94 protein-coding genes and 1 pseudogene (1 of these 95 cut by a window edge) are annotated in these 93,995 nt (G+C 62.4%); 51 read left to right on the forward strand and 44 right to left on the reverse strand.

Annotated elements, in window-relative coordinates:
* The 4 genes in view from AC1Q5W_RS02120 to AC1Q5W_RS02135 are tightly spaced (at most 31 nt apart) and all read left to right on the forward strand, a layout consistent with a single transcriptional unit that may run on beyond the window.
* On the forward strand, positions 1-55 hold the final stretch of the coding sequence (locus AC1Q5W_RS02120; protein ID WP_492646075.1) for a heavy-metal-associated domain-containing protein. 239 nt of this gene lie to the left of the window's left edge; 55 of the gene's 294 nt are visible here — the last part of the coding sequence; the start codon falls outside the window, past its left edge; its stop codon occupies positions 53-55.
* A 31-nt stretch (positions 56-86) separates the two neighbouring features.
* The gene (locus AC1Q5W_RS02125; protein WP_492646076.1) at positions 87-2,477 is read left to right on the forward strand and encodes a heavy metal translocating P-type ATPase; all 2,391 of its coding nucleotides are present in this window, start codon (positions 87-89) and stop codon (positions 2,475-2,477) included.
* Between the two features lie 2 nt (positions 2,478-2,479).
* Positions 2,480-2,998, forward strand: coding sequence for an SRPBCC family protein (locus tag AC1Q5W_RS02130; protein WP_492646077.1), 519 nt, complete (start codon positions 2,480-2,482; stop codon positions 2,996-2,998).
* A complete protein-coding gene (locus AC1Q5W_RS02135) occupies positions 2,985-3,224 on the forward strand; it encodes a DUF2789 domain-containing protein (RefSeq protein ID WP_492646078.1) in 240 nt (79 codons plus the stop codon). Before AC1Q5W_RS02130 ends, AC1Q5W_RS02135 begins: the two co-directional genes overlap by 14 nt.
* Before the next feature lie 287 nt (positions 3,225-3,511).
* On the opposite strand, the gene merR is transcribed toward AC1Q5W_RS02135, so the two are convergent.
* Positions 3,512-3,967, reverse strand: coding sequence for a mercury resistance transcriptional regulator MerR (gene merR / locus AC1Q5W_RS02140; protein WP_001166628.1), 456 nt, complete (start codon positions 3,965-3,967; stop codon positions 3,512-3,514).
* A 71-nt stretch (positions 3,968-4,038) separates the two neighbouring features.
* Between merR and AC1Q5W_RS02145 the strand changes: the two genes are divergently transcribed.
* The 9 genes from AC1Q5W_RS02145 to AC1Q5W_RS02185 all read left to right on the forward strand — a co-directional run bounded on the left by AC1Q5W_RS02145 (position 4,039) and on the right by AC1Q5W_RS02185 (position 9,256).
* Positions 4,039-4,389 (forward strand): mercuric transport protein MerT, encoded by a 351-nt coding sequence (locus tag AC1Q5W_RS02145; protein WP_001294660.1) that lies wholly within the window; start codon positions 4,039-4,041, stop codon positions 4,387-4,389.
* A gap of 15 nt (positions 4,390-4,404) precedes the next feature.
* Positions 4,405-4,680, forward strand: coding sequence for a mercury resistance system periplasmic binding protein MerP (gene merP / locus AC1Q5W_RS02150; protein WP_000732276.1), 276 nt, complete (start codon positions 4,405-4,407; stop codon positions 4,678-4,680).
* A 27-nt stretch (positions 4,681-4,707) separates the two neighbouring features.
* Positions 4,708-5,115 carry an organomercurial transporter MerC gene (merC, locus tag AC1Q5W_RS02155; RefSeq protein WP_000522993.1) on the forward strand — a complete coding sequence of 136 codons (408 nt, stop codon included), beginning with the start codon at positions 4,708-4,710 and terminating at the stop codon, positions 5,113-5,115.
* 38 nt (positions 5,116-5,153) lie between these two features.
* Positions 5,154-6,836: a mercury(II) reductase gene (gene merA, locus AC1Q5W_RS02160; protein ID WP_003055149.1), complete on the forward strand. Its 1,683-nt coding sequence runs from the start codon at positions 5,154-5,156 to the stop codon at positions 6,834-6,836.
* Positions 6,837-6,853: 17 nt separating this feature from the next.
* Positions 6,854-7,219 carry a mercury resistance co-regulator MerD gene (gene merD, locus AC1Q5W_RS02165; protein WP_001277463.1) on the forward strand — a complete coding sequence of 122 codons (366 nt, stop codon included), beginning with the start codon at positions 6,854-6,856 and terminating at the stop codon, positions 7,217-7,219.
* Entirely contained in the window at positions 7,216-7,452 is a 237-nt protein-coding gene (gene merE, locus AC1Q5W_RS02170) for a broad-spectrum mercury transporter MerE (RefSeq protein ID WP_001087807.1), read from the forward strand. Before merD ends, merE begins: the two co-directional genes overlap by 4 nt.
* A gap of 65 nt (positions 7,453-7,517) precedes the next feature.
* Positions 7,518-7,730 (forward strand): DUF3330 domain-containing protein, encoded by a 213-nt coding sequence (locus AC1Q5W_RS02175; RefSeq protein ID WP_000993245.1) that lies wholly within the window; start codon positions 7,518-7,520, stop codon positions 7,728-7,730.
* Between the two features lie 85 nt (positions 7,731-7,815).
* Positions 7,816-7,941 (forward strand): hypothetical protein, encoded by a 126-nt coding sequence (locus tag AC1Q5W_RS02180; RefSeq protein ID WP_492646079.1) that lies wholly within the window; start codon positions 7,816-7,818, stop codon positions 7,939-7,941.
* 268 nt (positions 7,942-8,209) lie between these two features.
* On the forward strand, positions 8,210-9,256 hold the full coding sequence (locus tag AC1Q5W_RS02185) for a DNA-binding protein (protein ID WP_492646080.1): 1,047 nt from the start codon (positions 8,210-8,212) through the stop codon (positions 9,254-9,256).
* Positions 9,257-9,380: 124 nt separating this feature from the next.
* On the opposite strand, the gene AC1Q5W_RS02190 is transcribed toward AC1Q5W_RS02185, so the two are convergent.
* The gene (locus AC1Q5W_RS02190; protein ID WP_492646081.1) at positions 9,381-9,581 is read right to left on the reverse strand and encodes a hypothetical protein; all 201 of its coding nucleotides are present in this window, start codon (positions 9,579-9,581) and stop codon (positions 9,381-9,383) included.
* Positions 9,582-9,690: 109 nt separating this feature from the next.
* Positions 9,691-10,053: a DUF2513 domain-containing protein gene (locus tag AC1Q5W_RS02195; RefSeq protein ID WP_492646082.1), complete on the reverse strand. Its 363-nt coding sequence runs from the start codon at positions 10,051-10,053 to the stop codon at positions 9,691-9,693.
* Between AC1Q5W_RS02195 and AC1Q5W_RS02200 the strand changes: the two genes are divergently transcribed.
* Entirely contained in the window at positions 9,937-10,533 is a 597-nt protein-coding gene (locus AC1Q5W_RS02200; protein ID WP_492704019.1) for a nuclease domain-containing protein, read from the forward strand. The genes AC1Q5W_RS02195 and AC1Q5W_RS02200 overlap by 117 nt on opposite strands.
* A gap of 284 nt (positions 10,534-10,817) precedes the next feature.
* Here AC1Q5W_RS02200 and AC1Q5W_RS02205 read toward each other — a convergent pair whose 3' ends face one another.
* Positions 10,818-11,735, reverse strand: coding sequence for an adenylate/guanylate cyclase domain-containing protein (locus tag AC1Q5W_RS02205; RefSeq protein ID WP_492646084.1), 918 nt, complete (start codon positions 11,733-11,735; stop codon positions 10,818-10,820).
* A gap of 366 nt (positions 11,736-12,101) precedes the next feature.
* Here AC1Q5W_RS02205 and AC1Q5W_RS02210 point away from each other — a divergent pair, with 366 nt between their 5' ends.
* Entirely contained in the window at positions 12,102-12,422 is a 321-nt protein-coding gene (locus AC1Q5W_RS02210) for a hypothetical protein (protein WP_492646085.1), read from the forward strand.
* An 18-nt stretch (positions 12,423-12,440) separates the two neighbouring features.
* Here the strand turns inward: AC1Q5W_RS02210 and AC1Q5W_RS02215 are convergent, their stop codons facing one another.
* The 16 genes from AC1Q5W_RS02215 to AC1Q5W_RS02290 form a co-directional block, all read right to left on the reverse strand.
* On the reverse strand, positions 12,441-13,397 hold the full coding sequence (locus AC1Q5W_RS02215; protein WP_492646086.1) for an LD-carboxypeptidase: 957 nt from the start codon (positions 13,395-13,397) through the stop codon (positions 12,441-12,443).
* 58 nt (positions 13,398-13,455) lie between these two features.
* Positions 13,456-15,237 (reverse strand): putative bifunctional diguanylate cyclase/phosphodiesterase, encoded by a 1,782-nt coding sequence (locus AC1Q5W_RS02220; protein ID WP_492646087.1) that lies wholly within the window; start codon positions 15,235-15,237, stop codon positions 13,456-13,458.
* Positions 15,230-16,651 (reverse strand): tRNA adenosine(34) deaminase TadA, encoded by a 1,422-nt coding sequence (gene tadA / locus AC1Q5W_RS02225; RefSeq protein ID WP_492646088.1) that lies wholly within the window; start codon positions 16,649-16,651, stop codon positions 15,230-15,232. The genes AC1Q5W_RS02220 and tadA overlap by 8 nt, the downstream gene beginning before the upstream one ends.
* Positions 16,652-16,715: 64 nt before the next feature.
* Entirely contained in the window at positions 16,716-16,925 is a 210-nt protein-coding gene (locus AC1Q5W_RS02230) for a hypothetical protein (protein WP_492646089.1), read from the reverse strand.
* A gap of 1 nt (position 16,926) precedes the next feature.
* The gene (locus AC1Q5W_RS02235; protein ID WP_492646090.1) at positions 16,927-17,586 is read right to left on the reverse strand and encodes an FMN-binding negative transcriptional regulator; all 660 of its coding nucleotides are present in this window, start codon (positions 17,584-17,586) and stop codon (positions 16,927-16,929) included.
* A 10-nt stretch (positions 17,587-17,596) separates the two neighbouring features.
* Positions 17,597-18,307, reverse strand: coding sequence for a Crp/Fnr family transcriptional regulator (locus AC1Q5W_RS02240; RefSeq protein WP_492646091.1), 711 nt, complete (start codon positions 18,305-18,307; stop codon positions 17,597-17,599).
* Positions 18,304-19,152 (reverse strand): hypothetical protein, encoded by an 849-nt coding sequence (locus AC1Q5W_RS02245; RefSeq protein ID WP_492704021.1) that lies wholly within the window; start codon positions 19,150-19,152, stop codon positions 18,304-18,306. The genes AC1Q5W_RS02240 and AC1Q5W_RS02245 overlap by 4 nt, the downstream gene beginning before the upstream one ends.
* A gap of 3 nt (positions 19,153-19,155) precedes the next feature.
* Complete coding sequence (locus AC1Q5W_RS02250; protein ID WP_492646093.1) at positions 19,156-20,574, reverse strand: cbb3-type cytochrome c oxidase subunit I; 1,419 nt, start codon at positions 20,572-20,574, stop codon at positions 19,156-19,158.
* The gene (locus AC1Q5W_RS02255; RefSeq protein ID WP_492646094.1) at positions 20,567-22,138 is read right to left on the reverse strand and encodes a cytochrome b N-terminal domain-containing protein; all 1,572 of its coding nucleotides are present in this window, start codon (positions 22,136-22,138) and stop codon (positions 20,567-20,569) included. The genes AC1Q5W_RS02250 and AC1Q5W_RS02255 overlap by 8 nt, the downstream gene beginning before the upstream one ends.
* 9 nt (positions 22,139-22,147) lie before the next feature.
* On the reverse strand, positions 22,148-22,681 hold the full coding sequence (locus tag AC1Q5W_RS02260; protein ID WP_492646095.1) for a hypothetical protein: 534 nt from the start codon (positions 22,679-22,681) through the stop codon (positions 22,148-22,150).
* Entirely contained in the window at positions 22,674-24,575 is a 1,902-nt protein-coding gene (locus AC1Q5W_RS02265) for a cytochrome b N-terminal domain-containing protein (protein WP_492646096.1), read from the reverse strand. Before AC1Q5W_RS02265 ends, AC1Q5W_RS02260 begins: the two co-directional genes overlap by 8 nt.
* A 91-nt stretch (positions 24,576-24,666) precedes the next feature.
* Entirely contained in the window at positions 24,667-25,650 is a 984-nt protein-coding gene (locus AC1Q5W_RS02270; RefSeq protein ID WP_492646097.1) for an SCO family protein, read from the reverse strand.
* Positions 25,647-26,543, reverse strand: a complete 897-nt coding sequence (cyoE, locus tag AC1Q5W_RS02275; RefSeq protein WP_492704023.1) for a heme o synthase — start codon at positions 26,541-26,543, stop codon at positions 25,647-25,649. Before cyoE ends, AC1Q5W_RS02270 begins: the two co-directional genes overlap by 4 nt.
* Positions 26,544-26,627: 84 nt before the next feature.
* The gene (locus AC1Q5W_RS02280; RefSeq protein ID WP_492646099.1) at positions 26,628-28,325 is read right to left on the reverse strand and encodes a cbb3-type cytochrome c oxidase subunit I; all 1,698 of its coding nucleotides are present in this window, start codon (positions 28,323-28,325) and stop codon (positions 26,628-26,630) included.
* Positions 28,326-28,335: 10 nt separating this feature from the next.
* Positions 28,336-28,875: a cytochrome C oxidase subunit II gene (locus AC1Q5W_RS02285; protein ID WP_492646100.1), complete on the reverse strand. Its 540-nt coding sequence runs from the start codon at positions 28,873-28,875 to the stop codon at positions 28,336-28,338.
* A gap of 50 nt (positions 28,876-28,925) precedes the next feature.
* Positions 28,926-29,111 (reverse strand): hypothetical protein, encoded by a 186-nt coding sequence (locus AC1Q5W_RS02290; RefSeq protein WP_492646101.1) that lies wholly within the window; start codon positions 29,109-29,111, stop codon positions 28,926-28,928.
* 793 nt (positions 29,112-29,904) lie between these two features.
* Between AC1Q5W_RS02290 and AC1Q5W_RS02295 the strand changes: the two genes are divergently transcribed.
* From AC1Q5W_RS02295 to AC1Q5W_RS02315, 5 genes are all read left to right on the forward strand, one after another.
* Positions 29,905-30,831 (forward strand): hypothetical protein, encoded by a 927-nt coding sequence (locus AC1Q5W_RS02295; protein ID WP_315229779.1) that lies wholly within the window; start codon positions 29,905-29,907, stop codon positions 30,829-30,831.
* 48 nt (positions 30,832-30,879) lie between these two features.
* Positions 30,880-32,280 carry a hypothetical protein gene (locus AC1Q5W_RS02300; protein WP_315229777.1) on the forward strand — a complete coding sequence of 467 codons (1,401 nt, stop codon included), beginning with the start codon at positions 30,880-30,882 and terminating at the stop codon, positions 32,278-32,280.
* A gap of 71 nt (positions 32,281-32,351) precedes the next feature.
* Positions 32,352-33,275, forward strand: coding sequence for a phage exclusion protein Lit family protein (locus AC1Q5W_RS02305; protein WP_315229776.1), 924 nt, complete (start codon positions 32,352-32,354; stop codon positions 33,273-33,275).
* A gap of 18 nt (positions 33,276-33,293) precedes the next feature.
* Positions 33,294-33,797 (forward strand): GIY-YIG nuclease family protein, encoded by a 504-nt coding sequence (locus tag AC1Q5W_RS02310; protein ID WP_315229774.1) that lies wholly within the window; start codon positions 33,294-33,296, stop codon positions 33,795-33,797.
* A 3-nt stretch (positions 33,798-33,800) separates the two neighbouring features.
* Positions 33,801-34,319 (forward strand): hypothetical protein, encoded by a 519-nt coding sequence (locus AC1Q5W_RS02315; RefSeq protein ID WP_492646102.1) that lies wholly within the window; start codon positions 33,801-33,803, stop codon positions 34,317-34,319.
* 103 nt (positions 34,320-34,422) lie between these two features.
* Here the strand turns inward: AC1Q5W_RS02315 and AC1Q5W_RS02320 are convergent, their stop codons facing one another.
* The 7 genes from AC1Q5W_RS02320 to AC1Q5W_RS02350 form a co-directional block, all read right to left on the reverse strand.
* A complete protein-coding gene (locus tag AC1Q5W_RS02320; protein ID WP_315225401.1) occupies positions 34,423-36,402 on the reverse strand; it encodes a UvrD-helicase domain-containing protein in 1,980 nt (659 codons plus the stop codon).
* A gap of 4 nt (positions 36,403-36,406) precedes the next feature.
* Positions 36,407-38,359 carry an ATP-dependent nuclease gene (locus tag AC1Q5W_RS02325; protein WP_315225402.1) on the reverse strand — a complete coding sequence of 651 codons (1,953 nt, stop codon included), beginning with the start codon at positions 38,357-38,359 and terminating at the stop codon, positions 36,407-36,409.
* Between the two features lie 13 nt (positions 38,360-38,372).
* Positions 38,373-39,710, reverse strand: a complete 1,338-nt coding sequence (locus AC1Q5W_RS02330) for a hypothetical protein (protein ID WP_492646103.1) — start codon at positions 39,708-39,710, stop codon at positions 38,373-38,375.
* Positions 39,710-40,822 carry a TIR domain-containing protein gene (locus AC1Q5W_RS02335; RefSeq protein WP_315225405.1) on the reverse strand — a complete coding sequence of 371 codons (1,113 nt, stop codon included), beginning with the start codon at positions 40,820-40,822 and terminating at the stop codon, positions 39,710-39,712. Before AC1Q5W_RS02335 ends, AC1Q5W_RS02330 begins: the two co-directional genes overlap by 1 nt.
* 195 nt (positions 40,823-41,017) lie before the next feature.
* Positions 41,018-42,979, reverse strand: coding sequence for a DUF3732 domain-containing protein (locus AC1Q5W_RS02340; RefSeq protein ID WP_315225407.1), 1,962 nt, complete (start codon positions 42,977-42,979; stop codon positions 41,018-41,020).
* Positions 42,976-43,464, reverse strand: a complete 489-nt coding sequence (locus AC1Q5W_RS02345) for a three component ABC system middle component (RefSeq protein WP_315225408.1) — start codon at positions 43,462-43,464, stop codon at positions 42,976-42,978. Before AC1Q5W_RS02345 ends, AC1Q5W_RS02340 begins: the two co-directional genes overlap by 4 nt.
* The gene (locus tag AC1Q5W_RS02350; protein ID WP_315225409.1) at positions 43,461-44,684 is read right to left on the reverse strand and encodes an ABC-three component system protein; all 1,224 of its coding nucleotides are present in this window, start codon (positions 44,682-44,684) and stop codon (positions 43,461-43,463) included. The genes AC1Q5W_RS02345 and AC1Q5W_RS02350 overlap by 4 nt, the downstream gene beginning before the upstream one ends.
* A 544-nt stretch (positions 44,685-45,228) precedes the next feature.
* On the opposite strand from AC1Q5W_RS02350, the gene radC reads away from it, so the two are divergent.
* Complete coding sequence (gene radC / locus AC1Q5W_RS02355; protein ID WP_315225411.1) at positions 45,229-45,735, forward strand: RadC family protein; 507 nt, start codon at positions 45,229-45,231, stop codon at positions 45,733-45,735.
* A 186-nt stretch (positions 45,736-45,921) separates the two neighbouring features.
* Here radC and AC1Q5W_RS02360 read toward each other — a convergent pair whose 3' ends face one another.
* Entirely contained in the window at positions 45,922-46,731 is an 810-nt protein-coding gene (locus tag AC1Q5W_RS02360; RefSeq protein ID WP_315225412.1) for a hypothetical protein, read from the reverse strand.
* A gap of 626 nt (positions 46,732-47,357) precedes the next feature.
* Between AC1Q5W_RS02360 and AC1Q5W_RS02365 the strand changes: the two genes are divergently transcribed.
* Complete coding sequence (locus tag AC1Q5W_RS02365) at positions 47,358-48,182, forward strand: DUF932 domain-containing protein (protein WP_315225413.1); 825 nt, start codon at positions 47,358-47,360, stop codon at positions 48,180-48,182.
* Positions 48,183-48,261: 79 nt separating this feature from the next.
* A complete protein-coding gene (locus tag AC1Q5W_RS02370) occupies positions 48,262-50,322 on the forward strand; it encodes a ParB/RepB/Spo0J family partition protein (protein ID WP_315225414.1) in 2,061 nt (686 codons plus the stop codon).
* A gap of 194 nt (positions 50,323-50,516) precedes the next feature.
* On the opposite strand, the gene AC1Q5W_RS02375 is transcribed toward AC1Q5W_RS02370, so the two are convergent.
* Positions 50,517-51,035 carry a GNAT family N-acetyltransferase gene (locus AC1Q5W_RS02375; RefSeq protein WP_031346923.1) on the reverse strand — a complete coding sequence of 173 codons (519 nt, stop codon included), beginning with the start codon at positions 51,033-51,035 and terminating at the stop codon, positions 50,517-50,519.
* Between the two features lie 816 nt (positions 51,036-51,851).
* Here AC1Q5W_RS02375 and AC1Q5W_RS02380 point away from each other — a divergent pair.
* Positions 51,852-52,166: a DUF736 domain-containing protein gene (locus AC1Q5W_RS02380; RefSeq protein ID WP_021249531.1), complete on the forward strand. Its 315-nt coding sequence runs from the start codon at positions 51,852-51,854 to the stop codon at positions 52,164-52,166.
* A gap of 63 nt (positions 52,167-52,229) precedes the next feature.
* Here the strand turns inward: AC1Q5W_RS02380 and AC1Q5W_RS02385 are convergent, their stop codons facing one another.
* Positions 52,230-52,535 carry a helix-turn-helix domain-containing protein gene (locus AC1Q5W_RS02385; RefSeq protein ID WP_023127565.1) on the reverse strand — a complete coding sequence of 102 codons (306 nt, stop codon included), beginning with the start codon at positions 52,533-52,535 and terminating at the stop codon, positions 52,230-52,232.
* Positions 52,536-52,775: 240 nt separating this feature from the next.
* On the opposite strand from AC1Q5W_RS02385, the gene AC1Q5W_RS02390 reads away from it, so the two are divergent.
* The 9 genes from AC1Q5W_RS02390 to AC1Q5W_RS02430 all read left to right on the forward strand — a co-directional run bounded on the left by AC1Q5W_RS02390 (position 52,776) and on the right by AC1Q5W_RS02430 (position 60,254).
* Positions 52,776-53,126 (forward strand): DUF2958 domain-containing protein, encoded by a 351-nt coding sequence (locus AC1Q5W_RS02390; RefSeq protein ID WP_031346926.1) that lies wholly within the window; start codon positions 52,776-52,778, stop codon positions 53,124-53,126.
* Between the two features lie 308 nt (positions 53,127-53,434).
* Positions 53,435-54,205, forward strand: coding sequence for a DUF2285 domain-containing protein (locus tag AC1Q5W_RS02395; protein ID WP_021249534.1), 771 nt, complete (start codon positions 53,435-53,437; stop codon positions 54,203-54,205).
* Between the two features lie 84 nt (positions 54,206-54,289).
* The gene (locus tag AC1Q5W_RS02400) at positions 54,290-54,571 is read left to right on the forward strand and encodes a helix-turn-helix transcriptional regulator (protein WP_003107109.1); all 282 of its coding nucleotides are present in this window, start codon (positions 54,290-54,292) and stop codon (positions 54,569-54,571) included.
* A 26-nt stretch (positions 54,572-54,597) separates the two neighbouring features.
* Positions 54,598-55,455 (forward strand): replication initiator protein A, encoded by an 858-nt coding sequence (locus AC1Q5W_RS02405; RefSeq protein WP_043566978.1) that lies wholly within the window; start codon positions 54,598-54,600, stop codon positions 55,453-55,455.
* A 289-nt stretch (positions 55,456-55,744) separates the two neighbouring features.
* The gene (gene parA / locus AC1Q5W_RS02410) at positions 55,745-56,383 is read left to right on the forward strand and encodes a ParA family partition ATPase (protein WP_073665910.1); all 639 of its coding nucleotides are present in this window, start codon (positions 55,745-55,747) and stop codon (positions 56,381-56,383) included.
* Positions 56,380-56,664 (forward strand): hypothetical protein, encoded by a 285-nt coding sequence (locus AC1Q5W_RS02415; RefSeq protein WP_031346928.1) that lies wholly within the window; start codon positions 56,380-56,382, stop codon positions 56,662-56,664. Before parA ends, AC1Q5W_RS02415 begins: the two co-directional genes overlap by 4 nt.
* On the forward strand, positions 56,661-57,194 hold the full coding sequence (locus AC1Q5W_RS02420; protein ID WP_113931813.1) for a DUF2840 domain-containing protein: 534 nt from the start codon (positions 56,661-56,663) through the stop codon (positions 57,192-57,194). The genes AC1Q5W_RS02415 and AC1Q5W_RS02420 overlap by 4 nt, the downstream gene beginning before the upstream one ends.
* A complete protein-coding gene (locus AC1Q5W_RS02425; RefSeq protein WP_113931812.1) occupies positions 57,191-57,787 on the forward strand; it encodes a S26 family signal peptidase in 597 nt (198 codons plus the stop codon). Before AC1Q5W_RS02420 ends, AC1Q5W_RS02425 begins: the two co-directional genes overlap by 4 nt.
* A gap of 460 nt (positions 57,788-58,247) precedes the next feature.
* Positions 58,248-60,254 carry a relaxase/mobilization nuclease domain-containing protein gene (locus AC1Q5W_RS02430; protein WP_492643044.1) on the forward strand — a complete coding sequence of 669 codons (2,007 nt, stop codon included), beginning with the start codon at positions 58,248-58,250 and terminating at the stop codon, positions 60,252-60,254.
* Positions 60,255-60,354: 100 nt separating this feature from the next.
* Here AC1Q5W_RS02430 and AC1Q5W_RS02435 read toward each other — a convergent pair whose 3' ends face one another.
* The 14 genes from AC1Q5W_RS02435 to AC1Q5W_RS02500 form a co-directional block, all read right to left on the reverse strand.
* Entirely contained in the window at positions 60,355-62,727 is a 2,373-nt protein-coding gene (locus tag AC1Q5W_RS02435) for a phosphoketolase family protein (protein WP_492643045.1), read from the reverse strand.
* Between the two features lie 42 nt (positions 62,728-62,769).
* Complete coding sequence (locus AC1Q5W_RS02440; protein ID WP_492643046.1) at positions 62,770-63,978, reverse strand: acetate/propionate family kinase; 1,209 nt, start codon at positions 63,976-63,978, stop codon at positions 62,770-62,772.
* 54 nt (positions 63,979-64,032) lie between these two features.
* Complete coding sequence (locus tag AC1Q5W_RS02445) at positions 64,033-64,506, reverse strand: cytochrome c (RefSeq protein WP_319005940.1); 474 nt, start codon at positions 64,504-64,506, stop codon at positions 64,033-64,035.
* Between the two features lie 50 nt (positions 64,507-64,556).
* Positions 64,557-65,750, reverse strand: coding sequence for a lipid A deacylase LpxR family protein (locus tag AC1Q5W_RS02450; RefSeq protein ID WP_226466839.1), 1,194 nt, complete (start codon positions 65,748-65,750; stop codon positions 64,557-64,559).
* A 5-nt stretch (positions 65,751-65,755) separates the two neighbouring features.
* Entirely contained in the window at positions 65,756-66,622 is an 867-nt protein-coding gene (locus AC1Q5W_RS02455; RefSeq protein WP_226466837.1) for an LOG family protein, read from the reverse strand.
* Positions 66,619-68,031 carry an MBL fold metallo-hydrolase RNA specificity domain-containing protein gene (locus tag AC1Q5W_RS02460; protein WP_028840143.1) on the reverse strand — a complete coding sequence of 471 codons (1,413 nt, stop codon included), beginning with the start codon at positions 68,029-68,031 and terminating at the stop codon, positions 66,619-66,621. The genes AC1Q5W_RS02455 and AC1Q5W_RS02460 overlap by 4 nt, the downstream gene beginning before the upstream one ends.
* 7 nt (positions 68,032-68,038) lie before the next feature.
* Positions 68,039-68,248, reverse strand: a complete 210-nt coding sequence (locus tag AC1Q5W_RS02465; protein ID WP_017244801.1) for a YgaP family membrane protein — start codon at positions 68,246-68,248, stop codon at positions 68,039-68,041.
* Between the two features lie 20 nt (positions 68,249-68,268).
* Positions 68,269-69,807 carry an efflux transporter outer membrane subunit gene (locus AC1Q5W_RS02470; RefSeq protein WP_028840144.1) on the reverse strand — a complete coding sequence of 513 codons (1,539 nt, stop codon included), beginning with the start codon at positions 69,805-69,807 and terminating at the stop codon, positions 68,269-68,271.
* Entirely contained in the window at positions 69,804-70,922 is a 1,119-nt protein-coding gene (locus AC1Q5W_RS02475; RefSeq protein ID WP_028840145.1) for an ABC transporter permease, read from the reverse strand. Before AC1Q5W_RS02475 ends, AC1Q5W_RS02470 begins: the two co-directional genes overlap by 4 nt.
* Before the next feature lie 4 nt (positions 70,923-70,926).
* On the reverse strand, positions 70,927-72,096 hold the full coding sequence (locus tag AC1Q5W_RS02480) for an ABC transporter permease (protein WP_492643047.1): 1,170 nt from the start codon (positions 72,094-72,096) through the stop codon (positions 70,927-70,929).
* Complete coding sequence (locus tag AC1Q5W_RS02485) at positions 72,093-73,868, reverse strand: ATP-binding cassette domain-containing protein (protein ID WP_021249550.1); 1,776 nt, start codon at positions 73,866-73,868, stop codon at positions 72,093-72,095. The genes AC1Q5W_RS02480 and AC1Q5W_RS02485 overlap by 4 nt, the downstream gene beginning before the upstream one ends.
* A 1-nt stretch (position 73,869) precedes the next feature.
* Positions 73,870-74,910, reverse strand: a complete 1,041-nt coding sequence (gene hlyD / locus AC1Q5W_RS02490; RefSeq protein ID WP_021249551.1) for a secretion protein HlyD — start codon at positions 74,908-74,910, stop codon at positions 73,870-73,872.
* Positions 74,911-74,937: 27 nt separating this feature from the next.
* A complete protein-coding gene (locus AC1Q5W_RS02495; RefSeq protein WP_021249552.1) occupies positions 74,938-75,357 on the reverse strand; it encodes a hypothetical protein in 420 nt (139 codons plus the stop codon).
* Positions 75,358-75,424: 67 nt separating this feature from the next.
* Positions 75,425-76,033, reverse strand: coding sequence for a TetR/AcrR family transcriptional regulator (locus AC1Q5W_RS02500; protein ID WP_021249553.1), 609 nt, complete (start codon positions 76,031-76,033; stop codon positions 75,425-75,427).
* 337 nt (positions 76,034-76,370) lie between these two features.
* On the opposite strand from AC1Q5W_RS02500, the gene AC1Q5W_RS02505 reads away from it, so the two are divergent.
* The 18 genes and pseudogenes from AC1Q5W_RS02505 to trbL form a co-directional block, all read left to right on the forward strand.
* The gene (locus tag AC1Q5W_RS02505) at positions 76,371-78,128 is read left to right on the forward strand and encodes a PHA/PHB synthase family protein (protein WP_021249554.1); all 1,758 of its coding nucleotides are present in this window, start codon (positions 76,371-76,373) and stop codon (positions 78,126-78,128) included.
* Between the two features lie 108 nt (positions 78,129-78,236).
* On the forward strand, positions 78,237-78,680 hold the full coding sequence (locus tag AC1Q5W_RS02510; RefSeq protein ID WP_021249555.1) for a phasin family protein: 444 nt from the start codon (positions 78,237-78,239) through the stop codon (positions 78,678-78,680).
* Positions 78,681-78,690: 10 nt separating this feature from the next.
* Positions 78,691-79,437 carry an acetoacetyl-CoA reductase gene (gene phbB / locus AC1Q5W_RS02515; RefSeq protein ID WP_031346930.1) on the forward strand — a complete coding sequence of 249 codons (747 nt, stop codon included), beginning with the start codon at positions 78,691-78,693 and terminating at the stop codon, positions 79,435-79,437.
* Between the two features lie 80 nt (positions 79,438-79,517).
* Complete coding sequence (locus AC1Q5W_RS02520) at positions 79,518-79,982, forward strand: universal stress protein (protein WP_492643048.1); 465 nt, start codon at positions 79,518-79,520, stop codon at positions 79,980-79,982.
* Positions 79,934-80,935, forward strand: a pseudogene (locus AC1Q5W_RS02525) (bifunctional enoyl-CoA hydratase/phosphate acetyltransferase); the annotation flags it as partial. The gene AC1Q5W_RS02520 and the pseudogene AC1Q5W_RS02525, both read left to right, overlap by 49 nt.
* Positions 80,936-80,984: 49 nt before the next feature.
* Positions 80,985-81,737: an SDR family NAD(P)-dependent oxidoreductase gene (locus AC1Q5W_RS02530; RefSeq protein ID WP_021249559.1), complete on the forward strand. Its 753-nt coding sequence runs from the start codon at positions 80,985-80,987 to the stop codon at positions 81,735-81,737.
* Between the two features lie 56 nt (positions 81,738-81,793).
* Positions 81,794-83,803, forward strand: coding sequence for an esterase/lipase family protein (locus AC1Q5W_RS02535; protein WP_492643049.1), 2,010 nt, complete (start codon positions 81,794-81,796; stop codon positions 83,801-83,803).
* Between the two features lie 194 nt (positions 83,804-83,997).
* Positions 83,998-84,924 carry a LysR family transcriptional regulator gene (locus AC1Q5W_RS02540; protein WP_492643050.1) on the forward strand — a complete coding sequence of 309 codons (927 nt, stop codon included), beginning with the start codon at positions 83,998-84,000 and terminating at the stop codon, positions 84,922-84,924.
* Positions 84,925-84,937: 13 nt separating this feature from the next.
* Entirely contained in the window at positions 84,938-85,165 is a 228-nt protein-coding gene (locus AC1Q5W_RS02545) for an EexN family lipoprotein (protein ID WP_274114273.1), read from the forward strand.
* Positions 85,166-85,408: 243 nt separating this feature from the next.
* Positions 85,409-87,412: a conjugal transfer protein TraG gene (locus AC1Q5W_RS02550; protein WP_492643051.1), complete on the forward strand. Its 2,004-nt coding sequence runs from the start codon at positions 85,409-85,411 to the stop codon at positions 87,410-87,412.
* Positions 87,409-87,873, forward strand: a complete 465-nt coding sequence (locus tag AC1Q5W_RS02555; protein WP_492643052.1) for a CopG family transcriptional regulator — start codon at positions 87,409-87,411, stop codon at positions 87,871-87,873. Before AC1Q5W_RS02550 ends, AC1Q5W_RS02555 begins: the two co-directional genes overlap by 4 nt.
* A complete protein-coding gene (gene trbB, locus AC1Q5W_RS02560; protein WP_023127544.1) occupies positions 87,870-88,922 on the forward strand; it encodes a P-type conjugative transfer ATPase TrbB in 1,053 nt (350 codons plus the stop codon). The genes AC1Q5W_RS02555 and trbB overlap by 4 nt, the downstream gene beginning before the upstream one ends.
* Positions 88,919-89,302, forward strand: coding sequence for a TrbC/VirB2 family type IV secretion system protein (locus AC1Q5W_RS02565; RefSeq protein ID WP_003103996.1), 384 nt, complete (start codon positions 88,919-88,921; stop codon positions 89,300-89,302). The genes trbB and AC1Q5W_RS02565 overlap by 4 nt, the downstream gene beginning before the upstream one ends.
* Complete coding sequence (locus AC1Q5W_RS02570) at positions 89,299-89,571, forward strand: VirB3 family type IV secretion system protein (RefSeq protein ID WP_021250035.1); 273 nt, start codon at positions 89,299-89,301, stop codon at positions 89,569-89,571. The genes AC1Q5W_RS02565 and AC1Q5W_RS02570 overlap by 4 nt, the downstream gene beginning before the upstream one ends.
* Positions 89,572-89,581: 10 nt before the next feature.
* Complete coding sequence (trbE, locus tag AC1Q5W_RS02575) at positions 89,582-92,035, forward strand: conjugal transfer protein TrbE (RefSeq protein ID WP_492643053.1); 2,454 nt, start codon at positions 89,582-89,584, stop codon at positions 92,033-92,035.
* Positions 92,032-92,760 (forward strand): P-type conjugative transfer protein TrbJ, encoded by a 729-nt coding sequence (gene trbJ, locus AC1Q5W_RS02580; protein WP_492643054.1) that lies wholly within the window; start codon positions 92,032-92,034, stop codon positions 92,758-92,760. Before trbE ends, trbJ begins: the two co-directional genes overlap by 4 nt.
* 12 nt (positions 92,761-92,772) lie before the next feature.
* On the forward strand, positions 92,773-93,105 hold the full coding sequence (locus AC1Q5W_RS02585) for a hypothetical protein (RefSeq protein ID WP_315225440.1): 333 nt from the start codon (positions 92,773-92,775) through the stop codon (positions 93,103-93,105).
* Positions 93,102-93,995: P-type conjugative transfer protein TrbL (gene trbL, locus AC1Q5W_RS02590; protein ID WP_063886256.1), on the forward strand; the 894-nt coding region annotated here is incomplete at its 3' end. The genes AC1Q5W_RS02585 and trbL, both read left to right, overlap by 4 nt.

Here is a 93,995-nt window from a genome sequence, read left to right on the forward strand (position 1 = left end):
AGGGGCGAATTGCCACGGTGGTAGCGCCGGCAAGGGTGGATGCTGCTGCCATTGAGCCCTGACGCAACTTGAACGAAAAGGCGACCATGAACAGCACGAACCCACACGCAGGCCATACGCACGATCACGCCCATGCAGCAGGTGCGCACCACGCAGGGCATTCTGAGGCCGGCCCCGCATCTGGCTCGGGTGCAGAACTGAAAGATCCTGTCTGCGGAATGACAGTTACTGCGCAGTCTGCGCACCAATCGGAACACATGGGTCGGAGTTTTTTCTTCTGCAGCGCCAAATGCAAGACCAAGTTTGATGCCAGTCCCATGCAGTACATGGGTGCCCCCGCTCAAGCCCCATCTCCCGCGCCAGTGCACCAACCGGAGAAGCTGGGCACTGAGTACACCTGCCCCATGCACCCCGAGGTGCGGCAAGACCACCCCGGCAACTGCCCCAAATGTGGCATGACGCTGGAGCCGGTCATGCCGACCCTGGAAGACGATGACAACCCCGAGTTGCGTGACTTCCAGCACCGATTCTGGTGGACCTTGCCATTGACCGCCATCGTCTTTGTGCTGGCTATGTTCGGTGAGCGCTGGCACCTGATGGACATGCGGGTGCAAACCTGGGTGGAGTTCGTACTGGGCACGCCCATCGTGTTGTGGGCTGGCTGGCCTTTCTTTACCCGTGGCTGGCAGTCGCTGGTCCAGCGCAGTCCCAACATGTGGACGTTGATTGGCCTGGGTACCGGTGCCGCCTACGTCTACAGCGTGGCGGCCACCCTGGTGCCCCAAGCCTTTCCGGTGTCCTTCATTTCGATGGGGCGTGTGGCCGTGTACTTTGAGGCCGCGGCCGTCATCATTTCGCTGACGCTGCTGGGGCAGATCATGGAACTCAAGGCGCGCTCACAGACTTCGGCCGCCATCAAGTCCCTGCTGGGCCTGGCACCCAAGACCGCTCGCCGCATCCGCGAGGATGGCACCGAAGAAGATGTGGCCTTGACGCATGTCCACATCGGTGACGTCTTGCGCATTCGCCCCGGAGAAAAAGTGCCGGTGGACGGTGTAGTGATCGAAGGCAGCAGCGCCGTGGACGAGTCCATGCTGACCGGCGAGCCGGTGCCGGTGAGCAAGCAGGCCGGTGACAAAGTGATTGGCGCCACGCTCAACACCAGCGGCGCCCTGGTGATGCGTTCGGAACGCGTGGGCTCGGCCACCATGCTGGCCCAGATCGTGCAAATGGTGGCACAAGCCCAGCGCTCCAAAGCACCCATGCAGCGCATGGCGGACGTTGTGGCGGGGTATTTCGTGGTCTCGGTCGTAGCCATTGCCTTGCTGACATTTTTTGGCTGGGGCTTCTTCGGTCCTTCGCCCAGTTGGGTATACGGGCTGATCAACGCCGTGGCGGTGCTCATCATTGCCTGCCCCTGTGCCCTCGGACTGGCCACGCCCATGTCCATCATGGTGGCCACGGGGCGCGGAGCGACCCAGGGCGTCTTGTTCCGTGATGCTGCCGCCATTGAAAACCTGCGCAAGGTGGACACCCTCATCATCGACAAAACCGGCACCTTGACGGAAGGCCGCCCGTCGTTTGACCGCGTTGTACCGGTGACCGGATTCGAAGCCGACGAAGTCCTGCGCCTGGCGGCCAGTCTGGATCAGGGCAGCGAACACCCGCTGGCGGAAAGCATTGTGCGTGCCGCCCGCGAACGTGGCATGGTTCTGGACAAGCCCGAAAGCTTCGAATCCAGCTCCGGCATAGGCGTGCGCGGCACCGTGCAAGGACACCAACTGGCCTTGGGCAATACGACCCTGATGGAACAGCTGGGCGTCTCCGTGGCCGCCTTGGCACCCCAGGCTGAAGCCCTACGCGCTGAAGGTGCCAGCGTGATGCACCTGGCGGTGGATGGTGTTTTGAAAGGTCTGTTGGCCGTCTCCGACCCCATCAAGGCCAGTACCCCTGAGGCCTTGGCGACATTGCGCGCAGCGGGCCTGCGTATCGTCATGGCCACCGGCGACGGACATACGACCGCCAAAGCAGTGGGTGCCAAACTGGGCATCGATGAGGTCCATGGCGAAGTCAAGCCACAGGACAAGCTGGCTCTGGTGGAGCGCCTGCAGAAAGAAGGCTGTACCGTGGCCATGGCCGGTGACGGCATCAACGACGCCCCGGCACTTGCCCGCGCCGATGTCGGAGTTGCCATGGGTACCGGTACTGATGTGGCCATGAACAGCGCCCAAGTCACTCTGGTCAAGGGAGATTTGCGCGGCATAGCCGTGGCACGTTCGATTTCCGAAGATACTGTGGCCAATATGAAGCAGAACCTAGTGTTTGCCTTCTTGTACAACGCGCTCGGCATTCCGGTGGCCGCAGGTGTCCTGTTCGCCTGGACTGGCTGGTTGTTGTCCCCACTGATCGCGGCCTTGGCCATGAGCTTCAGCTCGGCGTCTGTGATTGGTAACGCGCTGCGTTTGCGGGGACGTTAATAGTGACCAAGTCGGCATTGCCGTTTCGCAAAGAGGCCACGGTCTTGGTGGCCGCCAGCCCGGAGGTCGTGTTCCAGTGGCTGGACGACCACCAACGCCTGGCAACACACATGGAGAAACCATCACTGATGATGGCCGGGGCGTCCATGCATATCGAAACCGATGACCGCAATGGCCAGGCTGTGGGTTCGGTCATTGCCCTGAAAGGGCGCGTGTTAGGCATGGACTTGTCCGTAACTGAACAAGTGACCGACTATGCTCCGCCCCTGCGCAAGGCCTGGGAAACCATCGGAACTCCCCGATTATTGGTGATCGGTCCCTATTGCATGGGCTTTACATTGGTAGCTGGCACGCCAAACAGCATATTGAGCGTGTGGATTGACTACGATTTACCTGCAGGGTGGTGGGGCCGCTGGTTAGGCAAACTGCTCGGGGGCTTTTATGCCAATTGGTGTGTGTCACGCATGAGTTCCGACGCAGTGCAGGCTTTTTGCAAGGGGAATGGCAATGGAAACCCATAAACACGATCTAAGTCATCTGTTTCGCCAGCTCGGATATTCTGGTGCAGCCAAAGATATTGACGACTTCATTGCCGCACACCGCCTAGCAGAAGGTGTTTCTTTGCCGGATGCCGCATTTTGGACGCCTGCCCAGGCCCATTTTCTGCGGCGTGCGCTTGCTGATGACTCAGATTGGTCGGAGGTGGTTGATGTGCTTGCCGTTCGATTGACTGGCTTCACAAGTTGAGGTAACCCCACCCTTGCTCATTTTGGGATTTTGAAAAAGAAAAGCCCGCAGACTGCGGGCTTTGTCAATTGTCCCAAGGGGGAGGCTTTCGCCCGCAACCCTCGTGGCTCACAATGAAATTATAAATTGAGATGCAATGGTCAGCGTTAAACGCACTGCGTACCGATGCAGCATTCACTGGCGATGAAGTTCTATCGCATCCTTGCCATGATCAGAGACTTGGGCGTTGAACCATTTGTGGATTGCGGCAACCAGGGGTCGTCTCAGAATTCGGAAAATAAAGCACGCTAAGGCGTAGTCACCCCGTGACTCCCCCGCGCCGATGCAGCGAGCTTCGTTCCGTCTTGCAGTGACGCAATCAGCGGGCAGGAAACGTTCCCTTTCCGCGCATGGCAGGCGCACACCAGTTCAGACAGCACGGCCTCCATGCGTGCCAAGTCGGCCATCTTCTCGCGCACATCCTTGAGCTTGTGCTCGGCCAGGCCGCTGGCTTCCTCGCAATGGGTGCCATCCTCCAGCCGCAGTAGCTCGGCGATTTCGTCCAGGCTAAAGCCCAGCCGCTGGGCCGATTTCACGAACCGCACTCGTGTTACATCCGCCTCGCCATAGCGGCGAATGCTGCCATAGGGCTTGTCTGGCTCCGGCAGCAGGCCCTTGCGCTGGTAGAACCGGATGGTCTCCACATTGACCCCGGCCGCCTTGGCAAAAACGCCAATGGTCAGATTCTCAAAATTAATTTGCATATCGCTTGACTCCGTACATAACTACGGAAGTAAGCTTAAGCTATCCAAACCAAATTTGAAAGGACAAGCGTATGTCTGAACCACAAAACGGGCGCGGCGCGCTCTTCGCCGGTGGGCTGGCCGCCATTCTTGCGTCGGCCTGCTGCCTGGGGCCGCTGGTTTTGATCGCCTTGGGGTTCAGCGGGGCATGGATCGGCAACCTGACGGTGCTGGAACCCTATCGCCCGATCTTCATCGGCGCAGCGCTGGTCGCGCTGTTTTTCGCCTGGCGGCGCATCTACCGCCCGGCGCAAGCCTGCAAACCGGGTGAGGTCTGCGCGATTCCCCAAGTGCGAGCTACTTACAAGCTCATTTTCTGGATCGTGGCCGCGCTGGTCCTGGTCGCGCTCGGATTTCCCTACGTCATGCCATTTTTCTATTAATCACAGGAGTTCATCATGAAAAAACTGTTTGCCGCCCTCGCCCTCGCTGCCGTTGTTGCCCCCGTGTGGGCCGCCACCCAGACCGTCACGCTGTCCGTACCGGGCATGACCTGCTCCACCTGCCCGATCACCGTCAAGAAGGCGATTTCCAAGGTCGAAGGCGTCAGCAAAATTGACGTGACCTTCGAGACACGCGAAGCGGTTGTCACGTTCGATGATGCCAAGACCAGCGTGCAGAAGCTGACCAAGGCAACCGGAGACGCGGGCTATCCGTCCAGCGTCAAGCAGTGAGCCACTGAACCCGAACCTGGGGCGATCATGGGACTGATTACACGCATTGCCGACAAGGCTGGCGCGCTTGGCAGCGTTGTTTCCGCGATGGGATGCGCTGCCTGTTTCCCGGCTATCGCCAGCCTGGGCGCGGCCATCGGCCTTGGCTTTCTACAGGAATACGAAGGGTTGTTTATCTCCAAGCTGCTGCCGCTGTTCGCAGTCGTGGCTTTGCTGGCGAATGCACTGGGCTGGCTGAGTCATCGGCAATGGTACCGCAGCCTGCTCGGGATGGTCGGCCCAGCCATCGTGCTGGCGGCCATGCTCTTGTTTTTTGGCAATTGGTGGACGGCGAACCTCCTCTATGTCGGTCTGGCCTTGATGATCGGGGTGTCGATCTGGGATCTGCTCTCACCGGCCAACCGCCGCTGCGAACTACCACCCAAACACGGCTAACTGCATTGGCAGTTGCCGAAACGAAAAGGAACGATGCAATGTATTTGAATATCACCGGAATGACCTGCGACTCGTGCGCGACACATGTCAAGGACGCCCTGGAGAAAGTGCCGGGCGTGCTGTCGGCGCTCGTGTCCTACCCGAAAGGCTCCGCGCAACTCGCCACCGATCCCGGCACCTCGCCAGAGGCGCTGACCGCCGCTGTGGCCGGCCTCGGCTACAAGGCCACACCCGCCGATGCCCCATCCACTTCAGCGCGGGGCAGACTGCTTGGCAAGGCGCTGGGATGGCTGGGCGGTGGCGACAAGGCTGGTGGTGATGGGGACGGACTGCACGTCGCCGTTATTGGCAGCGGCGGAGCCGCGATGGCGGCGGCGCTGAAGGCCGTCGAGCAAGGTGCGAACGTCACGCTGATCGAGCGCGGCACCATCGGCGGTACTTGCGTCAATGTCGGCTGCGTGCCGTCCAAGATCATGATCCGCGCTGCCCATATCGCCCATTTGCGCCGTGAAAGCCCATTCGACAGTGGCATCGCGGCGACTGTGCCTGCGATTGATCGCAGCAAACTACTGGCCCAGCAGCAGGCGCGCGTCGATGAGCTGCGCCACGCCAAGTACGAAGGCATCCTGGACAGCAACCCGGCCATCACCGTGCTGCATGGTGAAGCGCGTTTCAAGGACGACCAGAGCCTTGCCGTCCGTTTAAACGATGGCGGCGAGCGTGTGGTGGCGTTCGACCGCTGCCTGGTCGCCACGGGTGCCAGCCCGGCCGTGCCGCCGATTCCGGGCCTGAAAGAGTCACCCTACTGGACTTCCACCGAGGCCCTGGTCAGCGACACCATTCCCGAGCGCCTGGCCGTGATCGGCTCGTCTGTGGTGGCGCTGGAACTGGCGCAAGCCTTTGCCCGGCTGGGCAGCAAAGTGACGATCCTGGCACGCAGCACGCTGTTCTTCCGCGAAGACCCGGCCATCGGCGAGGCCGTTACAGCCGCGTTCCGTGCCGAAGGGATCAAGGTATTGGAACACACGCAAGCCAGCCAGGTCGCGCATGTGGACGGCGAATTCGTGCTGACCACCGGGTACGGTGAAATACGCGCCGACCAGCTGCTGGTCGCCACTGGCAGGGCACCGAACACGCGCAGCCTGGCATTGGAAGCGGCGGGAGTCGCTGCCAATGCGCAGGGGGCCATCGTCATCGACAAGGGCATGCGCACCAGTACGCCACACATTTATGCGGCTGGCGACTGCACCGACCAGCCTCAGTTCGTCTATGTGGCGGCAGCGGCCGGCACCCGTGCTGCGATCAACATGACTGGCGGCGATGCGGCCCTGGACCTGACCGCAATGCCGGCCGTGGTGTTCACCGACCCGCAGGTCGCCACCGTGGGCTACAGCGAGGCGGAAGCACATCACGACGGGATCGAGACCGACAGTCGCACCTTGACCTTGGACAACGTGCCGCGTGCGCTTGCCAACTTCGACACACGCGGCTTCATCAAGCTGGTCATCGAGGAAGGTAGCGGACGGCTCATCGGCGTGCAAGCGGTGGCCCCGGAAGCGGGTGAACTGATCCAGACGGCGGTGCTCGCCATTCGCAACCGTATGACCGTGCAGGAACTGGCCGACCAATTGTTCCCCTACCTGACCATGGTCGAAGGGCTGAAGCTCGCGGCGCAGACCTTCAGCAAGGACGTGAAGCAGCTTTCGTGCTGCGCCGGATGAGGAAAAGGAGGTGTTCAATGAGCGCCTACACAGTGTCCCGGCTGGCCCTTGATGCCGGGGTGAGCGTGCATATCGTGCGCGACTACCTGCTGCGCGGATTGCTACGGCCGGTCGCGTGCACCACGGGCGGCTACGGCTTGTTCGATGACACCGCGTTGCAACGGCTGCGCTTTGTACGGGCTGCCTTCGAAGCGGGTATCGGCCTGGACGCACTGGCGCGGCTGTGCCGGGCGCTGGATGCTGCGGACGGTGACGGTGCGTCTGCGCAGCTTGCCGTGTTGCGGCAACTCGTCGAGCGTCGGCGCGAGGCCCTGGCCAGCCTCGAAATGCAACTGGCCGCCATGCCAACCGAACCGGCACAGCACGCGGAGAGTCTGCCATGAACAGCCCAGAGCACTTGCCGTCTGAGACGCACAAACCGATCACCGGCTACTTGTGGGGCGCGCTGGCCGTGCTCACCTGTCCCTGCCATTTGCCGATTCTCGCCATTGTGCTAGCCGGCACGACGGCCGGCGCGTTCATCGGGGAGCACTGGGGTATTGCAGCCCTCACGCTGACCGGCTTGTTTGTCCTGTCTGTGACGCGGCTGCTGCGGGCCTTCAAGGGAAGATCATGACCGCTTCCCAGCCAGCCGAGAGTGGGCAGCTTTGAGCTTCGCTACCAATCTGGAGGAGTACCACCATGAACGCAAACGCCCCGAACACTGCCAGTTGCACCACCTGCTGCGTATGCTGCAAAGAAATTCCGCTCGATGCCGCCTTCACCCCGGAAGGCGCGGAATACGTCGAACATTTCTGCGGGCTGGATTGCTATGAACGCTTCCAGGCACGCGCCAAGGCCGCGACAGAATCTGACATTGCGCCTGTCCCTGGCGGTTCGCAGCCGTCAGATTGAGGCACACCTAGGCCTTCGAACCGCGGAAGAGCGCATCCGGCACTACATAGAGACGGAAGGAGTGCATGGCGTGGCGGAGTTGTCCATGACCAAGAAGGCGTGGGCAACAGACTTGAGCCTGACCCACGAGGCGCTGTACCGTGCGCTCAAGAAGATGAGCAACGAGGGTAGCTTGCGTGTTGTTGGATGCAGGATGGAGCTTTCGAAATAAGCGTCCGAGGTTGCGCTTGTGCCAAGCATCCCTGTTGCTTTCCTGGCGGAGGCTGCCTGCCACAGAGCCCTTCTGGATACAGTCCGCCCTCTGAATGTGACTGCGGGGTAATACTTGGAGCGGCCCTGTTTCACCCCCATACACACATCACATTCAATAATCTTGGATTATTCAATGTCATATTTTGGCGTTAGCACTCCTTGAATTTCAATGAAATGGTATGTAATATCATGGTATGTAATCCAGTATGAAATCGTAGGAGCATGTCATGGCCAGAAGCGGTATCTACAAATCTGAGGTGGTGCGCGCACGAAACAACCTGATGGCCCAGGGGCGTCATCCATCCATTGATGCTGTGCGGGTCGAGCTCGGGAATACCGGCTCCAAAGTAACCATCCATCGATACCTCAAAGAAATCGAAGAAGAGGAAGGCGCCAAGACAAAGGGCAGAGGCGTGGCCATTTCTGAGGCATTGCAGAATCTGACACAAAAGTTGGCCGAACAACTTCAGGATGAAGCGGATCAACAGGTTTTGCTGCTTAAGTCCACTCATGAAAAAGAGCTTCAGACCAGCCAGGAAGCCTTGAAAGTCGCCCAAACCGAAATCCTGGCACTGAAACAGCGCTTGTCCGAGTCTCAAAAGGAGGCTGCTGAAGAGAAGGGGCGCTACGAGGATCTTCACGCTGCATTCATTGGGGAAACCCAGGCACGAAACAGAGCCGAACAACGGGCAACAGACCTCCAATTGCAGCTTGAATCGGAGGCTGGCCATCGAGCGACAGCGGAAGCGAAGTACCTGGACTCTCGTCGAGCCCTAGAACACTTCAGGGACGCCAGCCGCGAACAACGCGAGCAAGAGGCTCGGCAACACGACAACCAGGTGCAGTTCCTACAGCATGAGATTCATAGCCTCAAGGAGAGCCTGACGCATGCCCAGCTGAAATCAGCCGAAGCGTTTCAGGAACTGGCACGACTGACAACGGAATTGGGTGGCGCGAGGCGAGAACTGGCCCAACTAGAAAAGCTGAAAGAGCAGGTTAAGAGTCTGAATGACCGGCTAGCGGCGACTCAAAGTCAGCGCGACATCGTCGGCAGCCAGTTGGAACACGAAAGGCTGCAGACCAATTCCTTGCGGCTGGAGTTGGAGAAGGAGTCCGGGTTGCGTTTGGCGGCCGCCAGTCGAGTCCAGGAGCTTGGCGGCGAAGTGCTGGCCATGAAAGTCCAACTGGAAACTTCTGAGCGAGTAACGGAGCAAATCCGGCTTCAGGTGTCAAAGATCATTGAAGATGCAGCTGGGAAGGCTGCATCTAATTGATTTTATTAATGAAATTCCTTAACGCCAAAAATGACACGGCTCGCACGGGAACCCTATATCGGATAAACCCAGCCAATATCTATTGAGGGAAGACCCAGGCAGACTGTCGGGCCTTTGTGCACAATCAACGGAGCTTCTTCGCAGCCTTCCGCACATCGCGCTCGCTTTCCTTCCCAGTTTTCTCCCGCATCTTTTGCAGTGTCGTCCTCGGGCCAAATTCCGAGATCGGCCCACCAGGCAGGTTCTGGTTCAGAGTGTCGCCACGCTTCTTGTGAATCGTGCCGTCCTCGTCCCGATGACGATCATCAAGTCCAGGTTGCTTCATGCTTCTTCCTTTCGTAAAGAAATTGTGAACATGCAATGGTTTCTGACCGTTGTTGTGGAGCAGTCCTGAAGGTGTTCTACCATTTTCAAGTTCAGATCTGGGTAGCCAGTCAAATCTGCACGCCGGTTTTGTCCGCAATTTGCTTTTTAAGAAAGCCTTTGGCTAGGTCTTTAAGAAGTTCAAAAGTGAAGCCACCGACTTCGCCAGCACCTTTTTTCGTCTTGGTCCAAATCGCATCGTCTCGAATCGCGTCTACAAAATCATGCCCCTCCCAAGTTAGGCTCCGAAACGTGAAACCGCTCATGGAGCCCGTACCGCCAGGATCAATCATTCCTGCTTCGATCAACAACTTTGCGTGATATTCGATTTGATGGTTGGTATACCCGGGAAGATCCAGGTCCTCATCGGGCTCTTCACCATCCAGACTGTTGCTCTGCAAAAGGGCAAGCAGTCGGCGATGCGCTTCGTCCATACGCCGACGGGCACCGACATGTTCCTGGTCTACAACCGACTCTTCAACAAACTTCCTACCATTGCCCAACAGCCAGACAATGTCATCCAATTTGCTAGTGCCTCTCGGTTCTACATCTTCGACGCGAAATACCGCATTCAGTTTGACAAGGACTATGTGAAGCAATACGGGGGACCGGGGCCAACCACCGATGATGTGAACACGATGCACCGCTACCGCGACGCCATAGCTATTCCGCATCCGATGAAGTCCGGCGCGTGGGAAACCGGCGCCGTGATTGGCGCCGTAGCCTTGTTTCCTTACCCGGACGAGGACGCGTATCGCACGCACAGGTTCTACAAAAGCATTGGCCAAGTCGAAATTGGCGGGCTCCCCTTCCTACCAGGCGCGACGACTCTGGTTAATGAAAAGATCTGTTCAATTTTGGCAAATCAATACCCAGGATTGATGGCCGACCCGGCGGCTCCGGCCCCAAGTTAGGGCTTATCGCGACAGTCTGCGCTCGGTGCGCTCCCTTGGCCACTCGACCGCCCAACTCCATTGTTTTTTTCTGCGAGCTTGTCCGCACGGACCTTCGCCCCAATAGTGCAAATTTGCTGATGATCAAAGCTCAGAACGTCAATGAGTTTCGCGTCACTTGATTTAGCGTAAAAAACTTGAACGAAAAGTCATTTGAACGATTTGCTTGACGCTAGGGGCCAAAGCTACAGCGCGCTCAATGGGCGCGGCGTAAAGAACTTCATCAAAGCTGCTTGTAATGCCGCCTACAGAATGGAAAATGCGACCGTTGGCACCGTGGCGTCGGCAAACGAAGCGCCCAGTGCCAGTTCACCGTGGCCGTGCAGCACGCACTCTTCGCGGCGCAACAGCACATCGGAACCACCGCCGCCGGAGAAACGGACCCAGGTTCCGTAGCTGCTGACATCTACCAGCACCACGCTGCCGTTGCGCCACTCCAACCGGGCATGGGTACGGGAAACCCGGGGATCGTTGACCACGAACTCCATGTTGCGCACACGGCCAATATGAACAGGCAAGTCAAACGAACGGAATCGCTTGGCGTACCCCATCCAGGTCAGCTCAATCTCGCGGCCCAGCGCGTCGACTTCGCCGGACGCATAGATGGGGTCGAGTTGGCCCTGCATGGTCAGGAAATCAGAGGCTTCCTCTTCGCGCCACTCGATCTGGTAAACCGTGCACGGTTCTGCACGGCCGCGTATGCTGATGGGCCCTAGGATGCGGAAGGTCATGCCACGGGCTTCGTCCACCGCGCTCAGGGCGGCGGCGTTGGCCCAGATCTGGTGCGGCCCGCACAGGTCACACAGGCGGGCTGCGACGTTGACGGCGTCGCCGTAACAGTCGCCCGCGACGATTTCCACTTCACCGCTGGCCACGCCAATACGCATCGGCATGCGCAAATCGACCGGGGTGCGCATGATGCGCTTGTAATGCAGGCGTTGCAGTTCAACTACGGCGTTGACCGCGCTCTGGCCGTCCGGAAACATCGCCAGCACGCCATCGCCCAGCGTCTTGACCACGCGTCCGCCGCTGAGTTCGCACTGCCGTGCGATCCAGGTTGTGATTTGGGTAACCGTTTCCGTTGCCCGGGCATTGCCCAACGCTTCAAACACCGCCGTGCTGCCATGTAAATCCGTGAAAACAACGGTCGTTTGAACACCCATTCCCAATAGTTCCGATTCTTGTGTATCCGCAGAGTTTAGGGCATTGCGCAGCTCTTGAAAACCAACGGGGCCGGGACAAGGACCCCATTCACTGATTTAGCCCGCAAGCACCGCATATTTTCAGGCATAAGGGCGCAAACACTGGTCGCATACTTGCCACTCCGCGACCTGCCCCGGGCACAAGCCAGGCGGTGAACGCAACGATACAAGCGCAAGCTTTACATTGATTTACAACCGCAAGTCTTTGAAAACAGGGTTGTTTCTTTACTATTTGCCCCGTTTCACCTATTGTCCAAAAAATACACTGGCAGGATGCTGCGACAAATTGCCCTGAATACCAAAATGCGTTGGACCCCATCTAATCTGATGTCCGGTTTGCAAGGTCTGTTCAAGAGCCCTGCCGAAGATGACGGCAGCCGGGAACGGGCGGCGCTGGACGACATTCGCCAGGCCATGCTGGATTGCCTGGGTGCATCGGGTGCCGCGGCGTACCCCCAGATTCAATTCCGGGTGACCTACGCCAGCGACATCCAGGAGCTCTGGTATCTGCGGGGGGATGTCATGGCCGTGCTTTCCGCCACGGACGGCGAAGCGACGGCACGGCGCAAACTGGCTCGCGTCAGCGACCTGTTCAAGGGCCATCTGCCCAAAGGACTGGCCACCCGTCCCAGCCCGCTGGGCGACTGAGAGAGGGGCCGCCGCAACCTAGGTTGCGTGGCCCCACACCATCAGGGCATCCCGCCCTTCCACCACCAAGTCGGCCTTGGCACCCACGGGCAGCAGGACCTTGGTGGCGACATGGCCGTACGGCAGATTGGTCAGAACCGGCGTCTTGGTCTGGCTGCGCAACCACTCAATCACGCTTTGCAGCTTGAAGCCTTTGTCATGGGGCGTCAGCCTGAATTCGGTGAACTGGCCCATCAGAATGGCTTTCTGTCGCGCCAACACGCCGGCGTGCAGCAGTTGGGTGAGCATGCGCTCGATACGGTAAGGGTGCTCTGCAACATCCTCCAGGAACAGGATTCCGCCCTTGATCTCGGGAAAATAAGGGGTTCCCAGCAGGGACACCAGCATTGACAAGTTGCCGCCCCAAACGGTGGCGTTCAGGACACGCAACGCTTCGGGGGCGGGGTCGCGGTGCTGCCGCCAGCCGGTCCCCTCCCCCTGCCCTGTCAGCAGGTCATTGAAGCAGTCTTCCATGATGTCGTCCGGAACGGCCTCTTCGCTATGGCCATTTCCGTCGCTTTGGCCTGGCTTGCCCCCCACGCCAAAACCTTCACACAACGCCGGCCCCGCCCAGGTAAGGCTGCCCGTCTGGGCCAACAGGGCCAGTTGCAGGGCGGTGAAGTCGCTGATGCCGACGAACTGGGTGCCACGTTCAATGGCCTTGGCCAGTGCCTTGTAACGGATGCCGCCCAGGATGCGGGTCAAGCCGTAGCCGCCCCGTGAGATCAACGCCACGTCGGCGCCGCTGGCCGCAGCGCGGTGAATGGCGGCCAATCGGGTCGCGTCATCCCCGGCAAAGCGCATGTGGCTTACCAGCGCATCTGGGTCGACCTCAACCTCGTGCCCCAGCCATTGAAGACGGCGTATGCCCCGCTTGAAAGCGGCCTTGTCCCGCACGGCCCCGGAGGGGGAATAGATATAAATATGTTTTTTCACGGCATCATTATCCGGCAGCCAAACGCGAACCCAGCGTGTCCCTGCCGGGTGCGCTTGCCTAGTGAGCGCACCGCCGGTTTTGCAGCCACTGCGTCAGGTGCGCAGCGGTCATGGGCCGAGCGTACAGATACCCCTGGCCTTCGTGGCAACCCAAGCGCAACAGGGTCTGTGCCTGCGCCTCGTCCTCAATGCCTTCAGCAATGACGGTGAGGTTGAGGTTGCGCCCCAACTCGACCACCATGGAAGCAATATGCCCCCCCATGACCTGCTCATTGAGTTCCGACACAAAGGCACGGTCGATCTTGAGCCGGTCAATGGGCAACTGCCGCAGGTGGTTCAACGACGAGTAGCCGGTTCCGAAGTCGTCAATGGCGATGGAAATGCCCAACTCCCGCACCTTGTGCAGGATTTCCAGCATGAAATCGGCGTCTTCCATGGCCACCGATTCGGTGATTTCCAGCTCCAGGCAATGTGGGCGGATGCCGGTGTCGACCAAGGTGGCATGGAGCTGGTCCAGAAATTCTGGGTGCCGGAACTGGATCTGCGACACGTTGACCGACATGCGCAAATCCGGGAAGCCCAGGGCCTGCAGCCGTACCAGTTCACGGCAAGACATGCGCAACACCCAGTCACCCAGGGACACGATAAGACCCGAAGCTTCGGCCAGCGGAATGAAGCGGTCCGGCGGCACAAAGGTGCCATCGTCCATCTGCCACCGCAGCAGGGCTTCCACCCCCACCACCTTGCCGCTGGCAAGGTTCACCTGCGGCTGGTACACGATGAAGAGTTCTTCCCGCTCCACGGCATTGCGCAAGTTCTGCATGAGCTGGACACGCTCGCGGGTGTCCGTGCCCATGGCGGCAGAAAAGATCACAAAACTCCCGCGCCACTTCTTCTTGGCCAGCTTGAGTGCGGTGTTGGCATCTTTCAAGGCATCACGGCCCGTGACCGCCGCACCCTGCAGGGGATTCAGCCCGACGGTGGCGGTCACCAGCATGGCGTCATCCTGCACCACGAAGGGCTCACTGAACAGAGTCAACACCTTTTGAGGCGTAATCAGACTGCGAGCCCCCATCAGCCCAAAGGTGTCGCTGCCGATGCGTGCCAGCACGACGTCGTCGCCCAACTCCCGCTTCAACCGCTCCGCCACCGCCTGCAACAAACGGTCTCCCTGCTGATGCCCCAAAGCATCGTTGATTTCTGAGAAGTCATCGATGTCAACGATAGCGAGCACGTCGTCCGGGAACAAGCCGCTGGCCAGCCGCTCATCGCGCAGATGAATGAACTTGTTGCGGTTGGGCAATTTGCACAAGCCGTCATAAAACGCCAGTTCATCAAGCTTGCGTATCTGCTCGTAGGCGCGCAAGGCCGCCGTCACCGTGGCGTACAGCTTGGTGCGTGTCAGTTCCGATTTGGTCTTGTAGTCGTTGATGTCGAAATCGTGGATGGTTTCGATCTCGGGCGCATAACCGGGCTGCCCGGTGCGCAGGATGATGCGCACTTCGGTCAGTTTCAGGTCCTGGCGAATGGTCTTGATCAGTGCCAGCCCGGCATCCTCGCGCTCCATCACCACGTCGAGCAGCACAACCGCCACGTCCACCTCGGTACGCAGCAGCTCGGCGGCCTCGGCAGCCGAATACGCATGCAGGAACTCCAGTGCACGCCCCAGGATCTTGACGCCGGCCAGCGCAAAGGCCGTTGCGCGGTGGACATCCGGCTCGTCATCGACCACCAACAGGCGCCACACCGGCTCTCGTGCACCACCGTCCACACTTTCGTCATCCAGAAAATGCAGCGTGTCAGGGTCCCCCAGTGTGGCGGGCAGCGGCGCGTTATTCATTGGAACATTGTGCACCAATCGTGGGCGTCAAAGAAGGCAAAAAGTAGGCAATCGCAGCGCGGGCCACCGGTTCGCCCAATTCCTGTACAAAATGCCCTGCCCCTTCCAGGCGCAGCGGTTCAGGACAGTTCCGGATGCTGCGTTGCAACACCTCCATCACCGGCGGACCCAGGACCGGATCCTGTACGCCGATCGCCATCAGAGTTTGTCCCGTCCAGTGTTCCTGCCAGAACAGGCGGGCCTCGCGGGAAATGGCAGCGCCATCGGCATCCGCTTGCTCTGGCACCATGGCCGGAAAGGCGCGGGTGGCAGCACGGTAACCCCGATCGGGGAAAGGCGCCATGTAGGCCGCGGCCTCGCGGCTGGTGAGTTGGGGGTTGCCGCGGGTCAGCAGCCTGGCAATATCAAATTCAGGGTTTTTGGCGCACATTTCCCGCCAGGCCACGAAACCCGGCGACAAGGTCGTGTCGCCCGTTCCCAGGGTGGTGTTCATCACCAGCAGGCCTGCATAGCGCCCAGGCGCAGCCTGGGGCAGCGTAAGGCCCAGCAGCCCACCCCAGTCCTGCACCACCAGGACAATGTTGCGCAAATCCAGACGCGTGACCAGTTCCAGCAAGGTCTGGCGGTGCCAGGTAAAACGGTGGGCGGACTCCTTCTTGGGCTTGTCGCTTTTGCCAAAACCGATCAGGTCGGGCGCCACCACGCGGTGCCCGGCGGCCAGGAACACCGGAATCATCTTGCGGTACAGATAGCTCCAGGCCGGGTTGCCATGCAGGCACAGATAGGTCAGCGGTGCATCCCGGGGACCTTCATCCAGGTAGTGCATCCGCAGACCGGCCAACGACGGCAGATCGGCCAGATAGTGCGGTGCCCAGGGATAGCCGTCCAGGTCCGCAAACCGCTGTTCGGGGGTTCGCAGGGCATCCTCGCGCAGCGGATACAGCGCACTCTTCTGCCGGGTCTTCTCTTCACGCTTGCGCTGGAAAAAAGCCTGCAGCACTGCCGAGCACTCATCGGCCAGCACCCCGCCTTGCACCACGGTCTGGTGGTTAAGCTGGACGCTGGAAAACAGGTTCAGCACCGAACCGGCCACGCCCGTCTTGGGGTCGGCCGCACCGTACACAACGCGGGCCAGTCGGGCGTGCAGCATGGCTCCGCTGCACATGGCACAGGGCTCCAGCGTGACATACAACTCGCAACCTTCCAGCCGGTAGTTGCCCAGCACCTGGGCCGCAGCCCGCAAGGCCACAATTTCGGCATGCGCAGTGGGGTCATTTCCGCCAACGGGCGCATTGCGGCCGGTGGCAATCACCTGGCCATCCTTCACGACCACCGCGCCCACCGGAACCTCACCCGCGTCCGCAGACGCGCGCGCCTGGGCCAGTGCGATCTGCATGAAGACGGTATCACGCATGTTTGCTATGTATTTTGTAGCTGCTTACGCAGATTTCACGGGGTTCAGAAGTGGTTTTTACACTTCATTTGTCTTCGGGCATGGGGCGGGCCTGCTGCAGGTTGCCCTCCACCGATTGCCGCACTTGCTGCTGCAATTGCTGACTCTGCTGTTGCGGTGTGGCGGCCGGAGCCAGCGTGGGCGCGACTGACAGGGCTCCCATCTGTTTCTTGACCAGCACCCCAACGGTTGCCAGCACCAGCAACAGGCTCAATACACCAAGAATGACGCGCATTTCAGCTTTCTCCGTGATTGTCTGAGCCGGCATGGAGCCCCAGGCGGCGCATCCAGCGTGCCAAGTCCTGCTCGTTTTCATTGCCCTGGGCATACCCTGCGTGCATGGCAGCGTGGGATTCCGGCCGGTGCTGGTTGATCTTGACTTTGCACTGCAGATCGGTGATGACCAGCTCAAACGCCACGATACCGGCCAGCATTTTGTGGGCGAATGTTTCGTCCAGCTCCTGCCACTGTCGGGCATACGGTGGTTCGTGGTCGCCAATGAGTTTCTTCAGCAGCCGGTCTTTGGCCAAGGGATCTTCAATCAGCGTGGCCTGGACCGTGCCGTGCACCGCGAGGTAATTCCAGGTCGGCACCCGCGCCAAATCGGGGTAGACCTTGGGGGACAGGTAGGCATGTGGCCCCACAAAGGTGACGACAGCGGTGGAACGGGCCTGCAGGTAACGCCAATGCGGGTTGGGTTTGGCGACGTGACCCAGCAGCACGTCTCGGGCCGGCTGATCGCCGCAGGCCGGACGTGTTTCCAGATGCAATGGCAGGTGCGTGACAAACGGCAGGCCTGCATCATCGGTGCTGATCAGGCTGGCAAACGGGTAGGCCCGCATCAGGTCCTGCGCGATCGCGTGGTCTTTGGCCTGAAACTGGGGTGGCAGGTACATGGCTGGCCCTCTAGGCTCGGAAATCCCGCAGGCGCTGCAGGTCCGGTACGCGAATCGTCTTGCCGCTGACTTCGATGAGCCCGGCTGCGGCAAGGTCGTGAAGAATGCGCGAAAAATACTCGGGTGTGAGGTTCAGGCGCGAGGCAATGGTCACTTTGCTCGCCGGCAGGGTAATGGTCGAGGCGTTGCTGTCGCTGTCGTTTTCGCTGCCGTCAATGCGTGTCAGGAAGCCGATCACGCGCTCGGTTCCTGAACGCATGGAGTAGGACTCCACGTCGCGAATCAAGCCATGCAGACGGCGACTCAGGCCAGACAGCATCTTGCGGGCGAAGGTCGGGTTGTGCTCCAGCTCCGAGAACACGGTACTCTTGAGCACATGCAACACCACCGAATCGGCCAGGGCCTGCGACGACACCACGTAGTTCATGTCCATGAACATGACTGCCTCGCCAAAAGTCCGGCCCGGCCCGAGTATTTCAATGACTTTTTCCATCCCCTGCTCGGAGCCCACCGACAGTTTGATCTGGCCGGAGAGAACCACCCAGAATCCGTCGCACGGGTCTCCGCGGTGAAACAGCATCTCGCCCTTTGCCACCTTCAGGCGCCGGGTGCCAACGGCCATGCGCTCCACCTCGTCGGCGGTCGCATCGCGCAGCAGCGGGATATTGAGCAGGAAATGCTGGACGGGTGCGCTGGCGGGCGGCAAGGTAGATCCATTCATTTGCAGGGCTCCTGCGAGGGGGTGGCCGGTCTTTCAATGGTGTCGCGTTGCGCCATGGAAATCAGACCGGCGAGCAATAGCGGCGACAGCATGGCATGCACCAGTCCCAGTCCGGGCGGCCGTCCGCCGACCCAGAGGAGAAGCAAGCCCAGAGCCAGTTGAGCGGCCAGCAACGCTGCCAGGGCCCCGACCAGCTTTGCCAGAGGCTGGTGTTCACGTCGATCCCACAGGATGGAGCCAACGAGCATGCTGGTCAGCATAGCCGTGCCCACGTGGAGAAAGGCCACCCAGTGGATGGCGCGCATCTCCAGGGCGCTGGCGGCAGCGCCCAAGCCCACGTGCAGGAAGAACACCAGAAGCGTCACGAACAGCATGGGATGGCCGGGCGGACGACGCGTGTGCGCAGTGGCCAGCGATTCGCGCAACCACCAGAAGGACGCCAGCAAGACGGTTCCCCCCACCACATTGGCAACCGTGACGGCCGCAAACCGGTAGCCGGGCGTCAGCGGACCGATCACCGCCAGCACCACGGTCGCCGCAACGACTCCCACCGTAGGCCGGATTGCCAGCGCCACGGCGGGCCGCCGCCAGCACAGAACGGTGGCCAACAGCGCCAGCAGTCCGACACCCGAGGCCGACAGGCGATGCACCATGCGGGCGACACCTTCCACCGTCGGGGGCAAGGTGGATGCCAGGACGCCGCCCTCCCCCACGGCCGTAGTCAGGCGCAGAAAAATACTGGAGCCCAAAATGGCCAGTGCCAATACCGAGCCCATGGCACCAATGGCCTGCAAAACCCTTGCAGGTTTCGGGGAGGAAGATGGTGAAGGAATGGTTGCGTCCATGCCCTATTGTGCGCGAGGTCGCCGCAATGCTCGCAGCACGATGACCACAAACATGACGCCCCCCACAATAGCGATCAGGCCGCCAAGTCCCATCAACCCCATGCCCATCGTCTCCTGGGTCGAACGCAGCACCTGCTCGGCCCCAGCCACCTTGCGCTGCACACCGTAGCCGCCGGACCAGACCAGCCCGATGATGTGCATCAGCTGGCCAACCCCGTACACATAGGGCTGCCATGCCGCAGCCCTGGAACGGGGAGCGAAAAAGCCCAACCGCGGCAGCAGCAGGTACACGACCCCCATCATGGCCAGCGTCACGCCCACGATGCAACCGTGGTAGTGGGCCGGTATGCGGACATTGCTCCCGCTGATCAAGAAGCCGATGATGCCCCCGGCGGAGAACAGCACCAGGGAGGCAATCAGGCTGGCACGCAGCGGGCGCTGCTCTGCCGTTATCGCGCGCGCCGGCCACAGTGCCCACAAAATCGCCATCGCGATCGGTGGAATGACCAGGCCGCCGCCAAACCGCATCAGCAGGGTTTGCATGCTGTGGTGCTCAACCGAAGTAACGTCGTAGGCCAGGTAAGTGATGGGCGTCAGAAAGACACTTACCAGGGCGATGGCGAACAACAGGGTCACTACCCTGGGAGACAGCGGAAAACGCACCCCCACCACGGAGGCCAGCCAGATCCAGTTGACGAGCATCAGCAGGGTGTAAGCAAATTGCAGCACATGCCCGCCGCCCCAGAACAGCAATTCATAGTAAATACGCGAGTCCAGTTCTCGTGGCACCGACACCCAGGACCAGGCAAACGCAAACACGGCCACGGCGTTGGCCACCAGGGCCGCACGCAGCCCGAAACGCAGTGCCCCGGCGCCGGAAATATGGGAGCCCACGGGAGCTACCGCCAACATGGACCGCAGGCACAGCGTGGCAATACCGACGCCAAACAGCACCAATCCGGTCAGAAATACCGGGCCGTCCAGCACGGGAACGTAGTTGGCCATGACCGGGGTGGCACGTTCCACAAAGGGAGATATGCACATGGCCGCTGTACCCAGGGCCGCTACAGCGAAGGCGAACCAGGCCATGGGGCGGTACCGCTGTGTCCCGCTCAGGGTCCACAAGGCGCCGCCAAAGGCCAGAAACCACACCAGCACCGAAAGATCCACGTGCACCACCAATGCCACGCGAAAGAAGTCCGCCACCGGAAACAGCGTCTGCAACTGGGGCGTGCGCGAGAGCACCAGCAAGATCGAGAACAGTCCGGAAGCCAGCAGTGCCATCATTCCCAGCGCGAACCAGGCCACCGCAAGTGGCCGGCGCGCGTCTTGTGGCACGGCAAGATCAAAGTCGAAATGGGTTATGGCGGCGCCCGGTTGGCCCAAAGGCATCGGGGGAGCCTGCAGATTGGTGTCAGTCATGGTGTTCTTCGTGCACAAGTGCGGGGGAAACAGCGGACGGCTGGTCCGTGGATTTTAGGCTGGCCCGAAGCGTCTCCACAGCGCGGCGAATGCGCTCCGGGCTGTTGCCGGCCCAGACCACGGCCATGTGATCGCGGGCAACCGAGGCCCGCAGCGATGGCGCACGGACTCCGGCAAACCGGTCCTGCACCCAGCGATCGCCCAGGCGAAACTCGCAGTCCCCTTCGCGGCAACCGGAAACTACAACCCCATCCGCCCCCAGGCGCAGCGCATATTCGATGAACGAGGGCGGCAGCATGCCGGCGCACTCCAGGGGCAAGACGGCTGTTGCGGCATCTCCCAATACCTGTCCGTCGGTAGCCTGGCTGCAGGTAAACAGCATGATTTTGGGCGACCCGGTCAAGGCGGCCAACCGATCCTGCAATTGCTTGCGCAGTGCCACCACCGGGGTATCGGGCAGCTCTATGCCCGACACGATATCTTCCATGCGGCGAAAGGGTGTGGAGGATGGACAGGAACCCACACAGATCCCGCATGCTGCACACATGTCCGCGATGACCGCCGCCTGCTGCAGGTGGTGGCGCTGGTCGTTGCGCGCAACCATGATGACGGCCCCAAACGGGCAATCGGCAGCGCAACGCGCGCAACCGTTGCAATTGGCCAGATCCACGCGGGCAACCGCCCTCGCCTTGCCAGGCCGCATCCGCAGGGGCAACAAGGGCATGGCCAGGAGTACCCCCGTCAGCAGCGCCGCGAGCAGCCATACCCCGTTGGCAGACAAGTAGTCCACCAGGGGGTGGACGAACAGGTAAAACCAGTCCAGAGACAATGCCGCGGGAAGGTTGCCGGTATCGGCAGGCCCCAGGCTCTCGGCGGGCACGACCAGCGAAAGCAGCCCGAGCGTGACCAGGCTGCCGATGGTCAGGACGCGGGGCGGCCAGACACGGGCATGTGACACCCGTTGCACATGGATCCACACCCCCGCCAGCAACAGCAGCGGCAAGCCGATGTGGATGAAAATAACCAGGGAAAAAAACCGATCATTCAGCGCATCGGCGGTCAGGAAATTGCGCACCAGCTGGTCAGAGAACAGCGGCAGGGACTGGAGCCACTCGGCGGTCGCCGTCACACTGAACAGGGCACGCTCGTCCCACAGCAGCCAAAACCCGGTAATGCCCGCAACCCAGAGTATCCAGAGCAATGGAACCCCGGTGATCCAGGAATACCAGCGAAAACCCAGAAAGTGCCCCCGCACGGCTTCACGCAGCAGGTGCAGCACGGTCAGCAGCATGAAGCCGTCAGAGGAATAGCGGTGCATGCCACGCAACAAGCGCCCCAGCAGCCACGGATCCAACTGCAGCCGTCGGCCGGATTCGTAGGCGCCACTGACGCTGGTGTCGTAAAGCGCATAGGCCACGATGCCGCTGACAACGGCTATGACCAGGCACAGAAAGGACAGCGCGCCGAGATGGCGCCAGGGATTGTGGGCTGGGGCGAACGCGTGGTCGAACGTGCCGCTCAGGTGTTCATCACCGTCACGCAGAATGCGAATCAGGGTGGACATGCCAGGCCATTATCCGCGCGTGAAAATGAAACCGCTGCCACTGGCAGAGAAATCGACAATCAGAACTTCGCCCGGCGCCAGATCCACGCCCGCTTCGTGCACAAAGGTGAATGCGCCATCCGGCCCGTCCGCAAGGCGGGCGCGGAACTGGTGTTGCCCGGCCGGAATGTCCAGGCGACGGTACACGGTGGCCGCGCCGTCCTTGCGCAAACCGGTTGGAGGAATCTGGATGCGGTACAGCGGCTTGCCGTCCATGTCGAGTTCAACGGCAACCGTTGCGCGCTCACGGGGGCAATCCATTTTGGTGCGCATATTCGGCGCAAGCTTGGCCAGCTCCGCTTCACTGCGTTCCCGACAGGTCTGCATCAACTGGGCTGAATGGCTGAACGAGAGCTTGATAACGGCTTCATTGTCCCCACGCAGGCGGTAAGCCGGCGCGGTAGAGAAGTAGCCCAGAAAGGCAGCGAAAAGGCCGTAGATAAGCGCCTGCAAGGCATAACGCATGGGTGCAGGCAACCCCGCAGACACCGGTTTATCAGACATTCGAACCTCCAAGTTTCACCATATCGGCGTGCTGGCCATCCAGCGGTTTCTGTGGCGCCAGGTGGAACGCGTCCGAGAAACAGTCATCGGTGGAAATCCCGTGCTTGACGAACGCAGGCTGTGCTGCCGCGACCATCTGCACCGAACCACAGGCGTACACCTGGTGCTGGGAAAGGTCCGGGAAATCCGCCAGGATGGCCTCATGCACCAACCCAGTTCTCCCGCTCCAGTCGTCTTCGGGACGCGCATCCGACAGCACGGGGATGAAGGTGAAATTGGCATGCTCTTGAGCCCATTGTTCTGCCAGAGACCCCAGGTAGAGATCGCGCCGGCTGCGCACCCCCCAATACAGGATCATGCGGCGGTTCAACCCGTGGTGGAACGCGTGTTCCAGCATGCTTTTGACTGGGGCAAAGCCGGTTGAACCAGCCACAAAGATAATTGGCTTCTCGCTGTCTTCCCGCAATGTGAAGGCGCCCAACGGGCCTTCAAACCTCAAGGTATCGCCAACCTTCATGTGGGTGAACACCTCGGTGGTGAACCGGCCCCCCGGAACCAACCGGACGTGCAACTCGATTTCTTCGGACGTATGCGGAGCGGCAGCAAAGGAGAAACTGCGCTTGGCACCGTCTCCCAGGACGATGTTGATGTACTGGCCCGCATAAAACTGCAGCGCAGACCCGCCCTCGGTCTGCAGGCACAGGCGCATGACGTCATAGGACAGTGGCTCGAGCCGGGTCACGCGTGCCACGTACTGTTTCAGCGGCAGCGCTTTGGGGTTGTGCTGGGGAACGTATTCGATTTCGACATCCGACAAGGGCTCCGCGCAGCACAGCAGGGTCTTGCCGGCTGCACGTTCCGCAGCGGTCAGCACCGACTCCTGATAGGGTTGCAGGTGCACTTTTCCGTGCAGCAGCGTGGCCTTGCAAACGCCGCAGCCACCGTTGCGGCATTCAAAAGGCATGGGCAGGTCTTCGCGCAAGCCCGCGTCCAGCAACGTTTCGCCGCTACGGGCCGAAATGATGCGCTCGTCCGGATGAACCGCCATGCTCCACGACTTCTGCTTGCCGCGGCGTTGCGGTGGCAGCCAGGGCATCAGCACCAGCAGCACGGTTGCACCAATGGAAAGCAGCCAGGTCTTGGTAGGCCCCCAGCCTTGAATCAGAGGGTAAGCGGGCAGATAGAACCAGTCGAAATGAACCGTCGCCGGCCAGGTGGCCATATCCACCCGCCCCTGGCTCAGCGCCGGCTTGATCAAGGACAGAACAACCAGGCTCACCATGATGCCGATCATCAGTGGTCGCGGCGGATTGGTTTTGGCACTGGGCGTGCGCTGGGTATGGATCCACAGCACGGCCAGCACACTCAGTGGCAGTCCGATGTGCATGAAAGCGAGCAGGGAAAACAGCCGGTCGCTGACGTTGGCGTTGGAAATGAAATTTCTCGTCATTGACCCGCCAATGAGCGGGAGCACGTCAAACCACTCGGTGGTTGCCGTGACTACGAATTGCGACAGCCGGTCCCAGGGAAGCATGTAGCCATTGACGCCCGAGGCGTAGGTCAACCACATCAACAGCACGCCCGAAACCCAGGAAAACCAGCGCAGCCCGCGGTGGTGGTCAAACGTGGCATGCCGTACCAGATGCAGCACCATGCTGAGCATCAGGCCATCGGACGCATAACGGTGCACGCTGCGCAAAATACCGCCGACAAACCACTGACCGTGCGTCAGGGCCTCCACCGAATCAAAGGCACCCGCGACACCGGTCTCGAAGAATGCATACAGATACAGGCCCGTGCCAATGACCACCCACAGCAGGAAATAGGTAATGGCACCGAGGTAATACAGTGGATTCAGACGGTCGCCAAAAATGGCGCTGAGAGGTTTCTCCACTGCGAGGAATGCCCGCTGCACAAGGGTTTGTAGGAAATTAAACACAGGAACTCGTTTCAATAGGGACGTTGATGGCAGCACTGCTGACGCTCTACAGCGTCTGCACGTCGACCTTGCGTTTCACATCCAGATGGACTCGTGCACTCCCCTCGCCTCCGGATGGAACTGAAAGAGACGACTGCGGGGCGCGACGTGCCCGACGACGGGCCAGCCATTCCGAAAAGAAGAACCAGGCCATGGTCAGTGCAAAAGTAATGCCACCGGCCACCTCAAGCAGCAAGCCGTATTCCACCCGGTATTGGCCGGTTTTGGGGTCATACACCGTGCAAAGAATGCGCACGCGATCGATGAGATCGTCAAGGCGCAGTTGCTGCGGGATCGGGGCGTTGCTAATGAGCTGCTTCAGGGGTTCGCCAATGGCATTGGCGGAGAGGTCCTCACCATAGATCTGCCGGTAAATGCGCCCTTCCGCATCCAGCAGCGTCACCTGCAGTATGTGATCGAAACCGGCGGGTGTCGCCATGTAACTGAAGCCAAACTCCCGCGTCAATGGCTCAACAATCGATGCGTGCGGGCTCAGGAACTCCCAGTTGGGCACATCAATGCGGTGCTGCTTGGCAAAAGCCTTCAGGGATTGCGGCGAGTCGGCCGGCTGGTTGAATCCAATGCTGATGACATTGAACTGGTTGGTACCAAACATGTCCCGCCCCGACTCAACGGCTTTTTGCAGGGAGCGGGTCGTCAGCGGGCAGACCTGAAAACACCCGGTGTAGATAAAACTGACCAACAAAGGCTTGCCGCGGAAACGGGAGAGGCGCACCGGCCGCCCTTCGCGATCGAGCAGCGTGTAGTCGCCGACGGTCTTGCCCACGACCGCCTGGCTCAGGCTGAGTGCCGCCTTTTGATCAAGACCAACGGAGGGAGTGCCCTGAAAGGGCTCGGTGCCAGCACTGGCGAAGCACGGGTAGGCCATGAGCGCCATGATGGCCATCAAGCGCACCGCCACGTACCGGGCGGTGTGCACAAACATGGCAAGCGGAGCAGACATGGCGCCGAACCCGGAATCCTGTTTCAATACGCCAGCCTGTCGAGGGTTGCCGTCACCAGGAGCAGGCTGAGCTGGACCAGCGAGGCGAAGAATGCCCCCATGGCTGTCTTGCGCGTCGGGGTGCGGGCCAGCTGCGATGCCTTGTAGACAAAGTAACCACCACCCGCCAGGGCACCCAGGAAATAGATGACACCGGCGCCAAAGAAAACGGGCAACAATGCGGTCAGGGCCAGTGCCACGGTACTCCACAGCACAACGCGTGCAGCCCGCGGAACGCCCACCACGACCGGCAACATGGGGATGCCAGCGGCTGCGTACTCGGCCTCATTGGCAATGGCCAGGCTCCAGAAATGCGGTGGTGTCCACAAAAACAGCACGGTAGCCAGCAGGAACGGCAACGGGCCTATTTGGGGGTCGACCGCTGCCGCACCCGCCAGAACCGCAAAACTTCCCGCCAGTCCCCCCACCACAATGTTGAGCCAGCTCCGGCGTTTGAGCCAGACGGTATACACAATGGCGTAGAAAAATGCACCCAAGAACACAAACACCGCCGACACCGGATTGAGCACCCAGCCGGCGCACAAGACGGATGCAGCCAGCATGGCCGCCATGAGCCACAGCCACGCTGGTGTATGGGGCAAGGCCCCGGTGGCAAACGCGCGGCCTTTGGTGCGCGCCATCAGGCGGTCGCTGTCATGCTCGTAATACTGGTTGAACGCCCCGGCACTGGCCGAAGACAGAAGCACTGCCACCGCCAGCACCAGCAATTTGGGCCAGCCCAGGGACGGTCCCGGCGTAACCGCCAAGCCGACCAGTGCGGTGATCATGATCATGAAGCCAATGCGAAGCTTGAATAAACCCAGAACATTGCGGGTCATGCGCATGGAGGCTGTTGTGCCGGATGGCTTGGTATTCAGCATCTCGTTCTTCGTCCTAGTTTTTCCTTGCGGTGCGAGAGGCAGTAAGGCAGTACGCGGGCCGAGGCCCGCGTACGTTTTACCGGATTAGCTCAATCCCCATACCTGGGACAGGTATTTCCAGTTGATGAAGTAGTACAGAACGAACGACACCAGGAACACCATGGCCAGGACAAAGGTGCCCGGTGCCGCAAAGCCGGCAGAACCGTACGACTGCGCAACGGCGGTCGGTGCAGTGGGCGGAATGGGTGTGAAATTGGCACTGGTGTTACCCGCGCTCAGCTTCTTGCCCCACAGCAGTGAACCCACCGTGATGTAGATGTAGATGGCACCACCAACGATGGCAGAGATACCGGCGATACCGACCAGACCCATCAGCAGGTAGGCAGCACCCGGCCATTCGTAAGCCATGGGGGAGCCATTGAAGGCCATGTCCCAGTGACGGCGGGAAACGCCCAGCGTACCGGCGCCCATCATGACCAGACAGAAGAAGTACATCGACAGGCCGAACAGGTACGGCTGCACCTTCGCCAGGCCGGGGTTGATCATCTCCCGGCGGAACAGCACGGGAATCAGGAAATACGTCAATGCCATGAAGGACAGGGTGGTACCCACGACCACAGTGGCGTGGAAGTGGCCCGGCACGTAAATCGTGTTGTGAATGATCATGTTGAGCTGCTCGGTACCCATCATCACGCCGGAGATGCCGCCGAGGAAACCGAAGCCGATCAGGGAAATGAACACCCCCGAGAACACCGGGTTACCCCAGGGCGCCTTGCGCAACCACTCGAAAAGACCGTTGTTGAAACCCTTGGCACGTTGAGCCACTTCAATGGCGCCCGGAATGGTCAAACCGTGGATCATGGACGCCAGCACGGCGAAATACATGAAGTAGCTGGTGTTGACCACTTTCCAGGCGGTGCTGACGCCGGGGTCGGCCAGCAAGTGGTGCGCGCTGGCCAGTTGCAGGAACAGGATGTACAGCAGGAAAGCGCCACGACTCACACGCTCCGACATGGGCTTGGCACCGAAGGCAATCGCCGCCACGGCATACCAGATGGAGATGTGCGCAGCCACGTTGATCTGCTGGGACGAGTGACCGAAGGCCCACCAGATGGTGCGGTAAATCAGGGGGTCAACTGCGCTGATCAAGCCGATGGACAACAGGAACGTTGGAATCAGAATGATGGCACCCGATGTGATGGTGAACACGGCAATGATGGCTGCAACGATGGCACCAAAGGTCACCAACGGTACGGAGCCTTGGTAAGTCTTGTCGCGCTTGGCGATCACCAATGTGCCGAAGAACACAAAGCAGCCAATCAGGGCGCCCACTGCGAACAGGATCAGGCCCAGATAAAACGACGGCGCAGCCATCATGGGCACATAGGACGTCATCATGACGCTGGAGCTACCCTGGAAGACCGCCACATTGTTCGTGATGGCACCGACCAGCATCAGCGCAAAAGCTGCCCAAGCGACCTTTGGCGTCGCAATGCGACACCGCAGCAAGGTAGATGAGCAGAAATAGAGCACGGCCATCTCGAAAAAGATGATCCAGTAAATCAGCATGTCAATGCCGTGTGCGGTCAGCACCATGTAGAAGGTGTCTGCAGCCAGCCAGTGCACGGTGGGCCAGCGTGTCAACACCACGCCAATGGCGAGAATGCCGCCAACCAGCAGCGCCACGACCGCCGTGACGGCGTTCGCAATCATCAGCTTCTCGGCCTGCGATTCAAATTGAAGCCCGGAACGCGGGCAGGTACGGTAAGTGGTCGTTGTCATCTGCGTCACCTTATTTCACGTAAATGCGACTCACCATCGTGTGATGGTTGATTCCACAAAATTCGTTACAAACGACCGAATAAGTACCAGCCTTGTTCGGCGTAACCTTCACCACGTGCTCATACCCTGGCACGATCTGAATGTTGATATTGGCGGGTTGCAGCGAAAAGCCGTGGTTGTAATCCATCGACGTGAGATGCAAGCGGTAGGTCTTGTCTTTTTCCAGCTCAATGATGGGCCAGAAGTTCCACAGGCGGGCTGTGAGGTACACATCACTGCCCGGGGGCGGAGCCACCACGGGAATGTTGCCTTCTGTTTCAGTGCGAACCGTGTATTTGTCCACCATGGCCTGCGCCTTGACAGAGAACTGCTCCGGCGTAGTGCGGTAGGTTTCGGTCGACAGGTTCTGCTTGCCGTATATGTGCCAGCCCACCATCATGGCGAACATGCTCAGGCACCAGACCAGGGCAATAACGATCCAGGTTCCCTCCACGCGATCCAGTGGGTGCTTCCACCACAGCCGTTCTGCCGGCGGCAATATTGCGCTCATATGCTTTCTCCTAGGTTTTTGTTAGGTGTTTACGAAGAATGGACCGTGAATTACTTGGCGAGCGGCACAGTCAAGATATCGATTACGCCCCACAGGGAGTAAACGACCATGGGAATCAGAACGCCGAGGAACAGCAACAGGAAGGGGTTGTCGAGCAATTGCTGCATCAGCGGCACGGGCTCATTGGGATTGTCAGTTGCGTGCTGCGAAGCATGGGAGTGATCGGTTTGCGACATGGCGTTATCCTTGAGTAGAGTTCCATCGACGAAACGGTATCCGGCGAATGCCGCGATTTTAGGCAGATGCAATGTATGTTTGTTTGATATGTGTTAAACAATTTACATGTTTAAACACAGGTCAAAGACGTCCATCCACGCACGCCACCCCCAATCGCAACCCGACTTGTATACCCTTTGATTCCCGGTTACTACAGGGTTATTCCTAACGGCACCGAATGCGCATAAAAAAACCCAGGTCTTGCCTGGGTTCATGTTTACCGATGCGTCAGAGACGCCTCACATCGCCGTGGGGTCTTACTCCCACTCCATCATCAACAGGCCACCCAAACCCGCGTGGTTAAAGGACTTGGCTGTGATCGACATGGGTCTTTACCGTCGTTTTTACCGTCAGAAGCGCTGATCTTTTGCCGGCGCGGGAGATGGAGCGATTCGTTAGGGAGCGACGTTTTCGACATCATCCTCAATCGTGCTCAAGGATACAGGACGTCGCGGAACCTTGTCAGTTCGCCGCTGCTCAATCGGCGCACCCACCCCGGCGTCCACCACGGGCGCAACTGATGCCCTCCACCAAGCCCTAGCTAGGCCTGCTCAGGCCAGTTCGCCGAGCTCCGGCATAGCCACCTCGGCGACCTAGGTGGCCGGAAGCTCAGAGCCCGCTCCAAATCTTCGAAGTCCGATCCAGGTTCCCCAATTGGGTCAGTGCACGTCGGCCGCGTTGCCATTGAGAGACGCCTGCAACCAGTAATATGCCCACGGTACGCGGACGTTACGCATATGGAAAGATTAGACGATGAGCGACCTTTTCGACGTTGATGGTGCCAATCTCGATGGCGGGTTCGAGAACCTGAAGTCCGCCGAGCTTCCGATCGAGCAGCAGCTTCGCGCAATGCTGCAAGAGATGTGGTCGCGCTACGAGCCATATGCCGATTCAGATTTTCGGCATGGCTTTGCGCGCGACGTCGACGGCCGCTTCTGGGAAATGTACCTGGGCTGCAGCCTGCTCGAAGCGGGACGCACCTTACTTCCCGTGGCCGAGCGCCAACGCGACGGCGGGCAACCCGATCTGTGCGTCCTCGAAGACGGCCGTCGTATCTGGATCGAGGCCATCACCCCGGACGAAGGCGCTCCAGGCCCCGACCAGATCGTGCGGCCGATTCCAATCAACGAAGGCGGGGGTCTTGTCGCAGCACCGATCCGGCAGGCGCAACTTCGAACCTCCGGCGCGTTCTGGACCAAGGCGCAAAAGATCGGCCGCTACATCGAACAAGGCGTGATCGCGCCGGAGGACCCTCGCATCATCGCGATCAGCGCCAGCCGCTTCGGCGTCTTCGTCGCCGAGCAACCACTACCGCTCGTCATGACGACACTGTTTCCTATCGGGGACGCATATGTCACCATCAATCGAATGACTGGCGACGTCCTCGAAGAGGGCTTCCACGCCGCGCCATTCATCCAGCGTGAGCGCAATCCGATCCCGCGCACGGCATTTCTAGACGAGCGTTTCGCAGACATCTCAGGAGTGATCTGGTCGCGGATCGGCATCGGCAACTTGTCGCGCCAGGTCCGGCCTATCACCTATGTCCACAATCCCTTGGCACAAACTCCGCTGCCGCTGAACTGGGGTGTTTGGGATCGCGAGTTCGTGACGACCCGGCGCGGCGACGAATGGGAAGCCAACGACATCCTCGCCCAGGCGGCCGTGACGGCGCCGTCATGACGGTGCGGTCGCAATCGCCCGCCTGTGCTCTGACCAGGAGAGCTGACCATGGCTGTCGGCGATGAAGAGCGATTAATCGCCCCGATCACCCAACGGCAGTTCGAGCTATATGCGCTGTCGCTCGAACGCGGGCCCAACTTCGATCCTGCGCATATTTTCGGGAGCTATCGGACAGGGCGCGGAAGCGCGAGCGGCTGCATTCTTCTTGATCCCGAGCAAAGAACCTTCACCAGCTTGGCTCTCCGCCGGCGCGTCGATCACCGCTGGGTCAAAGTCGATGAAAGTGGCCCCTATTCCACACCCGAGGCTGCGCTCAACCACCTCAGCATCAGTATGCGAGGCGGTGATCCGCCCGAACCATTGCCTGCGGGCAGTCGGCGCCGGCCACTCCTGCTGAAAGTTGGGCCGCGTGGGACATGCCCGGAGTTTGAACTACTGACGAGCACGATCAGCCACCTGCCGGCACTCATGGCGATCGGCGAATGCCATCTCGCGCTTCCAAACCCTGACGCAAATTTCGTGACGGATCTTCAGACCGGCAATTTTTCCGCAAGACTTTTCGAGCTTTACCTTCTCGCCTGTTTTCGCGAGCAAGGCCTCATCGTCCGGCAAGACCATGTCTCGCCAGACTTTTGGATCGAAAAGGACGGGAACGAGTGCTGGATCGAGGCGGTGACTGCGAACTCCGAGACCCCGCACGCCGGCGGAATTGGCGATTGGGTACATGCGCCCGAGGACCGTATCGAGCGACTGACGGGCAGTCCCGCCGAGCGCTTCGCCAAGACGCTACGGGGCAAGCTCCAACGCAACTATCAGGAACTCAACCATGTGAAGGGGCGATCGTTCGCCCTTGCGATCGCTGACTTCCACGAGTCCGGCTCGATGGTCTGGAGCCGGGAAGCGCTGCCCACTTACCTCTACGGAATGCGCGCCGATGTCGAGGGAGATGGCGGGCAGCGCCGCGCGATCGGAACGCCGATCACAAATCTGACGGGCAAGCATGCCATCCCGGCGGGGCTTTTTCGTGACCAAGACTTTGCTCATGTCTCGGCGGTCATCTTCAGCAATGCGGCGACGCTCGCGAAGTTCAACCGCATGGGTTTCCTCGCCGGCTGGCGGCCGACCGGCGTGACGATGATCCGGAGCGGCATCCTTTTCGATCGAACACCCGGCGCGTTGGAGCCGATCCCATTCGAGATGTCGGTCGGAAGCTCCGAATATGAGGCACTCTGGCCATGGGGCGAAGCGTGGTGTCAGGAGCTGGAGGTTTTCCACAACCCCCTGGCCGCCTACCCCATCTCCTTCGATCTTATTCCGGGCGCCACTCACTGGTTCGAGCGCGATGGCGATATCGAATGCAACACCATCTGGGCGAACTCGGTCCTGGCATCGGTCACCCATGTGCGCACGACTAAGAAGCCTGGGGACTCGACCGGTGCACGACGTTAAATCGAGCAGTCGTGACCAGCGCGCCAGTCACGCCTCGCAAATCACCACTGCCCATAGGAGAAATGGCGACCATGACGACTGAACCATCAGACCGGACTATCGTCCTCCATCTCCTGCGCGGAGCCGTGCCTGAGCGCGCCGACGAGATCAGCACTCTTTGGCGCCACTACGGCCATGCCGTTGAAGTCGCTCCGAACACCAAAGGCATCACAATGAATGCCGATGCCGCACGCATAAAGTTCGACGCCAAGACGATCAACTTCTTCTGGCTTCTCGGCTTTAGTGCATGGCGCGCAATCGAGGTCTATTCACCAGCCCTTGTGCTTACGAGCTTGACCGGAGTGCCACTCGACCAGGCTCTCAACAGCGATGCCGAACGTGGGCAGTTCGAATTCGACTACAAGCAGCGCATCGCCAGCGCCCAATCGCTCATTACGACCGAGCGAGCCGCCGACATTTCCTGGCCAGCGGACGTTCCCCAGCCAACGGCCGATCGTGACGGTTTGGGTGATTCTCAGCAGAAAGTCGCCTTCGATCTGGTCGGTCTCGCCCTTGCCTTCGCGCTACTGCACGAATTCCGGCACGTCATGTACTGCGCGGACAACAGCGCCCCCTCCACGCTGCCCGAAGAGGAAATCGCCTGCGATGTCTGGGCTCGCGACTTCATGATGAGCGGCGTCGCTGCCTACGCCAAAGAGCATGGGCACAACTACGATCAGGTTCAAAAAAAGCGCGCAATGGGAATAGCATTCGCCGCCGTGATCATCCACGCAATGACACCAACACACGCGCATTGGGGCAACCGGCAATACCCGCCGATCGCCGAGCGGTTGACGGCGATGATCAGCGGCTACAGCTTGCCGGCCAGCTCTTCCTTTTGGCTTGTCACGGCCTGCTTACTGATTGCTCTCATGCGACAGGAAAACCGTCCCCTCGACTTCGTTGCAAAATCAAACCAAGAGATCGTCGAGGTGTTGCTCGACCGGCTCCGCTAACATCGAAAGGAGAGCATCGTGCCGGTCTACTTCATTGGCGAGGATGAGAATCGATGCTCCCCGATCAAGATCGGGGTAGCGAAGAATATAGAAGTGCGAAAGCGCAACCTCCAGACCGGCAATCCTCTAGAGTTGCGGCTGCTCGGCTGGATCGACGTGGTCGACTCGTTCCAGCTTGAGCGGCACCTCCACCAGCACTTTGAAGCGACCCAAGTACGGGGGGAGTGGTTCGCCATCGAGCCGGCAGACATCCTGCCCATTCTCATGCGCGCTGGCAGCGATGGCTTCGTCGCAAAAAACGCAGACGCCTTCCAGATCGTCGGCTATGACCGTGATGCAGTGCCCGAGTATCTCGGCGTATGGGAATGGGGCGACCTTGAGATCAATGAATGCTGTCCCTTCTGCGGCTGCCTATGCGGCATGCACTTTCAGGAGGCATCTCAAATGTATCACTGCCTCAACTGTGACACCTTAAGCGACTTCTCGGAAGTCGATCCACGCAGCGAAGAACTGGACAACTGAGCCATGAATAAAAAAGAACAGAGTGCAAGCGAGCAATGGCTTGAGGCGCGCGCGCCCGGCTTTCTGGATCTTCCTGATCCTGATCGCCGCGCCATATTTGACTTCGCCTTTCTCTGGAGTCTTTTCGAGGCACAGATCATGGTCAATTTCGCCCGCGCCGACCGCATTCGGGAACGAGTCGATGTATGGGTGGCGAACGGTACGCTTGAAGCTGGTCTCTACGACGCAGAGCTTGACTACTTTCGAAATCGTTACTTCGCCGACGGCGAATTTACCGATCACTTCCCTCATCTCAACCTTCGCCCCTCGGACCATCCCGACCTCGTGCAGGCAGTTATCGAGGGCACGAACGACGACCCCCGCGACCAGATGATGGCCCTTTTGATGATCGTCTGGCGACTGCGCAATAACCTCTTCCACGGTGAGAAATGGGCCTACGGACTTCGCGACCAGCTAGAGAACTTCACGCATGCGAACTGTGTCTTGATGCGGATGCTCGAACGCCATGGTCAGCTCGGCTAACGTTGGGCGAGTCACGGCTGCATAGCGGCTGATCTTGTAGAGCGGTTTTTAGGATTCTGTGCGTGTTCGACGACGGGTAAACTGACCGATTCCGAGAGACCAATTATCCAACGCGATCAACTAAGTCAACGACTTTCCAACCCTGCTCCCTCGCAGGCGCAATAAGCTTCGCGGCTTCAGATTTCCGCAACGCTAGCCCAAGCAGCTCCCGGGCTCTGGTCACGCCTACAAAAATGTTAGTAGCAGCCGCAAGTCGAACTCCCGTAAAGGCCTCGTCAGTAACACCGAAAGCACGGGGAAGAACCGTACTCAGGTCGATGCACTGTTCGTCTGCCCGACCACCCTTCCACACCTCGCTCTCGACAACGAGTATGCCATCGACGCTCTTGCCCTTAACCGAGTGGATGGATCCCAGCCGCAGCGTGAGGTCGTCGAATTGCACGTGTTTAGTAGAGCGGTGTCGGGGGTCCGCAATATCGGCCTTTAGCTCGGCCACGAAGGCGCACATATCGCCGATTTCGCCTTCCGCATCCTGAGGATGCGGACTAAAAAGCGGCAGCAGTTCTTCCATGAAAACTAGCCATGCCGCCTCATTCCAAACGGCATCGCCGTTAAGCACGTGGTCCCGCAAAAGCCGCCGTAAGACGCGCGGTAACGCAACGTCGCGATGCGACAGTGTTACCCATACATTGTGCGCAGTAATCGGACGATCACTGGCTGCTCTCCAACCATGCGCGCGCGCCAACTCAGAAACCCCGACAGCTAGTATCGCGCCGACTTCTGCCGGAGGTCGGGCTGCCGCGTGATGCACCGCAGCCCTCTGAAAATGTCGGCAAAGAAGATGGGCCTTCCCGCGGACTCCGCTCTCGCTACGGTATCCGGGATGGTAGTCAACAAGGCTCTTCGGCTGCCACACGCCCTTCTTACCGACCAGATTGTGACGCGAGGCGACCGCCCAGACGTCTCGGCTACCGCAGTCGTTGCCCCAGAATGCGTGCGCTTCCTCGGCAAACGCTCCAAGCACTTTACTGATCGTGGTTTCATCGAACAGGAACATCACACGCGATGCTGGTTTTGCACCCAGCCCCACAATGGTCTGCGTCTGGCGCGCGGTCAGCCGGCTTGCGAATGCTGCAATCTCCCCGCCGAAACGCCGGCTGGTATCAAGGGGGATGCAACCCGGCCCCGGCGTCCAGTAGGCGGGCTCTGCTCCACCATCCTCATAAAGCGTTTGATTGCTATCCCCGAGGCGCTGGAACGCTGCGCAATCATGCTTAAACACATGCTCCAGCAACCGGAGCTGGTCCCCATTCGTGTCCTGAGCCTCATCGAGAATGACGAGCGGGAAGCGGTCGCGAAGCCGCTCAGCGAGAGCCGGGCTTTCAAGGAGTGCGCGCCACGCGAGCGCGGTCATGTCCGCATAGCGATAGAGTCCGCTCTTCACCATAGAGGCCTTGAGAGACTCGAGTGCCTTCCCACAATCGGTGTGAGCGCCCCATTGCCCTTTGCGGCAGCGCACAGCCAGCGCGCGGGGCTCCGCACTAGTGTCCATGAAGGCGGGGTCCAGATCGAGCAACGCAATCCACTCCTCCAGCCTGCGCTTCAGCTTGAGCTTCTGGTTCTTCGCGAGGTTGTCTAGGACGCGCCAACCCTGATAGCGCCGCAACGCCTCGGCCGCGAAAGCATCGTCGTCGATCTGGCGCACGCTCCAACCCAAACCTTGGAGATAGGGCAAGGCGAGGTACTGGTTGATGAACGCAGTAACCGTGCCCGTGAAATGAGGGTAGGCCGTGAGCCGCGCCGCCGTCGGGTGGCCTGCGATCAAATCTTCTACCTCCGTCCGAGCGGCATTAGTGTGCGAGATGACGCTGACACCTCTTCTGCGGGTAGACCAGTTGCGCGAGAGCAGGGCGAGCTTCGCTGCCAGCAGCGTAGTCTTGCCATTGCCAGGCGCCGCCTGAACATCGCACGGGCCTACCTTTGCCAAGAAATCGGCTTGGCTAGGATCGGTGAAATCGCAACCGCCTAACTCTCTGCCAAGTTCGGCAAGCAGTTCGGGGGTGAGCTGCATAATTTCGAACATGGCGCTATGCCTCGGCTGCTGCCACGCCATCTACCTCGGCCACCCCAATCTCTGCGGCATCCGGCTCTGGTGCGATGGCCGGCTCACCTGGCACATAGCCGCCCGTCACGTAGTCGATCGCGCGCACCAGATAAGGCGGCAGCCGATCACGCATCTGCTCCGGCGTGTCGGCGCGCTTGAGTATTAGGGCGGCGAGTTGCTCAGCGACCTCCGCCTTGGAGGCTTCCTTGTCATGTACCGGCTGGTAGATCTTGACTGCGATCTCAGTCGCAGAGAGCCCGGCCTCTTTCCATTCCGCGTAGGTTTTGCTCGCCTTTTTCACAACCTTAGCGAGCCATTCAGGCTTGCGACTGCTGGTCTTGGCGAGTTGGACCGCTTGGTGGACGCTCTCGGCAAGCTCAGACCTGAGAGCAAGATCGAATTCGAGCGTCCAGCTATCAGCGATGAACGCATCCACAGGGTCTCCGACATCGCGTCGCAGCGTCTTAAGCCTCGCGGCGATCTCATCCTGGGTTAACTCGTTCTCGGTCTTACGGTCGCCGACCAGGCCCTTCGCTTCAGGGGGCGGGATGTCCCTGTCGGGGATCAACGCCACAGGCACCGCGATTGCGTTCCCAGCCTTGCGCTGCAGGATTCGGCTGTACCGGAACAAGCCGCGGTGGCCGACATTGACGATCGATACACCATGGCGACTGAGCGGGCGGCCGAGCTTCTCGGCAATCGCGGGCAGCAATAGTTGCTCGCCGGCCCCTTCGACGACGATCAGCGCGCGGGCAAAGAAGAGGTTGGCCTTGGTCGCGTCTAGGAACCGGCGGAGGAACTCGTAATCGTCGGCTTCAAGTCGCGTGTGTGCCATACCCAGCGGAAAAGCACGGTGACCCACAACCATGGTCATGGTCTCAAGCTCAGCGCCGGCTGCGAGCTGCGAGCTATGGGTGGTAAGCAAGACCTGGACTTGTTGATGAACCTCACCCTTCTCGTGAATTGGCTTGGCAGCGCGGGCCGCGAGCACTTCCATGAAGAGCGTTTGATGCTGTGGATGCAGATGCGCTTCCGGCTCCTCAATCAGCAGGAACGGCACCTGATCAGGATGAGACTGCAGAAGCAACAATTCGGCGGCCATGAATAGCAGGTTGTTGTAGCCCAATCCGCGTTGGATGCGCTCGGTGCCTACCCTGGCATTCAAATAGAGTTCAAATCGTTCGAGAATCTGATCGAAAGACCCCCCGGCGCCGAGGTCCAGCGTCGCGACGAGGCGATCATTCTCGAACGAAAGTTTGTCGAGGAAGTCGGTGTTGACGCTGTCAGCAACACCACCGACAGCCTTGTTGTTTCGAATGTCAGCATCCGCTGCTGTCAGCGTGTCATGAAGCGTGGAACTGGCTCCTAACGCCGCTGGCTTGCCTTGAGACCCCATCATCGGCATCGCACCGAGGATGCGCGACAAGCGCGAGCGCCGCCCTGCATGCATCTCTCTCTCCGCGTCGCGTAGAGGTTTGAGGTAAGTGGCCTTGAGATACTCGCGCAACTCGCCCTCTAACGGCAAGCCCTCGCCCTGAGCACCAGCACGGTGCTGACTCGTGATCACGGCGCCGCCGCCAGGAGAAATCCGCCGAGTGCCACGCATACACACATGCAGCCGCAACTTACCTTTCTCGTTGGAGCACCATTCGAGAAAGCGAGCCTCTTCATCAGCACTGAGATTATCGAAGGTGCAGCGAACGATGAAGTCGCATCCTCTCACGCCCTCCTCCCCGACATGAAAGTCGTGTTCGTCGGGGCGGATGTAATCGTCGCCGCGCGTCCAGAGGACATAACGGGCAGCGTCAACAATTGCGCTCTTACCTGCATCATTCGGTCCGACGAGCATATTCAAACCGGGCGACAGTTTCAGCTGCAATGGAGCGTTCGGACTGAAACATCGGAAGCCGTTCGCGTAGATTTCGGAAATGTACATCGTCGCCTCTTCTTCAAATTAGCAATTTGCCCGTGTCGAGGAGTCCATCGAGGAAATCTTCGCGGGAGCAAATTGGGCTCCTTTGGGTTGCAAGGATCAGCGCTTCCACGACTGCCCGAGCCAGAGAACGAGCCATCACTCGTTCTTTCGTCGAAATGGCTGCCATGGCGCGGCCGTGCAGGAAGGCACTTCGCACGTCGAATAGCCGCTCATATTGATCGGCGTAACGGCGGTCGCCGAGAAGTCCGGCGACGCGGCCTCGCATCTTGTTCGTGGCGCGCATTCCGTTGTGGCGATCGGGCGCGACCCGGAAGCTCTTTTGATAGTCAGCGCGAAGGCCCAACGCCGCTTCAATCGTAGTAATGTGCGCAAGAAACTCGTCGACGCCCTCGGCCAGGAATGCGCGGACTAGGAAGTGAGCGATTGGTGTTTCGAAGAGAACCGATTGCTTCGCCTCCTCGATGATTGCCCAACGACGGTTGTCCCAGACCGGCAACTCGGTTGCAGCCACATCTTCCAGGGGCAGCTCAATGGGCCGCTCCTCCTCATAGGTACCGCCATGGCCGTCGTCGTAGACCCGATCTTCCCAACTCAGCGTATCTGGAGATGGTGGCGCATTGAGGCGGACGAATATGTCGCTGTCGACCGTGTAGACCCACGGGACGCGAAACCCACGCCAATCGACTTCGGTCATCGTCGACCAGCTTTCCCACGACGCCAGCAACAGAAAGAACAGCGCCTCCTCGACAACTCCTGGAAATCGTCCCTTGTGCGGTTCGATCCGCCCCAAGTCTTGGCTCAGATCCATGAACAGTACCGGGACAGAACGAGCCTCAGGCTCCTGCTCAAGCACGACCGTCTCCTCGACTACCAGCCAGTGGAACTGTGAAAAACGCTCCGCGTCGAAGTTCTGGTGCGGATAGAGCCGCTTCAGCCTGCTTTCATCGACCAGTGTTCGCAGATCGCCCGCGGTCAGCCGGCCCACTTTCGCCGGGCCAAAAGTTATCGACGGTAGGTCGGCAGCCAGATCAAGCGGCGCAAGGTGAATGCGTCTGGCGTGAGTGGCGCGCAGCGCTACATCGAGGCCGTTCGCCGCCTCCTCTATTGGCAAGGCGAGATAGGCGATATCTTCTCGCAGTTCACATGGGAGCCCCAAGGCCCTCAATGCGGTTGAGAGCGCAAAAGCCGGCCCCTTCTTGCCAGCGTTCGGATAGCCGTCTCGGCAAACTTCGCGCAGCCGCTCGAAGGCCGGATGCGCAAGGACGTTGTCAGGCCCTGGCGGGCGCAGTCGCCAAAGGTCCGTCATCGCGGAGATCATCGCTTCGCTCGGACGGGTCGCAGCCTCGCTCATCAAGCGATCCGGAGCCGGCGCAAAAGCTTGCCGAGTACCGCTTCATAGTTCTCCGGCTTCGAGAAGTCCGCGTATAGCTTGCCCTTCAGGAACTCCGGCAGTTGGCACTCCTCATAGAGCAGTGGCAGTACGACCACCTCACCGCTGGCGATCTCGCGGTTCATCGCCACGTCGAGTTCCTTCTTCACCCAAGGGGCGTCGATCGACTTACTCGACAGAACGACGGCGATGTAGCGGCTGAGCTTTATGCCCTCTTCAATCTTGGCGATGAGCGAGTCACCGATTTCGATTTCGGCCTCGTCCAACCAAACCCGCTCAACGCCATGGGCGAGGAGATCCTTGCGCAATTGGCGCACGAAAGGCTTATCGACGCCGGTGTGGCTCAGGAAAATGCCATGATATTTCTCATGCGCTGGATTGGCCTTCTCCAGCGCCAAGCTGTCGCGAACGAGTTGGTTCTGGGCTTCCTGTGACGTCGGCGGGGTCAGTAGCCAGCCCGTCATGGTCCCGAGCGTGACCTGGCCACCCAAGCTGTAGCCTTCCGGTGTCGCCGCGATCGAGGTATAGCCCTCGCCGGGATCGGTCAGGCACAGGGCCCAGCCGCCCGTTCGTGACAGCACCTCGAAATAGCGTGTGAAGGGGCTATCCGGATCCATCGGACCCACCCTGCGCCCCTTCTTCACGATAAGCTCCGAGCGCTTCACAAGCCTTGCCACCGGCGGCGCCACGTATCCGAGATGGGTCTCACGATAGCCGAAGAAGTTCACACGCTTCGGCTCCGACAGGCACCAGACTACTGTCGCGCCACCCGCGATCGCCGCCTCCATCTCCTTGCGCCGGTCTTCGCCATCGAAGGCGGAGTCAACGTCGTAGCGTTCGTTTTGCCCCTTCAGCTTGCCAAGCTCGTGAATCTCGTTCGAGAACTCGCCCGCCTTACCGAATAGGAAGTGTGTGTAGCTCTCCGGATTGATAATGATCGTGTCATATTCGTAGAGAGGATAGGCCGCCTGTTCACGGTCTACTTCCGGCTGGCAGAGTCCGAGGTTATCGATCTCCACCCCCTCAATTACATCGTCCGTATAGTTCAACCCGACGGTTAACACCCTTTTCATCTGTCAATTCCTCCCGATCTTGATCCGGATACTCCCATTTCGCAGTTTCCCTCGGGCGCGCCTCCCGGCACACCGCACTCTATGAACAGAGAGTTCAGCATTGAATGGCTGTAGGAGTACGCCGCGAGAACGGAAGAGGCGGCACCAATGGCAGAGTTCGGGATCTTGCTGCTCATGCTTCTTTTGCTCTCTTGGTCAGGATGACGACCGCGGCAGCAAAGGCCAGTCTTCCGGCACCAACGCCGGAGGCTTGGTCCAAGGCTGCTCAACCAATGCATCCTGGAACCATTGATCGCGAAGGTTCGCATGTTCGGTCACGATGAGCTGAAAGCCCGGGACATCATCCTGCGTGAACTTCAACAACAGTTCGAATAATCGGCGCACCGCCGCTAGATCGGCGTCAGCTTCCGTTTTCTGAACAGATCCGTCTGCCTCCTGGTAGATCTTCTCCGACGGGAAATAAACCTGGGTAGGCTGGTCAATGAGCAGAAACTGAGGAATCGGGCAGTTGTTCTTCGCGGCGAAAAGATGCAGAGCCAACAATGCCGAAAGGTGATACGCCAGATGATTCTCACCGCCGCCAGTTCGACTCATCGGTACCGGACGATCTGGACGATCAAACACGACGGTGAGATGGTTGAGATCAAGCCGCGCAGGGAATGCGCTGAACTCCGCTTCGAAGGTCTGTATGTAACGCGACACCTGCGCCGAGATGTTGTTCAAGATGGAGATCAGTCGATCATGGCTGTCGTCGGCACCGACCCTCTTCTCCAACTCCTCAACCTTGAACTTCAAACGGCGTTGCTCTGCCTCGCGCGAGACGAGTTCTGCATTGGGGACAATATTCTCTAGAAACAAGCTCACGCGACCTACGACCCGTGCAGCCGCATTGTTGCGCGTCCCCATTTGAGCAATCACTTCATTTGCAGCGATCGCCGCAGAAAGCTCCGCTTCCTTGCTCTTGATCGCGTCTACGACTTCTCGCACCTTGTCATCCTGTTCGGCCAAGTAAGCCTCCAGCTTGGGGCGTTGTCCGGCCACGATGCTCATCTCCTCGTCGAGCGTCGTCAGTTCGTTGAGGAGCATTTTCGCAACAGGAGACTCCAAAGCCAGATTCGCTTCGCAGAATGGCCATTGCCATTCACCCGTCTCAGGATTCTTGGGAAGAGCCTTGATGGAAGCGAGCCGATCTTTCTGTTCCAGCGCCTCGCTCTCAAAACCGCCGGCCTGCTTCGAAAACTGGCGGGCGGCATCAATCTTGGACTGAACCTCGCGTCGATCCTTGCGTAGCTGGCCGATCTCTTCTTCGAGCCGAGATATCCGGTGGCCGTCGTCCTCGGGAACCGAGGCTGGCTTCCACTCCAAAGCAGTACGCAAGGCGTCGATCACACCATCAGCCCCAGCCTGTTGGTTCTCCAGCCCAATGATGCCGACCGTCTTGGCCTCCGAAAAAAGACCGATGCCCTTTTGTTGGGACGTGTCTATGGCGTCGCGAGCTTGCTCCAGTAGCTTGGAGTTGAGCTTCATTTCTCGCTGGGCAGCGCGCAGCTTGACTTCCAATTCGTACCGATCGCTGGAAGAAATGCCAAGAAGGATCGGCAATGTGTCGCGGATTGCCTGCGGCTGAAACCCTTCATTCTGACGATAGAAGAGCTGATCCTTATTGGCGACAATGCCTTGTTTCTGGAACAGGTAGTAGTAGGTGTGTTTGACGTTCGCGTCATAGCTCTCTCGGCTGTGCTCAATCGCGACATCGGTTCGATTTTCCGGAATACCGAGTAACCGTGACAGCAGTACAACCACCGCATCGTCATCGGTATTGACCACCAGATCCTTGAAGTCCGGGACTGCCAGCTGACTTCCCCGTCGTTGCATGGCGGTGCTGCAACTCGTCCCCCCTGCAGTTGGCGTGGGCTTCGCGATCATGACCTGTTCCTGGGGAAACTGATAGATCACAGCGAACCAAGCCACTTTGTCGCGAATGATGCCTTCGGGGACATTGAAGGTCGAGCGCCCCATGCAGTATTCAACAATCTCAGAGAGTGCTGATTTTCCGGTGGAGGAGCGTCCGGTGATGACGTTCAGGCCATCCACCTTGAACTGAAGATCCCGACGCTGGCCGTCGTGGCTGTAGATATGAATCGACTTGATCTTCATGGGCGTATTCCAAAGGTCGTGTACACCGTCACGCGGTCTGCGATGCGGGCAAATTCTTTTCCAACGATGCGTGCCACACGCTGGCAGGAAACCGATTCGTCAGTCCCTGTCACCGACTTTCGAACCCGGCCCGATACGGTCTTCAACCGACCATCCTGCGATACGTCAAAACATCCCCGCTCCATCAGCAAGCCGAAGGCCTCCAGTGCGAACGGCAACATGTCCCTGGTCCGCTCGGCGAAGCCAACCAGTAGCTGAGGATTCTTCTCCACGATCTTCAGCAGATAGCTGCGAGAGTTTCCCGCGATCACTTGACGCGCGTCTTTCTGCAGACACAATGGCAGCACGAGCAGCGCGAGAGAAAACGGCATGCCATCCGGGTTTTCTTCCTCATAGCCCAGCAATGCCCTGAACAACACGAGGCCACAGAAGGCGGGATTGAAAAGATTTCTTACTTCGAATGGCCGTTGATCCCATCGTTTCATTTCGCAGCCCCCAACACCTGGCCGACACGATCAAGGAACCGAGGGTGCCAATAGACCCTTGGAATTGGCCGGCTGTTGGCAAGAATGTGAAATCCGCCACGGACCACGTAGGGCTCGGTCACGCGCTCCCTGATGCGAAGCGTGCTGCTGTTACCGGTCTCCAGGTCAACCCAGCGATAGAGTGCTTTTCCTGCGTCCAGAAGAACCGCATCGGCGCTTTCTTCATCGAGCTCTTCGAATACCACGTCCCGATAGCGGCTCCATTCATCGACAAGGCGGTCTTCGTACTCTTCCATTTCCCCCGAAATCAGGAGGCTCTCGCGAGCCCAGGAAGAACGCTGCTCGAAAGCCCGGTAGTAATCCAAGATGGCGTTGCGGATGCGGTTGGAGGCAACGCCAATTTCTCGCAGTTGCACAACGAAAAGCCGTGGATCGTTGTCTGCATCGATTTCTCCAGCCGGCACCTTCCCTCTGAATGTGATCGGGAGGTTGTCTGACTTGTACTCCTCGGCAAACGCGGAAAGCTTGTCTGAGACCTCGTAGCCGAAGATTGGCTCGGTGCGTTTCCCGACCAGCAAATTGACGATGGTGTCATTCCACCAACCTTCGAGTCGCTCAAAGATGGCATCTCGGTTGTCACGCTGGATGCTGCGCATGTGCTGGTCTTTGATGATTGACGGCACATCCTCGATGCGAGGTCCGCCATCAAAGATCACGATGCGCGAGAGAAAATCTTCTTTCTCGTCGTCGTTGAGCTTGTGAAACTCTTCGCCGATTGGAGTGATGAGTTTCGATTCGGTCTTGGCAAGGACATCGGACGCGATTTGTGCCAACGACGTGGCCTCGTCGTTTGCCGTAGGCGCTTCCAACAGGAAACGCCGCAAGAAAGACGTGCTTGAAACCGTGCCTGTCGAAAACAGAAAGAAGCGAAGGCTGGCTTCGCTGCGTCCATCGCGGTTGTAGCGGGCCAGCCAGATTCGGACCGACTTCCAGAAATCCGTGGATAAGTCCGTCAGGCGATCGCCGACCCCTTTGTGCTTGAGAGAGGCCAGGGTCTTGACACCATCCTTGTCGATGAAGTCAAGGTCATCGTCCTTTTCAATCAGGATCGACGTGCTCTCTGGCAGTTGCAAAAGCTTCAGCAGACCGAAACGAGGCTGATAGATGTACCCCAAGCCTTGCTCGCCTGCGGCGTATTGATCGGCAGAAGCCTCGGCCATACTCAAGTCCCCATGTAGATTTTTCTGTCCATTGAACTGCCGGTGGCGTTTGCTCCAAGGGCAAGCTAGCGCCACAGCCCATCGACGCTCCGTGAGGTCTCAATGCTGTTCCTCACTAGCCTCGTCCCCAGACGGCTCCGTGACTAGGCCCCGAAGAATAGTAACAAAAAGATTTTCGATCCCCAGGCGCATTAGCTCGGCACAGAGTCCGAGAGAGCCGATCTGAACGTCAGGCGCGGCGCGCCGTCGGGCTCGCGGGCGTTGCCCCGCGCCCCGCGCCTCGTGCCGAGTCGCGGCCGTCCGGCTTTGATCCCTGACGCCTCCGGCCCTGGCGGGCCTGCGCGCTGCGCTTGCCCATCCGTGATTTGCTGGAGGTGGGTGGACGGTCTTGCTGAACCTTTCACCGTATCACGGCGTTCTCGCCGTCAAGGGCTTCGCGCCTTTGGCACTTGCGGCCGTGGCCGTCTTCGACCCCTGACTGCTTACGCTGCGCCGTGCTGCAGCCGGTTCCGGGCAATTCCGCCCGAGCAACTGGAGCACGATCATGTCGCAACTTTCTTTGTCACTCGATTCTTCCCTGCTGGTGCGTGACGACCAGGGGCGTTACCTCATGGCGACGGCCGACCAGATCTTGGAAGCCGCACGACAAATCATCGACCAGAAGACTAGACGCGGCGCCTCGTTCACGTCGCCGAGCGAGGTCAAGGACTATCTGAAGGCCAAGCTCTCGGGCTACGAGCGCGAAGTGTTTGCCGTGATGCTGATGGATACCAAGCATTGCCTGATCGAGTACGTCGAACTGTTCCAGGGCACGATCGACCAGGCGGCAGTTTATCCACGCGAGGTGGTGAAGCTGGCCATGCAGCACAACGCGGCGGCCATGATCATTAGCCACAACCATCCGAGCGGGAACCCAGAGCCTTCGCGGGCCGACGAACTGCTGACCAAGCGCCTCAAGGAGGCACTTGCGCTGGTGGACGTGCGCGTTCTGGACCACATCATTGTGGCGGGCAACGACACGACATCGTTCGCTGAGAGGGGCCTGATCTGATGCATGGGGGCTTTGCCCCCTTTTTTTTGCTGTGCCCTGTGTGTCGGTCTCCGGTTTTCGGGCATGCATCCAGAGGATTGGCCGGCAGCCCATCCCCGCCGCGCGTTGCTTGGCGCCCCTGAAAGCCGCCGAACAGGCTGCGCCTGATCGGCCCGAAACGAAGTCACCGAAGCGCCCCGTCGGTGACTACTTGGCTCCGTCGCGCTCACGCTGACGGAGCCGCTTGACGTAAGGGCCATCGACCAGCTCGTCGGGGCCCAGGTCCAACACACAGCTCGCCAAGGTAGCGAGCGTGTTGTCGGTGACCTTGAAATCGTTGGGCAGTTGGCCGTGGTTGCGCCCCCTGTTCTCGTCGATGGCTGCGAGCAGCGCCTTGATGAAATCGGCGCGGGACGGGCGCGAGGCCACGGTGGCGGCCGCAGTCAAGGGGTCTGTGGCTTCCGCGACTGCATCCTCGGCATCGGAGGCCAGCTCTTGCAGGAAGTCGCTCAGCGATGGCCAATACTTCAGATCGAACTGACCGTGAAGGTCATCGAGACGCTCCTGAACGTACGACGTGAAAAGGTAGTTGCGCTTGGCCGCCGCCTCGATCACATCGCACACGTGGTAGTGGGTGTCGGTGCTGAAGCCGGAGGTGTTGTGCAGATCCGAGCGCTGCTGCAGCAGACCAGCCAGTTCTGCCGCCTTCCTCGCAATCTGCTGGTTGACGTTGCCGAGATCGCCTCGTGCGGTACGCGCCTGCGCGATCTTCTCCGGGCTCCAGAAGGCGGCGGTGCTCAGGACAAGCCCTAGAAAGACCTGCAGCGCATGCGGATGTGTGTGGAGCTTGCCGTGCAGTTCCTCATAGGCCTCAGTCAGCTCGATGCCACGAGCAAGCAGTCGATCGGCAACGGCATTTTCACTGGGCAGGATGCGGTGCTCGACGTTGTAGCGCTTCCCCTCGATGAGGATGTTTTCGCAGATCTGCTTCGGATTATCGGATTGGGGTGCGCTCATGGCCTGTCTTTGATAGTGAACATGGCTGGTAGCGTATTTGACCAAGCCACTTCTGTCGGTACCCCAGTGCGCGTCATCGAACGGATGCTCAGGTATCCGGATACCGACCTAAGTCTGGACGTCCCCGGCCAAGAAGGCGGCCGGGCGCGCTGTCGTGCTGCGCATCGAGCCACCCTGCCCTGCGGTCCTGGCGTCTCGCCCCCTTCGGGCTTCCATCGTTCCCTCGCTCCGCTCGGCTGACGCCTTCGGCCCGGCTTCCAGCTTCGGGCCTGCGCGCTTCGCTTGCGTGCGGTCGGCACAAAGGGATGGCCGTTGCCTGTCCAGGCCGTCTTCCCTGACCTCATCACCTTGTCCGCGACTGTAGCCCGCGTCCGTGTGCCGTCAAGGCGCGCAGGGCCGTGTCCTCGGCTGCGCCTGCGGGCCGCACCAACCCTGCGCTTGCCTCCTTGACGGCCCCCGTCCGCGGGCTCCCTTCCGTCGCGGGCGATGAACTCAGGAAAGACGGTGGCAACGAGGCCAACCGGGTTCTTCGTGCCGACCGCACCGAACAGCCGAAAGGCTGGGCTCCGAATCTAGGAATCCGGTGTGCGGTTTCTTCAACAGCCAACTTTGTCAGGAGAAAGACCATGCAACTTGCTTCCCGCTTCGCTTCCCGTTCGCCGGTGCTGCGCTCGGAACGTCCTTTGTCGGATGACCAAATCCGCGCCGTGGCTCCGTCCATCTTTGCGGGCGCCCCGCACGAAAGCCGATCGGACCGTTACAGCTACATCCCCACCGCCACCGTGCTGCAAGAACTGCGCGGGGAAGGCTTCGAGCCTTTCATGGTGTGCCAGACCCGCGTGCGCAACGACGACCGCCGCGACTACACCAAACACATGATCCGGCTGCGCCATGCCAGCCAGATCAACGGCCGTGAGGCCAACGAAATCATTCTGCTGAACTCGCATGACGGCACCAGCAGCTATCAGATGCTCGCTGGAATGTTCCGCTTCGTGTGCCAAAACGGCCTGGTCTGCGGCGACACCGTGGCGGACGTGCGCATACCCCACAAGGGCGACGTGGCCGCGCATGTTATCGAAGGCGCTTACGAAGTCCTGCACGGCTTCGACCGGGCGCAGGAATCCCGCGACGCCATGCAGGCCATCGCACTCGACACGGGTGAATCGGAAGTGTTCGCCCGCGCCGCGCTGGCGTTGAAGTACGACGAGGACAAGCCCGCGCCCATCACGGAAAGCCAAATCCTGATGCCGCGCCGCACGGACGACAGACGCCGCGACCTGTGGAGCGTGTTCAACCGCACGCAGGAAAACCTCGTCAAAGGCGGACTGTCCGCCCGCACCGCGAACGGTCGCCGCCAGACCACCCGACCTGTGCAGGGCATTGACAACGGCATCCGCCTGAATCGCGCCCTGTGGCTGCTGGCCGACGGCCTGCGCCAGTTGAAAGCCTGAACCCCACGCGGCAGGGGCAGGCAGCCGCCCTTGCCGCTTCTCTCGCTGCTGCATCCCTCAACTGATTGGAGTTATCACCATGAACGCCGTTACCCAAACTGAAACCACCGCCATCGAAACTGCCGCCCCGCTGGAAGTGGCCGACCCGACCAAGAACCTGATTTTGGTTCCGCTCTCGCAATTGCTGCCGCGCCGCTCCAAGCGCAACGCGCGCACGACTCCGCGCCTGTCCATCCCCGAACTGGCCGCGAGCATTTCCCGCGTCGGCCTGCTGCAGAACCTCGTTGTCATCCTCGCTGCCGATGGCGAGCAATACGAAGTGGTGGCGGGCGACCGCCGACTGACCGCCTTGAAGCTGCTGGCGAAGAAGAAGCGCATCGCCATCGACTACGAAGTACCGTGCCTGCTTGTGCCCGATGCTTCGGCGCGTACCGTGAGCTTGGCCGAGAACCTGTTGCGCGAGAACATGCACCCCGCCGACCAGTTCGAGGCGTTCGCCGCACTGGTCAAGGAGGGCCGTCCGGTGGAGGACATTGCCGCCGACTTCGGCGTGTCTCCGCTCGTGGTGCAGCGCCGCTTGAAGCTGGCCAACGTCTCGCCGCGTCTGCTGGCGGACTACCGCAGCGGCGATCCGGGCGCGGTGACGCTGGAACAGTTGATGGCCCTGACCATCACCGACGACCACGCCGCGCAGGAAGCCGCGTTCTACGGTGCGCCCGAGTGGCAGCGAGGCGCATCCGCGCTGCGCGAGCGCCTGACTGAGCGTGAAATCGACGCCACGCATCCGCTGGTGCGCTTTGTCGGGTTGGACATGTACACGGCGGCAAGCGGTGGCATCCGGCGCGATCTGTTCGCCGAAGGCGATGCCGGAACCTACCTGACCGACGCCGCACTGCTGGAAACGCTGGTGCGCGGCAAGCTGGACGCGCATGCCGAGGACGTGCGCGCCGAGGGTTGGGCGTGGGTGGAAGCCGTGCCGCACGTAAGCTACGCCGAGCGGCAGGCGTTCCAGAACGCGCCGCGCCAGCGCCGCGAACCGACCGCCCGCGAAGCCCGGCGCATTACCTCGCTGCAAAACCGCCTCGACAAGATCGACGCCGAACTGGAAGAAGCCTACGACGCCGGGGACGAGGACAAGACCGAGGCGCTGGAACCGCGCCGCGAACAGGTCGCCGGGGAACTGCAAGCCGTGGAGGATGCCTTGCAGGGCTACGCCCCGGACGTGCGCGCCGTGGCCGGTGCCATCGTCACGCTCGACCGCGAGGGAGCAGCCGTGATTCATCGCGGGCTGTTGCGCGAAGCCGAAGCGAAGGCACTGCGCACGCTGGAACGCTTGCGGCAGGGTTTCGGCAGCGCGGAAGGCGAAGCCGGGAACGACGACGACAGCGAGGACGCCGAGCAGCCCAAGGCCGCGAGCCTGTCCGACCGGCTGGCGCAGCGGTTGAGCGCGCACCGCACCGCCGCGTTGCTAATCGAAGTCGCCCGGCATCCGCACGTCGCGCTCGCCGCGCTGGTGCATGGCATGGTGCAGACCGTCTTGCAGGACAGCCACTACGGCCACGACCTGCCGCTGGGCGTGCGCCTCACGGCGCAAGACCGGCTGGAAGGCATGGCCCCGGACTGGCCGGAATCGCCTGCCGCCGTGGCGCTGCGCGAACTGCAACAGGTAGCCGGCGAAGCCTTGCCGGAGGACAGCGCCGAACTGTTCGCCGCGCTGCTGGCGAAGTCGCAAGACGAACTGGTGCGGCTGCTGGCCGTGTGCGTGGCTTCCACGGTGGACGTGGTGACGCCCCGTGCCACGCCGCACCAGCCCGGCGAGGAACTGGCGCAGGCCGTGGGCCTCGACATGGCCGCATGGTGGAAGCCGACCGCAGAAGGCTACTTCAAGCACGTTTCCAAGGCTGTGATTCTGGATGCCGTGGGCGCGTTTGCACCGGAATCCGTCACCCGGCTGGCGAAACTCAAGAAGGCCGACATTGCCAGCGAGGCCGAGCGGCTGGCCGATGGCACGGGCTGGATGCCCGCTATCTTCAAGGCCGCAAGCCCGCAGGATGCCGCGCAGGAGGAAAGCTCGGAGCAGGAAGCCCCGGAGGATGCCGAAGCAATGGCGGATGAACCCGCCGAGGCGCTGGCCGCTTGACCCGCGCTGAAGGCAAGCGCCCCGGCCTCGACCGGGGCGCTTCGCTTTGTGTGGTGGCGCACCGAGACGAAGGAATAACCGCGATCAGCACCGCGCCCTGGGCGCGGTGGACGCGAAATCCGGGTGCGACAGTGGCCGCGCCCGGTGTTCAAGGCCCAATAGCCGAATTAAAACGCCGCCGCCTTCGCGCTGGCTCAGGCGGCGGCGTTGAAGGCATCGCTGTAGTGCGCGATGCCTTCCGGCACTGTCCCATGCAGGGCCAGCGCCATGAAATAGCCGGGCAGCACGCCCGGCAGTTGCAAGCCCGCATGGGCCTGGAAGCCAAAGCGCGTGTAGTACGTTGGATCGCCCAGCAGCACGCAGCCTGCGGCCTGCATAGCCCGCAGTTCAGACAGCGCCTGTTCCATCAGGCGCGAACCGATGCCTTGCCCCTGCCTTGGCAGCAGGACGGAGATCGGCCCCAACCCATACCAGCCCTCGGTCTTTCGCCCGTGCTCATGGGTGATCGTTACTGGCGACAGCGCGACGTGACCGACGACGCGCCCATGTTCTTCGGCCACGATGGAAAGCGTCAGTTCGTTGGCGGCACGCAAGGCGCGCACGATGAATTGCTCGGTGTGGCTGGTGTGTGGTGCATCAGCGAACGCGGCGATGGTCACGGCCTCGATGGCGGCAATGTCGTCCGGGGTTTCGTGTCGGAGCTGGAGGGTCATGGGCTTGTCTTCGATTGCTTCCTGAAAATATAGAACAGCCTGGGCGTGTCGGCGCACTGCGCCGCCGGGCTTTCGGGCTGCGCCCCGTGCCGCCTTTGCCGTCACGGCCATTCGGCTTCAATCCCTCACGCCTTCGCGCCTGCGGCGCTGCGCGCTTCGCTTGCCTCCAGGGGAAAGTCCTGCGGGCTATCCCCGCCGCGCGATGCTTGGCGCCCCTCGATGACGCCGAACCGGCTGCGCCGGATCGGCCCGGCCAGCGCCCCGCCGCGATGGGCGGGGCGCTGGCGAACACGCTGGCGCTCGCTGCGGCAGGTTGTGCAGGTGCGTGCCGTCCTCAACGCTGGCGGTTCCTGCCCATCACGTCACGAAGGACGGTTCACGGACAACCCGCCCGGCATCGCTATGGAGCTTCCACGCCACGCCTCAAGAGCGGCGCCGCAAGGTGCGGCGGGGGCGTTCTCGCCTGTCGTCGGGTGGTTGACCTGGCCCGCGTCAGTGGGCGAGCCGGAGAAGCCTTCGTGCGGGGATGCCGAGCCGGCCCCATCTCCTTTCGGAGCGGTCCGGCCCAAGGCGTCCTTGTCTCGTTGTGAATCCTGGCGGTGGCGCGGCTGCGCCTCGGGCTTCATGGCTGCAACCGTCCGGCGAAAACAATTTCCCCTGCGCTGCGCGCATTCCTCGCGGGCCAAATTCTTTTCGCCTCCCGGCTCTCCACTGCGTTGCGACCGCAAGCGGTGCAGCCAGCCCGTCCCCCGCCGGCCGGATCACAACAAGGACGCGATGGGCGCGAACCTTGTTCAACCGAAAGGAGAAAACATCATGGCCAACATCGGCACCTTCACCACCGACAAAGACGGCTTCACCGGCACGCTTCGCACCCTGACGCTCAACGTCAAGGTCAAGCTGGTTCCCAACGACAAGGGCAGCAGCGAGAACGCCCCCGATTTCCGCCTCCAGGCCGCCAGCCACGACATCGGCGCGGCGTGGAAGAAGACCAGCGAGGCTGGGCGCGAGTACCTGTCCGTGACCCTCGATGACCCTTCGTTCCCGGCAGCGGTCTATGCCCGCCTGATCGAAGGTGAGGACGGCACGCACGACCTGATCTGGTCGCGCAGCAAGCCCCAAGCGGCGTGACCGCCGCAGCGCCCCGCCCATCGCGGCGGGGCGCTGTGCTGCTAATAGCAGCACATCACCGCATCACGCGCGCGGCTCCGCCGCGTCGCGTTCGCTCAACACCGCCTCCAGCTCTTGGCGCACCTGCGCCAGCAGCTCGTCGGCCTTGCGCGGGCTGTCGCCCGCGTAGGCCAGCGTCAGCAGCGTGAGCGGATGGATCTCCATCACCTCGCACAGCTCGGCCAGCTTGTTCAAGGTGGGGCTTTTCAGGTCGCGTTCGAGGGTACTCATATAGGTGCGGCTGGACACGTCAGAGAAGGCTTCCTGGCTCAAGCCACGCGCCTTTCTGACTGTCTTCAACGCCTTCGCCAATGAGTTCCCAGCCGCCACCTATGGTTTCCTCTCAAAAACCAAGATGACATCCCATTGCGCCCTATAGGGCTACAATCTATAGTGTTCATTTGGTGCTCTCCGTTTTTGTGCCTCTACGGAAATCCGTATCGGCGGATTCCGGCAAAGCCATAGAACCGCATCCGTGCTTGCGCACGAAGGCGCAAATCCGGTTTCGTGGTTCTGCGCTTCGACGTGAAACCGCATTCGTGCATCATTGGATTTGTGGGATTGCCGACCATGCCCCAGCCATTCGCCACCGCCCCGGAGCGCGCGCAATTGCTCGCCAACGGCGAGGCCCGCGCCGCTGGCCGGGCCATCGACCCGGTGCCCGTGGTGCGGCTGTTCACCCCGGACGCGCACGTGACCTGGCTGCTGGCCGCACTCGATCCGGCCGATGGCGACACGGCCTGGGGCCTCATCGACCTGGGGATCGGGATGCCGGCACAGGGCACCGTCAAGCTGTCCGAGCTGGCCGGCATCGTTGGGCCGCGCCAGCAGCCCGTGATGCGCGACCTCTATTTCCGTCCCACGCGCACGCTGTCGGAGTACACCCGCGCGGCCGAGCGTGACGGCGCCATCCCGGACTGAACACAGCCTACTGTGACTTTTTCAGTCTGATGTCATGCCGGGCAGGTCTCAATCGGCATTCTTGCGGCGTAGCCCCACCAGTCTGATCCAAATAGACATGATGGCTGGCACGGGCTGCGGCAGGCTGGCCTGTGCAGCACTCCAACTCGGGGCGCTGTCGCCGCAGCATTGAGACGAATACCGCAACGCATCGGAGCCAATCGGTCTTGACAACCCGATCCACCTTTTTGACCCATGACCTTTTGACGATGGCGATGTAGCGCGTAGTTCTTCCGTGGTGGCGAGTCCTGTTCGCAGGAGGAGGCGTCATGGTCGATCACAGCGCCGAGCCTTGGTATCCGACTGCCGCGTATCTGTACGTGCTGCATCTGGACGGCCTTGCGCTTGCCTGGGAATACCTGCGCCGGCATCCCGACTACCGGCTCGACTGGCTGCGCCGTCATCGTCGGCCACAAGCAGCCCAGCAGGCGGCGCATCACTGGGGCTTGCGCCTGCTGGAAGACCCGGCCCTGGATGCGCGCGACGCGCATCCGGCCTGGCTGCCCGGCCATGCCGCCGTGGTGCAGCTCTACCCCGATGCCGATCCGCCGCTGGACGCGGCGACGTTCGCGTTCTGGCGTATCCCCGGCCACAAGCAACTGCTGCATGACGGCAAAGGGCTGGCGCTAATCGCGCGCAGCCCAGGCCACTGCCTGCGCTTCGCGCTCGCGGCCGGCCTGGAGGACGGCATGGCTGTCGCCTATGCCTATCGCGGCGGCGCTGCCGCGCCTGCACGCGGACAGGTGCCCGGCGCCGCTCTGGCCGATGCCAAACCCAGGCCAACACCTACCGCGCTGCTGGAACTGCACAGCTTGCAGGCGCTCGACGCGACCCTGGCGGGCGCGTCCTTGCGTGAAGTCGCGGAAGGACTGTTCGGCGTGGATGCCGCAGCCGATTGGTACAGCGATGGCGGGCTGCGCTCCAAGGTGCGCCGCCTAGTGCGTCGCGGCGATGCGCTGATGCGCGGCGGCTACCGCCACCTAGCACAGCTTCCGCCGCTTGAGAAGGGTCGTTTTGAAGACCAAGAAAAACGACCCTGAGCAGGAGAGCTTCGTTTTCTGAGACTGCCTCCATCCCGGTTGCGCTGGTGCAGCCGGCGTTTTCAACCGATGGAGGTTCACACCATGCGTCCCGCTCCCTTGCGGCCTGCCGCCACTGTCTCGACCGCTGCTGCGCAGCCCCAACGCTATCTCACCAACGACGAAGCCGCCGAGTACCTGCGCCTGTCGCCGCGCACGCTGGAAAAGCAGCGCGTGATCGGCGGCGGCCCGCGCTTTCGCAAGTTCGGCCGTCGCGTCATGTACGCCGTGGCCGACCTCGATGCCTGGGCTGCCGACCGCAGTTTCGAGACGACTTCCGATCCCGAATACGCCGAGCACCACTCGGCCGACAGTCGTGCGCGCTGATCGGCGGCGCGCGGCAGGCCATCGCCATGTCCAGCACTGCGCTGCCGCCCCGGCAGCGGCCGTTGCAGGAGCGCGAACAGCTCGACCTGTTCCGCGCCTTGCCCGGCGACATGGCGCCGCGCGACAGCCAGGACTTGATGGCCTATCCGTTCTTCTCGCTCGGCAAGTCCAAGCGGGTCAGGCCCATCGACTTCCGTGCGGGCAACGTGACGATCCGCGTGGAGGGAACAGCCGAGCACGGCATCGCCACGATTTGGGATGCGGACGTGCTGATATGGGCGGCCTCGCAGATCGTGGAAGCGAAGGACGCGGGCCTGCGGCCGTCGCGGCTGATGCGCGCCACGCCTTACGAGATCCTGCGCTACATCGGGCGCGGCAAGTCGCTGCGCGACTACCAGCGCCTCAAGGCCGCGCTCGACCGGCTGCAATCGACTACGGTGGCCACGTCCATCCGCGAGACGACCGGGCGGCGCCTGCACCGTTTCTCGTGGATCAACGAATGGAAGGAACTGGCCGATGCTCGCGGCACGCCGCTGGGCATCGAGCTGATCCTGCCGGACTGGTTCTATGCGGGCGTGCTCGACGCCGCCTTGGTGCTGACCATCGACCCGGCGTACTTCCGGCTGACCGGCGGCATCGAGCGGTGGCTGTACCGCCTGGTGCGCAAGCACGGCGGCAAGCAAGCATACGGCTGGCAGTTCGACTTTCGCTACCTGCACCAGAAATCCGGCAGCACTGCGAAGCCCTACGACTTCGCCTGCGACCTGCGCGCGCTGGTCGCGCGGCAGTCGCTGCCCGGCTACGTCCTGGGCATCGAGCGGATGCCGGACAGCGGCATGGAGCTGCTGACGTTCCGACCCGTGCCGCATACGGCACGGGGATAACTCCGGGAAAACTTGTGAATGGTGTCGTGCTATCAGGCGTGCGGGGTATCGTGCTATCAGGCGTGGGACTATCGTGCTATCAGGCGTGCCGATCGGCCGCAAACCCGCGCCAGCATTGGGTTTCGCGCCCCTCTAACTTCCCTAACTTAAATTCTCTAACTTTTAGTAGGGAAACGCCGCTGCGGTGGATAACCACCACGCGGCCACAAACGGCAGGCAATACCAGCCGGCAGCCGACAGGTTTTGCAGACCGATCAAAGCAAGGCTTTCCAGCATGGAGGGCCTCGTCATGATCGTCGCTCTGCTCAACCAGAAAGGCGGCGTGGGCAAGACCACGCTCGCCACGCACATCGCCGGCGAGCTTGCGATGCGCGGCCAGCACGTCGTCCTGCTGGACGCCGACCCGCAGGGTTCATCGCTGGACTGGACGCAACGCAGAAGCCAGCAGGGTTTGCCAAGGTTGTTCAGCGCCGTGGGCCTGGCACGCGAAACGCTGCATCAGGAAGCACCAGAGCTCGCCAGGCGGGCCGATCACGTCGTCATCGACGGCCCGCCACGCATCGCGGCACTGGCGCGCTCCGCGCTACTGGCGGCCGAGCGCGTGCTGATCCCCGTGCAACCCAGCCCCTACGACCTGTGGGCCAGCGCCGAGATGGTGGCGCTGATCCGCGAAGCGCAGGTGTTTCGGCCTGCGCTGCGTGCGGCCTTCATCATCAATCGGCGCATCAGTACCACCGTCATCGGGCGCGAAGCGCGCCAGGCGCTGGCCGACCAACCGCTTCCTGCGCTGCGCTCTGAAGTGCATCAACGCATCGTGTTCGCCGACAGCGTGGCCGCTGGCCGGCTTGCACGCGAGACGGCGCCGGACAGCGCCGCCGCGCGGGAAATCACCGCCCTGGTGGACGAACTGCTGCGGTGGCCGACATGACCGAGAAGCCGCCACCGAACAGCAGAAGCACGGCAAAGCGCGTCGGCATCGGCGCGCGTCCGCCCGCGAATCCGCACGCCGAGGCGTGGATTCGCCAAGGCGACGTCGATGCGCTCAACAAGGGCGACCTCTACACCGCCCGCCTGACCCTCGACATCACGCCCGCGCTGCGCGCGCGCATCAAGGTGTCGGCCTTCACGCAGGGCGTGACCGTGGCCGATCTGCTGCGCGGCCTGCTGGAGCGTGAGTTTCCAGAGCATCGCAGGGAGAACGCACCATGACCGCATCCGCTTCGCCTGCCGCTGGCGCGGCTACGGCTGCGCTCGAAGCACCTTCCGGCCAGCCTGCCAGCGCGCCGCTGACGCGCGTGGCACTGGCCTACATCGAACCGCGCTTCAAGCTCTACCTGCGCTTCGGTGAACCTGCGCGCACGCACCAGCTCGACCGCTGGCGGCGCTGCGCGGTGTTCCAGCCGGGCGCTATGTTCTGCCGCATCCGCTGGCAGGCCAACGACTACGGCACGATTCGCTGGCAGCTCATGGTGATGCAGGCTTGCACGCCGCTCGATGCGGCGCAGCGCATTTCCGGCGTGCAGCCGGGCGCGCGCCTGCTGCTGCACGCCGAGGGCGAGAATCAGGTGCGCGCCGTGCTGGAGCGCATCGACGCCATCGAGGCGCTGGGCATCGCGCCTATCGGTGCCTCGCCCGTGTACTGGCGCACGCTCGCCAACCGGCTCGCTGCGCGCTTGCCGCTGCCCGAATACACCGCCGAGCGGCACGCCGCATGGCTCATCGGGAGGGCGCTGCCATGACCGCCGTTTCGACTGCCGGCACCGCGCCGCGTCCTCGCTCGCCCCGCGCACGTTTGCGCGCTCGCATCGTGCTGGCGGGCCTGTCCGCTTGCGGCCTCGCTGCGCTGGCCTGGGCGTCCTTCGTGCATCCGCTGCCGCGCCTGATCTACAACCCGTCCGACAGCGTGGCGGTCGGCTGGTATCGCGTCGATCCGCTGGGCCACGGCACCGGCTCGCTGCCACGTCCTTTGTCTGTGGACAGCATCGTCCTGACCACGCTGCCGCCAGATGCCGCTGCGCTGGCCGCGCAGCGCGGCTACCTGCCGGCGCGCGTGCCCCTGCTCAAGCGCGTGGGCGCCGTCGCGCCGCAGGAGGTGTGTATCACTGACCGCGTTGTCCGCATCGACGGCGTGCCTTCGGCCGCCGTGCTGCCTGCTGACCGCTGGGGTCGGTCGCTGCCATCCTGGCAGCAATGCCGCCGCCTCGAACCTGGCGAACTGTTCCTCTTGAGTGTGACCAACCCGGCGTCGTTCGACAGCCGGTATTTCGGGCCGGTCAGCGCATCCGCCGTGATCGGCGTCGCGCATCCGGTCTGGCTGGAATCCCGCCCATGAAGGCCGTCGATTCGCTGCACGTCGCCGTGCATCTCATCGTGCCATCGGGCGTGTCGTTCTGCTGTTCGTCGCCGTGTCGTCGCGCGTGCAGTGCGGGTGCCAATCCTACGCATTGGGCACCGCACTTCGCGTTGCCTTCGGCGCAGCCGTCCAACGTGCAGGCGTCTTGCCTCGAACGCGCCCGGCCTGCGGCCGTGTCCGCGTTCGCCGGCGCGCTGGCTGCTCGCGCAGCAGCGCCGCCGGGCCGCCGCTGCCCGGAGCGCCAGCGAGGGGCAAAGGCGGAAGGCAAGACAAAAAGACGCGGCACCGGGCCGCGTCGAAAGCCAGTCTGCACATGGTGGTGGCGCGGCACACAGCGGCTTCGCCGCCGTGCCGCTTGTGGCGCGAGGCCCGCGCCAATGCGGGTGTGTCCGCGTGCTTTGCACGACCGGACACGCCAGAGCTTGCAGGGAGCACAGCCATGAGTGACCGCCGAGACGACGATTTCCGTATCCGCCCGAACCCTCCAAAGGCCCCGAAGAACCGGGGCCAGGGCTTCGTCTCGAAGGTGCTCAAGCAGGCGGGCAAGGCCAGCGGCGGCAAATCGGCGATGCGCCGTCCTCGCACTGGCGGCAACGGACAGCACTCCGGCCAGCGGCCCGGCTCGCGCCTCGGGCGCGGCCACACGGCGGCGCGCTTCGCGGGCGCGAAGCTCACTCCCATGTCGCGGCGCGTAACCATCAAGACGCTGCTGGTCAATCAGCGCCAGGCCAGCCCGCAGTCGCTCGCCAAGCACCTTCGCTACATCGAGCGCGATGGCGTAGGCCGCGATGGCGAGCCTGGCCAAGCCTACGGGCCACAGACCGATGCTGCCGACCTCGACGCCTTCACGGAGGGCTGCGCCGACGACCGGCACCACTTCCGCTTCGTCCTCTCGCCTGAGGATGGCGCGGAGCTGGAAGACCTGCGCACCTATACGCGGCACCTCATGGGTCGCATGGAGGCCGACCTGGGCACGGGCCTCGATTGGGTAGCCGTCAACCACTGGAACACCGACAACCCGCACACGCACATCGTCGTGCGTGGGCGCGACGACACCGGCAAAGACCTCATCATCGCGGGCGACTACATCGCCGATGGCTTCCGCCATCGCGCTGCTGAGCTGGCGACCGAATGGCTGGGGCCACGCACGGAGCTCGAAATCCAGCAGACCTTGCAGCGCGAGGTGGAACAAGAGCGGTGGACGAGCCTGGATCGCACCCTGCAACGCGAGGCCGGCGAGGACGGCCGAGTGCAGATCGAACGCTTCAACGAACCGCGGCTGCAACGCCAGCGCCTGTTGCTGATCGGCCGCCTGCAACGCTTGCAGCGCCTGGGCCTGGCCGACGAAATGCAGCCCGGTACCTGGGCTGTCCATGCCGATGCGGAAAAAACCCTGCGCGCCCTGGGCGAGCGTGGCGACATCATCCGTACCATGCAGCGGGCCATGCGCGGCGAGCCGCGCGAGCTGGCGGTGTTCGAGCCTGGCCCGAATGCCCACGGAAGCGGCCACACCATTCTCGGCCGCGTGGCCGCGAAGGGGCTGGCCGACGAGCTGCGCGACCGGGGCTATCTGGTCATCGACGGGGTGGACGGCAAGGCCCACTACGTCGCGCTCAACGCCCATGACGAGCTGGCGAACTACCCGACCGGCGCCGTGGTGGAGGTGAAGGGCTCGGCCGACGTGCGCGCGGCCGACAGCAACATCGCTGCGCTGGCGAGCGATGGCCTGTACCGCACCGACCATCACCTGGCGATTGAGCAAGGTCGGGCCGTGCCCGACCGCGATCCGCGGGAAGTCGTCGCGGCCCACGTCCGCAGGCTGGAAGCCCTGCGCCGGGCCGGCATCGTGGAGCGCGTGGCCGAGGGGCTGTGGAAGGTGCCGGACGACCTACCCGAGCAAGGCCGCCGCTACGACGCGCAGCGCCTGGGCGGCGTGGCGGTGGAGCTGAAATCGCACCTACCCATCGAACGGCAGGCCCACGTGATCGGGGCCACCTGGCTCGACCAGCAGTTGATCGGCGGCGGCTCGGGCCTGGGTGACCTGGGCTTTGGCAGCGAGGTCAAGGATGCGCTGCAAAAGCGGGCCGACTTCCTGGCCGAACAGGGTCTGGCCGAGCGGCGCGGCCAGCGCGTGATCCTTGCACGCAACCTGTTAGGCACGCTGCGCAGCCGAGAGCTGGCGCAGGCCGCGAAGGACATTGCCGCCGACACCGGCCTAGAGCATCGCCCGGTGGCCGATGGGCAGCGCGTGGCCGGTATCTACCGGCGCTCCGTCATGCTCGCCAGCGGGCGCTACGCCATGCTCGATGACGGCATGGGGTTCAGTTTGGTGCCGTGGAAGCCAGTGATCGAGCAACGACTGGGACAGCAGATCGCCGCGACGATCCGGGGTGCCGGTGTGTCGTGGGATGTAGGGCGGCGTGGACGGGGGATGTCGATCGGCTGAATCTACCCCAAGAGAAAGATCACCGCGACATCTCGGAGACATATTGCCGGATAACGCTGTCGGCGCACTTCGTGACTGGCACAGCGCTCGCGTGTCCGACTCACGGGCTCAGCAAATCATTTGGATCACCGGTGCCATCGACAGCAGCGCGCTGTGCGCGGTCGAGCAGCACCTCGCGACTCCAAGCGGCCACGGTCGCTGCTGCATCCACCACATGTGCCCAGGTGCAGCGGTTGGCGAACAGCATGCCAGGGACATCGAAGGTACCGCCGCGGCTGATGTAGCCAAGGGCGCGAGTCTTGGCGGGGCCACTGTCAATGCGGCGCAGAATGCCAAGCATGGGTTCCGGGCGAGTGTGCGTGACAATCACGCGCGGCAGGCCCGATGGGAACAGTGTGCTAACGGTTACGTCGTCATCGACGAATTCAGCTTCGATGGCATCGCGTGGAATACGCAGGCGGCCGGGTTCCAGGACGACGGTGACACAGGCGCACTTGCCCAGCTCAGCAAGGTGCTGCTGTGCCTTGATTGCCTCGTCCAACTGGTAGGCGCCCAGCGCGATGAGTTGCACCTCGGCATTGGCGGGATTGCCTATCAGATGGGCTGCGCCGTCACTGATCAGACGTTGCGCCGATTCGGCGTCGAAGCGATTCTCCACGTCGCGCTTGGAGACGATCAGGCAAGCAAGCTGGCCGCGTCCAGCATAGACGTCACGCAGTGCGGCGACGGCGGTATTGCCATCCACCGGGAACAGCACGCGCGAGGTGTCAGACATTTCGCCCAGCAGGGCTTCACCGATGGTCGGATCTTGGTGCGACTGTTCGTTCTTCGCATTCTCCCAAGTGTGCGAGGTGACGATAAGCGGCACCGACAGCCAGTCGGCTGGCCGGCCGGCCTGACGCTGGTGGCGGGCGAAGATGATTTCCTGCCGTATCAGGCCAAGCATCTTGACCGCGAAGGCCTCGTAGCTGACGACCAGATTCAGTCCGCCTTTGTTGCCGAGTGCTGCCGCAGCCACAGCTTCCTCGTTGAGCGCGGTGATGATGGCGCCGTGCAAATCCTCAGGCACACCGGCTTCGGGCTCGTTGACGCGGTGCTTGAGCAGCGCCAACGTGCCGCCCATTTTGTTGCTGGCCAATTCGTCAGGGTTGCCGATACGCATGCGCATATCGGGATTGGCCTTGGCGAATTCGACAAACCACTGATCCAGAGCCGTCATTGCACTGCCTTCGCTGCCTGGTGTCTCCCAGCATGGCTCGGGCAGTTTGGGCGCGGCGGGATGGCGATGCGCCATCGGATTCGCGCTCTCCAGCGGACGTTGTTGGGCGGCATGGCACGCGAAGGCGTCGAGTGCGGCGTTGAGTTCAACAGGCGGAACGAACAGCGCCGCCGCGCTCTCGTTGAACAGCCCGCGCATGGCGGCATCGGTGTGTGGATTGCCGCTCAGCGGCAGGTTGTGCGCGGCATTGCTGCCTGCACCGGGAAAGCCGAAGCCCTTCTCGGTCTCGGCGATCACGTAAGGCAGAGGCGCCGGATAGCGCCGATCCGGATCGGCGGCGAAGGCATGCAGCGTGTCCTCGGCTTTGATGATCGCCCAGACGATCGCGGACGGGTCGCGACCATCGACGATCACTGGATCAAAGCCGTTGTGGCGCACGTCTTCAGCCAGCCATTGCGCACCGCCTTCTTGCATGATCTGAGTACGCTGCTCGATGCGGCGGCCATTGAGAATCATCACCGGCACGGCGAAGCCGCTGTCCTGCGCGCGCCACCAGCGTGGTGCCCAGTCCGGGCCGCGCTGTTCCTCGAAGGCACCGTCGCTGAGAAAGGCAACCAGCGATTCGCCAGGCAGCGGCATGTGGATGTACTGCAGTTCGGCAAAGCCGAGGTGGCCGCCTTCGGACACGGCGCCGGCAGTGTTGGGGCCGGCATGGCTGCCCAGCGGCACAGCCGGGAGGCCCTGCGCATTGATGGCATAGGAATAGAAATCAGCGCACAGGCGCGACAGGCCTTCCTCACTGCGGTCGTAACGGCCCCGCTGCGCGGGCGAGATGTCGCCGGTGAGCGCATTGACGGCTTCGATGGCGGCGACGCAGTGGCCTTGGCCCATGATCCAGCCGCGCGTGCTGCCGGTGAGCGCGTTGGCGAGCAGGTAGCCGACGAAGGCCTGCACCATGTTCAGCGAGCCACCGGTGTGGCCTTCTGGCGTCAGCTTGAAGTCCTCCTCAGCCAGCAGCGCGCCGGACAGGTCAATGCGCTTCGCATAGGTCATGTGCGCGACCACGTTCATTGCCACGCAACCCAAGCGGTCGGCGGCAGCAAGGAAGGTGTAGGCCGTCGCCTCATCGGCAACGCGGCCATCGGCGATCAAACCGGCTACCAATGCATCTACACGTGCGACGGTCTCCTCGTGATGGACGATGGGGCCGTGGCCGGCAAACCAGCGCTGGCGAATGATGGAACCGGTGGTCATACGATTGTCCTTCTTTGGTGCCGATGAACCCTGCGTGGGACATCACCCGGCGATCATGAGTTTCTGCGTACAGCGTGCTGCGATCCATTCCTCGTTGGTGGGCTCCAACGCGACACGCACGCGGCTGCCAGTGGTGGAGATGACGGGGGCATTAATGGTGTTGGCATCGGCATCGAGCTTGATGCCGAGGAAGGCCAGGTCGCGGCAGACGCGCTCGCGCACGAAGGCGTTGTGCTCACCGACACCGGCAGTGAACACGAGCAGATCCAGGCCGCCCAGGACTGCGGTCAGCGCGCCGATCTCGCGCACGATACGGCGCACGTAGAGCGCCAGCGCGATGCGGGCGCGTTCGCCAGCCTCACCGGGATCATTCTCGTGCTTCACCACCACGCGCGGTTCGGCCGAAATCCCGGAAACACCGAGCAGGCCGGACTGGTTGTAGAGCGTGCTGCCCACTTCTTCCAGCGAAAGTCTTTCGACCTCCATCAAGTAGAGCAAAGCGCCGGGATCGAGCGAGCCCGTGCGGGTGCCCATCATCAGGCCGTCGAGCGCGGAAAAGCCCATCGTGGTGGCGACGCTTTCCAGGTTCTGCATAGCGCACAAGCTGGCCCCGCTGCCGAGGTGCGCAACAATGGTGCGGCCTCGTGCCAGATCACCATGGCGCTCGGGCAGAGTGTGGCTCATGTAGTCGTACGAAAGCCCGTGGAAACCGTAGCGGCGCAGACCACGTTCCCAGGCCGAATACGGTAGCGGCAGGATCTGCTCCACCTTCGGCATCGTCCGGTGAAACGCCGTATCAAAGCACGCCACTTGAAGAACTCCAGGCCACTGCTGGAACAACAGGCTCATGGCCTTCAGAGGAAAGGGTTGGTGCAGCGGCGCCAGAGGGATCAAGGCTCGCAGGTTCGCGATGGTGTCGGCGGTCACCACGGTGGGTTCGAAGTACCTGCAGCCACCATGGACGACACGGTGTGCAATAGCCACGATGTGGCAGCCGTCAAGTCGGGCCGCGACGCGTGCTTGAATCAACGCGAGGGCGGCAGTGTGAGGATGTTCGTGATCCAGGTTGATGAGCTGCGTCGCAGTCACGCTGTCGCTGTACTCAGGTGCAGGACCGGCTATTCCTTGCACTTTGCCCTGCCACAGTGGCTTGCGCGGCAACGGGTCTGCCTGCGCATCGAACAAGGCGAACTTGATGCTCGATGAGCCGCAGTTGAGAACCAGGATGAGGCTCGGCTGCGGGGTGCTCATCGTGATGATTTTGATCGTGATGGCATATGCGAACTGGCCTCGGACCAATATCTATCAGCGTTTCCCATAGAACTGCTCCACGAACGATTGCCGGAAGCTTTGGTGGCAGGCCAGGCAGTTTTGCTGCGTTTTGGAAAACGCTGTAATCACGGCCTGGCCATCGCCCCGCTTCGCGGCATCCCCCATGGCGGTCGCGGCGTCGTGGACGTGGCCATCGAAGTCTCGAAACTTTCCAGCGTCAGTGCCAAGCCAGCCGAGGATGCGCATCTTTTCCGAAAGGGGCGGTTCGGCGTGCTTGGCGATTTTTGGCGCCAACTCGGCGACCAGCGCCCATTCTTCCTTGGAAATCGCGCCAGTGACGGCTTGCATGTCACGGCCAAGCTTCTCCATGACGGTGCGCAGTGCCATTGGTTTCGTGGCCTCTACGGACTGTGCGCCAAGTCCTGTTGCGGTAATGGCCAAGGCCACGGACAAGGCGACTGTGAAAAGCGAGCGGGTGTTCAAGGGGTGGCTCACGGGATTCTCCATGGGGGTCGTTGATGAATGTTTTGCAAACGGGCTGATGGTGGCTGGCATGCTCAAAATTCGATGCTCAGGGCAATCGATCCGAAGGCGTGGCGGCCGATCTGCTGGTCGAACTCGCGGGTTCTCCAGACGCGCATGACTGCAAGCCGCACGCCGTGCCCGGCAACAATCCATTGGCTGCTGATGCCGATGGCCGCCTGAACGACCCAGGGCCGACGGCTGACGTGGTGACTGTGGCGAAACAGGTTTCCGTCGAGCGAGAAGTCCCAGGCGACCGCCTTGGCCTCGAGGTTCAGGAAGACATGCGCGCCAGGTTTGGGCGCCAAGGCCGATTGCGGTGTTGTCGTGCGCAAATCGGCAACCGCTGAAGGTGGCCGGTTTTCCGCGCCAGGGCGGATTGGATAGCTGCCGAAGTCGTTCGGAATGTTCCAGCCGGCCCGCCATTCCAAGCCGGTGCTGGCCGCGGTTTCAATGTTTCCGATCCGCAGGGCATAGCTGCCGATCACGTCGCTGTCCCATCCTGGCTGGACGGCACCCTCCGTGTACGACTTGAACTTGCGCTCCATGGCCATCTGGAACGCAGGCTCGTTGCGCAACTGGTTGTCCCAGCCGCGAAATCGCTCGATGCCACGCACCCGATGCACCAGATCCTGCGACTTCTCTGCCAGCGACCAGGGGCCGATCACGCCCAGGGTTAGTTCGCGTACGTCCAGCATTTCATAGCTGGCAGCCTGTGGGTGGATTCGGCGATTCCACGCCAGGCCCAGGTAGAGCAGGCCAGCGTACGGCCGATCGTCGGCAATCAGATCGGTACGCGTCTTGTCCTCGGGTGTGTACATAGACTGGCCAAAGCGAACGACAAGGTTTTGCGACGATGCCTGGGCGCCGGAGTCTCGCCAGAACTCGGGATCAGCCCAACCGATGAAACGGGCGTACCAACCGATCGGCCGGGGCAGGCACTCCGGGCGGAGCGCACCTTGCAGATCGCGCGACACCAAGGTCAACGCCACCCCATTGGTGTAGTTGCGGTCGGTGCCGGTGAACAAATCGTTCTCCAGGCGCAAGGTCCCGCCCCTCCAGCGCAGGGATTGCTCGGGCGGACAGTGGGAAAGATCAATCGAGAGCGGGAGTTCCGCGCTGCGGGCAGCGTTGGAACCGAGCGCCGCGCCGACAAGCAGCAACGCGGTGGCGGCCCATATCGGCCGCGGCGTCTTGGTGCCGCGCAGGCGCGCATTCTGCTTGCCCATCCGCATCACGCTGGCCCGCCATCCACTGCCCGATCGACGTAAAAGCGTTCGAGGGCGTCGATGATTTCCTCGGCTTCGTCCACGCAGGTGAACAAGTCGAGATCCGATGGTGATACATAGCCTTCGTCGAGCAGAAGATCAAAATCGACGGCGCGGCGCCAGAATGCGCGCCCCGCAAGAATCACCGGAATCCGCTTCATCTTGCCGGACTGGATCAAGGTCAGCACCTCGAACAGCTCATCAAGCGTTCCATAGCCGCCGGGGAAGGCCACCAAACCTTTTGCGTGCAGCAGGAAATGCATCTTGCGCACCGCGAAATAGTGAAACCGGAACGCCAGCTCCGGACACATATAAGGGTTCGGCGCTTGTTCGTGCGGCAGCGTGATGTTGAGGCCGATCGAGCGTGCGCCAGCCTCGAAGGCACCACGGTTGGCCGCCTCCATGATGCCCGGCCCGCCGCCAGTGACGACGACGAAGTCACGGCGGTTCTGCTGCTGAAATCGTGCCGAGATCAGGCTTGCGAAGCGTCGCGCCTGCTCATAGTGGCGCGCTTGATCCACCCGGCGTCGGGCCTGGGCGAGTTCCCGCGCCAGCTTGGCATCGGACGGCGCGGCGCGTGTCTGTCGCTCCAGCGTGTCGCGGCGCGCAGCCGCGGTTTCGGCGTCGCTTACGCGGGCACTGCCGAAGACCACCACCGTCGAATGGATCCCTTGTTCGTGCAGGATGCGTTCGGGCTTGAGCAGTTCGAGCTGCAGCCGCAATGGCCGCAGTTCTTCCTGGCCAAGCAAGTCGATGTCCTCGTATGCGAGGCGGTAAGTGGGTGAATCGAGGATGGCGCGCAGGCGCTCGTCAGGATTTGCCGACGGGGTCATCGCTCGACCGCCAGAAAATCCGGCCAGCGCAGCACATGACCATATTCGGGCACCGTAACCTGCCAGCCGAGTTGCTGTTGCAAGAGTTCGGCGAAGGCCTGCGCGGCGGACAGTTCCCCATGCACCACGAAGGTTTGCGCCGGGGGTTGAACAAAACCCCGAGCCCAATCCAGCAACGCCTTCTGGTCGGCATGCGCGGAGAGGCCGTCCACGCTGTGGATCGCCGCACGTACCGGGATGTCCTCACCGAAGATGCGTACACGTTCGGCACCCTCGATCAGGCGCCGACCAAGCGTCCCCTGCGCCTGAAAACCGGGAAACAAGATGCTGCATTCCCGGCGCGGCAAGTTGTGGCGCAGGTGGTGCCGGATACGCCCCGCATCGCACATGCCGCTGGCAGAAATGATGATGGCCCCGGAGCGGATCCGGTTCAGCGCCATGGACTCCTCAGCGCTCGCTGTGAAACTCAGGTATGGGAGGTTCTCGCCGCGCGCGTGCCATCCTGCCAACCGTTTCGCCTGTTCGTCGAACAATTCGAGATGTTCTCGCGTGATGCGCGTGGCCTGCGTGGCCATTGGCGAATCGACGAATACCTTCGGTTGCCGCAGCCGCCCCTCGCAGGTGAGTCGGTGCAGGTGATAAAGGATTTCCTGGGTTCGGCCGACCGCGAAGGCCGGCACGATGACATTGCCGCCGCGTTCGAACAATGTCTTTTCGACGATGCCGATCATTTCCTCTTCGGTCGCCGAGAAATCCTTGTGCTGGCGGTTGCCGTAGGTGGACTCGATGACGAGGATGTCGGCGTCCTCGATGGTTGTCGGGTCGCGCAGTATCGGGCGCGCCGGTTGGCCGAGGTCGCCACTGAAAACGAGCTTTGTCGGGTAGCCATATTCGGTGACCCAGACCTCGATGATGGCCGACCCAAGAATGTGCCCGGCATCGCGGAAACGGGCGCGCACCCCGACGCGGGGCGCGAACTCCCGGTCGTATTCGATGCCTCGCACCTGCTGCAAGCAGTCGCTGGCATCCTGCAGCGTATACAGAGGCGGCAGTGCGTCCTTTCCGCGGAGTCGCTGCGCATTGCGTTTTGCATCGCTCTCCTGGATGTGGGCACTGTCGGGCAGCATCACGCCCAGCAGATCAACCGTGGCGGGAGTGGCGTAGATGGCCCCCTTGAACCCGGCGCGCGTGAGTTTTGGCAATAGCCCACTATGGTCGATATGGGCATGGGTCAGGAGCACGAAATCAATCGACGCCGGGTCGAACGGGAATGGCTCATGGTTGCGGGCCGCCGCCGTGCGGCCGCCCTGAACCATGCCGCAATCCACCAGGAAGCGTACGTTGAGCCCTTCCACCAAGAAACACGACCCGGTGACTTCGCGCGCAGCGCCCAGAAAATGCAGTTTCATGGGATGCTCACTCCGGTTTTTTCTTTTGTATCGGGCAAGTGCTCAGGCCAAGCAGACGGTAGCCCGGACAGCGGCCAGCCAGGCCGGTGATGAGGGGCATGATTCCGATGAGTCCCAGCCAACGCCAGGATGAATCCAGCCACAGCGGGAGGCTGAGCAGAACCAGTCCGACGACGATGCGGACAATGCGGTCGAGACTTCCGACGTTGATTTGCATGACGGTCTCCTTGTGTTGAGTCAACGGCTTGAAAACGCGAGGGGGGCGGTAGCGCCACGAAGCGAATGGGTTGCGGTCGGTGCCGCCGTGGATACGTCCCAGCCACCACCAAGGGCCTTGTACAGCGCCACCAATTGCACGGCGGCGTTGGTATGTGCCCGCGCGGCTGCGGTTTCGGCCTCGTGCAGGCTGCGCTGGGCGGCCAGCAGTTCGACCAGCGCGATGTCGCCTGCCGCGTAGCGCGTCCTGGCGTGGCCGTAGCTGGTGCGCGCCGCATCCAGTGACATGCCGCGGCGCGCCAAAGTATCCAGCCCGCCGTGGTAGTCGACCAGCGCGCGTTCGGCGTCGCCCAGCGCCGCTAACACGGCCTGCTCATAGGCCAGCGCGGCCTGGCGCTCGGCGGCCTCGCGTGCCCGAATTTCGGCTCGCACGCGGCCGCCGTCGAACAGGCGCCAGGAAATCAGCGGCAGGATGGAGAAGCGCGCACTGGAGGCATCGAACCAATCGCCCGTACTGAGCGCTTGGAACCCGCCACCCACACCGATGGAGAGTTTGGGAAACAGCTCGGCCGTGGCCACGCCGATGTCGGCGGAACTTGCCGCCAGGCGTCGTTCTGCGGCCAGCACGTCGGGGCGTCGGCGCAGCATGTCGGCGCGCTCGCCCACCGGCAGCGCCCGCAGCGTGCTCGGCGCCAAGGGGCCATCAAGCAGTGCCAACTCCCGCTCCGGCGGTGCGCCCAGCAGCACGCCCAGGCTGAGCACCGCGGCGCGCTGGCGCGCCTCGATATCCGGGATGAGCGCGTTGACTGCCGTCCATTGGGCGTACGCTGCCTCTACATCGGCGGCCGACGCGTCGCCCAGCGCATGCCGCAGGCGCACCAACTCCCAAGTCTGCTGCAGCGTGTCCAGCGTGGCCTGTTGTGCGTGCAACTCATAGCGGGCGCCGACGGCGTTGAACCAGGTGCGCGCGACCTCGGCCACGATGCGCATGCGTACGCCCTGTGCCTCGGCTTCGGTCGCCTGCAGGCGGGCGCTGGCGCCTTCCAGGGCGCGCCGCTTGGCCCCGAACAAGTCGGCCTCCCAGGCCGCGTCGAAGCCCGCGTCGTAGATGGTCTGCGTGGCGTCAAGACCGGGGATGGAGCCTACGGGCAAAGGGCCGTTCTCGCTTTGACGGCGCCGGTTGACGCTCGCGCCAGCGGCGGCGGTGGGCAATGCTTCGCCGGCCACACGATCGCGCAGGGCGCGCGCCTCATCGATGCGTGCCGCAGCCTGGCGCAGATCCAGGTTCTGTGCCAGCGCCGTGACCATCAGGCGATCGAGGACGGGATCATCCAGTGCAGACCACCATTGGCTTAAGTCTGCGGATTGGGATGCGCTTGCCAACGGCAGAGTCCAGCCGCTGCCGATGTCGACCGGCGGTGGCTCGCGGTAGTCGGGGCCCACGGTTGCGCAGGCAGTCAGCAGCACGCAGGACAGTGCCAGCGCGAGGGGACGTACGCGCCCAGGGGTCAGGCCGGTGGCGGTTGCGCGAAGAAAGGGTGTGCGGGTCTTGGATTTCATTGCAGGCGTCCTCGGACGAATACGGTGGCCATGGTCAACGTGGCGAGGGAGATGACCGCCAGCGGCCACAGGCTGGCGAGAATGTCACCGGTCGGCATGGCCTTGAGAAAGCTGCCTTCGACGATGATCAGGAAGTGGGTCAGCGGAATGGCCTGAGCCAGCCATTGCAGGACGACGGGCATGTTTTCCACAGGCGTGGCAAAGCCGGACATCAGCACCGCCGGAATACCGACGGCGAACGCGCCCAGGATGGCCTGCTGCTGGGTCATGCTGACGGCGGAAATCATCAGGCCGATGCCAACCACTGAGGCGATGAACAGCACCAGGCTGGCAAGCAGCAGCGCGAACGAGCCCGTGAACGGGATGCCGAACAGGAAGACGCCCGCGCTGATCATGAACAGGCCCAGTAGCGTGCCGATGGCCAGCGCCGGCAGGGACTTGGAAATGATGATTTCCGGCGTCGAGGTGGGCGACACCAGCAACTGGTCGAAGGTGCCGAGCTCGCGTTCGCGCGCTATCGATAACGAGGTGATCATCAACGAACTGAACAGCGCCAGGATGCCCGTGAGGCCGGGCACGATGTACCAGCGATAGACCAGGTTCGGATTGAACCAGTGGCGCACGACGACCGGCGTCGGCGCTTGCGCGTCGGGCACGACCTCAGCGCCGACCTCAGCAGCGATAGTGGACAGATAGGCCACAGTGATTTGGCCCGAGTTGCTGCGCCGGCCATCGACCAGCACCTGCGCGCGGCCGCTGTCACCGGCGGCGATGGCGCGCGAGAAATCGACGGGAATAGCGAGCGCGGCGATCACCTCGCCGCGGTCGATCAGTTCGTGCAGCTGCAGCTGGCTGTCGACATGCCGGACGTGGGTGATGAAGCGGGCACTGTCGAGGCGCTGCACCAGTTCGTGTGACCAACGCCCGGCGTCCTGGTTGTAGACGGCAATGTCGACGTTGCGCACCTCCAGCGTCGCGGCAAAGGCGAAGACCAGCAGTTGCAGGATGGGCGGCGCGAACACCACCATGCGGCTGCGCGGGTCGCGCAGCACGCTGAGCACTTCCTTGATGAACTGGGCGCGCAGGCGGGTGAACGAGAATGCAGCGAAGAACATCGGTTCACTCCAGGTTTTTGCGCGTGGCGCGCTTGGCGATCACGAAGAACAGCGCACCGATCGCCGCCATGGCCGCCAGGTTGGGCAGGAAGACGGCCCAGATGTCGCCGGCCAGGAACACTGTCTTGAGCGAATCGACGAAGTAGCGCGCCGGAACCGCCCGGGTGATGGCCCGGATCGGTGCGGGCATCGCGTCGATCTCGTACAGGAAGCCCGACAGCATGAAAGCCGGCAGGAAGCCCGAGAACAGCGCGATCTGCGCCGCCAGGAACTGGTTGCGCGCCAGTGACGAGATCAGCAGACCCTGGCCCAGCGCCGGCACCATGAACACCGCCGACAGCAGCAGCAGCGCTGCCAGCGAGCCCCGCATCGGCACGCCGAACACGAACACCGCCAGCGCCGCGGCGCCAAGCGTGGACAGCATGCCGAGCACGAAGTACGGCAGCAGCTTGCCGATCAGGATTTCGGCCACCGAGGCCGGTGTGGACAGCACCGCCTCCATGGTTCCGCGCTCCCATTCGCGCGCCACCACCAGCGCCGTTAGCATGGTGCCGATGATGGTCATGACGATGGCGATGGCTCCGGGAATCAGCGCTTGACGGCTTTCCAGCTCAGGGTTGAACCAGTAGCGCGGCTCCAGCACTACGGCCTGCGGCGGCGCCGCGACATCGAGCCCGGCGCGCCAGGTCTGGACCACGCCGCGCGCATAGTTCTCGACGTAGTTCGCGGTGTTGGGGTAGGAGCCGTCGGTGATGATCTGCACCAGCGGTTCGCTGCCACGCTGCGCCAGGCGCTGCTCGAAGTCCTGCGGGATCACCACGTAGCCGCGCAGGTCGCCGGAGATCAGTTGATCGGCCACTTCGCGCCGGTCATGGGCGAAATAGGCATCCAGGAAGCGCGTACCGGCAAAGGCCGCCGCAAGCTCTTGCGCCGCAGCGCCGGGCGACTCCAGCACCACGCCGACACGGACATTCTTCGCATCCAGCGACACCGCATACGCGAACAGCAGCAGCAACACCACAGGCAGCACGAACGCAATCAGCAGCGTCGAGGGATCGCGCAGCGCCTGGTAGCTTTCCTTGGTGACCAGAGCGATGAGGCGCCGCAGGTCGAAACGGCGCAAATCAGCCTGCGCGGTGCTATCCGCATCTTTGTGAGGTGCAGCGACGCTCATTTGGCGACCTCCATTTCACGTTCGGCGGACTCCACCAGATGAATGAAGGCATCCTCCATGGTCGGATCAGGACGTTCCGAACTGATGGCGATCCGCTTGAGTGCGTCGGGCGTGTCCAGCGCAATCAGGCGCGCGCGCGACAGCATGGCCACGCGGTCGCAATACTCGGCCTCGTCCATGAAGTGGGTGGTGACCATGATGGTCACGCCCTTTCGCGCCAGGCCGTTGATGTGGGTCCAGAATTCGCGCCGGGTGATGGGATCTACCCCTGAAGTGGGTTCGTCCAGAAACAGCACCGGGGGCCTGTGCATCAGCGAGCAGGCCAATGCCAAGCGTTGCTTGTGCCCCAGCGGCAGGGAATCGGGTGTCGAGGACAGCCAGCCGCCCAGATCAAAGGTGGCGATCATTTCCTCGATGCGTTCGCGCCGGGTTTCACCTTCCAGCCCGTAGACGCCGGCCGAAAATTCCAGGTTCTGCCGCACCGAAAGCAGGCCGTAGAGTGAGAACTTCTGCGCCATGTAGCCGAGTCGGCTCTTGGCTGCGCCGGTGGCGCGGCGCAGATCGTGCCCCACCACTTGCGCCTCGCCCGCAGTGGGCTTGAGCAGGCCGCACAGCATCTTGAAGGTAGTGGATTTGCCGGCGCCATTGGGCCCAAGCAGGCCGAAGATTTCACCCTTTTGCACTTCGAAGCTGACGTTGTCGGTGGCCGTGAATTCGCCGAAGCGCTTGGTGAGATTGCGGCAAGACACCGCAATGTCGGAACCCAGCTCGACCGGCGACAGGCGCTCGGCGAGCTGCGATGTACCGCCGGGGCCGCCGCCGAGAAGATCGATGAAGGCGTCTTCGAAGCGGGCCGGCACTTGGGCCAGGCGCACTTGGGCCTGATCCGCCAGCTGTTGTACGTCCTGCACGGTCGCGCCCTCGCGCAGCACCACGCGGACACCAGCGCCCTGAATCACACCATCGCTGACGCTGGGCAAATCCAGGACTTTCGTCAGGACTGCTCGGCGTTCGGTGCCGACATCTTCGAGACGGAAGCTCCGGCCTTTGAGCTGCGCGGTCAGCTCTTGCGGTGGGCCGTCGAAGAGCAACTGGCCTTCGTTGAGCAGAAGCACGCTTTCGCAACGCTCGGCCTCGTCCAGATAGGCGGTGGACCAGACCACCGCCATGCCCTCATCGGTCAGGGCCTGCACCATGCGCCACAAATCCTGGCGGCTGACCGGGTCCACCCCGACTCCAGGCTCGTCCAGCAGCAGCACCTTGGGTCGCGCCATGAGCGCACAGGCAAGGCCGAGCTTTTGTTTCATGCCGCCGGAGAGCTTGCCGGCCAGGCGCTTGGTGAAGGGCGCGAGGCGCGTGAAATCCAGCAATTCGGCGAACAGCGCGGCGTTGCGATCCGCATCCATGCCGCGCAACTGCGCATACAGCCGCATGTTCTCCATCACCGACAGGTCTTCGTACAGGCCGAAGCGCTGCGGCATGTAGCCGCTGGCGACGTGGATCGCGTCGTTGTCCTTGACCACGTCGAAGCCGGCCAGAGTGACACGGCCAGCATTGGGCACCAGGAGCCCGGTCAGAATCCGCATCAGCGTCGTCTTACCGGCGCCATCGGGGCCGACCAGTCCCGTCAGCCGCCCATAGTGGATGCGTGCGCTCAAGCTCCGCAGGGCCTTTACGTCGCCAAAATGCTTGTTCAGGCCTTCGATGACGACGGCGGCGTTATCGGCGCTGGCGCTTGTAGGCGTGGTGGCCATGGCCGTGTTCGCCTGCATCTCAACGCTCCCCCACGCGCGCGCCAGAGACTGGTTTGGCATCGACCGCTATCGTCACCGGCATGCCCTGGCGCAAGGCGGCGTCGGCATCGGCTTCGTCGATGACGATGCGCAGGCGATAGACCAGATCCGTGCGCAAGTCCGTTGTCTCCACCGTCTTGGGCGTGAACTCGGCGCGCGGCGAGATGAAGCCGATCTGGCCGCGATAGACCTTCTCCGAAGAATCGCTCTTGACGCGCACCGCCGTGCCGGGCGCGATGCGCCCCAGATCCGGCTCACCCACGTAGGCGCGCACATACACAGGCTTATCCAGACTCAGGCTGTAGACCGTGCTCTGGCTCGCGACCATGCTGCCGGGTTCGCGCACCCGCGCGATGACGGTTCCGTCGCTGGGCGACGTCAATTCGGTGTCCGCCAGGGACGTAGTGGCTTGCGCTGCTGCTGCCTGCGCGGCCGCCAGACGAGCCTCTGCCGCGGCGATGTCCTCTTTGCGAAAACCTTCGATTGCTTGCGACAAGGCGGCCTTGGCTGCTTCGGCGCCCGCGGCGGCCTGATCCCTTGCGGTGCGGGCGGCATCGACCGTACGCTGGCTGCTGGCGCCCGATGCCAGCAGGCCGCTCTGGCGCTGAAGATTGCGCTCGGCCTCGGTGACGAGCGCCTGAGCTTTCTTAAGCGCCTCGCGCGCCTGGGTGATCTCCTGCGGCCGCAGGCCACGGCGCAGCTTGGCCAGTTCCGCCTGCGCCACCTGCACCTGGGCCTGTGCCGCCACAAGGGCGTCCCGATACGGTTGCGCGTCGAGCGCGGCCAGGCGCGCGCCGGCGCGGACGGCATCACCCTCATCGAAAGCCATCTGCATCACGCGCCCGGGCTGGCGGAAGGCCAGTTGCACCTCGCGGATGTCTACGTTGCCGTAGAGGCGCAACGCATCTTCCTTGTTACGGTCGCGCGATAGCCAGAACGCCAGTGCGCCGCCAAGAGCGATCACGACGACAGCGATCACGGCCCAACGAATTTTTTTGATGGAGAGGTTTGGAGTGGTCATTGAAGGGTTTCCGCTAGATAAATATGTTCAGTGCTCGCGCGCGGTCGGCACATTCGCCGCTGACCGGCGCCAAGCCATGGCCGCTATGCCCGCCCACACCAGCGTGCGCAGCGTCATGGCCGCCGCCGTCCGCCGCTCCCAGGCGCCACCCAGAACCACATGCACTCCGAAAGCCAGGAACACGAGCGCACTCGCCACCGCGATGGCAACCGCCAACCACATAGCCCAGCGCCGGCGCATCCACAAGCCAACGCCCGCGACGATGTAGGCGAAACCGGCCAGAAAATTGAACCAGAGCACGAACGGCACATAGTGGCCGGCTGCCTGGCGCGCCGCACCGTCGACAAACAGCACTGCGCCACCTTCCTGGAGGGTCAGCAGGCCAAATCCGATGGCAATCAAGGAAATCACACGCATCCAGATCGCGCGTCCGCTGTGTGCCGTCATGTTTGTTGCTCCCGATTTATCGAAGGGTTTGGAGGTCGCAGTCGCGCTTGCGGAGCAGACGGATCCTTCATTTGGTGCTTTCGATGCCACGCCGATAGATGGCAAACACGCCCGGCGCGTCTCGCCGAATGCGACTGACCTTGCCGGCCAGCAGCGACTGCATGACGAGTCCCTGGATCGTGCCGATGAACAACACGGCGGCGGCATCCACATTCAGATCCGCATCCAACTCGCCCTGCACCTTGCCGGCTTCCATCAAACGGCGCAGGCGCTGTTCGTATTGACGAATCAAGGTCTGCACCATCCGCTTGGCGAGTGTCTCGCCGGAGCGCTGCAGCTCTCCGAACAGCATGCGCGGCACGCCGGGATGCTTGGCCACGAAGTCGATGTGCGCCATGAACATGGCTTCGAGCGCCGCGGCAGGTGACTTAGCGCCTTCGGCCGCCTTGTCCACGCGTACCAGCAGACGCTCGCCGACCCAGGTCATCGTTGCCTCCAGGATCGCGTCCTTGTTAGGGAAGTGACGAAACAACGCGCCCTGCGTCAAACCCATTCGATCGGCGATGGCCGTGGTCGTGATATCGGCCGGGTTTTGCTCCGCTGCCAAGTCGACCACGGCTTGCACCGTGGCTGCACGCCGCTCTTCGGCGGACAGATATTGAGGACGTTCGCTCATCGCTCAGACTCCATAAAGTAAGTAACCTATTACTATCCTAACACGCAAATTAACCATGACGCAAGATCAGAAAGCAGACAGGCTGTGGCGGTAAGGGCCAGCTCTTGTCCATCCGGTGCGCTCAACGACCGACTTTGATGAATCTCAAGAAGCGAGCGCGCCATTCAAGCGGTTGACGAGGCATTCGACTGACAAGTCGGCTAGTTCGTTGAGGGTGCGGGAAGTTGATTCGCCGGGGCGCCAGTGGAAATTCATCCCACATGGCCAGCAAGGCTTGCATCTTTTCCTGCAAGCGATAAGATAGTAATAAGTCACTTGCTAAATGAGATGATCAAACATGAACCCCCTTGCCACGTCTGACAAGTCCGTGCCGGCACCATCCGAAATCTTTCACCCCGATGTCCTGGATACGCTGGCGAACGCCTGGCGGGCGCGCGCCACTGGCGGGCTGTCGCCGGCTGCGGGTTTGCTGGCTTGGTACGACTGGGCGCTGCACCTGAGCCTTTCACCGGGCAAGCAGCGCAGCCTGATCGAAAAAGGGCTGCACAAGCAGCAACGCCTGGCGCGCTACGCCGCGCACGCTGCAAGCGCTCAGGGCTGCCCAACGTGCATCGAACCGCTGGAGCAGGATCGGCGCTTCGCGGCTCCGGCCTGGCAGCAGTGGCCGTTCAACGTCATTCACCAAGGGTTCTTGCTGCAGCAGCAGTGGTGGCACAACGCCACCACCGGCGTGCGTGGCGTGTCGCGCCATCACGAGAACATGGTCACTTTCGCGGGGCGGCAGTGGCTGGACATGTGGTCGCCTTCGAATTTCGTCTGGACCAATCCGGAAGTGCTGGAAGCCATCAGAGCCAGCGGCGGCGCCAACCTGTGGCGCGGCGCCATGAACTTCTTCGACGATGCGCAGCGTCTCGCGCTTGAGGATGCGCCGGCCGGGGTCGAAGGCTTCGAGGTTGGCAAGGACGTGGCGGTCACGCCGGGAAAGGTGGTGTTCCGCAACCACCTCATCGAGCTGATCCAGTACACACCCACGACGCCCGATGTGTATGCCGAGCCGGTGCTGATCGTGCCCTCGTGGATCATGAAGTACTACATCCTAGACCTGTCGCCACACAACTCGATGGTGAAGTACCTGGTCGACCAAGGGCACACGGTGTTCATCATTTCATGGAAGAACCCGACCGTGGTCGATCGTGACCTTGGCCTGGAGGATTACCGGTGGCTGGGGGTCATGGATGCGCTGGACACGGTCACGGCCATCGTGCCCGAGCGCAAGGTGCAGGCGGTTGGCTATTGCCTGGGCGGCACCTTGCTGACGATCGCCGCTGCTGCGATGGCGCGCGACGGCGATGATCGGCTGCACAGCTTGACGTTGCTGGCGTCGGAGACCGATTTCCGCGAGTCGGGCGAAATCGCACTGTTCATCGACGACAGCCAGTTGGCTTGGCTAGAAGCCGGGATGTGGGACAAAGGCTATCTCGACGGCAAGCAGATGGCCGCATCTTTCCAGATGCTCAACTCGCGCGACCTGATCTGGTCCCGCCGCGTGCGCGAGTACCTGCTGGGCGAACGCCAGCAGTTCAATGACCTGATGGCCTGGAACGCCGACGTGACGCGCATGCCATATCGCATGCACAGCGAGTACCTGCGGCGCCTGTATCTGAACAACGATCTGGCCGAGGGGCGCTACCAGGTCGGCGGACGGCCGGTGGCGATCGCCGACATCGAAGCGCCGATGCTCATCGTCGGCACGGTGCGCGATCACGTCGCCCCTTGGCCATCCGTCTACAAGATGCACCTGCTCAGTGATGCGGAGCTGACCTTCGTCCTCACCAGTGGCGGGCACAACGCCGGCGTGGTCAGCGAGCCGGGGCACCCGCGGCGCAGCTACCAGATGGCGACTCGCAGCACCGGCGCCCGCTACGTTGATCCACAAACATGGCGCGCCGAAACCCCACTGAACGAGGGCTCCTGGTGGCCGGCCTGGCAGCAATGGCTGGCGCGGCGCTCGACCGGGCGTGTGACGCCGCCTGCGATGAGCGGCACGCAAACACCGCTTGGTGATGCGCCGGGAACCTATGTGGCAATGCGATGACATGACGCCCCGAGGCCTCAATTCAGCCACCCGACTTCGACCGGGACACTCCTGCGGGATGGCCCATACCCGCCCTAATGGGGCATCTCATGACCGTGGAGCAATGAAATGAACAGTGAACTGCCCATCCAACTTTACAAGGCCAATGCCGAACTGCAGCTTCAGATCACCCGTTTGCTGCAAGAAAGCGGCCATCACTGGCTGGAAGCCATGCAACAGCTCAGCGCTGGCAGCATGCTAGAGACCACCTCGCGCATCCAGAACCTCCAACAGGCGGCCGACTGGCAGGCGCTTGCAACCTTGCCGACCGAGGTGTTCTGGCGCCTGTCCCAGGGCCGCATGGGCGATACCCAAGCGGTCGGCCAGGCCGCCGCGAAAAGCCAGGCAGTCTTTGCCGATGGCTTGCGCCAATCGCTCTCGGCCTGGCAGGCATCCGTCTCCGAGGCATTCGGCGCCAGTGGTGACACAGCCTCTTTTGCCCAGCTTTGCCAGCAATGGGCCCAGCCCTGGACCGCGCCATCCACTGCGCCCCAGGGCAAAGCCAAGAAGTGAAGAGGTTGCCATGAGCATCCCTCAACGAACGGCCTTGGTGACCGGAGGCAACCGGGGACTGGGCGCTGCGATCGCCCGTTCCCTGCACGATGCCGGCCACCGCGTGATCGTCACGCATACGCCAGGCAACCCCACGATTGACCAGTGGCAGCACACGCAGGCGGCGCAGGGCTACGGATTTGCGGCCTACGGGGTGGATGTGTCCGACTACGAGTCGGCGCAGGAGCTGGCGCGGCGCATTCATGTCGATGGACATCGTATTGACATCCTGGTGAACAACGCCGGTATCACCCGCGACGCGACCTTGCGCAAGATGGACAAGGTCGGCTGGGATGCCGTACTGCGTACCAACCTGGATTCCATGTTCAACGTCACCAAGCCGTTCATCGATCCGATGGTCGAGCGTGGCTGGGGTCGCATCATCAACGTCTCGTCGATCAATGGCAGCAAGGGCCAGTTCGGGCAGACCAACTATTCGGCGGCCAAGGCCGGGGTCCATGGCTTTACCAAGGCGCTGGCGCTGGAAGTGGCGCGCAAGGGCGTGACGGTCAATACCGTCTCGCCGGGTTATCTGGCCACCGAGATGGTGATGGCGGTGCGTGAGGATGTGCGCCAGAAGATCATCGATGCGATTCCGGTCGGGCGCCTCGGTCAGCCAGCCGAGATTGCGGAGCTTGTCGCCTTCATCGCCAGCGAAGCCGCCGCCTTCATGACTGGTAGCAACGTCGCCATGAATGGTGGCCAGCACATGTATTGAGCGGCCATGGAATCCGCGCCACAAGCAATCAATTTCTGACGCTGCAATCCCCAAGACCAATCGACTTCGGACGGAATGCCATGTATTCACGACTCCTGGTGCCGCTGGACGGCAGTCCCACATCGCTTCTGGCCCTCGATCATGCCCGCGCTTTGGCCCATCTGAGTGGCGGCACGGTGATCCTGCTGCATGTCGTCGAGCCGACCCGACACAGCACGGGTTTCGAACGTCCGAAGGTCTACATCGAGGACGTCCGTCCGCGCTTCATGGTGGCTGGACAGGCCTTGCTGGATGAGGCCGCCAACGGATTGCGTCAGGACGGACTTGCCGTGGAGACGGTGCTTCTTGAAAGCGGTGCCGAGCGCGTGTCGGAACAAATCGCCAAGCAGGCCGAGGCAAGTGCGTGTGATCTGGTCATCCTGGGCACCCACGGGCGTCGCGGCGTGGATCGGCTGCTGCTCGGCAGCGACGCGGAGCAGATCGCGCGCATCGCGCCGGTTCCCGTGATGCTGGTACGCCAACCGCACCGCAAAGGAATCACATGAACGAACAAACTTCTGAACACGTTAGTGCCGTTGCTCCCAGTGGTGTCGCGCGTCTCATCGCCCATGTCAAAGCCATGGCCCCGGTGCGCACTGCCGTCGTGCACCCCTGCGACGCGCTCAGCCTGGGCGGTGCACTGGACGCACGCGATGCCGGCATCATCACGCCAGTGCTGGTGGCGCCGCTTGCCAAGCTGCGCGCCGTTGCAGCCGATTTCGGGCTGGATCTGGGGGACAGTGAGATCGTTGATGTGCCGCACAGCCACGCTGCCGCGGCCACCGCCGCCCGGCTGGCTGGCAAGGGCGAGGTGCAGGCACTGATGAAAGGCAGCTTGCACAGCGACGAGTACCTGGGCGCCATTCTGGCCCCCGAGGCTGGCCTGCGCACCGAGCGCCGCTTGACGCACTGCTACATCATGCAGACGGCCAGCTACCCCCGGCCCTTCATCCTCACCGACGCCGCCATCAACATCGCTCCGTCGCTTGAGGACAAGGCCGATATCGTGCGCAACGCCATCGATCTGGCACACGTCATCGGTGTGCCCGAACCCAAAGTCGCCATCCTGGCGGCGGTGGAAACGGTGAACCCTCGCATGCGCTCGACGCTGGATGCGGCAGCCCTGTGCAAGATGGCCGATCGCGGCCAGATCACAGGCGGCCTAGTCGACGGGCCGCTGGCCTTCGACAACGCAGTCTCGCCCGAGGCCGCGCAAGTCAAGGGCATCCGGTCGGCCGTGGCAGGGCAGGCTGACGTGCTTGTTGTGCCTGATCTGGAAAGCGGCAACATGCTGGCCAAGCAGCTTGAGTTCCTGGGCGGTGCCGAGAGCGCCGGCATCGTCATGGGCGCGCGTGTGCCCATCGTGCTCACCAGCCGCTCCGACTCGCGCACCACGCGCCTGGCATCCTGCGCCATTGCACTCATGCTGGCCGAACGCAGGCGCGCCGCGCCGCCGTGAGGCGCTTGCGCCACCGATTCAACCCGCATTTCAAAATGGAGTCTTCACCATGAAATACAGCTTCAAGGGCAACAGCGCCATCGTCAGCGGCGGTGGCTCCGGCATCGGCGAGGCGACGGCCCGTCTGCTGGCCGCCAACGGCGTGCAGGTTGTTGTCTCCGACATCGACCTTGAGGCCGCACGGCGCGTGGTGGAGGCCATCGACGCCGCCGGCGGCCGCGCCGTGGCGCACGCCGGCAACACCGCCCGTCCCGACGACGCACAAGCAGCGGTGCAGTGCGCACTCGAACATTTCGGCGCCCTGGATCTGGCATTCAACAATGCCGGTATCAGCGGTACGCTCAAACCTGCGGGAGAACTGGCGGCGGACGAGTGGCAGCACGTCATCGACGTCAATCTCTCTGGTGTTCAATATGCCCTGCGGGCGCAGATTCCGGCCATGCTGGCCGCCGGTGGTGGTGCCATCGTCAACATGTCGTCCATCCTCGGCCTGGTTGGCAGCGCCACCGCCCCAGCCTACGTCGCCGCCAAGCACGGTGTCACCGGCCTCACGCGTTCAGCGGCGCTGGCCTACGCGGCGCAGGGCATCCGCATCAACTCCATCCACCCGGGCTATATCGATACGCCGCTGCTCAAAGTGTTGGACGAGGCGACGTTGGCGGCGCTCAAGGGCATGCACGCAATCGGGCGCCTGGGCCAGTCCGAAGAGATCGCCCACGCTGCCTGCTTCCTGCTCTCCGAGGGCGCCAACTACATGTGCGGCAGCGCGCTGGTGGTCGATGGCGGCTATACCGCCGCTTGAAATTACGGTCGCGGCTGAGGTCGGCAACGCCGGTGCAGCATCAAGGTGTGAGACAGGTGGCCTTTGCATTCTCTTTGCGGTGGTCGATCGTGATCGTTGCCGTGTTCGCACTTGGCGGCTGCGCGATTGTCAGCGAGTTCAAGCCCTCTGTGACTGTACGCGCAATGGCACCGGATGAATACGTTGCGCTACGGCGGGGCGATGTCCTCGGCACGGGAAAACTGAGTGCGTTGACTGTGCAGGCCCTCCGCGTCGCCGAAATTGATGAACGGGCCTGCGCAAAGAGCACCTCACTTGCTTGTATTGCGGCGATAGCCGCGGTCAAGGACATGGACGAAGAGACTAGGACATCGGCTCTGGCTGAGCTTTGGTTGCAGCATGCCGTGTCCATTTCAATTTCGGCTCCTTACACCGAATCCTCCTCCACTTCAGCTTGGATCGAGACGGCACGGTATGCGTATGCCTATCTCTTCTTTACCAGGCGCGCACCCGGCGAACGCGCGTTTGAGGAGCGGCAGACGCAGGTGCGCGACTGGTACAACTACGCAGTACAAAAAACGGTCGCACAGCTGTTTGGCGTACGCCAAGGGAAACCGGATGCGAAGGCTGTCAAGGCCAAAGGTGTGCTGCGTTTGGGTGATTGGACTTTGCGAGTTGACCTGAATGCTCGCCTGCCGAACGGCGCGGCAATGCCGCGCGAGTTGTTGCCTGCCAGCGCGCTGAGATTCCAAGGTCTGCGCGGCATCTACCGTAGGGATGGCCTGGGCGTTGAACTGGTGGCCGTAACCGATGCCCAGTCGTTGACCAATCAAAACGGGTTACCCACCGGAGATGATTTTTCGACGAAATCCAACGCCTGGAACGAAATGCCCACCCCCAACGTGACGGTAGTGCTCCGCTTCGACGTGCGCTCTATGGAGGAGCTGCTGGCCTCGCACGAACTCGTCGTTGCGGTATATGACCCGCTGGTGCAAGACTATTTGTCGCTCCATGGGCAACGCGTTCCGCTGGCTGGCAATTTCACAGCTGGCTATGGTCTGTGGCTGGCACGCTCGGAGTTCAATCGGCAATCGTTGTTGGGTCTGCTTGGGCGTGACCGTGGAATCGATCAGCCGCGCCTGTATCTGATGCAGCCATTCGATCCACAGCGGCGCATCATCGTGATGCTGCATGGACTGGCGAGCAGCCCCGAGGCTTGGGTCAACCTGGCCAATGAACTTCTGGCCGACGAAGAACTGCGGTGCGCCTTCCAAGTCTGGCAGGTCTATTACCCCACGAACATGCCGCTGCCAGCCAATCATGCGGCAATCCGACAAGTTCTGCTGGCCGCTTTGCATCACTTCGACCCGGAGGATAAAACCGCAGCTTCACACGGGCTGGTGTTGGTTGGGCACAGCATGGGCGGAGTGCTCGCGCGGTTGATGGTCTCCACGTCGGATCAGCAATTGTTGAAATGGGCCGAATCGGATCCGAGGATCGATCTGAATCGTCTTGGCAAGAGCCGCGCCAAAATTGACCCTCTCCTGCAATTTCAGCCATTTCGAGGTGTTGAGCGGGTGATATTCATCGCCACGCCCCACCGTGGAACCGTGGTTGCCGGCCAAGGGTTTGGGCGCTGGGTAGCCGGATTGGTCCGCTTGCCGCTGACGCTGCTGGAAGCGCTCGCTGGCGCCATTCCGGCTCGCGCCTACACCATGGGAACAACCCAGGAAACGCTCCTGGAGCGCATTCCCAACAGCATTGATCAACTCGACGAAAAGGATCCTTTTGTCAAAGCCGCAGCGGAGCTTCCTATCTCGGGTCGGGTGTTATATCACTCGATTATCGCCAGGCAGAACACCGATGGTTCTCTTGCGGACTCCGACGACGGCCTGGTTCCGTACAGAAGTGCCCATTTGGAGGGGGCCGCCTCGGAAAGAATCATCGTGTCCGGGCACAGCGTGCAGGAGACCGCTGCTTCAATCGCGGAGATCACGCGAATCCTGCGTGAAGACATTGCAAGGCATCAGCTGACAACCGCAGACCTCCCTCCCGCCGAAAGGAGGGGGACTTGCCTCGCCTATTGATCGATTCAGTCATTGTCTTTTGATAATTTAGTGAGTAACATATCACTAGCTTTTGCAATTCGGATTGGACTGCTTGCATCGCAACCGGGACACTTTCGGTTCGGAGGACAGCGTCCCTGGTGTGCTCATATGAATGAAGCATCAGACCGCACCCCATAGAACATGGACGATCTGAAACGCTAGGAAGGGCATAAGTGGAATTGCGCCAACTTCGATGTTTCATCGCTGTCGCGGAGGAGCTTCATTTCGCTCGTGCCGCTGAACGGCTACACATCGACCAATCGCCGCTGTCTCGCACCATCAAGGAACTGGAGGAAGAACTTGGTGCGCGCCTGTTCGTTCGCACTACCCGCAGCACGCAACTGACCCGTGCAGGTCGATTGCTCTTGGAACACGTACCGCGCATCTTTACTGCGCTGGAACAAGCCCGCGATAGCGTCAGGTCTGCCTCCAATGGCTATCACGGGCAATTGCGCATTGCCTTGTCCGATGGCATCACGCCATCACGCTTGCCGGCGCTGCTTGCGCAGTGCCGCGAAGAAGACCCCGAGGTCGAGGTTCGATTATTCGAGGTTCCGCTTGCCCAGCAGATCAAAGGCTTGCACGATGACCTATACGATGCCGGCTTTTCGATGGCCGATGATGTGGGCGATGGCATCGTGGCCACATCTGCCTGGGAGGACGAATTGATGGTCGCAGTACCTGCTCGCCATCCCGTGCTCTCCTTCAGGCAGGTTCCGCTGGAGGAAGTGCTGCACTATCCGCTGGTGTTGGGCGATCCGGCAATCTGCGAAGGCCATGCGCGTCAGGTCGAGCGCATCCTGCGCAGGCACGAGCAGGAGCCGCTGATAGTCCAGCACGTTTCCACCTTTGACCTCATGATGACTCTGGTTTCCGCCGGGTTGGCCTTGGGCCTGGCTGGCGCGGCGCACATCAGCTCCAGTCGCGAGCTTGGTGTTGTGGCTCGACCCTTGGCGGGTAAACCGCCGATGCTGACAACCTTTCTGCTGCGTCGTGATGCGGAGACTCCTGAGATGTTGACCCGGTTCATTGAACGAGTGGCCTTCATCGACTCGGCAGGTAATCTGAGCAATGCCAAAAATTCCCGACCCACCCGATGAAAGGATTGGAACCATGAATAAGGTGATGCTGCTGATGCTGGCTGCCACACTGACTGCATGTGGACCCTCTCAACTTTCAGAAACGGTAGACGCGCTTACAGCCAATCCCGAACGCATCAAGGAGATTCAACGGCTGTGCAAGGAAGATCGCGCGAAGGTCGATGATGAACTTTGCCGACGCGCCGCAGAAGCCGCCAAGCGGCGTTTCTACGGTGATCGGCCGGAGCAGAAACCCAGGTAGTCACCCGCGCAGTCGCTTCGCTTTGGAAAAATCCTTCCGTTACCTCGCCACGCTGAAATGCGCTCGTGGTTGCAACGCCTTTCTTCCCCTCGCTACAGCAGGAACTCCTGCTTTTTTAGCCTCAATTCCTGCCATAACGGCCTTTGACCGACACTGATCCGGCACCGATCCTGACGCCTGCGGCACGTTGTTGTGCCGCTTCTTCCACGAGGAATCAGCGCAGGAGAAATCGGAGGCCAGGTCATGCAAGGGACGAACGTGCTGTTCGGTCAGATCGCCGTCGTATTCGGCATCGTGATCGCCGGCGTGTGGGGCGCCACACAATGGACAGCCGCCGCTCTTGGCTATCAAGTACGCCTTGGCTCGCCCTGGTTCGATTTTCTTGGCACGTCGATCTACCACCCGTGGAAGCTGTTTGAGTGGTGGTTCTTCTTCGGCGCCTATGCGCCGGAGGTCTTCGACACCGGCGGTGCCATTGCTGGCATCAGCGGCATGGTCGCCGTGGTCGTTGCCATCGCCATGTCGGTCTGGCGCTCGCGGCAGGCACGCCTCGTCACCACCTACGGCTCTGCGCGCTGGGCGAGCGCGCAGGACATTCGCAAGGCTGGCCTCACACAGCCTGCCGGCGTGTTCCTCGGCCAGCACGAGCACCAGTACCTGCGGCATGAAGGCCCGGAACACGTCCTGACCTTCGCGCCCACGCGCTCGGGCAAGGGCGTGGGCCTGGTGGTGCCCACTTTGTTGAGCTGGCCAGCATCGGCCGTCATCCATGACATCAAGGGTGAGAACTGGAGCATCACCGCCGGCTGGCGCAGCAGGTTCAGCCACTGCCTGCTATTCAACCCGACCGATGCGAAGTCGGCGGCCTACAACCCGCTGCTGGAAGTCCGGCGCGGCGCGCATGAAGTGCGCGACGTGCAGAACATCGCTGACATTCTGGTCGATCCCGAAGGCGCGCTGGAGAAACGCAACCATTGGGAAAAGACCAGCCACGCGCTGTTGGTCGGGGCCATCCTGCATGTGCTTTACGCAGGCGAGGACAAGACACTGCGCGGCGTCGCCAACTTCCTGTCCGATCCGGCCAGCCCCTTCGAGATGACCTTGCACCGGATGATGACCACGCCGCACCTCGGCGATAGCCCGCATCCGGTGGTGGCCTCCGCTGCGCGCGAAGTGCTCAACAAGTCGGACAACGAGCGTTCCGGCGTGTTGAGCACCGCCATGTCGTTCCTCGGCCTGTACCGCGATCCCACGGTGGCCGAAGTCACCTCGCGCTGCGACTGGCGTATCGCCGACCTGATCGCAGCCGAGCATCCGGTGTCGCTGTATCTGGTGGTGCCGCCTTCGGACATTTCGCGCACGAAGCCGCTCATCCGCCTGATCCTCAACCAAATCGGGCGACGCCTTACCGAATCGCTCGATGGCTCCGACGGCATCGAGCGCCGCCACAAGCTGCTGCTGATGCTCGACGAGTTTCCGGCACTGGGGCGTCTGGACTTCTTCGAGACGGCGCTGGCTTTCATGGCGGGCTACGGCATCCGCAGCTTCCTCATCGCGCAGTCGCTCAACCAGATCGACAAAGCCTACGGTCAGAACCATTCGATCCTGGACAACTGCCATGTGCGCGTTACGTTTGCCACGAACGACGAACGCACCGCCAAGCGTATCTCCGAAACACTCGGCACCGCGACTGAGCTGCGCGCACAGCGCAACTACGCGGGCCACCGGCTGGCGCCATGGCTGGGGCACCTGATGGTGTCGCGGCAGGAGACGGCGCGACCGCTGCTGACGCCAGGTGAAGTGATGCAGCTTCCGCCCGACGAGGCGGTTGTGATGGTGTCCAGCGTGGCGCCGATCAAGGCCAAAAAGCTGCGCTACTACGCGGACGCCAATTTCAAGCAGCGCGTGCTGCCGCCGCCGGCGCTGGCGGACGGGCAATACGCCGATGCGCCGCCGACTCGCCCGGACGACTGGAGCGGGCTGGCGATTCCTGCCGTGCCTGCGGCGTCTGTGATCGATACCGCCGAAGGCTTCGGCGCATCTGCCGACGACGGCGGCCCGCGCCGTCAACCCGAACTAACTGAGACCGTCGCCTACGACCCCGAGCTGGCCGCTCCCGCGGCCGACCTCGCGCTACTCGATGACGACGACGACCTGCCGCTTCCCCTTCCTCGCCAGCTTGATCCAGCCATGCAGCGCACGGCCCGGCTGGCATCGCTGAATCCCAACGACGGAATCGAGCTATGAGCCACTACCGCCTCAACCTGTTCATCCAGCCAGAGCACGCCAAGCGGCTCGATGAGCTGGCCGCCAAGAAAGGCGTGTCCAAGTCATCCATCGTCGCGGCGGCGCTCGCATCGTGGCTGTCGCCCGATGCGGCCGACCAGCGCGAGGCGGCCATCGCCAAGCGGCTTGATCGTCTGTCGCGCCAAGCCGAGCGCCTGGAGCGCGACCAGAACATCCAGATCGAGACGCTGGCGCTATTCATTCGCTACTACCTCACGGTCAGCACGCCAGTCCCCGAGGCGCACCAAGAGGCCGCCCGCGCCCAGGGCAAGGCGCGCTTCGAGCAGTTCGTTGAACAGTTGGGCCGCCACCTGCTGCGGGGTCGCAGCCTGGTGCGCGACGTGGTGGAGGAACTGCATCCCGATCCGATGCGGATGGAAGACGCGGCGGCAGCCGCCCAAGCGCGGGAGCGTGCGTCATGAGCGCCGTTCCCCAATCCATGACCGCCACGTCGCTCGACCGCCGCATCCAGATGCTGCGCACGGCGATGGGGCCGCTGATCGCCGCCGCGCTCGAAGACCCGGACGTGGTGGAGGTGATGCTGAATCCCGATCGCACCCTTTGGGTGGATCGGCTTTCCAGTGGGCGCGCGCCGATGGGCGTGGAACTGCCCGAGGCGGACGGCGAGCGAATCATCCGCCTCGTGGCCGCCCACGTTGGCGCGGAAGTGCATCGCGGCCAGCCGCTGTTGTCCGCCGAGTTGCCCGAAACGGGCGAACGCTTCGAGGGCATCTTGCCGCCGGCAGCGCCGGGGCCGGCCTTCGCGCTGCGCAAGCGCGCCATCGGCGTGATTCCGCTGGAGCGGTACGTCATCGACAGGATGATGACCAGCGCGCAGGCGGGCTTTCTCGTTCGCGCCGTGCGCGAGCGGCAGAACGTGCTGATCGCCGGCGCCACCAGCAGCGGCAAGACCACGCTCGCCAATGCGCTGCTGGCTGAGATCGCCGCCACGGGCGACCGCGTGCTGGTGCTTGAAGACACGGTGGAGCTGCAATGCGCGGCCCGCGACCACGTTCCCCTGCGCACCCGCGCAGGCGTGGTGTCGATGACCGAGCTGGTGCGCTCGTCCATGCGCCTGCGGCCTGATCGCGTCGTCGTTGGCGAAGTGCGCGGCGCCGAGGCGCTGGATCTCATCAAGGTGTGGGGCACGGGCCACCCCGGCGGCATCGCCACGATCCATGCCGGCTCCGCGTTGGGCGCGCTACTGCGCCTGGAGCAACTGATTCTCGAAGTGGCGGTGAATCCGCCCCGTGCGCTGATCGCCGAAGCGGTCAACGTGGTGATCCACATCGCCGGGCGCGGGCGCAAGCGCCGCATCGAGAGCATCGCCCGCGTCCTTGGCTTCGACGGCGTGGGCTACCAACTGGCGGACGCGCTGGAAACGCCGTTTCCCGAGCTGCCGCCACTTCCCGATGCCGCACCCGCTGCGGCGACTTCCCCATCCCCTGACTCACTTGGAGAACTGCCATGACGCAGATGACCATTCCTGCTTTCCGTTTTTCTGCAAATCCGGCTTTGCGTCTTGCGCGGCTGCGCTGCCTGGCCCGCCCTGCGGGGCAAGGGCTGCTGCTGGCCGCGCTGCTGCTGTTCCTGGCCGGAACCGCACAGGCCGCCGGTTCCTCGATGCCGTGGGAAGGCCCGCTGCAATCCATCCTCGAATCCATCCAGGGGCCGGTGGCGCGCATCGTCGCGGTCATCATCATCATCGCCACGGGCCTGGCGCTAGCGTTCGGCGACACGTCGGGCGGATTCCGCAAGCTGATCCAGATCGTCTTTGGCCTGTCCATCGCGTTCGCCGCGTCCTCGTTCTTCCTGTCGTTCTTCAGCTTCTCGGGCGGGGCCGTCGTATGAGTGCCCCGGATACCTTCGCGGCCGGCTTCGAGGTGCCGGTGCATCGCTCGCTCACCGAGCCGATCCTGCTGGGCGGCGCACCGCGAACGGTCGCCATTGCGAACGGCACGCTCGCCGCCGCTGTCGGGCTGGGCCTGCAACTGTGGATTCCCGGCGTGGTGCTCTGGATCGTCGGCCATTCGCTGGCGGTGTGGGGTGCGCGCGTCGATCCGCAGTTCATGGCCGTGTTCGCGCGGCACATCAAGCACAGGCCGCTGCTGGACGTGTGAGGGGAATGCCATGCTGAACCTTGCCGAATACCGCCAGCGCCCGGCCTTGCTTGCCGACTGGCTGCCCTGGGCCGGATTGGTGGCGCCGGGCGTCGTGCTGAACAAGGATGGCTCGTTCCAGCGCACGGCGCGCTTTCGCGGGCCTGACCTCGACAGCGCCACCCAGGGCGAGCTGATCGCCACGTCGGCGCGCTTGAACAACGCGCTGCGTCGCATGGGATCGGGCTGGGCGCTGTTCATCGAAGCCGAGCGCCGGGCCGCTGCCGACTATCCGCACTCGGCGTTTCCCGAGCCGCTGTCGTGGCTGGTGGACGAGGAACGCCGCGCCACCTTCGAGGAATCTGGCAACCACTTCGAGAGCGGCTATCACCTGACGCTGGTGTACCTGCCGCCCGAGGAATCCCGCGCCCGAGCGGCCGGGATGCTGTACGAGAACCGGCCCACCGAAGGCGTGGACTGGCGCGAGCGCCTGGCGGCCTTCATGGCGGAAACGGATCGCGTCTTCGACCTTCTCGATGGCGTGATGCCGGAAATCGCGTGGCTGGACGACGGGCAGGCGCTGACCTACCTGCACGCCACCATCTCGACGCGGCGCTACCGCGTCGGCGTGCCCGAAGTGCCATTCCATATCGACGCGCTACTGACCGATTCCGCGCTGGTCGGCGGCTTGGCGCCCATGCTGGGCGACCAGCACCTGCGCGTGGTGTCGGTGCGGGCCTTCCCGACCTCGACCTGGCCGGGGATTCTGGACGACCTCAACCGCCTGGGCTTTGCGTATCGCTGGAGTACGCGGTTTCTGTGCCTCGACAAAGCCGAGGCGGAACGGGAATTGGGACGCCTGCGCCGCCAGTGGTTCGCCAAGCGCAAGAACGTGATCGCGCTGCTGCGCGAAACCATCTTCCAGCAGGAAAGCCCACTGGTCGATACCGACGCGAGCAACAAGGCGGCGGACGCGGACGCCGCCCTGCAGGAGCTGGGCAGCGATCAAGTCGCCTTCGGCTACCTCACCGCCACGGTGACGGTGCTCGATGCCGACCCTGCGGTGGCCGACGAGAAACTGCGCATGGTGGAGCGCGTCATCCAGGGACGCGGCTTCGTCACCATCCCCGAAACCCTCAACGCCGTGGATGCGTGGCTGTCGTCCGTTCCCGGCAACGCCTATGCAAATGTCCGGCAGCCCATCGTCTCGACGCTGAACCTGGCGCACATGATGCCGGTGTCGGCGGTATGGGCCGGGCCGGAGAAGAACGACCACCTGGGCGGGCCGCCGCTGATTGTCACCCGCACCGAAGGCGCAACGCCGTTCCGGCTGGTCACGCACATCGGCGACGTGGGCCACACGCTGGTCGCGGGGCCGACTGGTATGGGCAAGTCGGTCTTGCTCGCCACGCTGGCGATGCAGTTCCGCCGCTATCGCGGCTCGCGCATCTTCGCGCTCGATATGGGCCGCTCGATGCGCGCCACCATTCTCGGCCTGGGCGGCGAGCATTACGACCTTGGCACGGATGGCGAAATCGCCTTCCAACCCTTGGCCCGCATCGACCGCGAGAGCTACCGCACCTGGGCGGCCGAATGGATCGAGGGCCGCTTGCTGCACGAAGGCGTCGCAGTCGGCCCCGACGAGAAGGCCGCTATTTGGTCGGCGCTGGGAAGCCTCGCAGGCGCGCCGGTGGAGCAGCGCACGATGACGGGGCTTTCCGTGCTGCTGCAATCGAACGCGCTGCGCCAAGCGCTCGCGCCCTATGTGCTAGGCGGCGCGCACGGCAAGCTGCTGGACGCCGACCATGACCGATTGGGCATGGCCGACGTGCAGTGCTTCGAGATGGAGGAGCTGATGCACAGCAAGGCCGCCGTCATGGCCGTGCTGCATTACCTCTTTGCGCGCTTCGACGAACGCTTTGATGGCGCTCCCACGCTGCTGATCCTCGATGAAGCGTGGCTGTTCCTCGATGACCCAGTGTTTGCCGCGCGCATCCGCCAGTGGCTCAAGACGCTGCGCAAGAAGAACGTCAGCGTCATCTTCGCCACGCAGTCGCTGGCCGACATCAAGGATTCGAGCATCGCGCCCGCGATCATCGAAAGCTGCGCTAGCCGCATCTTCCTGCCAAACCCTCAGGCTACCGAGCCGCAGATTCGCACGATCTACCAGGGCTTCGGCCTCAACAACCGGCAGATCGAAATTGTCGCCACCGCGCAGCCCAAACGCGACTACTACTACCAGTCCCGCCTCGGCAATCGCGTGTTCGACCTCGACCTGGGGCCGGCGACGCTGGCGTTTGCGGGCGCTTCTACGCCGCAAGACCAGCGCGACATAGACCGCGTGCTGCTGGACGCCGGCGTGCCCGGCTTCGCGGGCGCCTGGCTGCGCCATCGCGGCCTCGATTGGGCGGCCGACCTGCTGCCCACGTTCCCCGGCCTCGCGCCGGGTTCCCTCGCTGACCAACCCCTGGAGAACCTGCCATGAAAAAAAAGCGTTTTGTCGCCGCCGCCATCGCGACCATGCTTTGCACCGCCACCGCCCATGCGCAATGGGTCGTGGTCGATCCCACGAACCTCGTGCAGAACACGCTGACCGCGATCCGCACGCTGGAGCAGATCAACAACCAGATCCAGCAGCTTCAGAACGAAGCGCAGATGCTGATGAACCAGGCGCGCAACCTCGCCAGCCTGCCGTCCAGCGTGGTGAACCAGTTGCGCGCCAACCTGGCGACGACCGAGCGGCTGATCGCCCAGGCCCGAGGCTTGGCCTATGACGTGACGAATCTGGATCGGGAGTTCGCGCGCCTGTATCCCGAGCAGTACGCCGCCACCGTCAGCGGCGACCAGATGTACCGCGACGCGCAGGAGCGTTGGCGGAACACGCTCAACGGCTTGCAGACCACGATGCAGATGCAGGCGCAGGTGTCGCAGAACCTGGGCGAAGACGAAAGCGTGCTGGCCGATCTTGTGGGCAAGAGCCAGTCGGCCGAAGGCGCGCTGCAGGCGATGCAGGCCATGAACCAGTTGCTGGCCTTGCAGGCCAAGCAGTCGATCCAGTCGCAGCGGCTTCAGATTACGCAAGACCGGGCCACTTCGCTGGAGCTGGCGCGGCAGGCGGCGGCCACGGAGCGCGCCCGCGAAATGCGGCGGCGTTTCCTGGGCGATGGCACGCCGTACACGCCGCAGTCAGTGAACTTCTACGGCAACTGACGGGAGGCCGCCATGCGATGCGTCCTCGCCCCGTCTGTTGTGGTGCTTGTCGTGCTGCTGGCCGCTTGCGGCAAGCAGCCGGCCGACAACCTTGCCGATGCTCTGGCCGCCGATCCCGTGCGGCTGAAGGCATTGCGCGCGCAATGCGCGGCAGACCGGCAGGCCGCGGGCGAGGACGCTTGCCGCGCCGCCGCCGAAGCCTTGCGGCGGCGCTTCTTCTCCGGCCAGGCTGGGCCGGATGAATACCAGACCTTGGCCGACTTGCCGCCGATCCCGCCGAGCTTCGATGAACCGGCCGATGGCATGGAGCCGGCCGTTCCCGCCGAACCGGAGAACACGCCATGAATGACGTGACCATCATCGACCAGTTCCTCAACACCTTTGCCGCGTATATCGACTCGGGTTTCGGGCTGCTGCGGGGCGAAGTGGCGTTCCTCACGGCCACGCTGATCGTCATCGACATGACGATCGCCGGCCTGTATTGGGCCATGAGCCATGCCACCGGTCAGGGCGAGGACGTGATCGCCAAGCTGCTGCGCAAGGTGCTGTACGTCGGCGCCTTCGCCTACATCATCAATAACTTCAACTGGCTGGCCAGCATCGTATTCCGCTCGTTTGCGGGATTGGGCATCACCGCCACCGGCTCGGCCATCACGATGGAAAACTTCCTGCAGCCGGGCCGGTTGGCGAAAACCGGCATCGACGCCGGGGCGCCGATTCTGGAGCAGATCGGCGAGATGGCGGGCTTTCCCGAAGTGTTCGTGAACCTCGACCCCATCGTGGTGATGTTCCTCGCGTGGCTGGTCGTGGTCTTGTGCTTCTTCGTGCTGGCGATCCAACTGTTCATCACGCTGATCGAGTTCAAGCTGACCACGCTCGCCGGATTCGTGCTGGTGCCATTCGCGCTCTGGAACAAGACCGCGTTCCTCGCCGAAAAGGTCTTGGGCAACGTGGTGGCCTCCGGCGTCAAGGTTCTGGTGCTGGCCGTGATCGTCGGTATCGGCTCGGGCTTGTTCGCTCAGTTCCAAGTCCATCCCGCCGAGCCGTCTATCGACCACGCGCTGGTCATCATGCTGGCCTCGCTCACCTTGCTGGCGCTCGGGATCTTCGGCCCCGGCATCGCCACGGGCCTCGTGTCCGGTGCGCCGCAGCTCGGCGCTGGCGCAATGGCCGGTGCTGCTGTCGGCGCTGCCGGCACGGCCGTCGCCATCGGCGCCGCCGCGACGGGCGTGGGT

This window comes from Rhodoferax sp. MLSD5-FHT05B10, from assembly GCF_058793415.1.

Coding starts and splice junctions, on each gene's coding strand:
- AC1Q5W_RS02320 (WP_315225401.1), bottom strand. CDS start 36,402: ATGTTCGAAATTATGCAGCTCACCCCCGAACTGCTTGCCGAACTTGGC.
- AC1Q5W_RS02585 (WP_315225440.1), top strand. CDS start 92,773: ATGCGATGCGTCCTCGCCCCGTCTGTTGTGGTGCTTGTCGTGCTGCTG.
- AC1Q5W_RS02230 (WP_492646089.1), bottom strand. CDS start 16,925: ATGCGCGTCATTCTTGGTGTATTGAGCCTGTTGCTGGTGCTGGCAACC.
- cyoE (WP_492704023.1), bottom strand. CDS start 26,543: ATGCTGAATACCAAGCCATCCGGCACAACAGCCTCCATGCGCATGACC.
- AC1Q5W_RS02365 (WP_315225413.1), top strand. CDS start 47,358: ATGCAACTTGCTTCCCGCTTCGCTTCCCGTTCGCCGGTGCTGCGCTCG.
- AC1Q5W_RS02510 (WP_021249555.1), top strand. CDS start 78,237: ATGAACAGTGAACTGCCCATCCAACTTTACAAGGCCAATGCCGAACTG.
- AC1Q5W_RS02405 (WP_043566978.1), top strand. CDS start 54,598: ATGTCCAGCACTGCGCTGCCGCCCCGGCAGCGGCCGTTGCAGGAGCGC.
- AC1Q5W_RS02470 (WP_028840144.1), bottom strand. CDS start 69,807: ATGAAATCCAAGACCCGCACACCCTTTCTTCGCGCAACCGCCACCGGC.
- AC1Q5W_RS02550 (WP_492643051.1), top strand. CDS start 85,409: ATGCAAGGGACGAACGTGCTGTTCGGTCAGATCGCCGTCGTATTCGGC.
- AC1Q5W_RS02445 (WP_319005940.1), bottom strand. CDS start 64,506: ATGGAGAATCCCGTGAGCCACCCCTTGAACACCCGCTCGCTTTTCACA.
- trbE (WP_492643053.1), top strand. CDS start 89,582: ATGCTGAACCTTGCCGAATACCGCCAGCGCCCGGCCTTGCTTGCCGAC.
- AC1Q5W_RS02465 (WP_017244801.1), bottom strand. CDS start 68,248: ATGCAAATCAACGTCGGAAGTCTCGACCGCATTGTCCGCATCGTCGTC.
- AC1Q5W_RS02565 (WP_003103996.1), top strand. CDS start 88,919: ATGACGCAGATGACCATTCCTGCTTTCCGTTTTTCTGCAAATCCGGCT.
- AC1Q5W_RS02240 (WP_492646091.1), bottom strand. CDS start 18,307: ATGAATGGATCTACCTTGCCGCCCGCCAGCGCACCCGTCCAGCATTTC.
- phbB (WP_031346930.1), top strand. CDS start 78,691: ATGAGCATCCCTCAACGAACGGCCTTGGTGACCGGAGGCAACCGGGGA.
- AC1Q5W_RS02455 (WP_226466837.1), bottom strand. CDS start 66,622: ATGACCCCGTCGGCAAATCCTGACGAGCGCCTGCGCGCCATCCTCGAT.
- AC1Q5W_RS02335 (WP_315225405.1), bottom strand. CDS start 40,822: ATGAAAAGGGTGTTAACCGTCGGGTTGAACTATACGGACGATGTAATT.
- AC1Q5W_RS02435 (WP_492643045.1), bottom strand. CDS start 62,727: ATGACCACCGGTTCCATCATTCGCCAGCGCTGGTTTGCCGGCCACGGC.
- AC1Q5W_RS02400 (WP_003107109.1), top strand. CDS start 54,290: ATGCGTCCCGCTCCCTTGCGGCCTGCCGCCACTGTCTCGACCGCTGCT.
- AC1Q5W_RS02360 (WP_315225412.1), bottom strand. CDS start 46,731: ATGAGCGCACCCCAATCCGATAATCCGAAGCAGATCTGCGAAAACATC.
- AC1Q5W_RS02390 (WP_031346926.1), top strand. CDS start 52,776: ATGCCCCAGCCATTCGCCACCGCCCCGGAGCGCGCGCAATTGCTCGCC.
- AC1Q5W_RS02370 (WP_315225414.1), top strand. CDS start 48,262: ATGAACGCCGTTACCCAAACTGAAACCACCGCCATCGAAACTGCCGCC.
- AC1Q5W_RS02210 (WP_492646085.1), top strand. CDS start 12,102: ATGTCCGGTTTGCAAGGTCTGTTCAAGAGCCCTGCCGAAGATGACGGC.
- AC1Q5W_RS02220 (WP_492646087.1), bottom strand. CDS start 15,237: ATGAATAACGCGCCGCTGCCCGCCACACTGGGGGACCCTGACACGCTG.
- AC1Q5W_RS02500 (WP_021249553.1), bottom strand. CDS start 76,033: ATGAGCGAACGTCCTCAATATCTGTCCGCCGAAGAGCGGCGTGCAGCC.
- AC1Q5W_RS02195 (WP_492646082.1), bottom strand. CDS start 10,053: ATGGACGAAGCGCATCGCCGACTGCTTGCCCTTTTGCAGAGCAACAGT.
- AC1Q5W_RS02350 (WP_315225409.1), bottom strand. CDS start 44,684: ATGGCCGAGGCTTCTGCCGATCAATACGCCGCAGGCGAGCAAGGCTTG.
- AC1Q5W_RS02245 (WP_492704021.1), bottom strand. CDS start 19,152: ATGGACGCAACCATTCCTTCACCATCTTCCTCCCCGAAACCTGCAAGG.
- AC1Q5W_RS02415 (WP_031346928.1), top strand. CDS start 56,380: ATGACCGAGAAGCCGCCACCGAACAGCAGAAGCACGGCAAAGCGCGTC.
- AC1Q5W_RS02295 (WP_315229779.1), top strand. CDS start 29,905: ATGAGCGACCTTTTCGACGTTGATGGTGCCAATCTCGATGGCGGGTTC.
- AC1Q5W_RS02375 (WP_031346923.1), bottom strand. CDS start 51,035: ATGACCCTCCAGCTCCGACACGAAACCCCGGACGACATTGCCGCCATC.
- AC1Q5W_RS02530 (WP_021249559.1), top strand. CDS start 80,985: ATGAAATACAGCTTCAAGGGCAACAGCGCCATCGTCAGCGGCGGTGGC.
- merA (WP_003055149.1), top strand. CDS start 5,154: ATGTATTTGAATATCACCGGAATGACCTGCGACTCGTGCGCGACACAT.
- AC1Q5W_RS02235 (WP_492646090.1), bottom strand. CDS start 17,586: ATGTACCTGCCACCCCAGTTTCAGGCCAAAGACCACGCGATCGCGCAG.
- AC1Q5W_RS02505 (WP_021249554.1), top strand. CDS start 76,371: ATGAACCCCCTTGCCACGTCTGACAAGTCCGTGCCGGCACCATCCGAA.
- AC1Q5W_RS02485 (WP_021249550.1), bottom strand. CDS start 73,868: ATGCAGGCGAACACGGCCATGGCCACCACGCCTACAAGCGCCAGCGCC.
- AC1Q5W_RS02480 (WP_492643047.1), bottom strand. CDS start 72,096: ATGAGCGTCGCTGCACCTCACAAAGATGCGGATAGCACCGCGCAGGCT.
- AC1Q5W_RS02250 (WP_492646093.1), bottom strand. CDS start 20,574: ATGACTGACACCAATCTGCAGGCTCCCCCGATGCCTTTGGGCCAACCG.
- merP (WP_000732276.1), top strand. CDS start 4,405: ATGAAAAAACTGTTTGCCGCCCTCGCCCTCGCTGCCGTTGTTGCCCCC.
- AC1Q5W_RS02305 (WP_315229776.1), top strand. CDS start 32,352: ATGACGACTGAACCATCAGACCGGACTATCGTCCTCCATCTCCTGCGC.
- AC1Q5W_RS02125 (WP_492646076.1), top strand. CDS start 87: ATGAACAGCACGAACCCACACGCAGGCCATACGCACGATCACGCCCAT.
- AC1Q5W_RS02260 (WP_492646095.1), bottom strand. CDS start 22,681: ATGTCTGATAAACCGGTGTCTGCGGGGTTGCCTGCACCCATGCGTTAT.
- AC1Q5W_RS02440 (WP_492643046.1), bottom strand. CDS start 63,978: ATGAGCACCCCGCAGCCGAGCCTCATCCTGGTTCTCAACTGCGGCTCA.
- AC1Q5W_RS02495 (WP_021249552.1), bottom strand. CDS start 75,357: ATGACGGCACACAGCGGACGCGCGATCTGGATGCGTGTGATTTCCTTG.
- merD (WP_001277463.1), top strand. CDS start 6,854: ATGAGCGCCTACACAGTGTCCCGGCTGGCCCTTGATGCCGGGGTGAGC.
- merC (WP_000522993.1), top strand. CDS start 4,708: ATGGGACTGATTACACGCATTGCCGACAAGGCTGGCGCGCTTGGCAGC.
- AC1Q5W_RS02315 (WP_492646102.1), top strand. CDS start 33,801: ATGAATAAAAAAGAACAGAGTGCAAGCGAGCAATGGCTTGAGGCGCGC.
- merE (WP_001087807.1), top strand. CDS start 7,216: ATGAACAGCCCAGAGCACTTGCCGTCTGAGACGCACAAACCGATCACC.
- AC1Q5W_RS02325 (WP_315225402.1), bottom strand. CDS start 38,359: ATGTACATTTCCGAAATCTACGCGAACGGCTTCCGATGTTTCAGTCCG.
- AC1Q5W_RS02340 (WP_315225407.1), bottom strand. CDS start 42,979: ATGAAGATCAAGTCGATTCATATCTACAGCCACGACGGCCAGCGTCGG.
- merR (WP_001166628.1), bottom strand. CDS start 3,967: ATGCAAATTAATTTTGAGAATCTGACCATTGGCGTTTTTGCCAAGGCG.
- AC1Q5W_RS02330 (WP_492646103.1), bottom strand. CDS start 39,710: ATGAGCGAGGCTGCGACCCGTCCGAGCGAAGCGATGATCTCCGCGATG.
- AC1Q5W_RS02450 (WP_226466839.1), bottom strand. CDS start 65,750: ATGGGCAAGCAGAATGCGCGCCTGCGCGGCACCAAGACGCCGCGGCCG.
- AC1Q5W_RS02185 (WP_492646080.1), top strand. CDS start 8,210: ATGGCCAGAAGCGGTATCTACAAATCTGAGGTGGTGCGCGCACGAAAC.
- AC1Q5W_RS02135 (WP_492646078.1), top strand. CDS start 2,985: ATGGAAACCCATAAACACGATCTAAGTCATCTGTTTCGCCAGCTCGGA.
- AC1Q5W_RS02190 (WP_492646081.1), bottom strand. CDS start 9,581: ATGAAGCAACCTGGACTTGATGATCGTCATCGGGACGAGGACGGCACG.
- AC1Q5W_RS02430 (WP_492643044.1), top strand. CDS start 58,248: ATGAGTGACCGCCGAGACGACGATTTCCGTATCCGCCCGAACCCTCCA.
- trbJ (WP_492643054.1), top strand. CDS start 92,032: ATGAAAAAAAAGCGTTTTGTCGCCGCCGCCATCGCGACCATGCTTTGC.
- hlyD (WP_021249551.1), bottom strand. CDS start 74,910: ATGACCACTCCAAACCTCTCCATCAAAAAAATTCGTTGGGCCGTGATC.
- AC1Q5W_RS02420 (WP_113931813.1), top strand. CDS start 56,661: ATGACCGCATCCGCTTCGCCTGCCGCTGGCGCGGCTACGGCTGCGCTC.
- AC1Q5W_RS02180 (WP_492646079.1), top strand. CDS start 7,816: ATGACCAAGAAGGCGTGGGCAACAGACTTGAGCCTGACCCACGAGGCG.
- trbB (WP_023127544.1), top strand. CDS start 87,870: ATGAGCGCCGTTCCCCAATCCATGACCGCCACGTCGCTCGACCGCCGC.
- parA (WP_073665910.1), top strand. CDS start 55,745: ATGATCGTCGCTCTGCTCAACCAGAAAGGCGGCGTGGGCAAGACCACG.
- AC1Q5W_RS02460 (WP_028840143.1), bottom strand. CDS start 68,031: ATGAAACTGCATTTTCTGGGCGCTGCGCGCGAAGTCACCGGGTCGTGT.
- AC1Q5W_RS02285 (WP_492646100.1), bottom strand. CDS start 28,875: ATGAGCGCAATATTGCCGCCGGCAGAACGGCTGTGGTGGAAGCACCCA.
- radC (WP_315225411.1), top strand. CDS start 45,229: ATGTCGCAACTTTCTTTGTCACTCGATTCTTCCCTGCTGGTGCGTGAC.
- AC1Q5W_RS02280 (WP_492646099.1), bottom strand. CDS start 28,325: ATGACAACGACCACTTACCGTACCTGCCCGCGTTCCGGGCTTCAATTT.
- AC1Q5W_RS02555 (WP_492643052.1), top strand. CDS start 87,409: ATGAGCCACTACCGCCTCAACCTGTTCATCCAGCCAGAGCACGCCAAG.
- AC1Q5W_RS02380 (WP_021249531.1), top strand. CDS start 51,852: ATGGCCAACATCGGCACCTTCACCACCGACAAAGACGGCTTCACCGGC.
- AC1Q5W_RS02425 (WP_113931812.1), top strand. CDS start 57,191: ATGACCGCCGTTTCGACTGCCGGCACCGCGCCGCGTCCTCGCTCGCCC.
- AC1Q5W_RS02475 (WP_028840145.1), bottom strand. CDS start 70,922: ATGTTCTTCGCTGCATTCTCGTTCACCCGCCTGCGCGCCCAGTTCATC.
- AC1Q5W_RS02570 (WP_021250035.1), top strand. CDS start 89,299: ATGAGTGCCCCGGATACCTTCGCGGCCGGCTTCGAGGTGCCGGTGCAT.
- AC1Q5W_RS02175 (WP_000993245.1), top strand. CDS start 7,518: ATGAACGCAAACGCCCCGAACACTGCCAGTTGCACCACCTGCTGCGTA.
- AC1Q5W_RS02290 (WP_492646101.1), bottom strand. CDS start 29,111: ATGTCGCAAACCGATCACTCCCATGCTTCGCAGCACGCAACTGACAAT.
- tadA (WP_492646088.1), bottom strand. CDS start 16,651: ATGCGTGATACCGTCTTCATGCAGATCGCACTGGCCCAGGCGCGCGCG.
- AC1Q5W_RS02145 (WP_001294660.1), top strand. CDS start 4,039: ATGTCTGAACCACAAAACGGGCGCGGCGCGCTCTTCGCCGGTGGGCTG.
- AC1Q5W_RS02300 (WP_315229777.1), top strand. CDS start 30,880: ATGGCTGTCGGCGATGAAGAGCGATTAATCGCCCCGATCACCCAACGG.
- AC1Q5W_RS02545 (WP_274114273.1), top strand. CDS start 84,938: ATGAATAAGGTGATGCTGCTGATGCTGGCTGCCACACTGACTGCATGT.
- AC1Q5W_RS02395 (WP_021249534.1), top strand. CDS start 53,435: ATGGTCGATCACAGCGCCGAGCCTTGGTATCCGACTGCCGCGTATCTG.
- AC1Q5W_RS02345 (WP_315225408.1), bottom strand. CDS start 43,464: ATGAAACGATGGGATCAACGGCCATTCGAAGTAAGAAATCTTTTCAAT.
- AC1Q5W_RS02255 (WP_492646094.1), bottom strand. CDS start 22,138: ATGTCCACCCTGATTCGCATTCTGCGTGACGGTGATGAACACCTGAGC.
- AC1Q5W_RS02520 (WP_492643048.1), top strand. CDS start 79,518: ATGTATTCACGACTCCTGGTGCCGCTGGACGGCAGTCCCACATCGCTT.
- AC1Q5W_RS02205 (WP_492646084.1), bottom strand. CDS start 11,735: ATGGGTGTTCAAACGACCGTTGTTTTCACGGATTTACATGGCAGCACG.